This is a genomic window from Vibrio sp. 10N.222.55.C7 (genome assembly GCF_041473335.1).
In the GTDB taxonomy this organism is placed as follows: Bacteria; Pseudomonadota; Gammaproteobacteria; order Enterobacterales; family Vibrionaceae; genus Vibrio; species Vibrio crassostreae_C.
Genome location: NZ_JBFRSC010000037.1, coordinates 1 through 115,343, shown reverse-complemented (window position 1 = coordinate 115,343; position 115,343 = coordinate 1). Strand labels below are relative to the sequence as shown.

At 44.7% G+C, this 115,343-nt stretch carries 93 protein-coding genes; 55 read left to right on the top strand and 38 right to left on the bottom strand.

The features are described from left to right. Nucleotide 1: 1 nt before the first annotated feature. On the bottom strand, nucleotides 2-193 hold the full coding sequence (locus AB4482_RS13355) for a hypothetical protein (protein ID WP_017065380.1): 192 nt from the start codon (nucleotides 191-193) through the stop codon (nucleotides 2-4). A 528-nt stretch (nucleotides 194-721) separates the two neighbouring features. On the opposite strand from AB4482_RS13355, the gene AB4482_RS13350 reads away from it, so the two are divergent. The 8 genes from AB4482_RS13350 (at nucleotide 722) to AB4482_RS13315 (ending at nucleotide 5,492) form a co-directional block, all read left to right on the top strand. Beyond that, nucleotides 722-1,147 (top strand): hypothetical protein, encoded by a 426-nt coding sequence (locus AB4482_RS13350; protein ID WP_017065381.1) that lies wholly within the window; start codon nucleotides 722-724, stop codon nucleotides 1,145-1,147. 218 nt (nucleotides 1,148-1,365) lie between these two features. Next, on the top strand, nucleotides 1,366-2,178 hold the full coding sequence (locus AB4482_RS13345) for a hypothetical protein (RefSeq protein WP_017065382.1): 813 nt from the start codon (nucleotides 1,366-1,368) through the stop codon (nucleotides 2,176-2,178). 146 nt (nucleotides 2,179-2,324) lie between these two features. After that, nucleotides 2,325-2,846 carry a GNAT family N-acetyltransferase gene (locus AB4482_RS13340; RefSeq protein ID WP_017065383.1) on the top strand — a complete coding sequence of 174 codons (522 nt, stop codon included), beginning with the start codon at nucleotides 2,325-2,327 and terminating at the stop codon, nucleotides 2,844-2,846. A gap of 123 nt (nucleotides 2,847-2,969) precedes the next feature. Continuing rightward, nucleotides 2,970-3,221: a TIGR03643 family protein gene (locus AB4482_RS13335; protein WP_017065384.1), complete on the top strand. Its 252-nt coding sequence runs from the start codon at nucleotides 2,970-2,972 to the stop codon at nucleotides 3,219-3,221. A gap of 58 nt (nucleotides 3,222-3,279) precedes the next feature. Next, entirely contained in the window at nucleotides 3,280-3,675 is a 396-nt protein-coding gene (locus tag AB4482_RS13330) for a DUF3465 domain-containing protein (RefSeq protein ID WP_017067223.1), read from the top strand. 50 nt (nucleotides 3,676-3,725) lie between these two features. Further along, nucleotides 3,726-4,262 carry a GNAT family N-acetyltransferase gene (locus AB4482_RS13325; protein ID WP_102320615.1) on the top strand — a complete coding sequence of 179 codons (537 nt, stop codon included), beginning with the start codon at nucleotides 3,726-3,728 and terminating at the stop codon, nucleotides 4,260-4,262. A gap of 14 nt (nucleotides 4,263-4,276) precedes the next feature. Then, entirely contained in the window at nucleotides 4,277-5,038 is a 762-nt protein-coding gene (locus AB4482_RS13320; protein ID WP_372174695.1) for a nucleotidyltransferase domain-containing protein, read from the top strand. A gap of 61 nt (nucleotides 5,039-5,099) precedes the next feature. Further along, nucleotides 5,100-5,492, top strand: a complete 393-nt coding sequence (locus AB4482_RS13315) for an NUDIX hydrolase (RefSeq protein WP_372174693.1) — start codon at nucleotides 5,100-5,102, stop codon at nucleotides 5,490-5,492. A 168-nt stretch (nucleotides 5,493-5,660) separates the two neighbouring features. Here AB4482_RS13315 and rplY read toward each other — a convergent pair whose 3' ends face one another. Further along, nucleotides 5,661-5,939 (bottom strand): 50S ribosomal protein L25, encoded by a 279-nt coding sequence (gene rplY, locus AB4482_RS13310; RefSeq protein WP_017060373.1) that lies wholly within the window; start codon nucleotides 5,937-5,939, stop codon nucleotides 5,661-5,663. Nucleotides 5,940-6,306: 367 nt separating this feature from the next. On the opposite strand from rplY, the gene AB4482_RS13305 reads away from it, so the two are divergent. Both AB4482_RS13305 and AB4482_RS13300 read left to right on the top strand, forming a co-directional pair. Next, complete coding sequence (locus AB4482_RS13305) at nucleotides 6,307-7,035, top strand: glycosyltransferase family 2 protein (protein WP_372132153.1); 729 nt, start codon at nucleotides 6,307-6,309, stop codon at nucleotides 7,033-7,035. Between the two features lie 14 nt (nucleotides 7,036-7,049). Next, nucleotides 7,050-8,357, top strand: coding sequence for an LssY C-terminal domain-containing protein (locus AB4482_RS13300; protein ID WP_372132156.1), 1,308 nt, complete (start codon nucleotides 7,050-7,052; stop codon nucleotides 8,355-8,357). A 77-nt stretch (nucleotides 8,358-8,434) separates the two neighbouring features. Here the strand turns inward: AB4482_RS13300 and AB4482_RS13295 are convergent, their stop codons facing one another. The 4 genes from AB4482_RS13295 to AB4482_RS13280 form a co-directional block, all read right to left on the bottom strand. Then, entirely contained in the window at nucleotides 8,435-9,781 is a 1,347-nt protein-coding gene (locus AB4482_RS13295) for an ATP-binding protein (RefSeq protein WP_017060376.1), read from the bottom strand. A 104-nt stretch (nucleotides 9,782-9,885) separates the two neighbouring features. Then, the gene (locus AB4482_RS13290; protein ID WP_017060377.1) at nucleotides 9,886-10,545 is read right to left on the bottom strand and encodes a response regulator transcription factor; all 660 of its coding nucleotides are present in this window, start codon (nucleotides 10,543-10,545) and stop codon (nucleotides 9,886-9,888) included. Between the two features lie 61 nt (nucleotides 10,546-10,606). Further along, nucleotides 10,607-11,005: a PepSY domain-containing protein gene (locus AB4482_RS13285; RefSeq protein WP_017066076.1), complete on the bottom strand. Its 399-nt coding sequence runs from the start codon at nucleotides 11,003-11,005 to the stop codon at nucleotides 10,607-10,609. A gap of 180 nt (nucleotides 11,006-11,185) precedes the next feature. Beyond that, nucleotides 11,186-12,928 carry a DEAD/DEAH box helicase gene (locus AB4482_RS13280; RefSeq protein WP_017066075.1) on the bottom strand — a complete coding sequence of 581 codons (1,743 nt, stop codon included), beginning with the start codon at nucleotides 12,926-12,928 and terminating at the stop codon, nucleotides 11,186-11,188. A gap of 97 nt (nucleotides 12,929-13,025) precedes the next feature. On the opposite strand from AB4482_RS13280, the gene rsuA reads away from it, so the two are divergent. The 3 genes from rsuA (at nucleotide 13,026) to AB4482_RS13265 (ending at nucleotide 15,798) form a co-directional block, all read left to right on the top strand. Next, a complete protein-coding gene (rsuA, locus tag AB4482_RS13275; RefSeq protein ID WP_017060380.1) occupies nucleotides 13,026-13,721 on the top strand; it encodes a 16S rRNA pseudouridine(516) synthase RsuA in 696 nt (231 codons plus the stop codon). A 200-nt stretch (nucleotides 13,722-13,921) separates the two neighbouring features. Next, a complete protein-coding gene (locus AB4482_RS13270) occupies nucleotides 13,922-15,139 on the top strand; it encodes a Bcr/CflA family multidrug efflux MFS transporter (RefSeq protein WP_102333192.1) in 1,218 nt (405 codons plus the stop codon). Then, complete coding sequence (locus tag AB4482_RS13265) at nucleotides 15,139-15,798, top strand: DUF2913 family protein (RefSeq protein WP_017060382.1); 660 nt, start codon at nucleotides 15,139-15,141, stop codon at nucleotides 15,796-15,798. The genes AB4482_RS13270 and AB4482_RS13265 overlap by 1 nt, the downstream gene beginning before the upstream one ends. A gap of 167 nt (nucleotides 15,799-15,965) precedes the next feature. Here AB4482_RS13265 and AB4482_RS13260 read toward each other — a convergent pair whose 3' ends face one another. Continuing rightward, complete coding sequence (locus tag AB4482_RS13260; protein WP_017066073.1) at nucleotides 15,966-17,396, bottom strand: DUF2867 domain-containing protein; 1,431 nt, start codon at nucleotides 17,394-17,396, stop codon at nucleotides 15,966-15,968. Nucleotides 17,397-17,494: 98 nt separating this feature from the next. Between AB4482_RS13260 and AB4482_RS13255 the strand changes: the two genes are divergently transcribed. From AB4482_RS13255 to nhaA, 5 genes are all read left to right on the top strand, one after another. Further along, on the top strand, nucleotides 17,495-18,868 hold the full coding sequence (locus tag AB4482_RS13255; protein ID WP_017060384.1) for an MATE family efflux transporter: 1,374 nt from the start codon (nucleotides 17,495-17,497) through the stop codon (nucleotides 18,866-18,868). A gap of 122 nt (nucleotides 18,869-18,990) precedes the next feature. Beyond that, nucleotides 18,991-19,662 carry an ABC transporter ATP-binding protein gene (locus AB4482_RS13250; RefSeq protein WP_017060385.1) on the top strand — a complete coding sequence of 224 codons (672 nt, stop codon included), beginning with the start codon at nucleotides 18,991-18,993 and terminating at the stop codon, nucleotides 19,660-19,662. After that, complete coding sequence (locus AB4482_RS13245) at nucleotides 19,643-22,096, top strand: ABC transporter permease (protein WP_137001714.1); 2,454 nt, start codon at nucleotides 19,643-19,645, stop codon at nucleotides 22,094-22,096. Before AB4482_RS13250 ends, AB4482_RS13245 begins: the two co-directional genes overlap by 20 nt. Then, entirely contained in the window at nucleotides 22,086-23,234 is a 1,149-nt protein-coding gene (locus AB4482_RS13240; RefSeq protein ID WP_017068753.1) for a lipocalin-like domain-containing protein, read from the top strand. The genes AB4482_RS13245 and AB4482_RS13240 overlap by 11 nt, the downstream gene beginning before the upstream one ends. A gap of 275 nt (nucleotides 23,235-23,509) precedes the next feature. Further along, entirely contained in the window at nucleotides 23,510-24,676 is a 1,167-nt protein-coding gene (gene nhaA / locus AB4482_RS13235) for a Na+/H+ antiporter NhaA (RefSeq protein WP_010441484.1), read from the top strand. Nucleotides 24,677-24,951: 275 nt separating this feature from the next. Here the strand turns inward: nhaA and AB4482_RS13230 are convergent, their stop codons facing one another. Both AB4482_RS13230 and AB4482_RS13225 read right to left on the bottom strand, forming a co-directional pair. Further along, nucleotides 24,952-25,563, bottom strand: coding sequence for an OmpA family protein (locus AB4482_RS13230; RefSeq protein ID WP_010441482.1), 612 nt, complete (start codon nucleotides 25,561-25,563; stop codon nucleotides 24,952-24,954). Then, entirely contained in the window at nucleotides 25,563-26,870 is a 1,308-nt protein-coding gene (locus tag AB4482_RS13225) for a TolC family outer membrane protein (RefSeq protein WP_372181072.1), read from the bottom strand. The genes AB4482_RS13230 and AB4482_RS13225 overlap by 1 nt, the downstream gene beginning before the upstream one ends. A gap of 760 nt (nucleotides 26,871-27,630) precedes the next feature. Between AB4482_RS13225 and AB4482_RS13220 the strand changes: the two genes are divergently transcribed. The 3 genes from AB4482_RS13220 (at nucleotide 27,631) to fabV (ending at nucleotide 32,011) form a co-directional block, all read left to right on the top strand. Further along, nucleotides 27,631-28,260, top strand: a complete 630-nt coding sequence (locus AB4482_RS13220) for a TetR/AcrR family transcriptional regulator (protein ID WP_017065403.1) — start codon at nucleotides 27,631-27,633, stop codon at nucleotides 28,258-28,260. Between the two features lie 55 nt (nucleotides 28,261-28,315). Then, entirely contained in the window at nucleotides 28,316-30,598 is a 2,283-nt protein-coding gene (locus AB4482_RS13215; RefSeq protein WP_017071963.1) for an acyl-CoA dehydrogenase, read from the top strand. A 210-nt stretch (nucleotides 30,599-30,808) separates the two neighbouring features. Beyond that, nucleotides 30,809-32,011 (top strand): enoyl-ACP reductase FabV, encoded by a 1,203-nt coding sequence (fabV, locus tag AB4482_RS13210; RefSeq protein ID WP_017065406.1) that lies wholly within the window; start codon nucleotides 30,809-30,811, stop codon nucleotides 32,009-32,011. 306 nt (nucleotides 32,012-32,317) lie between these two features. On the opposite strand, the gene AB4482_RS13205 is transcribed toward fabV, so the two are convergent. Both AB4482_RS13205 and AB4482_RS13200 read right to left on the bottom strand, forming a co-directional pair. Beyond that, nucleotides 32,318-34,000, bottom strand: coding sequence for an aspartate:alanine antiporter (locus tag AB4482_RS13205; RefSeq protein ID WP_017060395.1), 1,683 nt, complete (start codon nucleotides 33,998-34,000; stop codon nucleotides 32,318-32,320). A 249-nt stretch (nucleotides 34,001-34,249) separates the two neighbouring features. Beyond that, entirely contained in the window at nucleotides 34,250-34,513 is a 264-nt protein-coding gene (locus tag AB4482_RS13200; protein ID WP_009847069.1) for a GrxA family glutaredoxin, read from the bottom strand. 406 nt (nucleotides 34,514-34,919) lie between these two features. On the opposite strand from AB4482_RS13200, the gene AB4482_RS13195 reads away from it, so the two are divergent. Beyond that, the gene (locus tag AB4482_RS13195; protein WP_017060396.1) at nucleotides 34,920-36,212 is read left to right on the top strand and encodes an iron-containing alcohol dehydrogenase; all 1,293 of its coding nucleotides are present in this window, start codon (nucleotides 34,920-34,922) and stop codon (nucleotides 36,210-36,212) included. Nucleotides 36,213-36,335: 123 nt separating this feature from the next. Here AB4482_RS13195 and AB4482_RS13190 read toward each other — a convergent pair whose 3' ends face one another. The 5 genes from AB4482_RS13190 to AB4482_RS13170 form a co-directional block, all read right to left on the bottom strand. Then, nucleotides 36,336-37,190, bottom strand: a complete 855-nt coding sequence (locus tag AB4482_RS13190; protein WP_004734686.1) for a MurR/RpiR family transcriptional regulator — start codon at nucleotides 37,188-37,190, stop codon at nucleotides 36,336-36,338. Nucleotides 37,191-37,548: 358 nt separating this feature from the next. Further along, nucleotides 37,549-39,192 carry a pyridoxal-dependent aspartate 1-decarboxylase PanP gene (gene panP, locus AB4482_RS13185; protein ID WP_017060397.1) on the bottom strand — a complete coding sequence of 548 codons (1,644 nt, stop codon included), beginning with the start codon at nucleotides 39,190-39,192 and terminating at the stop codon, nucleotides 37,549-37,551. Nucleotides 39,193-39,310: 118 nt separating this feature from the next. Beyond that, nucleotides 39,311-39,838: a hypothetical protein gene (locus tag AB4482_RS13180; RefSeq protein ID WP_017065407.1), complete on the bottom strand. Its 528-nt coding sequence runs from the start codon at nucleotides 39,836-39,838 to the stop codon at nucleotides 39,311-39,313. Between the two features lie 174 nt (nucleotides 39,839-40,012). Next, nucleotides 40,013-40,918 carry a lysine exporter LysO family protein gene (locus AB4482_RS13175; RefSeq protein WP_017071961.1) on the bottom strand — a complete coding sequence of 302 codons (906 nt, stop codon included), beginning with the start codon at nucleotides 40,916-40,918 and terminating at the stop codon, nucleotides 40,013-40,015. Nucleotides 40,919-40,972: 54 nt separating this feature from the next. Then, the gene (locus AB4482_RS13170) at nucleotides 40,973-41,893 is read right to left on the bottom strand and encodes an HDOD domain-containing protein (RefSeq protein ID WP_017066065.1); all 921 of its coding nucleotides are present in this window, start codon (nucleotides 41,891-41,893) and stop codon (nucleotides 40,973-40,975) included. A gap of 357 nt (nucleotides 41,894-42,250) precedes the next feature. Between AB4482_RS13170 and AB4482_RS13165 the strand changes: the two genes are divergently transcribed. Continuing rightward, complete coding sequence (locus tag AB4482_RS13165; RefSeq protein WP_372132172.1) at nucleotides 42,251-42,832, top strand: TfoX/Sxy family DNA transformation protein; 582 nt, start codon at nucleotides 42,251-42,253, stop codon at nucleotides 42,830-42,832. A gap of 148 nt (nucleotides 42,833-42,980) precedes the next feature. On the opposite strand, the gene AB4482_RS13160 is transcribed toward AB4482_RS13165, so the two are convergent. The 3 genes from AB4482_RS13160 to AB4482_RS13150 all read right to left on the bottom strand — a co-directional run bounded on the left by AB4482_RS13160 (nucleotide 42,981) and on the right by AB4482_RS13150 (nucleotide 46,243). Further along, nucleotides 42,981-43,523, bottom strand: a complete 543-nt coding sequence (locus tag AB4482_RS13160) for a hypothetical protein (protein WP_017065409.1) — start codon at nucleotides 43,521-43,523, stop codon at nucleotides 42,981-42,983. Nucleotides 43,524-43,809: 286 nt separating this feature from the next. Further along, nucleotides 43,810-44,307, bottom strand: coding sequence for a response regulator (locus tag AB4482_RS13155; RefSeq protein ID WP_017065410.1), 498 nt, complete (start codon nucleotides 44,305-44,307; stop codon nucleotides 43,810-43,812). Continuing rightward, nucleotides 44,300-46,243, bottom strand: a complete 1,944-nt coding sequence (locus tag AB4482_RS13150) for an ATP-binding protein (protein ID WP_372181071.1) — start codon at nucleotides 46,241-46,243, stop codon at nucleotides 44,300-44,302. Before AB4482_RS13150 ends, AB4482_RS13155 begins: the two co-directional genes overlap by 8 nt. Before the next feature lie 183 nt (nucleotides 46,244-46,426). Here AB4482_RS13150 and AB4482_RS13145 point away from each other — a divergent pair, with 183 nt between their 5' ends. The 4 genes from AB4482_RS13145 to AB4482_RS13130 all read left to right on the top strand — a co-directional run bounded on the left by AB4482_RS13145 (nucleotide 46,427) and on the right by AB4482_RS13130 (nucleotide 52,357). Next, nucleotides 46,427-47,689: a DUF945 family protein gene (locus tag AB4482_RS13145; RefSeq protein WP_017068763.1), complete on the top strand. Its 1,263-nt coding sequence runs from the start codon at nucleotides 46,427-46,429 to the stop codon at nucleotides 47,687-47,689. Between the two features lie 163 nt (nucleotides 47,690-47,852). Beyond that, on the top strand, nucleotides 47,853-48,947 hold the full coding sequence (gene serC / locus AB4482_RS13140) for a 3-phosphoserine/phosphohydroxythreonine transaminase (RefSeq protein ID WP_017065411.1): 1,095 nt from the start codon (nucleotides 47,853-47,855) through the stop codon (nucleotides 48,945-48,947). Between the two features lie 351 nt (nucleotides 48,948-49,298). Next, on the top strand, nucleotides 49,299-50,447 hold the full coding sequence (locus AB4482_RS13135) for an extracellular solute-binding protein (RefSeq protein WP_372055821.1): 1,149 nt from the start codon (nucleotides 49,299-49,301) through the stop codon (nucleotides 50,445-50,447). A gap of 20 nt (nucleotides 50,448-50,467) precedes the next feature. Beyond that, nucleotides 50,468-52,357, top strand: coding sequence for a GGDEF domain-containing protein (locus AB4482_RS13130; protein WP_102320459.1), 1,890 nt, complete (start codon nucleotides 50,468-50,470; stop codon nucleotides 52,355-52,357). A gap of 210 nt (nucleotides 52,358-52,567) precedes the next feature. Here the strand turns inward: AB4482_RS13130 and AB4482_RS13125 are convergent, their stop codons facing one another. Together AB4482_RS13125 and AB4482_RS13120 are read right to left on the bottom strand one after the other, a co-directional pair. Further along, complete coding sequence (locus tag AB4482_RS13125; protein WP_017060409.1) at nucleotides 52,568-53,284, bottom strand: 3'-5' exonuclease; 717 nt, start codon at nucleotides 53,282-53,284, stop codon at nucleotides 52,568-52,570. 5 nt (nucleotides 53,285-53,289) lie between these two features. Next, nucleotides 53,290-55,179: a DUF294 nucleotidyltransferase-like domain-containing protein gene (locus AB4482_RS13120; RefSeq protein ID WP_372181070.1), complete on the bottom strand. Its 1,890-nt coding sequence runs from the start codon at nucleotides 55,177-55,179 to the stop codon at nucleotides 53,290-53,292. Between the two features lie 150 nt (nucleotides 55,180-55,329). On the opposite strand from AB4482_RS13120, the gene AB4482_RS13115 reads away from it, so the two are divergent. Next, nucleotides 55,330-55,971, top strand: a complete 642-nt coding sequence (locus tag AB4482_RS13115) for an outer membrane beta-barrel protein (protein ID WP_017068768.1) — start codon at nucleotides 55,330-55,332, stop codon at nucleotides 55,969-55,971. Between the two features lie 124 nt (nucleotides 55,972-56,095). On the opposite strand, the gene AB4482_RS13110 is transcribed toward AB4482_RS13115, so the two are convergent. The 3 genes from AB4482_RS13110 to AB4482_RS13100 all read right to left on the bottom strand — a co-directional run bounded on the left by AB4482_RS13110 (nucleotide 56,096) and on the right by AB4482_RS13100 (nucleotide 59,579). Next, nucleotides 56,096-57,286, bottom strand: a complete 1,191-nt coding sequence (locus AB4482_RS13110) for an amino acid aminotransferase (RefSeq protein WP_017065416.1) — start codon at nucleotides 57,284-57,286, stop codon at nucleotides 56,096-56,098. A gap of 202 nt (nucleotides 57,287-57,488) precedes the next feature. Next, nucleotides 57,489-59,030: an HD-GYP domain-containing protein gene (locus tag AB4482_RS13105; protein WP_372181068.1), complete on the bottom strand. Its 1,542-nt coding sequence runs from the start codon at nucleotides 59,028-59,030 to the stop codon at nucleotides 57,489-57,491. Nucleotides 59,031-59,279: 249 nt separating this feature from the next. Next, nucleotides 59,280-59,579: a hypothetical protein gene (locus tag AB4482_RS13100; protein ID WP_017060414.1), complete on the bottom strand. Its 300-nt coding sequence runs from the start codon at nucleotides 59,577-59,579 to the stop codon at nucleotides 59,280-59,282. A 218-nt stretch (nucleotides 59,580-59,797) separates the two neighbouring features. On the opposite strand from AB4482_RS13100, the gene AB4482_RS13095 reads away from it, so the two are divergent. Both AB4482_RS13095 and AB4482_RS13090 read left to right on the top strand, forming a co-directional pair. Next, on the top strand, nucleotides 59,798-61,201 hold the full coding sequence (locus AB4482_RS13095) for a PLP-dependent aminotransferase family protein (protein WP_017065418.1): 1,404 nt from the start codon (nucleotides 59,798-59,800) through the stop codon (nucleotides 61,199-61,201). A gap of 127 nt (nucleotides 61,202-61,328) precedes the next feature. Further along, nucleotides 61,329-61,535 carry a hypothetical protein gene (locus AB4482_RS13090; protein ID WP_004734707.1) on the top strand — a complete coding sequence of 69 codons (207 nt, stop codon included), beginning with the start codon at nucleotides 61,329-61,331 and terminating at the stop codon, nucleotides 61,533-61,535. Between the two features lie 133 nt (nucleotides 61,536-61,668). Here AB4482_RS13090 and asnS read toward each other — a convergent pair whose 3' ends face one another. Next, on the bottom strand, nucleotides 61,669-63,069 hold the full coding sequence (gene asnS, locus AB4482_RS13085; RefSeq protein ID WP_017060416.1) for an asparagine--tRNA ligase: 1,401 nt from the start codon (nucleotides 63,067-63,069) through the stop codon (nucleotides 61,669-61,671). 557 nt (nucleotides 63,070-63,626) lie between these two features. On the opposite strand from asnS, the gene AB4482_RS13080 reads away from it, so the two are divergent. Then, a complete protein-coding gene (locus AB4482_RS13080) occupies nucleotides 63,627-65,117 on the top strand; it encodes a SulP family inorganic anion transporter (RefSeq protein ID WP_136982514.1) in 1,491 nt (496 codons plus the stop codon). A 94-nt stretch (nucleotides 65,118-65,211) separates the two neighbouring features. Here the strand turns inward: AB4482_RS13080 and AB4482_RS13075 are convergent, their stop codons facing one another. Continuing rightward, nucleotides 65,212-66,834: a methyl-accepting chemotaxis protein gene (locus AB4482_RS13075; RefSeq protein ID WP_372074216.1), complete on the bottom strand. Its 1,623-nt coding sequence runs from the start codon at nucleotides 66,832-66,834 to the stop codon at nucleotides 65,212-65,214. 497 nt (nucleotides 66,835-67,331) lie between these two features. On the opposite strand from AB4482_RS13075, the gene AB4482_RS13070 reads away from it, so the two are divergent. Together AB4482_RS13070 and AB4482_RS13065 are read left to right on the top strand one after the other, a co-directional pair. Further along, the gene (locus AB4482_RS13070; protein ID WP_048611631.1) at nucleotides 67,332-67,529 is read left to right on the top strand and encodes a hypothetical protein; all 198 of its coding nucleotides are present in this window, start codon (nucleotides 67,332-67,334) and stop codon (nucleotides 67,527-67,529) included. 81 nt (nucleotides 67,530-67,610) lie between these two features. Next, nucleotides 67,611-68,753, top strand: coding sequence for an amino acid permease (locus tag AB4482_RS13065; RefSeq protein ID WP_017060419.1), 1,143 nt, complete (start codon nucleotides 67,611-67,613; stop codon nucleotides 68,751-68,753). A gap of 133 nt (nucleotides 68,754-68,886) precedes the next feature. Here AB4482_RS13065 and AB4482_RS13060 read toward each other — a convergent pair whose 3' ends face one another. The 3 genes from AB4482_RS13060 to AB4482_RS13050 all read right to left on the bottom strand — a co-directional run bounded on the left by AB4482_RS13060 (nucleotide 68,887) and on the right by AB4482_RS13050 (nucleotide 72,531). Beyond that, nucleotides 68,887-70,248 carry an L-serine ammonia-lyase gene (locus AB4482_RS13060; protein WP_017060420.1) on the bottom strand — a complete coding sequence of 454 codons (1,362 nt, stop codon included), beginning with the start codon at nucleotides 70,246-70,248 and terminating at the stop codon, nucleotides 68,887-68,889. Between the two features lie 120 nt (nucleotides 70,249-70,368). Further along, the gene (locus AB4482_RS13055; RefSeq protein WP_017065422.1) at nucleotides 70,369-71,622 is read right to left on the bottom strand and encodes an aromatic amino acid transport family protein; all 1,254 of its coding nucleotides are present in this window, start codon (nucleotides 71,620-71,622) and stop codon (nucleotides 70,369-70,371) included. Nucleotides 71,623-71,931: 309 nt separating this feature from the next. Beyond that, nucleotides 71,932-72,531, bottom strand: coding sequence for a CoA pyrophosphatase (locus tag AB4482_RS13050; protein WP_372074218.1), 600 nt, complete (start codon nucleotides 72,529-72,531; stop codon nucleotides 71,932-71,934). A 303-nt stretch (nucleotides 72,532-72,834) separates the two neighbouring features. Here AB4482_RS13050 and AB4482_RS13045 point away from each other — a divergent pair, with 303 nt between their 5' ends. After that, nucleotides 72,835-73,377, top strand: coding sequence for a heme NO-binding domain-containing protein (locus AB4482_RS13045; RefSeq protein ID WP_017060423.1), 543 nt, complete (start codon nucleotides 72,835-72,837; stop codon nucleotides 73,375-73,377). 1 nt (nucleotide 73,378) lies between these two features. After that, nucleotides 73,379-75,097, top strand: coding sequence for an ATP-binding protein (locus AB4482_RS13040; protein WP_372051714.1), 1,719 nt, complete (start codon nucleotides 73,379-73,381; stop codon nucleotides 75,095-75,097). A 162-nt stretch (nucleotides 75,098-75,259) separates the two neighbouring features. Here the strand turns inward: AB4482_RS13040 and pabB are convergent, their stop codons facing one another. After that, nucleotides 75,260-76,639 carry an aminodeoxychorismate synthase component I gene (gene pabB / locus AB4482_RS13035; RefSeq protein ID WP_372132189.1) on the bottom strand — a complete coding sequence of 460 codons (1,380 nt, stop codon included), beginning with the start codon at nucleotides 76,637-76,639 and terminating at the stop codon, nucleotides 75,260-75,262. Between the two features lie 254 nt (nucleotides 76,640-76,893). Here pabB and AB4482_RS13030 point away from each other — a divergent pair, with 254 nt between their 5' ends. The 8 genes from AB4482_RS13030 to AB4482_RS12995 all read left to right on the top strand — a co-directional run bounded on the left by AB4482_RS13030 (nucleotide 76,894) and on the right by AB4482_RS12995 (nucleotide 84,802). Then, on the top strand, nucleotides 76,894-78,411 hold the full coding sequence (locus tag AB4482_RS13030; RefSeq protein ID WP_017068776.1) for a fumarate hydratase: 1,518 nt from the start codon (nucleotides 76,894-76,896) through the stop codon (nucleotides 78,409-78,411). A gap of 163 nt (nucleotides 78,412-78,574) precedes the next feature. After that, complete coding sequence (locus tag AB4482_RS13025) at nucleotides 78,575-78,760, top strand: hypothetical protein (protein WP_004734731.1); 186 nt, start codon at nucleotides 78,575-78,577, stop codon at nucleotides 78,758-78,760. 205 nt (nucleotides 78,761-78,965) lie between these two features. Then, nucleotides 78,966-80,339 carry a YcjX family protein gene (locus AB4482_RS13020; RefSeq protein WP_372074220.1) on the top strand — a complete coding sequence of 458 codons (1,374 nt, stop codon included), beginning with the start codon at nucleotides 78,966-78,968 and terminating at the stop codon, nucleotides 80,337-80,339. A gap of 14 nt (nucleotides 80,340-80,353) precedes the next feature. After that, on the top strand, nucleotides 80,354-81,406 hold the full coding sequence (locus AB4482_RS13015; RefSeq protein ID WP_372181066.1) for a YcjF family protein: 1,053 nt from the start codon (nucleotides 80,354-80,356) through the stop codon (nucleotides 81,404-81,406). A gap of 123 nt (nucleotides 81,407-81,529) precedes the next feature. After that, nucleotides 81,530-83,074: a transcriptional regulator TyrR gene (gene tyrR / locus AB4482_RS13010; RefSeq protein ID WP_136974821.1), complete on the top strand. Its 1,545-nt coding sequence runs from the start codon at nucleotides 81,530-81,532 to the stop codon at nucleotides 83,072-83,074. 18 nt (nucleotides 83,075-83,092) lie between these two features. After that, nucleotides 83,093-83,680, top strand: a complete 588-nt coding sequence (rimJ, locus tag AB4482_RS13005; RefSeq protein ID WP_017065430.1) for a ribosomal protein S5-alanine N-acetyltransferase — start codon at nucleotides 83,093-83,095, stop codon at nucleotides 83,678-83,680. A gap of 164 nt (nucleotides 83,681-83,844) precedes the next feature. Continuing rightward, nucleotides 83,845-84,318 carry a DUF2947 domain-containing protein gene (locus AB4482_RS13000; protein WP_017060433.1) on the top strand — a complete coding sequence of 158 codons (474 nt, stop codon included), beginning with the start codon at nucleotides 83,845-83,847 and terminating at the stop codon, nucleotides 84,316-84,318. A gap of 268 nt (nucleotides 84,319-84,586) precedes the next feature. Next, a complete protein-coding gene (locus AB4482_RS12995) occupies nucleotides 84,587-84,802 on the top strand; it encodes a hypothetical protein (protein ID WP_017065431.1) in 216 nt (71 codons plus the stop codon). A gap of 171 nt (nucleotides 84,803-84,973) precedes the next feature. Here the strand turns inward: AB4482_RS12995 and AB4482_RS12990 are convergent, their stop codons facing one another. The 3 genes from AB4482_RS12990 to AB4482_RS12980 form a co-directional block, all read right to left on the bottom strand. Beyond that, nucleotides 84,974-87,826, bottom strand: a complete 2,853-nt coding sequence (locus tag AB4482_RS12990; RefSeq protein WP_372074222.1) for an Hsp70 family protein — start codon at nucleotides 87,824-87,826, stop codon at nucleotides 84,974-84,976. 153 nt (nucleotides 87,827-87,979) lie between these two features. Continuing rightward, on the bottom strand, nucleotides 87,980-89,935 hold the full coding sequence (locus AB4482_RS12985; RefSeq protein WP_372074224.1) for an Hsp70 family protein: 1,956 nt from the start codon (nucleotides 89,933-89,935) through the stop codon (nucleotides 87,980-87,982). Beyond that, nucleotides 89,935-90,567 (bottom strand): DUF2760 domain-containing protein, encoded by a 633-nt coding sequence (locus tag AB4482_RS12980; protein ID WP_102258585.1) that lies wholly within the window; start codon nucleotides 90,565-90,567, stop codon nucleotides 89,935-89,937. The genes AB4482_RS12985 and AB4482_RS12980 overlap by 1 nt, the downstream gene beginning before the upstream one ends. A gap of 348 nt (nucleotides 90,568-90,915) precedes the next feature. Here AB4482_RS12980 and AB4482_RS12975 point away from each other — a divergent pair, with 348 nt between their 5' ends. Both AB4482_RS12975 and AB4482_RS12970 read left to right on the top strand, forming a co-directional pair. Next, entirely contained in the window at nucleotides 90,916-92,454 is a 1,539-nt protein-coding gene (locus tag AB4482_RS12975; protein WP_372181064.1) for a diguanylate cyclase domain-containing protein, read from the top strand. An 87-nt stretch (nucleotides 92,455-92,541) separates the two neighbouring features. Then, entirely contained in the window at nucleotides 92,542-93,072 is a 531-nt protein-coding gene (locus tag AB4482_RS12970) for a 3'-5' exonuclease (protein WP_017068784.1), read from the top strand. 122 nt (nucleotides 93,073-93,194) lie between these two features. On the opposite strand, the gene AB4482_RS12965 is transcribed toward AB4482_RS12970, so the two are convergent. The 3 genes from AB4482_RS12965 to AB4482_RS12955 form a co-directional block, all read right to left on the bottom strand. Then, nucleotides 93,195-93,644: a TerB family tellurite resistance protein gene (locus AB4482_RS12965; RefSeq protein ID WP_102428587.1), complete on the bottom strand. Its 450-nt coding sequence runs from the start codon at nucleotides 93,642-93,644 to the stop codon at nucleotides 93,195-93,197. Between the two features lie 153 nt (nucleotides 93,645-93,797). Further along, complete coding sequence (locus tag AB4482_RS12960; RefSeq protein ID WP_372058509.1) at nucleotides 93,798-95,825, bottom strand: alkaline phosphatase family protein; 2,028 nt, start codon at nucleotides 95,823-95,825, stop codon at nucleotides 93,798-93,800. A 101-nt stretch (nucleotides 95,826-95,926) separates the two neighbouring features. After that, nucleotides 95,927-96,379, bottom strand: coding sequence for a hypothetical protein (locus tag AB4482_RS12955; RefSeq protein WP_102428589.1), 453 nt, complete (start codon nucleotides 96,377-96,379; stop codon nucleotides 95,927-95,929). Nucleotides 96,380-96,460: 81 nt separating this feature from the next. On the opposite strand from AB4482_RS12955, the gene AB4482_RS12950 reads away from it, so the two are divergent. From AB4482_RS12950 to AB4482_RS12940, 3 genes are all read left to right on the top strand, one after another. After that, nucleotides 96,461-97,789 (top strand): MipA/OmpV family protein, encoded by a 1,329-nt coding sequence (locus AB4482_RS12950; protein WP_372132202.1) that lies wholly within the window; start codon nucleotides 96,461-96,463, stop codon nucleotides 97,787-97,789. A gap of 198 nt (nucleotides 97,790-97,987) precedes the next feature. After that, complete coding sequence (gene hrpA, locus AB4482_RS12945) at nucleotides 97,988-102,031, top strand: ATP-dependent RNA helicase HrpA (RefSeq protein WP_372181063.1); 4,044 nt, start codon at nucleotides 97,988-97,990, stop codon at nucleotides 102,029-102,031. A gap of 143 nt (nucleotides 102,032-102,174) precedes the next feature. Continuing rightward, entirely contained in the window at nucleotides 102,175-102,669 is a 495-nt protein-coding gene (locus AB4482_RS12940) for an outer membrane beta-barrel protein (RefSeq protein ID WP_372074237.1), read from the top strand. Nucleotides 102,670-102,822: 153 nt separating this feature from the next. Here AB4482_RS12940 and AB4482_RS12935 read toward each other — a convergent pair whose 3' ends face one another. Continuing rightward, nucleotides 102,823-103,605: a hypothetical protein gene (locus tag AB4482_RS12935; protein ID WP_136974838.1), complete on the bottom strand. Its 783-nt coding sequence runs from the start codon at nucleotides 103,603-103,605 to the stop codon at nucleotides 102,823-102,825. Beyond that, the gene (locus AB4482_RS12930; RefSeq protein WP_136982501.1) at nucleotides 103,526-104,311 is read right to left on the bottom strand and encodes a hypothetical protein; all 786 of its coding nucleotides are present in this window, start codon (nucleotides 104,309-104,311) and stop codon (nucleotides 103,526-103,528) included. The genes AB4482_RS12935 and AB4482_RS12930 overlap by 80 nt, the downstream gene beginning before the upstream one ends. 545 nt (nucleotides 104,312-104,856) lie before the next feature. Between AB4482_RS12930 and AB4482_RS12925 the strand changes: the two genes are divergently transcribed. The 7 genes from AB4482_RS12925 to pheT all read left to right on the top strand — a co-directional run bounded on the left by AB4482_RS12925 (nucleotide 104,857) and on the right by pheT (nucleotide 115,265). Beyond that, nucleotides 104,857-105,642, top strand: coding sequence for a TetR/AcrR family transcriptional regulator (locus AB4482_RS12925; RefSeq protein WP_372181062.1), 786 nt, complete (start codon nucleotides 104,857-104,859; stop codon nucleotides 105,640-105,642). Nucleotides 105,643-105,813: 171 nt separating this feature from the next. Continuing rightward, a complete protein-coding gene (locus tag AB4482_RS12920; protein WP_372181060.1) occupies nucleotides 105,814-108,276 on the top strand; it encodes an RND family transporter in 2,463 nt (820 codons plus the stop codon). Nucleotides 108,277-108,320: 44 nt separating this feature from the next. Next, nucleotides 108,321-109,127, top strand: a complete 807-nt coding sequence (locus tag AB4482_RS12915) for an outer membrane lipoprotein-sorting protein (RefSeq protein ID WP_017060448.1) — start codon at nucleotides 108,321-108,323, stop codon at nucleotides 109,125-109,127. 9 nt (nucleotides 109,128-109,136) lie between these two features. Beyond that, the gene (locus tag AB4482_RS12910; protein WP_017060449.1) at nucleotides 109,137-110,345 is read left to right on the top strand and encodes a hypothetical protein; all 1,209 of its coding nucleotides are present in this window, start codon (nucleotides 109,137-109,139) and stop codon (nucleotides 110,343-110,345) included. A 202-nt stretch (nucleotides 110,346-110,547) separates the two neighbouring features. Then, the gene (locus AB4482_RS12905; RefSeq protein ID WP_029235308.1) at nucleotides 110,548-111,657 is read left to right on the top strand and encodes a GGDEF domain-containing protein; all 1,110 of its coding nucleotides are present in this window, start codon (nucleotides 110,548-110,550) and stop codon (nucleotides 111,655-111,657) included. A gap of 218 nt (nucleotides 111,658-111,875) precedes the next feature. Next, nucleotides 111,876-112,859, top strand: a complete 984-nt coding sequence (pheS, locus tag AB4482_RS12900) for a phenylalanine--tRNA ligase subunit alpha (RefSeq protein WP_004734764.1) — start codon at nucleotides 111,876-111,878, stop codon at nucleotides 112,857-112,859. Between the two features lie 18 nt (nucleotides 112,860-112,877). Next, nucleotides 112,878-115,265, top strand: coding sequence for a phenylalanine--tRNA ligase subunit beta (gene pheT, locus AB4482_RS12895; protein WP_372181059.1), 2,388 nt, complete (start codon nucleotides 112,878-112,880; stop codon nucleotides 115,263-115,265). The last annotated feature ends 78 nt before the right edge of the window (nucleotides 115,266-115,343 follow it).

Here is a 115,343-nt window from a genome sequence, read left to right as displayed (position 1 = left end):
GTTAGTTGTTTAGAGTTGAAATCGATTCAACGTTAGAAGAGGAATCAAATCGAACGTTGACCAACACATTTTCACGTTCGAAAGTCACATCATCAAAGTCAGTCGTTGCGATCTTAAATCCATTTCTTGCGAATAAACTCGTCACCGTTGTTCGTTGTTTCTGTTCCATACCGCATGTCAGTAGTTCGTTCATCGTGATCTTCATTAGGTAACCGTGTGCATAGTGTAAGCGTACAGACTCTACATTATGAGATCAATTGCTTAATCGATAAGCTATATTGATATGTTCAATTGAGTGATTCAGGTATTTAAAAGCCGGATGGATAGTGGGCAAGGGAGTTATGCGACCTATGACAAGTGGAGCGTTATGTGACCACTGTTCAGCATTCCTTGAACACGAAGTTTGTCGCAAAAATCGCGTTGAAATAAGTGGTTACAAAGCAGGAGGAATTATGCCCGCCGTTTGGTATGTTTGGTCGGTTATTGGAAATATTATCGGCCTATATCTCACTTAACTAAAGTACATCGATTTACGATGAGTAGACTCCTCAATAAGCCTTCTTTTTATTTGAATTTTATATGCTAAGTGGCGTTGTTATAATTGTTATTAATTGCATAGGCTTGATTTTAATATTGGTTTGATTTATAAAACAAGCATTCGTTCATTAACTTCATGATTATATTAGTTTTTACTAACCTTTAAATAACATGGAGAAAGGCGATGAATAAGAACCAAACACGCAACAGGTTAGCGAATTTAGTGCGACTTCGTAGGTCATACAAAGCATCAGACTTTCTGGTGGGTTCTGATGAACTCCGAGTTAAAAAAGATGTGTATAGCTTACGTAAAATCAAACAGTTAGAAATTCGTCAATTGGGTCTTAAAGAAAACGCAATCAATATCGTTTCGTTGGCTTTAGTCCTCTCGGCGGCGACTTGGGCATTTGTTCCTCAGTTCGGTTTACCAATGCTTGCACTGACCTTTATTTTGGCGTTTGTTACATGGCGACGATATGAGTTGCGTGCAGAGTTTAAAGGGGCCGATGAAACTGGCGACCATTGGGTTTCCGTGGCGCGCGGTTGTACTCGAGAAGAGTTCAAAGTATTGAAAAACGTTGAATTGGCTTTACGCGATCAGCTGTCTTAGTGGCTAGATCTGTTAAGGTTAAGGTCTTATAAGCGTTAAGCTCCCATAATCAACAAGGCTCGTCATTGTATGGCGAGCTTTTTATTTTCTGAAAAACACAGGTAGTGCAGGTTACTTTGAGAGGCCAATGCTTATATGTGTAATGGGGGTTGATATGAATCTTAAGTCACGGCGTTTTTGATGCTCTTTGTGGTTTTGAATATAGGGAGAGGGTGGAAATGAATACACGAGTCAGTGAGAGTTCTTTTAAAAGGCTCATCCAGTTAGTTGGTTGTGTTTTGATTATAGTGTTGAGCAATAGTCGACTCTCCAATGCTCAAAGCATCGAGTTTCCTACTTGTGTACAGAGCGAGGTTTTGAATACAGAAATCCACCTTTATGTTGATGAATCGGTGTTAGATGAATATTCCAAAGCATTTATAGCCTCTAAAATAGCGACATGGGAAAGCTATTCGAATCTGGTGTTAAAAAACTCCTGCGTCCCTATGACGAGAAAAGTCACTAAGGTGACTTATACGTCTGAAATCGACAGCCTTTGGTTTCAAGATTTGGGCGCAGCAGAGAGGTTATTAAAACTCTCGATGGAAGAACCGATTCCAGAAACAACAGAAGACGGCGTCCCCATTTTTACTGGGATAGTATTTTCTAATTATAATTTTAGCTTTGAGTCTGATTATTGTGGTATGTCTTCTTCGGTATCCTACTTTTTTTCTTTAGCGATAAACTGCCCTGATTACTTAATGGAGCATGAAATTGGCCATTTAAGTGGTGCTAATCATGACTATAAAACGTTATTGAAAGATTTTGATAGTATAGAAAGTTACATTTCTGGAACGTATCCAAGAGCTCCTCAATATTCATTCGGTACAATTTGTGCTGACAGAGGCACAGTGATGTCTTATGAGCGAGATGTTATACCTGCATATTCCAGCCCGGACATCAGAGTAGATGGCACAAAGTGCGGGGATAGCAAATACCACAATAATGCGAGAGTGCTTAGAGAGTTCGCACAAGCTTATTTAACCCCATGATTGCCTAGCTGCTAGATTGGTAGTCATCCGATTTAGTTACTTTATTATTAATGGTTATTATGAGATTAATGACTGCTGTGGTCGCGACTAATCCCTCTAGAACTTAGACCAAGAACCATACCTAAGCACCAAACCAAGGAGAGAAAATGCAGGTAAGTATTAGGCCCGCCATGCCAAGCGAATTGGCAGCCATTTATTCCTTGGTTATCTCAAACGATGAGTGGACGAAGTTTAACGGCCCTTATTTTCCATACTCACCGCCATCACTAGAAGAGTTTGAAAGCCGTTCGTTTCAACGGTTACTCAATGGATCCGACTTACAGTTGGTGGTTGTAGACGATGTGCCTGTAGGAACCGTCAGTTGTTATTGGGAGTGTGAAGAGACACGTTGGCTTGAAGTCGGAGTAGTCATTTATAACTCCGACTATTGGGGGAAGGGTATTGCTGCGTTAGCTCTTCCTCTTTGGGTATCTTACCTATTCGAAAACAAGCAGATAGAGCGTGTCGGTTTAACCACTTGGTCGGGTAATCCGCGGATGATGTCACTAGCTCTTAAATTAGGCTTCCAGCAAGAAGCTAGGCTAAGAAAAGTGCGTTATTACCAAGGCGAGTATTATGACTCGATTAAGTATGGTCTATTGCGTTCTGAGTGGCTGGAAAGCAAATAGCCATAATTTGAGTTAGCTTGTTGTTTTACTGAACTTTATAAGTCGTGGAGTTCAAAGTAGTCACTTGTGATCTTTAAATCTAAGACGGGCGTATTTCTTCCAGTTTATTAAGGAAGAGTATGCATGATGCTATCTAAAGAGAATGAATCAAGAATTATCGAAATGGCGTGGGAAGACAGAACGCCGTTTGAAGCAATAGAACTGCAATTTGGTTTAAATGAATCGGAAGTGATTCGTTTTATGCGTAGCCATCTCAAGCTTGGCAGTTTTAAGCTGTGGCGTTCACGTGTTTCTGGGCGCTCGACCAAGCATGTAAAACTACGCAGTTCGGACGTTTCGAGAGGTTATTGTCCGACTCAGTACAAGCATCGTTAAAAGAGGGGATGCCCAGCCAGTATCCCAAATCAACACACAGATATGGGAAATGAAAGGAATGAAACAATTTTGCGCTCTACTTTTGGTGCTGCTTAGCTTCGGCATCAGTCATGTTCAAGCGAATGATACGCGACTTAAGCAAGCTTACGAAAATCACCAAAGCGACGTTCAGGTGCGCGGATCGGGTACGGTGTATCGAGTACTTCCTGATGATAATAAAGGCTCTCGACATCAGAAATTCATTTTGCGACTCGATAGCGGACAAACCTTGTTAGTCGCACATAATATTGACTTAGCGCCTCGTGTTCAGGGACTGGCAAAGGGCGATCGAGTTGAATTTTATGGTGAATATGAATGGAACAAGAAAGGTGGCGTAATGCACTGGACGCACAAAGACCCTCGTAATCATCACACTCATGGTTGGTTGAAGCATAACGGGAAAGTATACGAGTAAACACCTCCGAGACTTTTCCTTTCAAGGCTATAAGATAAAAAGGAATTTTGATGTTTAAGCTGGAAACTGACAGGTTGATTCTTCGAGATATGAGTCTCGAAGACGAGTGTGCCTTTGTTGCGATGTCTCAAGACGCTAAGTATCAGCGTTTCTATGATGAAAGTGATTGTGAACCTAACAAATATCGAGAGCTAACCCAGTTGTTTGTTGCACAGGCTTTGGAAGTACCACGCCAGTCCTATCAGCTAGCGGTTGAAAGCAAAGATTCGGGGAAGTTTATTGGAACCGTTTGTTTACGTCTTGAACGCGATAAACAAGCTTCAATGGGCTGTGCTTTCTCAAGGGAAATTCAGGGAAAAGGGCTTTCTATAGAAGCTTCTGAAGCCCTCGCTGATTTTGGTTTCTCAGAGTTAGGCATACACCGTATCTACGCTGAAACCATCAGCAAGAACTTGGCTGCGATTAAATTATGTAAGTCACTAGGAATGAAACAAGAAGCGTGTTTTAAAGATCATCGATTCTTCAAAGGTCAATGGTGGGATACAGTTGTGTTGGCGGTTCTACGTTCTGATTGGAAAAAGGCTTAGTGATGGAAAGTGGTATGCAGAAGCTAGATAGAGGGCTCGATCGAGAAGGGTTCATTCAAAATCTTTATTCGCCAAAGAACATTGCGCCTGAATTTCAAGAAGTGGTGTCAGCAGTCGTTGATTCGTTGCTAAGAGAACTTCCAAGTCAAGTTGATGGTATCTACTTGTATGGAAGCGTGCCTAGAGGAACGGCCATTGTTGGTCGCTCTGATTTGGATGTTTCTATCGTACTCGCTACGCCTGTTGGTCAGAGAGAAAAGGAAGTATTTAACCTACTTTCCGGCACCATACCCCAAACCTATCCGCAAGTGACCAAGCTTGATATCGATCCTGGCTTCCTGCGGGATGTTCTGCAACCCACGGAAAAGTATCACTGGCACTTTTGGATCAAGCATTGCTGCTGTTGTGTTTGGGGGAATGATTTATCTAATGAGTTCCCACTATACAAACCAAGCATTGAAATCGCTCAAGCTCTCAATGGTGACTTGTCTACTTTTCTTGAGCAAATGCCCTCGAGTTTCAAAACAATGACTGATGCGGATATCGTTAAGGTAATTGGTAAAAAGTTAGTGCGAGCGGCGTATTATTTTGTGGCTGAGCAAGACGGCAGTTGGTACACCAATCTGAGCCAGTGCGCTTCAGTCGCCAAGCGCTATTACTCCAATCAAAGCGACGATATTGAGCTAGCTCATCAATACGCTCTCGGAAATTTGATATCTAAAACAGAAGCTTTTGAATTGTATGAAAGGCTGAGTAAAAAGCTTGTTGTAAATTAAGCATTAACACAAGCTAGAACAACAAACTTAACTACCTTTGTAACGGCTTTAGGAAAATTAGATGGATGTCCACGAGTGTGTTTCTTTTGTCATGCTGAAGGAATCGCAGGTATTACTAGAAAAGCGTAGTGAGTCTAGGGAGACCGATCCCGGTTTAATCACTATACCTGGCGGCCATATTGAACACGGTGAAAACCAGGTTCAGGCGCTGTTTCGTGAACTTGATGAAGAGCTTAATGTTGTTCCGATTGATTACCAATACTTGTGTTCGCTTTACCATCCTACGAAGGAACTTCAGTTGATTCATTATTTTATCGTGAGTGACTGGAAAGGAGATATCACCGCTCAAGAGACTGATGATGTTAAGTGGTATTCACTAGGTTCAGCTCCTGTTGGTATAGCAGCCGATGGTATTGCTTTGAAAGAAGTAGAGCGCGTGGGTAGGTATCTTTAGTTTGGATTCGATAAGATGTTTTGGACGTTTTTTGAGGGCTCAAAAACGGTGAAACCCCGATGTTGGTAGCATCGGGGTTTCGAATTTCTAGATTTCTCGACTGGTAAGATCGATTATCTTTTCTATGCAGAAGGCTGGATTAATCCAATCTTATTCCTTGGTAGGGAATTAGATGCGGATGAAGTCCATGTGCTCAACTTTTGGCTTGAACGCGTGACGTTGAACGTCTTGTGGCTTAACCTTAACTTCTGCGCCGTCAATCAGTAGAGTGATTGCTTCGTAGAATTCAGGCTTGTCCATTTGGTTGATCACGTCAGCGTGAACAAGTTCGATAGCTACAGCTTCAGCTTCGCCACCGTAGATTACAGCTGGGAATTTACCAGCGTGACGTAGGCGGCGGCTCGCACCTTTACCTAGTTCAGTACGTACTACTGCTTCAAATTTCATAGTTTTACTCTCAAATTAGTAAAAATTAACTTCACACCTCAATGCGACCTTGAGTGTGTGGTAATGCTTAAACACAAAAGTTCATGCTTAAGCGAGCGCGGATACTAACATCACATTCCAATATGAGCAAGTCAGAAGCACATCTCAAAGTGAATTTCCTTCGATAATGGGTTCGTTTGGAGATAAAACGTTCGCTAACGCTTGTTTAGCGCATTTTACTCCCTTTTACATCGCAATCCTTATCTATTTATATCACTGCTAAATCATCAAGTTAATGAACGGAAAATGAATGTTTGCCTAAGACTTGGTTAAGTCTTAGTTCGTTAATCTTAGTGTCAATTAAACAGCAGAATGAATAGGTGAAAATATGGAACCGGTAAGCATTGTCGTAATTACGCTAAACGAAGAGAAACGCATTAGCCGCTTAATGGAAGAGTTGAGCGTGCAAACCCACCAAGAGTTTGAAGTGATTGTTGTCGACTCGAACAGTGAAGATAACACCCGAGAAGTCGCACAAGCCTATGAAAGTGCATTGCCAAAACTGACAGTCCACCATATGCAAGAACGCGGTGTTAGCCTTGGTCGAAACACCGGGGCTGCTTTGGCGCAATACAACCGAATCCTTTTCTTAGATGCTGACGTGAGCTTGCCTCGAAACTTCCTTGCGAAAGCGCTTTATGAACTAGAAGAGAAGAAGCTTGAAGTGGCGGGTGTGTACATGAGCTCGAAAGGTTTGCCGCTTGTACACAAGTTTGGTTACGAGCTATTTAACGCAGGCTTGTTTACTACTCAGTTCTTTTTCCCGACGGCGATTGGCGCATGTATTTTCTCGACTAAACGGGCGCATGATGAGATCGGCGGTTTTGATGAAGAGATCGTCCTTTGTGAGGACTGTGATTATGTAAAACGTGCGAGCAAAACATGGCGATTTAGATTCCTAAATATGACCTTTGGCTTTGACCCACGTCGATTAGATCAAGATGGCGTTGTGAAGACAGGCTCTACTTATCTTAAAGCCAATGTAAGACGCTTCTTTAAAGGCGAAATGCGTAACAACGAGATGAACTACAAGTTCGGTCATTACAAAGAACAGTAAGCATTGAGGTTGTTATGTTTGATGGACTAGGGCTGTTTCTGGGAGCATTGGGTGATGCTCTCATTGGCCCAAACCTATTTGTACCGGGAGAGCCGTTCTTTATCGCAGCGGGCTTTCAACTGTATTCAGGTGCATGGATGGCGTTGGTTTTGGTGATGCTAGGTGGTTTGCTTGGTGATCAACTCAGTTATTTCATTGGTTATAAATACGGTGTTAAGGTGCAACGAAGGCTCATTAAGTTTCGCCCTAAAACCAAAAGATTAATTGCGCGCTGCCGCTATCTGGTTGCTCGCAAAGGCACATACATCATTCTTTTTGCTCGTTTATTAGGGCCTATCGCTTGGGTTGTGCCATTTATAGCTGGCTCGCATCGTGTACCGTGGCGTAATTTTAGTGTGTTGGCGTTTATCGGTTTGGCCCTTGGTGGAGGGCAGTTCATTGCTTGGGGCATGTTACTGGCGCACGGCGTTGAAAACTTCCCGTGGCTTAATAGCCTTAAGATATTTATCTCGGAGCATAATAGCTTGATCGTTGGTGTGTTCGCGGTATTAGTCTTCACCATTATCGGTTACCGAATGAAGTGGCGATGCTTAGTACTTAAGTCTAGTGCGCTGTTGTTGGCGTGGGTATTGTTTGCGAACTACGCTCACTTTTTCTGGAAAGCGGATGACTTTCAGAATCAACCAGAGACGGCTCAAATAAACAAAGTCGACTGGAACTCGGTTACCTATAAAGCGTTCCCCGGTAAATCTTCGTTCTACTCGGCGCAAGCGATCAACGTAATTTATGTTGGAGCAACCCCAAGAGACTTAATGAAGCAATTAGGCTGGATAGAGAATCAAACCTTCTCTCGAAATGAGATTGAATGGGTTGGTTATCTCGCATTGCTTAGAGAAAAAACGCCGCCAGTGTCTGATTTATATTGGCGAGACAAGCCGCAAGATATGGCTTTTCAATTGCCGGGTAACCTGATGAAGCGCAGCCATATTCGTTGGTGGCGTGCAGGTGTTGATATTAAAACTAACCAGCCTCAGTGGTTAGGCGCAATTAGCTATGATGATGGCCTTAAAGTCACGCCTTACTCAGGCATTGTGACCGTGCTTCATAACATTGAGCCTAATGTTGATGAAGAGCGAGATCGGCTTGCTAATCAGATACGAACGTTACTACCAGACATCGAGTTAGACAAGTACCCATTAGCAACGGTGGAAGTGATCAATGACGATCATGACTATTACACTGATGGCCGGGTATTAACGATTGGAGCAACGACCCTTAGTGATAATTCACAAACTTTGGATGTTGCTGTGAACGATATATAGAGTTGTATATAAGGTCGATAGAATTAAGCCCTAGCATTACGTTAGGGCTTATTGTGTTTAACTTTTACTTAGCTTGTTCAGCCTTTACTTACTTTAAGCACCAGAGAAGCTTTTAAGCCGCCCATTGAGCTCTTGCTGAGCGTTAGGCTGCCTCGGTAACTGTGTGCCATTTCATTTACGATATTAAGCCCTAAGCCTGTTCCTGGTGTGGTTTCATCAAGTCGGACGCCACGTTTGGTCACTTGCTCAAGCTTCTCTTCAGGAATGCCTTGGCCATCATCTTCAATCACCAACTCTATGTTGCCATCGTCGAGTTCATTTGCATGGACGCGAATAATGCTGCCCGCCCACTTGTAACTGTTCTCGAGTAGGTTGCCGACCATTTCATCAAGGTCGGTTTTTTCTACTGCCACTTCAATCTCAGAGTCTAGCTCGTTAATTATGGTGACTTCGTTGGCTGCGTAGACTTTATCAAACGCCATTGAGATAGCTTCAACACGCTCACAAGGTGAAGACTTCACCGAAAGAATGTTCATTGCACCTGCCATACGAGCGCGGCCAAGGTGATAATCAATTTGGCTTTGAATCTGATGAATGGGCTGTTGCAGCAGTGCCTTGTCATCCTCTGGAAGTCGCTCTATCTCATTTTTTAGAACTGAAAGCGGTGTTTTCAACGCATGAGATAAGTTACCCGCGTGGTTACGAGCTCGTTCTAATAACTCTTGATAGTGAAAGAGCAGGGCATTGAGGTCAGAGACTAATGGAGAAACCTCTTTCGGGTAGTTATCGCTTAACCCTTGTTGCTCGCCGTTTCTTAGCATTACCAGTTCGCGTTGCATCTTGCTGAGCGGTAATAACGACCAACTGACTTGAATACCGATCAACATCAGCACGCCAACAAACAGCAACATTAGGATCAACCAGACTTGACCAGTAAGCTCTGTCAGTGTGGATTCTAATGGATCTTCATCAATACCAATGGTGATCGTGACAGGGTCGCTCAGTTCAGGCAGGTAGATATCTTGCTCGATGTAAATCAGCTTTTCTTTCTCTGGCCCTTTGACTGATGTGTGAATCGGTGAACGCTTGATGGTGAGGTCTTTATCCCATAGCGAGCGAGATCGAATGATCTGCTCTTGGGTAGCGGCGCGCCAATAAATACCACTGTAGGGCTGGTTGAACCTAGGATCAGACAGACGCTCTGCCATGATCAGGTTACCACTGTCATTGGTTTCGATATTGGCGGTTAACTCATCCATGGTTAAGCCAAGCTGCTGCTTCATGTCATCGACGAGGTAGTCGTTAACCAGTTTCGGAATCCCGACACCAGCCGCTAATATCATCGCACCTAGCCAAAAAGCCGCAGCAAGGAGCAAGCGGCTTTTTAAACTGATGTTTTTAAGTGTTCGTTTCTTTAGATTCATGCATTTCCAACCTGCCTTTGCTCATCGTAACTTATCGTATTGCGATGATCAGAACAGGCTGTCCACTTAATTAATGGTTGCTCTTGGCGTGATTGACGACTGAGCTATTCAGCATTCAGTTGGTAGCCAAGGCCACGAACGGTTTTGATGATCTTTGGTGCGATTTTCTTACGAATACGACCGATGAACACTTCAACCGTGTTTGAGTCTCGGTCGAAGTCTTGCTTGTAGATATGCTCAACCAACTCAGTGCGCGAGATAACCTTGTTTTGGTTATGCATGAAGTACGCGACAACTTTATATTCCAGCGCCGTGAGGCTAACTGCTTGACCTTGCCACAACACTTTAGAACTGCGTGTGTCTAGGCTTAGATCACCGATTTGAAGTATCGGAGCAGCACTGCCTGATGCTCGGCGCAGTTGAGCTCGGATACGGGCAATCAGCTCGACCATCTCAAATGGCTTAGTTAGGTAGTCATCAGCACCGGCGTTCAAGCCCTCAACACGTTGAGTTAGCGTGTCACGAGCACTTAAGATAATCACTGGCGTGTTGATGTTTTCGTCTCGAATGCCTTTTAATACCGTTAGGCCGTCAAGCTTAGGTAAACCTAAATCGAGGACAATCGCGTCCCATTCTTCTGACGTTGCACGGTAGAGTGCGTCGATACCATCTTGAGAGAGCTCTGGAACCCAGTCGGCCCCCTCAAGTGTTTCAATAATTTGTTGGCCCAAACGAGGCTCATCTTCAACGACTAAAATTTTCATAATTGTTCTTCTAATTTCTTCTAATGACTGTTCGTCGTGCTTAGCTCTTCGTCGTACGTAACTAGTCGCCGTGTTTAATTGCGTCTTTAAAGTTGCGGCCTTTGATCATAAGCATTTCTAACGTCTCAGCGTTGTATTCGACTTTGATGATGTTGTTTTGGTAATTGATTTTTAGTTCATACACCCAAATGTCGTCATCTTCTTCTAGTTCTACTTTAATGATTCTGCCATGAAGATCGTTTTCAACCGCCGCATACATTTCTGAGAAAGGGCGAATGTAGCCTTCTCGTACGGCTTCATAGACTTCGTCTTGATCTTCTTCAAATTCGATGCTGGTTCCTGCTTTATGAACGTCCTGCACTAATTCATGACCATTATGATGTGAGTCAGCCCATGCGCCAGCAGAAACAAATAAGCCTAAGCTTATAGAAAACAAAGAAATCATAGCTTTACTAAACATAGCGAATCCTAGAGAAGGTTGATAGCGTTCAGTATAAAAAAGTAATTCTGAACAGAAAGTGAACCTGATTAATAATGAGAATTTGATACCGAAAAACTTAACGCTTAAATGGCGCAGGCTTTAATACATAAGATTAATTGCCGAGTGTTAAGAACGTAAGACTTACTTTTATTCTTAACCTTAACGCTGCTGTAGTTCGTCTTCGAATATCTTGTCTCTCATTTTCCAAAAGCGTCCGACTTTACGGGCAATCACGAATTGAGGTGGGCGGAATCTATGTTGGTGAGCAACCACTTTCGTCGGTGAGGCTTCTTCGAAAGGGCGATGTCTGTCTGCAAGGTGAGGGCGAACAAACTGGTCTTTGAAGTTCTGCTTCTGCTTTTTGCTGGTTAATGACCAAAACTCATGCACTTGCGCTTGGTTTTCTCCGCGATAGGTGACCTTAAGTTGTGATTTACCTTTCTCGTCTTTAAGCACGTTGAGGTCCATTTCCAAGCATTCAAATACCAAGGCATCTTTTAGGTTCAGTGCTTCTTTTAGCTTTTTGTCTGGGTCGACTAAGGTTGCATCGCACTCATGACAAATGCGCGCAGCAATGTCATTATCAGCACCACATTCACCGCAATATTTCGCTCGGAAGCGATAATTACAGTGCTCGCGCTCGCCCGTGTCTTCATCGGTAAAGTAGCCTTGGCATTTGCGCCCAAAGTGCTCAAGCAAGAAGCCATTGCTGTCTAGCTTGCCCCAAAAGTTATTATTGAAGCCGCACGCAGGGCAAGGGATGGTGATGATTTCACTGTCTGAATCGGGTTTAGGGTCGCCAACCTCAGGTTGGTAGAGGTCGTAACTGTTGCCCGCATAGTCGAGCACCAAACACTCTTTTTTACCCGGAGATAGGCGTAAGCCACGGCCAACGATTTGTTGATACAAACTGATGGATTCTGTCGGGCGCAAAATCGCGATTAAATCGACGTGTGGCGCATCAAAACCTGTGGTTAATACCGATACGTTAACCAAAAACTTGATTTTACGTTCTTTGAAGTCGCTGATAATTTGGTCACGTTCGAGAGTTGGTGTATCACCAATCACAATTGAAGCTTCACCTTCTGGCAATAAGCCGAGGATCTCTTGCGCGTGTCGAACGGTCGCAGCGAATACCATGATGCCTAGTTTATCTTGGGCTAGGTGAATAATCTGATCGACAATCTGTGGGGTCGCTCGTTTCGATTGCTCGATCACCATGTCGAGTTCTGCTTCTTTGTAGCGACCAGTGCTCGCGGGCTTTAACTGCGAAAAGTCATAGCTCAACACGGGTGCATCAATCATGCGTGCAGGAGTTAAGAAACCTTCATCGAGCAGGTAACGAATCGGCAGCTCAAAGATACAGTCGCGGAAGAAACGTGGCTCATCTGAACGCACTTGACCGCGAGTGTGGTATTGATAAATCCAACCCATCCCAAGACGATATGGGGTCGCTGTTAATCCAAGCACCTTGATGCCCGAATTATTCTCGCGTAAGTGAGTGATGACTTTCTGATAACTACTGGTCTTTTCATCGGGAACACGGTGGCATTCGTCGATAACCAACAGCGAAAATTGGTTAGAGAATGAATCGAGATTTCGCACCACAGATTGCACCGAAGCAAACACGACTTGTTGGTCGGTCTCTTTGCGTCCTAAACCCGCAGAGAAAATCGAGCCTTTCAGCCCGTAACCTTCATACTTTTCATGGTTCTGTTCAACCAACTCTTTTACGTGAGCAAGCACCAACACTCGACCTTTCGCAAGCCTTGCTAACTCTGCAATCACAAGGCTTTTTCCTGCACCTGTCGGAAGCACGAGCACTGCCGGAGTTTGGTGTTTTCTGAAGTAATGAATCACTGATTTTACAGAATCAGCTTGGTACGGGCGGAGTGTATACATATCGCGTCTTGTAAGAAGGAAAACAAATAGTGTGAAATAGCTCAACTAATTGAGCAAAGGTGACTATAATACCCGACTTAGATTAGTTGAGGTATTCATGCGTTTAGATAAATTTCTGTGCGATGCATTAGGCGTCACTCGAAGAGAAGCAACACACTTATTAAAATCCAAGGCAGTGACAGTAAATGATGTCATTCAAAAAAGCGGTTCACTCAAGGTAACTGAAGAGTGCGTTGTCGAATGGCAAGGCAATGAACTGAATGTTCACGGCCCACGTTACATCATGCTTTATAAGCCTGAAGGCTTTGTTTGTTCGCATGAAGATGGCGCAAATCGTATCGCGTTTGAATTACTTGATGAAATCAAAATGGACAAGCTGCACTTTGCTGGCCGTCTAGATATTGATACAACAGGTCTTGTATTGATTACCGACGATGGTAAGTGGTCTCACCGTATCACTTCGCCAAAGCACAAGTGCGAGAAGACGTACCGTGTTTGGTTGGTTGAACCTGTTGAAGACGATTACGTTGAAAAATTCAAAGAGGGCATCCAGCTTAAGAGCGAAGATGGCCTAACACTTCCTGCACACCTAGAAGTTCGTGCAGAGCGTGAAGTATTGCTAACGATTCACGAAGGCAAATACCACCAAGTTAAACGTATGTTTGCTGCTCTTGGTAACAAGGTAGAAGCACTACACCGTGAACGTATTGGCGAAATTGAGATGGACGAATCTTTAGAGTTAGGTGAATACCGTTACCTAACGCAAGAAGAAGTCGATTCAATCTGGAAGTAGTCCTTAGCTAGAAGTTGCTCTTAACAAGAAATTGTTCTTAACAAGAGACCACTTTTGCTGGAAATAGCCCTTTCGTTGTAAAGCCGACCATGGATAGCGTCGGCTGATGATGTTGACTGGTACTAGGAAAGTCTCAGCCAATCTTTGACTCGCGTACTCACGCTAGTCCCTAGCTCTATCAGTTGAACATTCGGAGAACCATGCAAACATCGACCTCACAGAGCCAAAGCTCCCAACTAGAAACACCTCAATTAGGCTTAGTGCTGTTTTTGATTCTAGGTGCGATTGGTGCACTTACTCCGCTAGCCATTGATATGTATCTGCCAGCGATGCCGACCATTGCTAAAGATCTTGGTGTGACGGCGGGTGAGGTACAAATCACGCTAACAGCCTATACCGCAGGTTTCGCGCTGGGGCAGTTGCTGCATGGCCCGTTGGCGGATAGCTATGGTCGCAAGCCTGTACTGCTTATTGGTGTGTTCTTGTTTGCTATCGCTTCTATGGTGAGTGCGACAACTCATGGCATTGAAGCGCTGACTTACATCCGTACCGCTCAAGGTTTTGCTGGTGCTGCGGCGGCCGTTATCATCCAAGCGGTGGTAAGAGATATGTTCGATCGTGAAGATTTCGCAAGAACCATGTCTTTCGTTACTTTGGTGATGACAGTTGCGCCATTGGTTGCTCCGATGATTGGCGGTTACTTAGCGTTGTGGTTCGGTTGGCGTTCAATTTTCTGGGTTCTGGCTATTTTTGCGGTGATCGTGATTCTGGCGGTATCGATGAAGATCCCAGAAACGCTTCCTGCAGAAAACCGACAACCATTGCGCTTTAAAACCACGATTCGTAATTACGCCCGTTTATGTAAAAACCCGACCGCTATGGGCTTGATTTTCTCGGGTGCATTCTCGTTCTCTGGGATGTTTGCATTCTTAACTGCAGGCTCTTTTGTCTACATTGATGTCTATGGCGTACGTCCTGACCTGTTTGGTTACCTATTTGGTCTGAACATTGTTGCGATGATTCTGATGACGACAATCAATGGTCGAATCGTTAAGAAGGTCGGTTCTCATACAATGTTGAGGGCAGCGTTGGTCATCCAATTACTGGCTGGCGTAGGTTTACTTGTCGGTTGGGCGCTGGATCTCGGGCTTTGGGGAATCGTGCCGTTTGTGATGCTATTTATTGGCACCATCTCTACTATCGGCAGTAACTCTATGGGTCTATTGCTCAGTGGTTATCCAAACATGGCAGGCACGGCTTCATCGCTTGCGGGAACATTAAGATTTGGTACTGGTTCTGTCGTTGGGGCTATCGTTGCGATGCTGCCAAGTGACAGTGCTGGGTCTATGGCTATGGTAATGGCTGCATGTGCAGTAATGTCAGCATTACTATATTGGACATTAGGAAAGAAGGCATAATGTCAAAATACTATATTGAAATTCAGAAGTTAGTGAATGATGCGCTAGGCGAGCTATATGCTCTACATAAGTCTGGCAAGGCCATTGACGCACCTATCGCGAACAACCTTTATTTGGTTCGTTGGGTAACAAAGGCAATTAAATCCCAAGCTTATGATCGCGTGATTGTGCCTGACTTGGTTCGCTGGCAGAAACAGGGTCGCTCAAAAGGCAATAACTCTGATTTAACTTTTACCTTTAAACGTATTTCTGCGTTTTACGGACGTTTTTTCCCTGAAGGCGAAGAGCCTAAAACGCTAAAAGACAGTGATGTTGAAGCGTTCATGGACAAAATGTACGAGATGGGTTGGAGCGTATCGAGTGAAGACGAGCTAACGACTGGCGGCAAGATTCAATTCTTCACCGATGGCGAGCACTCTTTTGCTTTATGCGGTAAACAGTGTGACGACTCTTTCGACGGGGAGTTGATGGTTAAGCCAATGAACTGGTTTGTTCGTGGCAACCATGCTGAGTTCATCCAAGCGGCGATGGAAGCGGGCTTCATGCTTCACAAAGTAACGGACTATAAGTCTGCGGTGAAGTATCACGGTGAATACATCGTTTACCCTGCTAACCAAGGCAACCAACTGGCTGAGATCCCAATTAGCGTTATCGGCTAATAGCGGATTCGAGATGAGAGATACGAAGAGCGGAATTATCCGCTCTTTTTTGTCTCTCATAGCGCGTGTCGCTAATTTGCTGTTAAGTCTTTTCGCATCCCGTTACCCGAATCTCGCATCTGCTTTTAATCTTTTCTCATCTCGACACTCGAATCCCGCATCTGCTTTTAATCCTGTTCTTTAGCTTGCTTCTCAATTGCCTTCACCATGCCTTTAAAAATAAACAGGTGGGCTGGCATCATAGCAAACCAATACAGTAACCCTAGAAACCCCTTTGGATGCCACCAAGCCGAGATATTCAGCTCGCGAGAGTCACCGTGGTCAGAGACAGTAATCTCGAGTCGCCCTAAACCGGGGCCTTTCATACCGAAAAGCAGAGATAAAAACTGATTCTCTTCACAGCGAATGACCTTCCATGAATCGATTTTGTCACCGACTTTTAGGTTGGGCCCTTCTGGCATTTGTCGAACCGGTACACCGCCACCGAAAAGAACATCCAACCATTCGCGTGTGCGCCATAAAGTGTTAGCAAAGAAGTAACCTTGCTTCGGGCTTCCGATTTGCTGAGCAACATGCCAAAGCGATTCCAATGAAGCGCTTGAGGTGATACTTGCGCCTGTTTTCTTCGGGTAATAGCCATACCCAGCTTGCCAGCGTTTGAATGCGGTTTTATCAAAGCCCCATACATTGCTTTTGACAAAGTTTCCTTCAGCGTGAATGGCTTGTTCAACCATATTTTCGAACGAGATAAGCTTCTGAGGGTACTTTTCTCTAATGATGGTCGAACTGGCGATGAAGTCGTGCTTTAAGCCTGCAAGTAGTGCTCTACCTATGTTAGACGGTACAGAAGTCACCACGCCTAACCAATATGAAGCAATCTTTGGTGTCAGTAGCGATGTCGCCCATAGCCTGAGTGGACGATCGGCAGTTTTGGCAATATGAGCAAATTGGTTTCGGTAAGAGACAATATCCGGCCCGCCAACCTCAAAGGTTTGGCTTTCGCTAGGCGTGTCTTGTGCGAGTTTTAGTAAATAGTGGTTCAGGTTCTGCAAAGCAATCGGGTTGGCTTTAGAGTCAACCCATTTTGGCGCAATCATAATCGGCAAGTTGTACACGAAATCTCGCATGATCTCGAATGCCGCAGATCCTGGGCCAATGATCACGCCAGCTTGAAGTTCGGTAACGGGTACAGGCCCTTTACGAAGCAATTCGCCGGTTTTCTTTCTCGCTTGAAGGTGCTCTGAATCACCAGTCTGAGGCTGTAAAGAACTCAGGTAGATGACGTGTTGATTCTTTGGCCCAAGAGCAGAAACAAAGTTACGGGCTAAGTTCAGCTCATAATCGATAAAGTCGTGGCCTTCTGCCATGCCATGGACGAGAAAGAAGATAAGATCAAAGTCGGGGACTAAGGCTTGTGTCGCAGCTTGATCGGCCAGATCAAGATACTCAAGCGATAAGCTTTCGTGAGGCTCGGTCCGTGCCTTTAAATAGTCGATATGCCTTGCTGCTGCCGTGACTTGATAGCCTTGCTCAAGCAGGAGAGGGAGGAGTTGCGAACCAACATATCCAGAAGCCCCTAAAACCAGTACTTTCTTCATTGTTACTCCATTTATATCTGTGGTTAAAAACCGAACATTGATATAATAGCGCGATATTTATCTTTATTCATCAATACGTTCCGTTTAGGTATCTCTCTATGTTGCTCTCTTCAATTATTCATCACACACGAGGTGATTTTGTTCGCAGGCTTATTGCGATTGCACTGCCTATCACCTTGCAGAGCATTATGTTTTCAAGCCGAGGCTTGGTGGATGTATTGATGTTGGGTCAACTTGGCGAAGCAGACATCGCAGCTGTGGGTGTGGCGAGCCGAGCGATGTTCGTGACGACCATTATGCTGGTGGGTGTTACCACGGGCGGTGCTCTTCTTACTGCTCAATATTGGGGCGCGGGTAATAGACAAGGTGTGAGAGAAAGCACTGCGCTGACGTGGCTGGTGTCGACACTGTTTGCTTTACTGACTATCGCGTTTTTCGTTTCATTTCCTGCACAAATCATGGGCGTGACGACCGACTCTCAAGAGGTCATCAACTTAGGCGTTGAATACATCGTAATTACGTCATTTAGCATGCTAGCGGTATCGTGTGTCAGCAGTATGGCTGTGGGTTTGAGAGCGATGCACAAACCCGGGCTAAGTACATTTTTCAGCGGTATCGGCATCCTGTCTAACGTGTTCTTAAACTGGGTGCTGATCTTCGGTAACTTAGGCTTTCCTGCGCTTGGAATCAAAGGTGCGGCGATTGCGACGGTACTGAGTGGCGCGATTGAAGTCGCGACTTTGTTTGGTTATCTCTATTTCTCTAAGCATTTATTAGCATTTAAGTTTTGCGATATTAAAGCGGCAGCTTCGATTGATAAGGTGGTTCGCTTCTTGAAGCTGTCTCTGCCGACCACGTTTAACTTCTTAGCATGGGCGGGTGGTTTGTTTGCTTACCACGCGATCATGGGGCAATCGGGCGTTCAAGGTCTGGCTGCGCTATCGGTCATGACGCCGGTTGAATCTATCTCATTGAGTTTATTGATTGGCCTTTCGAATGCGGCAGCTGTTTTGGTGGGTAATCAACTTGGTGCGAAAAACAATGAAGCGGTTTACTATCAAGCGCTTGGCTTAACAATTTTGTGTTTCTTAACTAGTATTGTTGTAGCCGTTTTTCTCTATTTCGTTCAAACGCCAATACTTAATGCCTTTAGCGCACTGACGGAAGAAACCAGAGCCCTCTCAGAGAAGTTCATTCTGATCCTCTGTGTGGGTATTGTCATTCGCTCGGTGCCATTGACTGTGATCGTTGGGGTGTTGAGAGCGGGTGGTGATGTGAAGTTCTGCCTCTATCAAGATTTGATTGCTCAGTGGGTGATCGGTATCCCATTGGCAGCCATCGCGGCTATCTATTTTAAGTTTCCACCTGAGTGGGTATATCTGCTTTTCCTAACGGAAGAAGTCCTCAAGTGGGGCGGGTCGCTCTATCGCATGAAAACAAGAAAATGGATTAAAAACTTGATAGGAAGTTGAAGTAGGGCGCACCAATCGCATCACTTTATCGTTGGCGTGTGATCTATCTTTCAAAATACTTCCTCCTAACAGGGAATTAGTGTAGATTCTCCTTCCAAATTCTAACTAATGCGAGCTGTTTAATGTTAAAGCTGTCAGACCTATGTAAAGGCTATGTCGATGGGGGGGAGTTTCACCCTGTTTTGCAAGGTGCTGAATTAACATTAAACCAAGGTGACCAGCTGGCATTAATGGGAGAAAGCGGTTCAGGTAAAAGTACTTTACTGAATCTTATCGCGGGCTTAGACCTAGCGGACTCAGGTGAAATCGCTTTTCCTCACTTCAATATGCACGACTCAACCGAGCGTGACCGCACCGCTTATCGCAGAAACAACATTGGCCATATTTTTCAGCAATTCAACTTACTGCCAACGTTAAATATTGCCGATAACATCCGTTTTTGCCGCCAGTTAAAAGGCTTACCTGAAGACAAAGGTCTCTGGAGACAGATTCTCTCTGCTTTAGATCTTATGCCTTTACTTGGCCGTTACCCTGAAGAAGCGTCTGGTGGCCAACAACAACGTGCGGCCATTGCGCGTGCGCTGTATATGGAACCAAAAATATTGCTGGCCGATGAGCCGACCGGTAGTTTAGATGAGCGTAATGCAGAAGCGGTAATGCGTTTGCTGACCTCTTTGGCTCGTCAATTAGAATGTACGTTGCTGTTGGTAACACACAGTGAAAAAGTAGCTCTGCATATGGATGGTAGGATCCGTCTGCAAGGAGGGCAACTGCATGTTATGGCCCGTAGTTAAGGCACTACTCGGTCACTATCGACGTTACCCACTGCAGATTATTTTGGTATGGCTTGGTTTAACCCTCGGCGTATCACTTTTGGTTGGTGTTACTGCTATCAACCAACACGCCAAGCAAAGCTATGCGCATGGCGAAAAACTCTTTTCGAATCCTCTTCCTTACCGTATTCGACCAAAACACAACGCCAATAAAATCCCGCAAGGCTTTTATATCCAACTTCGCCGTGAAGGTTTTCAACAGTGTTCTCCTCTTGATCACCATCGTATCACTGATGAAAATGGCGCAAACTTCATGGTTGTCGGTATAGATCCTGTTTCTATGCTTCAGCTACAACCTGGTATAGCGTTAAAAGATCTCACCGCTTTGAACCTCATGAAGCCACCATATCCAATCCTTGTCAGTGATGATCTTGCTGAACACATGGAATGGCACAACGGTGATTACATCCCTTTGATGGATGGTTCTGAACTTGGTCCTGTGGTTGTTGATCAAAATAATATGATTAATGGTACAAGGTTGATTGCGGATATCTCCTTGCTCCGAATGCTTAAACGAAGTGCTGGGCTTTCAGTGATTGCTTGTTCAGACATGCCCACTGAGAAGTTTGAACGTCTTAAAAATATGTTACCTAATGGTTTGACGATCTCTCGTAGCTCTAAGGCAGAGCTTGAGTCGCTGACCAGTGCGTTCCACTTAAACCTAAAAGCGATGGGTATGCTGTCGTTTGTGGTTGGCTTGTTCATTTTCTATCAAGCAATGTCGCTTTCTTTTATTCAGCGTCAACCGTTAGTCGGGATTTTAAGACAAACGGGTGTGTCTGGTTGGCAACTGACTAAAGCGCTCTGTTTAGAGTTACTGCTATTGGTTTTACTGAGCTGGATCTGCGGCAATGTATTTGGCGTGATGCTAGCAAACCAATTGTTACCTGCCGTATCTTCAAGCTTGGGCGATTTATACGACGCTAACGTCGGCTTAACGATCGACTGGAATTGGCGTTGGAGTGGTTACAGCTTACTGATGGCATTGATTGGTGCTTTCTTAGCGTGTGCGTGGCCACTGGTTCGTTTACTTAAGTCTCAACCGATTCGTCTGTCTTCTCGTTTGTCTTTGATGCGTTTTGCGGGTACCGAGTTCACTTGGCAAGCGTTGATTGGCTGTGGCTTCTTGGTTGCTGCTGTTGCTGTGTATCAAGCCCCTCAGACTCAAGAAACGGGTTTTGCGATTATCGCGCTAATGCTGATCAGTGTGGCGCTATTTACCCCGTTTTTGATGTGGAAGTTATTTAACAGCCTCTCTTATTCGTTGCGCTGGGTTCGTGCTCGCTGGTTCTTTGCTGATGCAGCTTCCAGTATGAGCTACCGTGGCGTGGCGACGATGGCGTTTATGTTAGCCTTAACAGCCAATATTGGTGTAGAAACCATGGTCGGTAGCTTTAGAGATACCACTGATAAATGGCTAACACAGCGTTTGGCTGCCGATCTGTATATCTACCCAACCAACAATGCCGCTGCTCGTATGAGTAATTGGTTATCCGACCAACCTGAAGTGGATTCGGTTTGGTGGCGTTGGGAGAAAGATGTGGCGTCTCCAGTCGGTAGTATTCAGGTGGTCAGTACGGGGCCTTCTGAAGGTGAGCTAGAAGCGCTGACGATCAAATTAGGTATTCCGAATTACTGGTATCACTTACATCACTCTAAAGGCGTGTTGATCAGTGAATCGATGTCTCTCAAGCTGGGGATTCGCCCTGGCGACTACATTGACCTCTATGATAGTCTCGGCTCTGGTTGGCAGGTTGTCGGTGTTTATTACGATTACGGTAATCCTTACCATCAAGTCATGATGTCGCATCGAAACTGGCTGTATGGCTTTGCAGGGCGGGGTAATGTCGGCCTTGGGGTAATACTCAAAGACGATGTGAATTCATTAGGGCTTCGCAGCCGATTAGAAAGCGTATTCAGGCTTGGCTCCGAGCGCGTTTTCGATAACAACAACATCCACAGTCAAGCGATGCGGGTGTTCGATAGGACGTTCGCGATTGCAGATACATTAGGTAACATCACCTTGGTTATCGCCGTCTTCGGTATTTTCTTTGCGACGGTTGCGGGAGAAGTGTCTCGCCAAAGGCATATTTCCTTGCAGCGCTGTTTGGGTGTCTCGGCGAAAGAACTGATCCTGACAGGTAGTTTGCAGTTGTTTGTGTTTGGGCTTATTTCCTCCTTAATTGCGATTCCGCTCGGATTAGCGCTAGCGAGCCTAATTGTTGATATCGTGATAAAGCAGTCTTTTGGGTGGTCACTTGAGTTACAAGTGATTCCTTGGGACTATTTGCAGACATTTGCATGGGCCATGGCAGCATTGATGCTAGCTGGTGCTTTACCAGTGATGAGAATGATTCGGAACACTCCGATGAAGTCACTGAGGGATGCGCTTTAGTATGTTTTTACGGAATACTTCAACTAAGTTAAGACAACGAATTCTGTCTTCTCTGCTATTAATCAGTTTCTTCGGCATCTTTTTAAGTGTTTGGGGTTATTACTCCTATTTCATCGATCCTGGTGAAAAGGGCGTGAATGAAGTTAACTCAATATTGGTTAATGAACACTTCAATGTGTTCGAACCTGTTTTGCCAGACCGTAATGTTTCGCTACCACAAGATTTTAAGTTCCACCCAGAGTTTCAGCACGAGTGGTGGCATTACTTTGCATCTTTGAAAGGTGATGATGGTAAAGACTATTCGGTCCAGTGGAGCTTTTTCCGTATCGCAACGGACGAACGTGAAACACCAGGGTGGCAAAGCCCTCAAGTCTATATCTCAAATGTAGTGGTCTCTTCTAAGTCCAAAGTATGGAAAGAACAGCGCATGGCTCGTGGCGGCATTGGCCAAGCGGGAATGACTAATCGTCCATTCAGGCTTTGGATTGATAACTGGAACTGGCGTGCACTCGGCAACACCCCATTCCCAGGACGCCTTCAAGTGCAAACAGACACGTTTGGACTTGAACTCGACACCATTGCAAAAGGGCCCTATGTGCTCAACGGCGATAACGGTTATCAGAAAAAGCACGACTTATTACCTGTCGCGTCTTATAACTTCAGCGCTCCATTTTTATCGTTGAGTGGTGTGTTGAACCTAGACGGCGTTACCAAGGAAGTGGAAGGAACTGCGTGGGTACATAAAGAGTGGGGCAGTGGCTTACTTGGAGTGGGCCAACAAGGTTGGGATTGGTTTGTATTTAACCTCGATGACGGCACAGCGCTGAGCATTAACCGCTATCGTCATAACCAACAGTTGCCTTACATATTCGGGACATTAGCAACGCGCTCAGGCAAAGTTTACCAATTAACGGAATCCGACATTTCCATTCAACCATTGCAAAATACAACGTTGATGAATGGAAGACGGATGCCTTTGCAGTGGATCATTAACGTCCCTAAGCATGATATTAACCTCACAACGCGTATTATACGCAGGGATATGTGGCTTCCATTTGTCATACCATATTGGGAAGGGCCGATTAAGGCGAGCGGGAGTCATGAAGCGACAGGCTTTATGCAGTTAACTGGCTACTAAAAAACACCTAAGGCTATAATTTGATAGCCTTTTTTTATGCCTGCGCCTTTTAGCGTCCCCCAATGAATTGTGCATACAGGTTCGATGATCTCATCTATACTTAATTCATGGTGCATAACAACATTATGGAATATACGACGTATTGTTTAGTATTTGTAGGAAAAACCGAAGTTAAACATCCGAAGAAGTGATTATCTATCAATTAAACTTGGATATAAACTCGTGGTTATTCTTTGTTATTCGTTTATTTAAATAATAAATATAAGGGCGAAATCATGACCGACGTCATCCGTGACTTCTTTAAAATGGAATCTGCTGGCGGCATCATACTAGTCATCGCTGCGGCGATCGCAATGTTTGTAGCAAACTCACCACTGAACGAAATGTACCAAGGTGTACTTCACAGTTACGTTCTTGGTATGTCTGTGTCTCACTGGATTAACGATGGCTTAATGGCTGTCTTCTTCCTTCTAATCGGCTTAGAAGTTAAGCGCGAACTTTTAGAAGGCGCATTAAAGTCTAAAGAGACAGCAATCTTCCCAGCTATCGCAGCTGTGGGTGGTATGCTAGCTCCTGCACTTATTTACGTGCTATTTAATTCAAGTAACCCTGAAGCGCTTCAAGGTTGGGCTATCCCAGCGGCAACTGATATTGCATTCGCATTAGGTATCATGGCGCTTCTTGGTAACCGTGTACCGGTTAGCTTGAAGGTGTTCCTATTGGCTTTAGCAATTATCGATGACCTTGGCGTTGTTGTTATCATTGCACTGTTCTACTCAGGCGACCTATCAACGCTTGCGTTAACGGTTGGTTTCATCGCAACTGGTGTGCTGTTCATGCTAAACAACAAGCATGTAACTAAGCTGAGTGTGTATCTCATTGTTGGTGCAATTCTGTGGTTTGCAGTATTGAAGTCTGGTGTTCATGCAACGCTGGCTGGTGTAGTGATTGGTTTTGCTATCCCACTGAAAGGCAATAAAGGTGAACATTCTCCGCTGAAGCATCTAGAACATGCTCTGCACCCATACGTCGCTTTTGCAATCTTGCCAGTCTTTGCTTTTGCAAACGCAGGTATTTCATTGGAAGGTATCTCAATCTCAAGCCTAACAGGTATGCTACCGCTTGGTATCGCTATGGGTCTATTGATTGGTAAGCCTCTTGGTATCTTTGCATTCAGCTGGGGTGCGGTGAAATTGGGTGTTGCTAAGCTCCCTGAAGGTGTGAACTTTATGAACATCTTCGCAGTATCTGTCCTGTGTGGTATTGGTTTTACAATGTCTATCTTTATTTCATCACTAGCATTTGGCCCAACGAATGTAGAGTTTGACACACTAGCTCGACTAGGCATCCTGATGGGATCTACAACAGCTGCAATTCTAGGTTACTTCCTGCTAAGCGTTTCTTTACCGAAAACAGCAAAGCAACAAGAAGTAAAACTATAATCAGCGGTAGGCTCGTTTAACGGCGAGCCTATTCACTGATTAACAAGCTAACTTCTGAGTAGCAAGACGAGTCACAGAATCATCCTCCCCGATTCATGTGACAGCAAAGAACAAAAAAGCCGTGATAGGGTTTCCTATCTCGGCTTTATTGATCCTAACTGCTAGTATTTTTAGTTTGGTTAGTTATTGATGATCTAAAACTCCTAGATTCAACTCATTATTTTGATCGGCATGAATTGCGGATCGTTTTGGATGACCAGAGTGACAGTGTCATGTTATTTTTCTAGCGTGGTAAATATGGTCCACTCCTCGACGATCTGCTCATTCAGCCCGACAACCGTTGCTGTTACTCGACGGTTCAGTGCATGAGAAGTAGCATCGTTGCCATCGCTCTCTAAGCGGTTTTCACCGTAACCGACAACTCTTACTCGGCTCGGGTCTATACCATTCGACAATAATTCATCTTCAACGTGGTGAGCGCGCTTCTTTGATAACTCTAAGTTGTATTCACTCGCGCCGACTTTACTGGCGTAACCTTGAATTTCTATCGATGCACTTTGGTAGGTTTCTAAGAACTCAGCCATGGTAGTGATTTGATCTGAGAAGATAGGGTTAACTTCATAAGAGTCATTGGCGAAAAGGATGTTCAGCTGTCTGATTTCTTCTGAGCGTATAGTCTCGCCACAACCTTCATTATCAACTAATGACGCTCTAGGTGTACTTGGGCAGGTATCTCGTGCATTGACCACCCCATCATTATCATCGTCTTGCAGGTCTGAAATTTGCTCCGCTTCTGGCGTTTCTATATAGGGCTCTTCATTTTGGCTAGAGCATGCACATAGCGTTATCGTTAATGCGGAAAGCAATAAGTAAGGTATTTTCATCATTAATACTCCACGGCCGTTGTCCACTCGTCTGGAATGTCGACCAGTAGAGCGTTCAATAGAGAGCCTGTCGCGTTCATTACACGGTATTTAGCGTACTGTTCAGAGTAATGCGCATCTAAGTAATCTTTACGGGCTTCAAACAATTCGTTTTCAGTGTTAAGCAGGTCAAGGAGTGTACGTTTGCCGATTCGATATTGTTTCTCATAAGCGATAACGGTTTCTGACGCCGAATCCACGTGATCAGACAAGAAGTTCTTTTGTTGCAACGTCAGATCCAATGCACTCCAAGATAGGCGAAGGCCTTCTTCCACTTGTCGATAAGCACGATCTCTTAGATCCTTCGCTTTATTAAGTTGGTAAGCTGCAGCTTCTGAATTAGCACTATCGGTACCACCGTTGTAGAGGTTGTATCGCATTCTTAACATTGCCAACGTCTCTTGGCTCGAACCTTCATCGCCTCCCGCATCATCGCGCCATGATTGAGATGCCTCGATAGAGAAAGTAGGGTAGTTAACCCCTTTTGATTGTTTGTACTGGAAGTGCGCCGAATCGACATCTGCAGTTGCGACTTTGATTACCGGGTGTTGGTCCAGAGCATTAACAAGGGCGTCTGACAATGACAGAGGAATCATAGAAATATCGGCTCTTGGGTAGACCAAGCCAAGCGGTTCTTGACCCACTATTCTTCTAAATTGAGTGTGGGTATCAATTAGGTTGTTCTGTGCGGCTAATAAATTGCCGTGCGCTTTTGCAATCCTAGCTTCTACCTGAGATACATCTGCGGTTGAGCCTATGCCTGAGGCTGCTCGTTTTTTGATGTCTTTATAGATTTTCTTGTGGATAGCAAGGTTACTTTCCGAAAGGGCTAAAACTTCAGTTGCTTTGACTGCATCCAGGTAGATCTGTGTGACCTCTAGCGCTTTGTCTTCGGCATCCGCCAGTAATTGTAAGCGAACCGATTCCGCTTCTGCGGCAGTACGGTCAATATCATTGAGAGTCGACGAACCATCCCACAACAACTGAGTGAGGGATATGGTGGCTTCCTTTCGTGTGAGATCGGTATCAGGAACGTTGTTTGGCGCAGGGTTTATGCCTTCATAGCCAATACCAGCATCAAGATCGATACTCGGCCTATAAGCACCACCTGCGGCATCGTTTCGTTTTTGTACACTCACAAACTCATTAAAAATACTTTTTATCTCAGGATTGGTAGCCAAGGTAATGGCAACAGCCTGTTCTAAAGTCTGAGCAGAGAGTGGGGTTGCAATAGCTAAGCAACAGATGATGGGTAATTTAAACAGTCTCAAAGTAGGTCTCCTTCTACTTTTAAAAGCTCCCGCCGCTTCCCAACAAGCGTTTAACTACTTAATTGAAAAGGGTATTAAACGAAGCTTAGGACATCTGCAAGAAATTGCTAAGTTTGTTGGCTTTATTTCGAATGTAAGTCTCTATCCTTATTGATTAATTTACCAATAGTAGCAAATGGCAAGCTTCGAATGGATGCACCGTAAATAGAGGAAACGTAGTATTAGGTTTGGACTCAGATAGGTAAACGTTGGCTAGTAGGTTGTTTGAAATACGAGTTCCAGTGATAACAATGTGCCAAGCATGGTAGTTCGACTCTTAGGAAGAAATGACAGCATATAAAGAGGCGGTCGCGCTGTTCAGGTTGTAGTTAGTAGCTGTGAAGAGGGGTAAGTAAGGCTCACTCTCGTCCCAAACAACAAACAAAAAAAAGCCCAAACCAACGTGGTTTGGGCGGATACAAGTATAGGAGTTAATAAGGAAAATGCAGTAATTAAGAAAGCAGTGAGAAGAACAAGTTTGACGGCCTGTTAAACTTCTAAATACGCTGTTTTCTACCTAATTTAGGACTCTCCATTTCCATTTCAGTTCCAAGAAAATTCATTATTTTTTTCTTTTTTTATAAACACACAGCGATTCAATCGTTTAGTGCTGAGTTTTATTAACTGGTACGACCAATTTGTGAAAATGTGATGTTGCTTGCTTGTTAAATAAATGTACTAAGCGTATATTTCAAACAGTTGTTTAATACGAGTGATTGAAATGGCACCAAGAAGTACAACCAAAGACAAAATCTTAGATGTGGCTGAAGGCTTATTTGCTGAGCACGGTTTTAATGACACCTCTTTACGTACGATTACGAGTAAAGCGAATGTCAACTTAGCTTCAGTGAACTATCACTTTGGCGATAAGAAGACTCTGGTTCGTGCGGTACTCAATCGTTACTTAGAAGCATTTATGCCAGCACTGCAAGATGCATTAGTGAACTTAAACTTGAACGAAACGTATTCTATGAGTGACGTGTTTGAGTCGTTGAGACAGCCACTAAGAGCACTTAATGATGTTAGGCCAAATGGTACAAGCCGATTCATGTTACTTATCGGCAGAGGCTATACGGATGTGCAAGGACACTTGCGTTGGTTCATTACTACTCGCTACAGCGAAGTACTTTCTTTGTTTACGACATCTGTAATGAAGGCGAATCCGAACCTCACTCAAGAACAGTTATTTTGGCGATTACACTTCACCCTAGGGACTTGTGTATTCACCATGGCATCAAGTCAGGCTCTGGTAGAAATTGCAGAGAATGACTATGACAGAAAGATAGATGCTAAGGCAGTGGTCGATATTCTTATTCCATATTTAGCCGCAGGCATGTCAGCAGAAGAATAAAACAATAAAAAGCGAAACATTCACAACCAATATAGTGAACAAAAGGATCTGAACTATGAGCTCTCTAAGACAAAAATGGGTAAGTGACCCAGCTTTTAAACTCTTTAAAAAAGTACTACCACCACTATCTAGCACCGAGAAAGAAGCGATGGAAGCGGGTAGCGTGTGGTGGGACGGAGAGCTGTTTTCTGGTAAACCAGATTTCACTAAGCTGCATCAATACCCAAAACCTCAGCTGACAGCAGAAGAGCAATCGTTCATGGATAATGAGCTTGAAACCTTGCTCGCTATGCTTGATGACCACCAAATTGTAAAAGAAGATCGAGACCTTCCTGAAGAGGTGTGGAACTTCTTACGCAAAGAGCGTTTCTTTTCGCTAATTATTGCGAAAGAGTATGGCGGTCGTGAATTCTCAGCACACGCTAACTCAACTATCGTAACTAAGATTGCGACTCGCAGTATCAGTACTGCGGTTTCAGTAATGGTTCCAAACTCTCTTGGTCCTGGTGAGCTGCTGTCTCACTACGGCACTCAAGACCAAAAAGACTACTGGCTACCTCGTCTTGCTGACGGTACAGATATCCCATGTTTCGCACTAACAGGCCCAGAAGCGGGTTCTGATGCGGGTGGTATCCCTGATGTCGGTACTGTGTGCATGGGCATGCACGAAGGTAAAGAGACGCTAGGTATCAAGCTTAACTGGAACAAACGCTACATTACACTAGCACCAGTGGCGACGGTACTTGGTCTGGCTTTCAAACTGCACGATCCAGAAAAGCTACTGGGTGACAAAGAAGACATTGGCATCACTTGTGCGCTAATCCCGGCTGACCACGAAGGTGTTGTGATTGGTGAGCGTCATGACCCACTTGGTCTTGCGTTTATGAATGGTCCAACACGCGGTCACGATGTATTTATTCCTATGGAATGGTTAATCGGTGGTGCCGATTACGCAGGTAAAGGCTGGCGTATGCTGGTGGAATGTCTGTCTGCAGGTCGTGGTATCTCATTACCCGCACTTGGCACGGCGATGGGCCACCTAACGGCGAAAACGACCGGCGCATACGCTTATGTTCGTAAGCAGTTCGGTATGTCGATTGGTAAGTTTGAAGGAGTTGCAGAGAGTTTAGGTCGTATTGGTGGCTTAACGTATCTACTAGAAGCGACTCGTACACTAACAACTACTTCACTCGATATGAAAGAGAAGCCGGGTATCGTTACGGCTATCGCGAAATATCACATGACAGAAATGGCGCGTACTATCCTGAATGATTCAATGGATATCCACTCTGGTCGTGCAATTCAAGATGGTCCAATGAACTACTTAGCTGCGCCTTACCTAGGTATTCCAGTTGCTATCACAGTAGAAGGTGCGAACATCTTAACTCGCAACCTGATGATCTTCGGTCAAGGTGCGACACGTTGTCACCCATACGTGCTAAGCGAAATGGAAGCGGCAGCAAACCCAGATGAGAAGCAAGGTGCGAAGGATTTCGATAACTTGTTGTTCAAACATATCTCTCACGCAACTAAGAACACGTTTGGTGCGTTCGGTGCGGCATTGACAGGCTCTAAGTTCATTAAAGCGGATATGAGCGGTCCAACGAAGCCTTACTACCAAGACTTAACTCGCTTGAGCCGTGCGCTTGCAGTGAGTGCGGATTTCGCAATGCTTACACTAGGTGGCGAACTGAAACGTAAAGAGCTTATCTCTGCACGTCTAGGTGATGGTCTAAGTTACCTATACATGGCGTCTGCAGCGCTTAAGAAGTATGAAGATGAAGGTCGTCAACAAGCTGACCTAGACTACGTACACTACGCGGTTCAACACTGTTTCCATAACGCGGCTAAATCGCTACAAGAAGCGTACAGAAACTTCCCGAACAAGATGGTAGGTAAAGTACTTAAAGGTCTAGTTTTCCCTGTCGGTAACCACTTTGAAAAACCAAGTGATAATCTAACGGTACAACTGGCAGAAAGCTTGATGACTCCGGGTGCACACCGTGAACGTCTAACTCACCTTTGCTACATAGGCAAAGAAGAAGAGGATAGTGTTGGCCTAATGGAGAATGCGTTCAATGCGATGTACAGCATCAAGCCTCTCGAACGTAAGATCTTCAAAGCAGTGAAAGAGGGCAAAGTGGCTCGTAAAGGTCTATTGCAAGATAAACTTGCTCAAGCACTGGCGGCAGATGTTCTTACTCAAGACGAAGTTGACCAAATCATTGCAGCAGACAAACTTCGCTACGCAGCGATTCAAGTTGACCACTTCAGTCATGATTACAGTGAAACTTTGACGCGAAAAGAGTTAAAACCTAAGCTAAATAGCGTTGCTTAGATAAAGAAATGACAAAAGGCACCTTATTAGGTGCCTTTTTTTGTTTTTGTCGTAGAAGTTGCAATAGAGGCGTTAACAAATGGTGACTTAGTCAGCAAATATTCACTGAGTGCTCCAACCACTTGCATTTTCGCCACATTTTTACAGAAATTAGATGCCATTTGCGTACGAAACTTTTATCCTTAACCTGATTTTTTAAGGAAGTTGAATATGATCATCAAACCTCGAATTCGCGGATTCATCTGTACTACAACACATCCAGTCGGTTGTGAAGCTAATGTAAAAGAACAAATTGCTTACACAAAAGCTCAAGGCCCAATCGCAAACGCACCTAAACGTGTACTAGTTGTTGGCTCTTCAAGTGGCTACGGCTTGTCTTCACGTATTGCGGCTGCATTTGGTGGCGGCGCTTCAACTATCGGTGTTTTCTTTGAGAAAGCCGGTACTGAGAAAAAGCCTGGCACAGCTGGTTTCTACAACTCAGCAGCGTTCGACAAGTTTGCTAAAGAAGAAGGCCTATATTCAAAAAGCCTGAACGGCGATGCTTTCTCTAACGAGGCGAAACAGAAAACAATTGACCTGATCAAAGAAGATCTAGGCCAAATCGATATGGTTGTATACTCACTGGCGTCTCCAGTGCGTAAAATGCCAGAGACTGGCGAAGTAATTCGTTCATCTCTAAAGCCTATCGGTGAAACGTACACGTCAACTGCGGTTGATACCAACAAAGACACAATCATCGAAGCAAGCGTAGAGCCTGCAACTGAAGAAGAGATCAAAGACACTGTTACTGTAATGGGCGGTGAAGATTGGGAACTTTGGATCAATGCTCTTTCTGAAGCTGGTGTTCTAGCGGACGGTTGTAAGACGGTTGCTTACAGCTACATCGGTACTGAACTAACGTGGCCAATCTACTGGGATGGCGCACTAGGTAAAGCTAAGATGGATCTAGACCGTGCAGCGACAGCGCTGAACGAGAAGCTAGGCCAAACTGGCGGTACTGCAAACGTTGCTGTTCTTAAGTCTGTAGTGACTCAAGCAAGTTCTGCAATCCCTGTAATGCCTCTTTACATCGCTATGGTGTTCAAGAAGATGCGTGAAGAAGGTATTCACGAAGGTTGTATGGAACAGATCTTCCGTATGTTCAGCCAACGTCTATACAAAGAAGACGGCAGCGCGCCAGAAGTGGATGAAGTGAACCGTCTACGTCTAGATGACCTTGAGCTTCGCGAAGACATTCAAGATCACTGTCGTAACCTATGGCCTCAAATCACAACTGAGAACCTAAAAGAACTGACTGACTACGTAGAGTACAAAGAAGAGTTCTTGAAGCTATTTGGTTTCGGTGTTGAAGGTGTTGATTACGAAGCTGACGTTAACCCAGCTGTTGAATTTGATGTAGCTGACATCTAATTCAAGTTATCGAATCTAAACGAAATAGGCGCTCATTGAGCGCCTATTTTTTTGTCTGCTATTTGGTTCAAGAGATTAAGAGCAGATATGGGATTCGAGTGGCGGGATGCGAAGAGATTTAAGAGCGGATACGGCTACCGCGATTCGAAGGGGGACAAGAGTAGAAATAAGGGATGAAGAGAGTTAAGAGCAGGAGTGGGGAAGAAGGCTTGAACCGCTTAAAACAGGTTATAAAAAATGCACTAACCCAAAGTGAATTAGTGCATTCGAAATATCTAAGCTTGGCTGCTTTTAATGCAGCAGATGCTAGCTAATTATGATGATGAAAGTACCTGCTAAGGTCATCAATATATTGGCTATCGCATAAGTACCCGCATAACCCAGAGCCGGAATCGTTGAGCGAGCGTGGTCATTTACGATGTCCATCGCTGGAGCGCAAGTTCGCGCGCCAATGATTGCACCGAACAACAAAGCTCGGTTCATCTTCAATACGTAAGCGCCAACCAAGTAAGCGAAGAATACTGGCAGCACACTCACTACTAGGGCAATACCTATTACCTGTGGGCCAACTTGGGTTAAGTGCTCAAATATCTTACCACCGGCGCTCAAGCCGATACCGACCATAAAGAACATCAAACCGAGGTCTTTGACCATGTTCAGAGCACCTTGAGGCACATAACCGAAAGTAGGGTGGTTCGCTCGTAGGAAACCAAGCATGATGCCCGATAGAAGCAGGCCAACCGCGTTACCTAGCCCAAACGATACCTGACCGAATGTCATGGTGATCAAACCAAACAAAATACCCAAAATGAAGAAGCTACAGAAGGCCATCAAATCCGCCATTTGGCTGTGGATTGAGATGAAACCAATTTTCTCAGCTAGGCCGTGCACTCGACTCTTTTCACCACTCACCTGTAGGACGTCACCTTTAGAAAGCACGATGTTTAAGTCCATCGGCATTTCAATCTGAGCACGTACTACGCGGTTAAGGAAACAGCCGTATTCAGACAGGTTTAAGTCTGATAGGCGCTTACCTGCGATACTGTCACTCTTAACGACGATCTCTTCTTCCACGATACGCAGATCGAGAAGGTTACGGTCGAAAACTTCTTTACCGTTACGGAAGCTTGGGTCTAGACGAGCGTGGCTATCTGGGAAACCAACCAATGCGATCTCATCGCCTTCTTGCAGAATTGCATCACCATCTGGATGGGCAAGAATACCATTACGTCGAATACGCTCGATGTAACAGCCTGTTTGGCGATAGATGCCCAGTTCACGCAGATTCTTACCGTCAGTCCAAGAGATGAGCTCTGGTCCCACTCGATAAGCACGAATAATGGGCAAGTAAACCTTACGCTGACCTGAAGCGCCTAACCCACGTTCTTGGGCGATTTGCTCTGCCGAGTCGTGTAGGTTCACTTTTTGAAGTTTTGGAATCAAGCGAGCAAACATAATCATACTGATTAAGCCAACCAAGTAAGCCATCGCGTAACCGACTGAAAGGTTTTCGATAATCAGGCTCAAGTCCATGTTTCTTGGTAATTCTGCAAGCCCAGAATTCAGAGCATCTTGAGCACCTACCAATATCGGCGTTGCTGTTAAGGCACCTGCCATCATGCCTGCAGATAAACCAAAGCCTAGGCCAAGGTAATGACTACTGAAATAGGTTAGGGCAATTGCGGTAGAAAGTACCACAAGGCTCAGAATGAGGTAGTGCTTACCGTCTCTGAAGAAGATACCGAAGAAGTTTGGTCCAGCTTCAATGCCAACACAGTAGATGAACAGCATGAAACCAATGGTGAGCGCATCTGCGTTAAAAGAAAAGCCAAGATGTCCCATGATAAGGGAAGTAATCAAAACACCGATTGAATTACCAAGTTGGAGGCTACCGAAACGAATTTTACCAATGGCTAATCCAATCGATAAAACAACAAAGATGAGGAGAATGGGGTTTTGTTCTAACAGAAAAACAACGTCGATATTCACGGTGGTCGCTCAATAATTGGCGTGGAACACAGGGTAAGTTTGAAAGGTGAATTGTATCTAAATATAAATAAATTATAAGCAATATTTTGTTAATTTACTTGATTTTGACCTTATTCTTATTCCGTATGAAAACTGGTCATAAAAAAGCCCGCTACAGTGAGCGGGCTTTTTATAAATCGTACAGTCTAACGCCTAAATGGGTCAGCTGTTTAAGGCTTTAGCCCTGATTCTCGTTTGAGAAATCCTAGCTTAGTCGAAAAGACCTAGGTTTTCTTTTGCGTATGCTTCAAATTCTGTGCAGCCGCCGATGTGGTCTTGGTCGATGAAGATTTGTGGAACTGTATCGACAGGTTTACCAACAGTCTTCTCTAGATCAGCTTTGCTGATACCTTCAGCGTGGATGTCAACGTAACGGTAGTTGAAGTCATCGCGTTTAGCTTTAAGAGTTTCAGCATGCTCTTTTGCACGAACACAGAATGGGCAAGCAGGGCGACCAAAAATAACTACAAACATTTAATTTCTCCTAAATACGGGATGAGGCTCGTTAACTCGATTATGTTAACTATTCTTTAGTGAATGCCACTCAAAATTTCATAAAACCAACTATGCCTCAATGCCATGGGGAAATAAAGATGGAATTACCTCTTAATACAATAGGTTTTGTCTATCAGAGCAAATAATGGTCACAAAAAGGATCCATGCTGATTTCTGATGGGTATTCAGATTGATTACCCTTAATTTAAGAGTGTGAATTACCCCTAAGAATACGACATTAATCCATCTTTAATGCGACAAGTTGCACCTCGTCAAAAAAAGCGCATACAGAACGAGGCATCTTAATACTGATGCACTATATAAAGGCTAAATTCCAATAACCAAGAGTTCGCAGTTTTGTTCGGTCATAGGCGCAGGAGGCACCATGTTTCAATTTATGACATCTACAAAGATCATCTTTGGTGATGGAGCACTTTCCGCTTCATTGTCTCTCTTTAATCAATATGGCTACAGCGTGCTATTGGTTACAGGCAATACATTAGAGCGCACTTCAATTGTTACTGACTATCTTGATGCGCAGAGTATGCGTTATCAGCACATTGCCGTTTCCGGTGAACCTAATATCAAAATGGTTGAAGAGGCGGCTATTTCTGCTCGTCGATTTAAGCCAGATATGGTTGTCGCCATGGGGGGCGGTAGCGCCATCGATATGGGCAAAGCGTTGGCTGCGGTTTTACCTAATCAAGGCAATTTATATGACTATGTTGAAGTGGTCGGGCGTAATGTTCCTCTTAAAACCAAACCACTTCCGTTTATCGCAATTCCAACCACAGCGAGTACCGGCGCCGAGGTCACTAAAAACGCGGTGCTGAAATCAGGCCAAGACCAAGTGAAAATCAGCCTGAGAAGCCCAGACATGCTGGCCGACGTTGCGATTGTCGACCCAACCCTAACTCATGGAACCAATCTATATCTATCTGGGCGAGGTGCGATGGATGCCTTTACTCATCTAATGGAAGCCTACGTGTGTGGTGAACCGAATCCGTTAACCGATATGATTTGTGAAGAAGGGCTGCGTAAGTTGAGTGGTTCTGTGGTTAAAGCGTGTGTTTATGATGAGCCTCAAGCGCGTTCTGATCTTGCTTTCGCTTCTATGCTCGGTGGTATGGCGATAACTAATGCCAAGCTTGGCGCAGCCCATGGTTTAGCCTCCGCACTAGGAGGTAAGATTTCTGCGCCTCATAGTGTGATTACCGCGCGTTTAGCGCCGTTTGTGATGTTGGAGAACATAGCCGTTGCAAAAGAGCAGCAAAGAAGCGACATCCTAGCGCGTTATCAGCGAATCGCTCAGATAGTAACAGGTAACGTAGAAGCAATAGAAGAGGAGGCAATTTCTTGGTTATCGGAAGTGCTTGATACGCTTAAGTTACCCAACTTGTTGGAATTTGGTGTCTGTGAAGCCCAGTTTGATGAGGTGTCTGCCGACGCGCTCAAATCAGTGGCGATTAAAGGAAACCCTTTGCCGCTTAACCAAGAGAGGCTCGTGCATATTTTGAAGCAAGTATGCGAGAAGTGCAGTTGTAGAGAAGGGCATCATGAGGGAGCTTCAATGAATCAAATTGGGCAAGAGCCAGCTGTCGAGTCGAGCTTTACCATTATCAATTCTTATGCGTCCGAAAACAGCGTGGTTGAGAAGGGCAATAGTTGGACTATCTAACGGTCTTAAACTTGTTCGTTGTATAAGTCATTTTATACAGACAAATAAAAACGGAGCGCTAGGCTCCGTTTTTTAATTCAACTTGTTCTCTGGTCATCTGTTTTCAGTTCATGACTAAGCAGATTAGAACTGAGAGTACTTCTCGTAACGTGAATCACGAAGTGACTCTTTGACGCGCTTTAGGTTCTCTCTGAAACCAGAACCACGACGTAGCGTAAAGCCTGTCGCTAGCACATCGATAACCGTCATCTGAACAACGCGACTTGCCATTGGCATGTAAACGTCAGTGTCTTCTGGAACATCCAGAGAAATAGACAACGAGCTCGCTTTATCCAGTGGAGAATCTTTTGCTGTGATAGCAATAACTGTCGCACCGTTTTCACGCGCTAAGTTTGCAATCTCAACTTGGCTTTTAGTGCGGCCAGTATGAGAGATAAGAACAATAACGTCGTTATCACTGCAGTTAATGCAGCTCATTCGTTGCATCACGATGTCTTCGAAACATGTGATTGGGATATTAAAACGAATAAACTTGTTTTGAGCATCTTTGGCGACAGCAGAAGAGGCACCCAGTCCGAAGAACGAAATGCGTTTTGCTTGAGTCAGCAAGTCAACAGCACGGTTTACTTGCATCGCGTCTAGACTGTTTTTAGCAACGTCTAGACAAGCCATAGTTGATTCGAAAATCTTATGCGTATAAGCATCTGGACCATCATCTTCTTCAACATTACGGTTCACGTAAGGTGTACCGTTTGCCAAGCTTTGAGCTAGGTGAAGTTTGAAGTCAGGGAAGCCCTTTGTGTCTAATCGACGACAGAAGCGGTTAACTGTAGGCTCACTCACGTCAGCCATTTTAGCTAAGGTAGCAATGCTAGAATGAATTGCAGTTTGAGGGGAAGCCATAATTACTTCGGCTACCTTGCGCTCAGACTTGCTGAAATTTTCCAGGTTTTTTTGTATTTTTTCTAATGTATTCATAGTGTTCACAAGGGTATAGAGAACAACTTGCTAGTTAATATCTTTTACCAGGGGGTATGGCTGAAGCAAATATCAGTAAACACAAAGCCGATGTATATTCGGTTTCGTAAATACTGCTGCGTCAAATAGATATCAAGCTAACTAGCACCATAGAGTCAGTATAAACCCAACATACTATTTACTAATACAAAAACAGGGCATGAATGCTTAAGAATATGACAAACCTCAACAAAATTTTAGAAAACTACAGAATTGGAAGAGAGTTTGAGCAAAAAGAATGCAAAATGGGTATGAACTGACAGCTTAGTTACATCAAAAAGAAAGAAATTTTCAATTTGATGCAACTAAAATTGAATGACTATGCGTTGATTTGCGTAACCAGTTTGTTGATTTTGCCCATCAAGTTTGGTGCTAGTTTAGAGATCTCACGCTGTTCTTCAAGCACTGACGAAAGAATGTCATTGCCTGTTAGTGGGTTTGCTAATACCACGCGGAAAACGATGATTGGCTGATGTACCCATGCTTCAGGGTTTAAGCGTGTACGTGACACGAAAGACTTACCTGTTTCACGCTGCTTCTTCTGAATAAACTTAGTCAGCTCATTGAGCAACTCATTCAGTTCGACACGATGTTCAGGCTCAGCTTTAAGCAGTGCCGCTTTGACTGACTCAGGGACATAGCGATAAGTCAGTAGGCAAAGCTCAGGTTCTGAAACCAGCTCGAAGTCGCTCTGATCTTTAATTAGGTCGGCAAAGTAGCGCGCTTTGTTGATGCTTTGGTCGATCAGCAGTTCATAACCTGGGCGGCTAATGATGTGCATTGCGGCGTAAACCAGCATTGCCATACCTGAACGAGAACCTTCTAACGTATGGCTGCCTAAATCTTTTGAGCCTTTACGAAGAATGTATTGAGCATGATGTTCAATCGCAGTCATCGCATCTGGCTTCTTAAACAGAACCATACCCGCACCCATAGGGATATAAAGCTGTTTATGCGCATCAATCGTGACTGAATCCGCCAGTTCAATACCATCAAGTAGGTGACGATGATTGTTAGACATCAGAGTCGCACCGCCCCAAGCTGCATCAACGTGGAAATGACAATCGGATTCGGCACACACCTCAGCAATGTCTCTTAGCGGGTCGATATTACCGGTTTCGGTTGTACCAGCCACACCAATGACGGCGAAAGGTTTGATCTTGTTCTGCTTGAGCTGCTCGATCTTGAGTCTTAAATCATCAGTACAAATACGGTTGTCGTTATCTGTTTTAACAGACACTAGACCTTCTTGACCAATACCAAGGACATCCGCGGCTTTTTTCAGAGAGTAGTGGCCACGTTCAGAGACTAAGATGGCAAGGCCTTCGTAGTCGTAGTGCTTCATGGCTTTAAACAGGCCTTCTTTTTCTACACCTTTGAACGAACCTTGCGCTTTTAGTGCGTTGTTACGTGCAACCCAGAGCGCTGTAATGTTCGCGATGGTACCGCCAGAACAAAACGCACCTAAAGAGTGGTTTGCGCTGTGCATCCAACGAGAATAAAACTGGTCACTATCTTGATAAATCAGGCGATGTAACATGCCCAGAACTTGACGTTCTAGGGGAGTGAAAGCTTTTGAGGTCTCGATTTTTACTAGATTCTGATTCAACGCAATCATGATTTTTGAAAGCGGCATCAGGAAGTACGGCAACGCAGAGGTCATATGGCCAATAAAACTTGGCGAAGACGTGTGAACCGAATGAGACACAAGAGAATCGAGGAGATGCTCAGTATGTTCAGAAACAAACTCAGGCTGCTCTGGGATATGAGCATTTGAAAAATCTTTCTCAATTTCACGTAGCGGCTTTTCTTCAGCCACAATATGTTCACGTAAGAATTGATTCAGGTTTCGTGAAAGTTTGTCTTCAATTTGAGTGAGTGTTGAATCTGGGCCTTCAGGTACCGTGAAGATACGTAGAAGACTGTCGAAGCTAACATCTGCTGTTTTTTGTTCCGTAACCATAGCAAGCGAGTTATTTTTCTAATATTGACGCGAGCGGGACAATCTAAACGAAAACGGGAACAATGTCCCGTCTTAATTATGAAATCCAACTTCTCAAAAAAGCATATTAAATGCGGGGTTATTTACACTTAATCGCTTCAAGTTTACTGATCGACTGGTTGTAACGCTGCAGCGCTGAGTCGATTTGCTTAGGGTGACTAAGCAGCTCTGCAAAGGCAGAACGTAGTTCGTAGTTTTGAGCGTGAGGCGTTGATTGGCGGTCATCGAATGTTGTTTTCGCGATTTTACCAAGCTCATCATCACGTGTTGATAGCGTTTTAATGTCGTGTTGCTCAAGTTGCAACCAACCTTCTACAGGTTGCTCTGTTGCCACTTTGCTTGAATCGTTCACAAGGTAGTAGTTAACCGCAGCACGATTCAGCTCAAAGTGGTGCTTACGACCTTCTAGGAACCACTCACTCACTTCTGTTAGCTCTGGATATTGCTCAGAGGTTAATGCAGCAAGGTCGGCATACCAATTCAAAGAAGCGTCGATGTACGCATCATATTTTTTTGCTTGGCACTGGTTTGTCTCAGACATTGAATCTGCTGCAAAAGAGAAAGTAGAAGTTGAAGCTAGCAGTAATGCGACGCAAAGGCGTTTCATAGTGGTTCCTTTTGTAAGTTTATTCTTTTTATAACTTTGTCGTTACAGGTTACCGTGATCGTTATTTGTTGAGCAATGACACTTAGTGTCTTTTTATTTCGGTAACTGTATCGGTGTCTTGGGCATTGGTATTCGAGTTGCATTCTAATCTAAAACAAACGCTATTCCTGCGATCTAGTTAGCAAGAGATACAAAGAACAACATCAATATCGGAACAAGCAAGCTGAGGATAAAGCCACTGACGATAGCGATAGGCACACATCTAACGCCGCCTGTTGTTTGAATGACCGGTAAGGTGAAGTCCATCGCAGTCGCACCAGCATAACCAATGGAAGTGCATGGGTAGCTGCGAATTAGCACTGGAATCAGTACCAAGGCAACTAACTCTCTTAACAGCTCAAGCATGAAAGAAGCGCCACCATAGACAGGACCAAAGGCGTCACCCATTAAGATACCAGCCAGAGAGTACCAACCAAATCCAGAAGACATTGCCAAGGCTTTGAACAGAGGGATATCTAGGATGTAAGCCGCGATTACACCACCTAACATTGAGGTGATGATAATGGTTATTGCGATAACCATACCGTGCTTGTTGAGTAAGATCTGACGAAGTGTGAGTCCGCTATTACGCAGCTGAATGCCGATAAAGAATAGAAGAACAAACAGAATCCATTCGCTTGCGGTATCAACCCAATCAAGGCCAATAGGCAGCACTAAGCCAGCGATTAGCCCTGAACCTACCACTAAGATGAGTTTTGCAGATTCCATCGCCATAGAAGAGAGGGGAAGCTTCTTCTTGCTACTGTCGGTTTTGAGTGGCAATAACTTATCAATAGCGGGCAGTGCCATTAGGTTACATACGCTTAAGCAGACAAAGAAAGTGACGGTATATAGAAGGATTGTCTGCAGGTTACTGCCTAGGTTATCGAGGGCGGCTAAGCTTAGTCCCATCAACGCCAGAATCACGTAGATCAACCGCGATGTTGAGCGGTTGATAAATTCTAATGTCTGAGCGTTCGAAATTGCAAAAAGATACCCCACGACGAGTGGCGCAAATATAAAGATCATCCCTGTAAACATGCTTTCCCCATTGCATTTACTTCATATTACATTTACTTGTAATTTAACAGTGACTTAGAAGCCGCTAGTATTGATCACGTCGCTTAGCTTTGCATTAAAATCATGCTTGCTCAAGTTGCTTAATTTATAAAGCACCTCTGCACCTGTCACGTTAAGTTCAACTTCGTGATCATCGATGTTCTCATCCTTGTTTCTGAACATCAGCAGGTGGTTAGCGATTCGAGCGATATCTAAGTAAGAGACTTCACGCTGTTCGTGGTTATTGATGGTATTGCTGCACACATCAATAAAGTCGCTGTCGAAGCCCCAACGGTTAAGCACCAATTTACTGGTAGCAGAACATTGGCCTTGGAAGATTTGTAGAGCGATGTCGTGATCTAGGTAATTGCCATTTTCGAGGTAGAGGTGGTATTCGCTAACCAAACAGAACAAACCAATATCAGCCAGTAATCCAACAAGCAGCGATTTTTCATGCTCAAGGTAACGGTATTCAGTAGGGGAGAGCTCTTTGAAGCTGTTGGTGACAAGCACCATAGTAGCGCCCAGCTCTTTTGATACAGAAGCGCTCTGAACCAATACCTTATTACATTCTTTACTGAGGTTGACTGAGTGTTTGAGTTGCTCAATAGCCTGAGCCGTCACGATGTCACGTACTCTTAATATGCCAAGGCGCGACACCGCCGTCATAATATCAACACAAGTAATATTACGTCGGTTAAAGACGACAGAGTTAGCCACACGAATGACAATAGCAGCGAGGCCTGGGTCTTCGAGTAAGCACTCGGCAACGTCAGCAATCCCAGTTGATTCAAGGGTACAAAGCGATTGAATCTTCAGTACAACGTTAGGGATAGGAGGAAGTGTTATTTTTCCCGCTGAGATAGAATGTCCAACAAGTTGGGCAAACTCTGATTCTAGACCCTTTAAGAGAAGAGTCTTATTTTGAGGTAGCCAGAAAAACGATAAATGATTCATATAAAAAGTAAAAACAGGTCTGTCCTGCCATTTTACAAGCCACGATGCTGCGAGGCAATACTCACCCGTCTACATAACCTTTAATAATTTGAACCGGTGTATCACTAGGTGTCCAAATTCAAGCATGGTTTGATAGTTTACTGTGAAGTCAATCATGAAAAACCGGAATACTCAATTGATTGATGTGAACTAAGTCCAGACTTATTTTTCTTTTCGAAGTATGATTTATTTAAAGGTGAAAAACGAAACCATAATATTCACCTATAGAATAACAAAATAGATTTAAAATTTTCGCATAACAAGCTGCTTGTCTGGTGATCAACCTAATCGGGGTAATTTGATTAAGGATCAACGGATATGACCGAGACAGCATTTATTAATTACGTGAATCAATTTGGTGAGCATCAAAAACGTTCTATGTTCGGAGGTATTGGCCTCTTTCAAAATGACGCTATGTTCGCTTTATTGAGTGAAGGTTGTTTATTCATTAGAGGTGGAAAATCATTAGATAAAAAACTGACCGATCTTGATTGTGAAAAGTATCGTCATGTAAAGAAGCAGACAACAGCAACCGTAAACTATTACGACATTACGGATCTGTTTACCTGTGAACATCCTGAATTGGATAGTATTATTCGTACTTCAATCGATAATTCAATTCAGCAGCGTAGCTTCAAGAAGTCATCAGCTAGCCGTAGATTAAGAGATCTACCAAACATGCAGCTTACGTTAGAGCGCATGGTTAAAAAGGCGGGGGTGGATGATGTTTCAATGTTTATGAAGTTGGGCGCACCTGAAGTGTTTAATAAGGTTCGCGAAGCGTACGGAAACGATGTTGACCTAAAACTACTTTGGAAATTTGCGGGTGCAATTGATGGTATTCACTGGAAACTATTACAAGAGCCACGCAAGCAGCAATTACTGAAGAGCTGCCACTAAAGAAGTTTGCCTTATATGCTTAAGATTACTGTCAATAAAAAAACCGAGGAATGTCCTCGGTTTTTTTGTTTCTGTCCTAGTCGGATTTCTTAAAAGACTAAGTATCAAAAGGCTAAGTGCTCGTTAAGAGCTAGCTTGGCTTTAAGTATTAGTACTTGAAGCGAGCAGTGAACATAAGTTGGTCACCGTAGAAGTCGTTAATACGAGCTTCAGCACCTAAAGAGAAAAGCTCTGTAGAGTGGAAACGCGCGTAAACAGAACCTGTCCAATCATCGTTGTCATCGATAGAAACGTAACCACCTTTACCACCAACTTCTAGTTGTGGACCAAGCCATTGGCGAACACCAATGTTGATTTCCATACCGATATCAGTAGAGCTTGAGTTCTCAGGTTGAACGATACGAGCTAGCATTTCACCTGTTAGGTCTGCCCAGTTGTTTAATGGAGCGTGGAAACCAAGACCTACAGCTGAGTCGTAATCGCTTTCAAATTCTGAATCGATACGTGCTATAGCGTGAGCGTTCGGGTGAATGGACTTACTGAACGCACCACCAAATGTTACTGGGCTAGCACCGATACGTGCTTCAAAGTAATCATAGTTAAAGTTGCTCATTACCTGTGGTTGTTCATCAACAGCTAGTGCTTGACCAGAAGCCAATAGCATAGCGGTAGTAAGTAGAATTTTGCGCATAACGACCGTAAACCTATATTAGTGTTAATTCCTTTGGTTTGAGACAAATCGGCAAACCATAAACATTGAGACAGTTTAATCTAACTCACGGAAAAGTAATCCTTTAAAATGTAAAACCTTACTCATTTAGTTAAAAAACAAGCAAATTAAGGATCAGTATGTAACGGAGATCTCATGTTTAGGGCGAATGAGAAAAATAGACGAGCGAATTATCCAAAATTTGTATACATTCGGAAGGTTTTTATATCGGGTGACGCTATTCTCAGTATCCATTAACCAATCAGTGCTATTCACCAAAACTGGTGCGTTTATCCGCCATTGAAGTCAGTATGCGCTCGGTATCTAAGATGGAAGTCCAGTTTAGCAATTGCTTGTCGTTGGCAATGACATAGTCAGTCAATTGTTGAGTAATCGTGTCTCTCAGTTGATCGCCTTGCCAAGGTTTTGAAATATAGAAATCAAGTGCAGCGTTGTTAATGGCCGTGACGGTATCTTCCAGCCCAGCTTGCCCTGTGAGCAGCAGCTTACGTGTTGGTTTAGTAGCGTCGTGTTGGTTGAGTTCGATCAGAAAATCAATGCCGGTTTCTTCTGGCATGATGTGGTCGCATAAGATTAACGCGAGCTTAATACCATCTTGTCCCATTTCTTTGATTACTTGCTTGGCTTCATCGACCGACTCTGCACCTTCAACCAGAAAGTTCTCTTCAAATATCGCCAAGTCCTGAAGGACACTATTGAGAACTTCAGGTTCATCATCGACACATAAAATTAGGTACTTATTCATGAGGTGCTCCTTCTTGTTTGAATGGAAGCCACACTTGCATGTTTGTATGGCTGCCTACCTCTGACTCCACCAAAATAAACCCTTGATGAGCCGAAACGATTTGTTGAGAAATGGATAACCCAATCCCTAAACCAAAGTTGCCTTCTTTTTTAGTCGTGAAATTTGGGTTGAAAATAGTGTTGATGTCTTCTTTGGCAATGCCGTGGCCAGTATCGGAGATTTGCACCACAAGAAACGCGTCGTCGCCTTTTGTCTGTTGAGAAGTGGTGATGGTCACTTTTCCTCGTTCAGATAGGGCATCGAGCGCATTGGAGATAAGGTTGGTCCACACTTGTTGCAGCGAGAGCGACTGGCACAATAAAGGCGGTAAGTCGGTATCGTAATGCTTTTCGAGTTGGTGGTGTTTAAGCCTGTTTTCGAAGATCACTAAGGTATCTTCAAGCCCTTCGTGGATATCTGTGTAGTGGCGAACTTCTTCATCTTCTCTAGCATAGCTTTTTAAGCTTTTGACCATATCGGCAATACGCTTGCTGCACACTTGAATTGAGCGGATAGAGTTTCCAACATAATGGTAATGCTCTAAGTCATTGAGCAGCTCTTTGCCTGCGACAGGGGACGCCTTTAATGTGTTTAGAACCGTAGAGTCTTGGCTTAGGTTTAGTCTCACGGCTTTTTTTGCTAAAGCACGGTCATTAATCGTCGACGTAAGATGCTTTACGAGCTGTCTTTCTTGGGCTGTTGATAGTGGCTTAGCTAACTTTGAATGTGCCAGTACGTCAGTCCCTTTATTGGACTCTGGAACGGATAGGTTTGCCAATATTTGGTCGAGATGGTCTGACAGAGTTTCGATGCTTATTAATATGGCAGCAATCGGGTTATTCAGCTCATGTGCGACTCCCGCGACTAGCTGCCCGAGCATCGCCATTTTCTCTTTCTCGATCAGTTGTTGATGTGCAGACTCTAATGATTCTAGTGTCTGCTGCAGTTTGATCTTATTGGTGATGCTGCGTTGCAAACGTCGATTAAAATGACGGAGCAATAGATTGGTAAATAAAGGCAGCAGGGTATTGTTTGAATGCATCACCTGAGCAAAGCTATCTTTATCCAGTTTGATAACGCGAGTCTGCGTTAGGGTGATCGCCGTAGAAAACGAAGGCTCGCCTGTTACAAATGACATCCCGCCAACAATGTTCCCTTTGGAGTGACGTACCACTTCCCGCTGTTGCCCAAGTTCATCTTTCTTATAAAGAGCTGCTTCACCCTCAATGATCAGCCATAAAAAGCGATTGTCTTCGCCTTCCACAGTGAGTAGATGCTCAGGGGAATAGTCACGAATGGCCTTAGTTTTGTCATCTTTTGAAAACACATCTTGTAAGGCACTGACGACACGTTCTGCAAGGGCATTATCCGAAAGCTGGTGGTAATCGTGAATGAAACCCGATTGGAAAGAGTGAATCTTTTGCTCAATGTGCGCTCTGAGTAAGCGTTGTTGATCCAAGGCATCGCTGTAAGAGAGCAGGTTTTCTGAGTCGTATTGGATAACAAAAGAGGTCAGCTCTTTTTGCGCTGATTTGAACAGAACCTGATCTTGAACCGGTTTGGTTAAACAGTGGTTGAGCCTACCTTCATTCACAGCGGTTAAAATGGATTGAATGTCTGACGAAGCGCTGACTAATATCGTTCTTGCGGTATTACTATGGGGCAGCTGTTGAAGTTCAATCAGGAATTGCACGCCATTAAATTCAGAATGATGATGAGTGATCACCAAGGCAACGGTTTGGTTGTGATCATGAATATCTTCTAATGCGTGATGTGCGTCTTCTATGTTCTCGGCAGTATAAATATCGAATACAGAAGCCAACGGAGCCAGCTCCGAACGTATTCTTTCAATGCTAACCGGATTATTGTCCAAACAGATAACAGCGTATTGATTCACAGCTCAACCTTAATAGTAGCGACGTCTTTAGCCTAGCAAGAACCGCCGAATAAGGATGAGAGCTAGCCGTTAATTTATTGAGGCAATCGAAGTATCGAGCAATAGACTGATTTAACTCAATGTTTCTTGTTTGCTACTGATGGGTTAGACTAAAAAAAATAGACACGTGTAGAAAGAGAACTCATGGAACAGTTAAGAAAAATTGGTGCTATTGGCGGAGCAATCTCACTGGCACTTTGTTGGCCGCTAGCGGTTGGGCAAATTGGACAAAATGCGATTACCGATGGCGTTGCAAAGCTTAACAATTCAAGCATTCAAGCTGAGATCGTGGAATACGATAGAGGTTACTTGTCTTCCAACGTAACCACTCGTTTAACTGTGACGGATGAAAACCTGAAAGAGCAACTTGCGATTGATGGGTTGCCGAGTGAGTTTGTCATAAATAGTGCGGTTAGCCATGGTTTGGTGAGTCTAAATGCACTGTCGACGTTTGAGAATACCGATATTCTGCCTTTAACTCTGACCACTAGTACTGAGCTAAACGGCAACACTGACTTTAACTTTGAGTTAAGCCAGTTCAATCACCAAGGTTCTGATGAGAATGGGACTTCGGTCTCGATCACTAAATCGAATCTTTCTGGCCATGCGACTGTTTTAGGCCAAGTTGATTACGAGCTTTCAATCCCTTCAGTTCAAATTGATTTTGAAACCGGTGAAGAGGTAACGCTGTCTAATCTGAAAGGTGTGGGTTCAGGCCAACAAGCGAAAGGCTACTGGTTAGGTACTCAGAATTTTACTATCGATAGCTTCTTGGTTTCAGATTCTGCAATGCAGCCTTTCATGACCATTGAAAATTCTAAGTACGATTTTGAATCACATCTAGATGAAGCAACTAAGCGTCTGCGCAGCAACCTCAAGCTGGATATCGCAAACATCGAGACCAGTGAAGGCCAGTTGAACAACCTAAACGTCGATTTTGAAATGTCGAAGTTGGATAGCGAGTCGTTTGAGAAAATCTTTGAGATTTACCAATCTAATCCTGTGATGACGCAAGAAGACGTTGCAGAGATCATTCCATTTATCGATATCCTGTTTGCTAAAGGTTTCGACCTTTCAATGAACAACATGTCGTTAGAGTTAGGTAAGGGACAGTTCGAATCTAAGTGGTTGGTGAGCGTGCCGGAAGGGACCGAAAACATCAGCAGCAACCCTTCGATGATCATGCCTGCATTAACGGGCAACGTTCACTCTAGCTTCTCAAATGAACTTGTTGAAGAGTATCCATTCATCCGTGAAGGTATCGATGAATTGCTTGTGATGGAAATGATCAAGGAAACAGACAGTGGTTATGAAATCAGCGCTGACTTAGAAAATGGAAACCTAGTGTTCGAAAATGGACAAGAAATTCCATTAATCGCTCTACTTATGCCGGTTTTGGTTCAATAAACAGAGCAGGCGTGAATACTGATAGGGTGATTTAGCAGGTTAAGCTTAAACATTTTATACGGTACAAAACAAAAGAGGTCTTAAGACCTCTTTTGTTGTTTTTATGTTGGGTAAAACATGGTATTACTTGCATAGTTATTATTTAGCAGGAGCAATCATCCCCATGGAACTTACATTAGATAACGTATTCAACTTCAGTGCTGGCCCAGCTGCACTGCCTAAACCGGTAATGAAACAAGCGCAAGCGGACTTTATTGATTGGAATGGTTTAGGGACTTCCGTGATGGAAATCAGCCATCGCAGCAAGGAATTTATTCAAGTTGCTGACGAGTCCGAACAGGACCTACGTGATCTTCTGAACATCCCAGACAACTACAAAGTTCTTTTCTGTCAGGGGGGCGCTCGTGCTCAATTCGCTGCTGTTCCTCTAAACCTTTTAGGTGATGCGACGAAAGCGACTTACATTGATGCGGGTTACTGGGCAGAAAGTGCAGTGACTGAAGCGAGCAAATATTGCGAAATCGATGTATTCAACGCGAAGACGTCAATTGATGGTAAAGCAGCGGTTGTTCCAGCTAAAGATTGGAAAATTGACCCGGAAGCTGCGTATGTACATTTCTGTCCGAATGAAACCATCGATGGTATTGAAATCAGCGAGCTTCCTCAAACGGATAAGCCAATCGTAGCGGATATGTCATCTAACATTCTGTCTCGTAAGATTGATGTGTCTCAGTACGGTGTTATCTACGCGGGCGCGCAAAAGAATATCGGCCCTGCGGGTATCTGCATTGCAATCGTACGTGATGATCTACTCGAACTCGCAAACGACGTGTTGCCGAGTATTCTGAACTACAAAGTACTTGCTGAAAAAGACTCAATGTTCAACACACCACCAACCTACGCTTGGTACCTATCAGGCCTTGTGTTCAAGTGGCTGAAAGCTCAAGGTGGCGTTGAAGCGATGGAGTTGGTGAACAAAGAGAAAGCAGCGCTGCTTTACGATGCAATCGATAGCTCAGCTTTCTACAAAAACGATGTTCACACTGCAAACCGTTCTAGAATGAACGTGCCGTTCCAACTGGCGAAACCTGAGTTAGATGGCAAGTTCCTAGAATTGGCTGATGCTGCAGGTCTGAAATCACTGAAAGGCCATAGAGCAGTAGGTGGAATGAGAGCTTCACTTTACAACGCAATGTCTCTGGAAGGCGTTCAAGCGCTGGTTAGCTTCATGAAAGATTTCGAAGAGAAATACGCTTAATCGATGATAGGGCTTTGACTGATAAATTGCTTATTTGATTTTTATTGTGTCGAATGCACCGAACGAGATAGATGCCGCTTTTGCGGCATTTTTTTTGTCGTTAATAATAAAGGGTATGGTATGTTGATTTATTGTAAGAACAGTCATCCAGAGATATGACGGATGTATCAGAATGAGCAGACCTTTCTCTTAAAGCGAGAGTATCAACTGTTATTTAGGCACTTTTTACTATATAACGTGTCGCCCAAAGCTAGGTCTCTAATCATGAGCAGTGAGCGATAAGCCGCATCGCCCGGTTTATTGATGGGCGATTAAAATCCAACGTCTAATTTTTACCACAAGGAACCAAGTGTGAGGTTATTGAGTCTATTTGCGATGCTATTTCCGGCCGTTGCTTGTTCGTCCACACTTGAAATATGGGCTGGTATTAATTATGAAACGGCCGATTATGTAAAAGAACATATCGAAGCGATGACTGATCATCGTGTAGAAATTCGTTCGTTTGACGTCAACAGTATTCGTTCTGAACTGCTTGTTGCTGATCCTAGAGACAATACCTTTCCCGACGCCATCTGGGTTCCTTCTGACTTCTTAGGTCTAACTGAATATATCGATTTAGCGACGCTTCCTGATGCTTGGGTCGATACCCAACGCTATGAGAAAAAAGCGCTCGATGCAGTGGTCATCAACGGTGAGCTTAAGGCGTTACCGGTTGGTATTGGAAACCAAGTCGTTCTGTATTCGAGCAAGCCTCAAGCGCAAGTCGTGACATGGGAGAGCCTAATTGAACGCTCTGCTCAGTCCGATCAAGTGAGCGTGCTTTTTCCCAATCCAAACATGTACTTCTATCTAGCTTTCTATCAGCTTTTTTCTGAAGACTTATTATCGTCGAAGAATGTTAATGGTGAAGGGTTAGTTGCTATCTTTGATTTCATCGACATGTTGCAGCAGAAAAAAGTCATCGAATCATCGTGCAGCGATATTTGCGCGAGGCAGAGGTTCATCAATGGGGAAGTCGAGTTTTTGATTGACGGTGATTGGGCGTTCAGCGAACTCGATGCCGCCTTTGGTCGAGATTTGTACATCAATTCGTTGCCGACCTATCGTGGTGAAAGTATGTCTTCATTTAGTGGCGCAAAGGTTTTTGCTGTCACGGAAAAAGGCATGCAAAACCCAGATAAGAAATTGGCTTTGAAAGAAGTCGTTCAATACCTGCAATCAAACAGTTTCACCTCTTTAGCTCACTCGAGTGCCATGGTTTCGCCGTTTTATGAGGTTAATCAACGCCGTGTTGAGGAAGGTAACCAGACACTTTCAAATATGTACGATGAGTTTCAAGCATCGCAAATGATGTCGAGTGACTACAAGATGGCGATCGTTTGGGAGGCATCGGCTCGGGCGTATCAGCGTTACAAGTCAGGGATGCCAAAGAGTGAACTGCATAAATTTTACAATGATTTTGTTCAATATTACTCGGCGAATATGAGGGTAAGAGATTGAAGCTATCATTAAAATACACCATGGGCTTGGTGTTGCTGGCTTGCTCAATGCTTCCTGTTTACCTAGCGGGACAGTTGATTCTCAATAAACAAAACCAAAGTTCTTTAGAGCAAAAAGAAACCAAGCTGGACAACTCTACGACCGGTATTCGTCAAACCGTACAAGAGCAAATTAAGCTGACGGCGAGCCTAACTCAATGGTATTCGCATGACCGATCATTGATTAAAGCGGGTGGTAATATCTTTTTCTCGAGTGTTATTTGGGACAAGATGGATAGCTTCAATGCGCTAGCGGAGAGTGTGTCCGCGACTTATATTCTGGACCAAAACTGGAAGCCCATTTATGACAGCAAAGGCAGCTTGTACCATTTTGAGCAGAGCCAGTTATTAGAAAGCTTGAAGCGTCCTCAATCGGTTTATGGGCAAGGGAAATTGTTCCACACCGAGTTTACCGAAACTGAAGTGGCGGATAATGCCGCTACAGGTATCGTTTTTGTCGCGCCGATTTTACCTTATCGTTTGATAGAAGGTTCTACATACACGCCGCAGGGTTATCTTGTGGTTCTTATGGGGTATGACAGACTTAAGACTAAAGTGACGCCTTTCCTTTATCAAAATGAGTCGGTTGAGTTTAACTATATTGATTCAACGGATGCTCAATCTTCTGAACAAAGTGCGAACATTATCTCTATCGACAGCACATTCTTTACCGACAAATTGGTACTGAACGTCAAACATCATATTTCCGACAGTGAGCGTTTATTAGAGATGCAACAAGCTCAGGTGGTCTTTGTCAGAATATTGGTGGCGACGCTTGCCATCTCGATTGTGTTTGCTCTGTTCCTAAGCCGCTGGTTCTCAGGGCAGTTAAACTTGTTGGCTGAATCTGTTACGTCGTATTCGCATAACCAGTCACCGACTCATAGTGTGGATGAACATCGTTTTACAGAGTTCGTCACGCTGAGTCGTTTATTGGAAACCTTGTGGGGTCGCATACAATACCAAGTCCGTGAGCTTACCGAAAGTAACGATAAACTCGAAAGATTTAATGTTCAGCTAGAGGACTTAGTCGAAGAGAAAACCAGCAAGTTAACTAATTCGCTCGCGCGTGAAGAATCCCAGAAGCATCGTATTTTGAAGATCGTTCAGTTTGCATCATCAAGACACGCGGCTGAATATCGGTTGATTCCTCAAATGGTCGATCAAGAGTTAAAGACATTACTTGTTCAACATTCGATTCAGTTTCATTTTAACCGGACTGGCGAGGCTGACCTGATACTCTGTGACTCACAGGGGACGGCGATCGGGTATTTTTGTTCAAGTTCATTTGATGTCCTCAGTGAAGAAGATCTTCTGATTTTTGACATGTACCAAAAACAGTTAGCTGGTTGGCTAGAGCTCGAAAATATTACACGGATTAACATGCCGACTGGCTGTTTGAATCGTAAAGCTTTTAATGAAGATCTCGAATTCAGTAAACGCAGCATTAACGACAATCAAAATCAGATTTCTTTGATCATTATTGATATCAATGGCTTGAAAACGACCAATGATGTTCATGGGCATGAGATCGGGGATGAGCTGATACAGCGCTGCGTAGACGTAATCAGCCACGAATTGACACCTGCCAGTAATCTATACCGTTTGGGTGGAGATGAATTTGCGGTGCTTACCTTAACGTCTGGTGAGTCGAGTTCGCTCAATGTCGCAAAGATGACTGAGCAGTTGTACATTGCTCAGGAGCAACAGGCAATCGAGACTAAAGCGGGTATCTCTATTCCTGTCAGATTCTCGATTGGTGCAGCCTCTAGTGATTCAACAGACGTTGAGCAATTGTTCTCAGTCGCTGATGAGAATATGTATCAGCAAAAGCGTCTTTATTACCAAACGTTGTCTGTGGTTGGGAAGTAATAATGCCAATCGCGCTGACAAATAGCGATCACGATTTTCGACGCCCATTAGAGCGGAACTGCTGGGGTGTGACGTTATAATATGTTTAAACGCTTATGGGAAATGCGCTTAGTCGGGCCAACCGTTGCTTAAACACAGACGATAAAAATGAAAAAGCCGACCAATGGAAGTTGATGGGCTTTGTGTTTGTATTTAGCTTACGTAACTCAGCTAGAGCCAGAAACTCTTCAGAGGCATCTCAGAGTCAAAGTGATGAGCAATTTGCGCTTGGAGTAGCTCAGCGGTCGCAATAGCGTCAGTTAATGCATGATGCGGCGTGTAGTCGGGCAGATGGTATCGACGACGACTCTGACCCAGTCTCACTGAAGCTGGCTTCTTACCTTTCAGCTTGTTCCACAAGCCGCCAGCCAGTTTATTTTGGATCTGAGATTCAATCTCCAGCGTGTCGAGGACTGGGAACTCAATGCCTTCACCGAGTCGCACTTTCAATGCATTGTCCAAAAAGTCACGTTCGATACGACGATAGTGAACCACAGGGATATGTCCCGCCATTGATTCTAAGATCTCGCCCAACACTTCGCTAAGGTCTGGCGCATCAATGATGTCATTGTGAGTGATGCCATGAATCACGACAGACTCTTCTTCAAGTTTCTGTTTTGGTCTTAGAGTCCAGTGTTTGGCTTGTCGCAAGTAGATGCGATTGAGCGTAAATGGCACTAAACCAATGGTAATGATGCCGTCTTTGTTTGGGTTTAACCCCGTTGTCTCAAAGTCGACAGCCAAAAACATCACTTCTGAAAGTGGCGTATCAGGCGCAGGAAGAGGCTGGCTATAAAAGTGCTTTAAGCGCTCGTCTCTCGCTCGTTCAAGCTTCTGAGCAAACTTAAATGGCCAATCGACCGCAGGTGATCTGAATAGTTTGTTCATAGGCCCTACTTAAACTTGTTGCTGGCTTGATAACGGAACTTAAGGAAGTTTTGCGCATTACTTAATATTTGGAATGCATCCTTTAGGTTACGTCGTTCGAAGTCAGACAGGTTCTCTGGCTCGATGTTGTTATCAGGCTCGATATTGTTGTCGACATCGTGTGCTTGGTGGCGAATACGAACCAGAGAGATAAACTCCATCGCATCTTTCAAATCTTGAGCTCGGCCTTTTGGCAGAATACCGGCGTCAATAATGTCATCTAAGCGTTCGAACGAGTTCTTAGAGCGAGACGCTACCGCGAGCGAGTGAACACGAATCAAATCGGCGAGTGGCGCAGTACCACGACGCTTAAGGTTGATAGAGTTGTTGTGACGGCCATCTTTCTCCATCACGAAATCTTTGAAGAAGCCGAGCGGAGGTGTACGGTTGAGTGCGTTACGTGCAAGACACGCCAAGAAGCGATTGTTCTTACGTGCGCGTCGAACAATAAAGCTGTTCAATTGCTCGGCCCATTTCAGACGACCATAAACGCCATCTAAGTCGAAGAAGATTGAAGCATTTAACAGTGCTTTCGGGTTTGGATCATCAATCCAATCGGCAAAGCACTCTTCCCATTGTCGACGAGTCATACGCCACGTTGGGTTAGTCACCATGATATCGCCAGTACAATACACATAGCCACACTGATCTAAGCCATCACAAATAAAGGTCGACAGCTCCTCAAAGTATTTACCGTGCTTTTTCTCGTCGTAGGTATCATCAAGAATGATTGCGTTATCTTGGTCGGTAACCAGCAGCTGCTCATCACGCCCCATAGAGCCCAGTGCGAGGAAACAGTAAGGAATAGGCGACTTGCCCAATTTCTCTTCGCCCAGTTCGATAATTCGCTGCTTAAAGCTACGACCAATTACCGACATTGCAGTACCCACCATGTGGGCGTTGGCATCTTCGTTAACTAAGCGCACAAAGCTGTCTTTTACTTGCTCGGAAAGCACCTTCAGATCTTCGATACTTTGTTGCTGGAAGATACTACTTACCAATAACAGCGAGTTTTGAGACTCATAACGAACAATATCGGTCGCTTCGATAATACCAATCGGCTTCTTATCTTTAAGCACTGGTAAATGATGCACGTTATAGCGAAGCATGGTCATCATAGCTTCGTATACGTAAGCATTGTGATCGAGAGAGATAACCTCAGGTGTCATTACGCTAGAGACTTCATCCGATGGGTCAAGCCCTTCAGCTAAAACGCGAGTACATAAATCTCGGTCGGTGATGATGCCAATCACGGGTGTTGAGTCATCTTCATCATCTTCAACGATTTCTGGGTCGATGATCAACAAAGAGGAAACATTATCCTGTGCCATCATGGTCGCAGCTTGCTGAATCGTGCGCGTTTTTTCGATCATTGGTGCTTCGCTGGTCAGCAGCGTTTTAACCTTGGATGTCGTTAAGTCGTTAGCGTCGTTGCTGTCTGAGTTGGCTTGGCGCAGTCGCGCGTTATCTTCTACTTCTACGAAATCGGCAAAGGAGTCGTAGTTGTCGTAGAGCTCTTGGAAGATAGGCTCAGGAATACAGTAAAGCAGGGTATCTTCGGTGGCTTTAACTGGGAAACGCACCTTGTTGTTGGTCAGTAGGCCCATTTGACCGAACAAGTGGCCTTCATCCAGGCGGTTATAGAGTTCGCCTTTACGGCGGTAGACTTCGACTTCGCCACTTCGAACGATGTATAAGTCATGAATTTGATCACCAAAGTGAATGATAGGGGTATCTTGGCGGTAATAAGAAATTTCCACGCTACTGGTCACTTTCGCCAACATCTCCTCAGGGAGTTCTGTGAAAGGGGGGTATTGTGCCAGAAAGTTTTGAATCTCTAATAACTCAGCATCCATAATGATCATCCATTGGTTTGTATGATTTCATGGTACAACATTTGATAATATTTTGCCGTCACAAATCAATCTGTGAGCTAAAACCTTTTTAAAGTCTTATGGATAGACTAACCTTTCAATTAATGGAGTGACAGTTTAAGGATGATAGGAATGTCGAAGTGGAAGCTTAGTTTTGTATCTGCGGTTTTTATGTTTTCTCCAAGTTTGTGGGCGGACACTAACGCGGTGGATATTTTAGATTACGACCATATTTATGCCACGGCGCATTCGGGCAGTTTAAATGAAGATGCAGGCAGTAATAATAACGCCTCGTCGTATGGATTAGGCGTCAGTTACGCGATGACGGATGATTGGTTGTTGCTGGGAGACTACAGCGCACGCTTTATTCACCCTGATGACACCACAACTCGAATTGATACGCTGATGCCAGGTGTTGGTTACCGTTACAGCATTAAGAAAGATTTAGATATAGTGGCTTACTACCTGCTTGGTATCACAAAAGGTAAGGTTGAAGATAATGACACCAACCGAACTGAATCTTCAGACACTGAGTTCATCCAAGGGGTAAAAGCTGAGCTTAACTATGGCTTTGCGAAACGTTGGATAGCTAACGGGAGTGTGCAAGTGAATCGAAGTGACCTGTTTGATGAAGAGGTCTATCACTTAGGTTTACGTTATCTAGTGACCAATAAGTTTGCGATTGGTGGGTCATATCAACATCGAGATGGTGAAGGTAAAATTCGTAGCGAGCGTACTCACGAGCTAGGAGTGGAATTTTTCCTAGAGTATTAGCCAGTAACGAAAAGGCTAAGTGCACTAATAGCTCTTATATACAAAGAGACAGACACAAAAAAGCCAGCTTAATTGCTGGCTTTTACACATCTATTGGTCTGCAAATACAGGTTTCGCTTTTCGATTAAAGAACCGCAGCGATACCTTTACATAGAGGACCCATGTTTGACTTAGTCATACCAGCAACACTGATACGGCCAGAACCAACAATGTAGATTGCGAATTCGTCTTTTAGGCGAGTTACTTGCTCTTTGCTTAGACCTGAGAACGAGAACATGCCGTTTTGACGTTCGATGAATGTGAAGTCTGCATCAACACCTTCTGATTTCAGTGTCGTTACGAATAGTTCACGCATCTCTTGGATACGGTCACGCATTTCTGCCACTTCTGCTTCCCATTCAGCACGTAGATCAGCATCACCAAGGATGTGAGTAACGACAGCACTGCCGTGGGCTGGTGGGTTAGAGTAGATAGAGCGGATAATGCTCTTAACTTGAGAGAATGCTGTCGTTGCTACGTCTGCTGATTCAGCAACCAGAGTGAATGCACCAACACGCTCGTTGTACAAGCCGAAGTTCTTAGAGAACGAGCTAGCAACAAGGATCTCTTTGTTGTATTGAGCAAAAATACGTAGGCCAGCAGCATCTTCTTCAACGCCTTTTGCAAAACCTTGGTAAGCAAAATCGAATAGAGGCAGCAGTTTCTTCTCAGCAACCAATTTAGCCAGTACTTCCCACTCTTCAGTTGTTGGGTCGATACCTGTTGGGTTGTGACAGCAGCCGTGAAGAAGAACGATATCGCCTTCAGAAGCTTTCTCTAGGTCAGCAACCATACCAGCGAAGTCTTTGTCTTTAGTTTCAGCGTTGTAGTAGCTGTATTGAGCAGTTTCGATCCCCGCAGCTGCGAAAACGCCGTTGTGGTTAGCCCAAGTTGGGTTACTGATCCAGATTTTCACTTCGCCCAGTTGGCGCTTGATGAATTCACCCGCTACGCGAAGTGCACCTGTACCACCTGGAGCTTGTGCTGTTTTAGCGCGTTGAGATGCAACGATCTCTGCGTCTGAACCGAAAAGAAGTTTCTGAACCGCTAGACCGTATTCAGCTGTACCTTCAATCGTTAGGTAAGATTTGGTTTTTTCGTTTTCAAGAAGTGCAGCTTCTGCTTTCTTTACTGTTTTAAGTACTGGTGTTTGACCATCTTCATTTTTGTAGATGCCAACGCCAAGGTTGATTTTCTCTGCACGAGAGTCTTTTTTAAACTCTTCAGTAAGGCCGAGGATAGGATCGGCGGGAGCAGCTAACACTTTTTCAAACATAATCTTCATCCATGTCAATTGAGAGGGGATAGTATCTATGGGTAGTTATACCTGTATGGAATTTTTAAGACAATACGAAGTGAACAGAAAGACCAAAAAAAATCCATTTCAATCAGATTTATTGACTAAAGAGGATATTTGATAACAAAACACCCTACGGATTAACCTATAGGGTGCAAGAAGTTAGTGGATTTTGAATAGATTACGCTGGTTGAGCAATAAAGCTTTCGCGCTCGAGTTCACTCGCTACATTTTTGCCATCTTTGTAGGTCGCAGCAATTGAAACAAACGCTTGTTCGACGACCAGAAAAGCTTGGACAACTTGCGGATCAAAATGCGTCCCATTGCCCTCTAAGATGATCTGTTTAGCTTGTTCATGAGTAAAGGCTGGCTTGTAGACTCGCTTCGAGATGAGCGCATCATAAACATCAGCTAATGCCATTAAACGGCCAGATAACGGGATATCTTCACCAGACAACTGATTAGGATAACCACTGCCATTCCATTTCTCGTGGTGAGTCAGAGATATCTCCTTTGCGACTCTTAAGAAAGAGCTACTTCCCAACTGCTTTTCTGCAATAGATAACGCTTCAGCCCCAATCGCGGGGTGACCTTTCATTATCTCAAACTCTTCGTCCGTCAATTTGCCCGGCTTCAATAACACACTATCAGGAACACCTACTTTGCCCACGTCGTGCAAAGGCGCAGATTTGTAGAGCAACTCGATGTAGTTTGGTGTTAACAAGCTTGAGTGGGTTTCTGATTTGCTGAGCTCTTGTGCGAGCACCTTGACGTACTCTTGAGTTCTTAGGATATGTGCGCCCGTTTCATTGTCTCGAGATTCAGCCAATGCCGATAAGCTCACAATGGCCACGTCACGTGTGGTTTTGACTTCGTTTTGCGCGGTTTCAAGGCTATCAAGCATGGTATTGGTCATAGATGCCATTGAGCCAAGCTCGTTGTAGCCGAAAATAGGTAAGCGAACGCCTTGCTCGCCATTGGTGACTTTGTTTAATGCGTGCTCTTGGCTTAGGAGAATACGCTTAATTAGCTTGCTCCAAAGCGTCATGATGGTTATCGCGTAGCCACCCAGTACCACAGCCAAATAAATAAACTCTTTGATCACGCTGATCTTGCCGGTGCCATCCAATAAGCGGTCAGGGTTATGTTCTAACCAGAAGATGTCTTTGACAGCAATCATCGTCAACATAGTCGTCAGTGTTACCAGAAGCACGATAACCAAGCCTATCATCTGCTTGACCAGTGAACTTCTTTCACCAACCAGTTGGAAGTCGAATTGTCCAGTCGTCTCCATTTTATCCATTTGGCTGAGCTTGGCATTCAATTGAAGAATGGTTCCGGTAAAGAAGCCGAATAGACTCATGCCAAACAGCACCTTCAAATTACTATCTATGGTGAATTCATAGCTTAAGTTGTAGTAGAGCGCGAAAGGCACACTTGCAGCAAAAAATAGCAGGGTATCGAGTTGCGCGAATCGGCCTTGCTTGACCAAGGTATGTTGCGCCAATGGGTAACGACGTGCGAGCCATAATAAGATAAACATAATACTGACTTGTGTGAAAATCTCTAACGTCGTTAAGCTATCGAGCATAGGGCACACCCGACTGCCATAGGTGCCAAACAGCACGCCAGCAATGACGTATAACTTAGTCGTTAGCGATTGATTGTAATTTGAAGTATCCATCGGTAAGCCTTTGTTCTCATTCTTATTAGATTTACGCATTCATTGATTCACGACTTTAGAATTGCGAATGATTAGCATAAGTGACGTGAATAAGACCGGAAATTCTATCGATAGCTTTCGTGGATTGATACAAGAAACTGGTTTGTGTTAGAGATTTGTTAGCTAGGTGGGGGTTATTGCAGCATTTTTATGAAGATACTTGAATAGCCTCGGTCGAGGTTCGAGGCTATTCAGTCTGTGTACTGGTTAGAATCGCGAGTGATTGAGTTTGCTATCTACTTTACCCCGTTACTTTTTGAGATTGATTTCAGCTTCGATTGAGCCGGTTTCAATCTCAGGGTGAGACGCTAGTTTGTCTGCAGCCCATTGGTTGATGTGTTTCAGAATAGCAGACACCGCGTGTTTTTCCGTTGGTGCTTGGTCTTGTTCGACATCGATCTTTTGCTTTGGATGTGAGCCTGTCGCATCTTCAGCAATATGGAGCCAATCTGGGTGCCAGTAATATGGCTGACCGCTCGGTGTTGTCCAACTGTGAACACCGTTTGACTCTCCTTTATAACTTAATTGGTCTGCTTCTATTTTTTTCATTGTTATCTCGCATGTTTTTGGGTTACATCAAATTATTGAGGTAGAAAGCCAACTTAGCTCCTACCTTGGGTACAAACTTAGCAAAGCTTACAAAGTTATCTGTGAACCAATTCACACTATTGTGGAAATTAGGTGCGATCATATGGATAGCAGCAATAGTTGTTGGCGTAAGTGATAAAATCACCGGCTCACAGAATTTCTCTAGGTAGTACAATTAGATGGCGCGTTATGAAGAGCTTGCAAAGGATATTCGAACTCAGATAGCCAACAATACGTGGCGATCCGGAGAGAAGATCCCTTCGGTACGCATGAGTTGTCGAAATTACAACGTCAGCAATAGTACTGTCTTACAAGCCTACCAGTTGCTAGAAAGCGAAGGGTGGATCATCGCTAAACCTCAGTCGGGCTACTTTGTAGCGCCAAGGCTGGACGGCGTTGACTACGCACAGCCACTCGTTAGTGAAAAGAAAGCCATTAATGACCGCTTATTTGATTTCTTGAAGTCGAGTTCAGCCGAAGGTGTGATTCCTTTCGGCTCTGCATTCCCAGATCCCGACCTTTTCCCGTTACCTACCTTGACTCGAAACCTTGCCAGCGCGGGTAGGAAGATGACTGGCGCGAGTGTGATAAATAATTTACCACCGGGCAGTGAGTCCTTGAGAAGGCAAATCGCACAGCGTTATCTGCAGCAAGGGATCACGGTTAATCATCAAGACATCGTGATTACGTCGGGTGCTATGGAGGCGCTCAACTTGAGCCTGCAAACGGTCACCAAGTCGGGTGATAACGTCGTGATTGAGTCTCCCGCATTCTATGGTGCTCTGCAGGCTGTCGAGAGGCTCGGACTTAACCCGATCGAAGTGGACGTTTGCCCAATCAATGGGTTGAATATAGAGCAGTTTGAAAACGCGCTACAAAACCAAGATGTTAAAGCGTGTTGGCTGATGACGACTTTTCAAAACCCAACGGGAACCAGTTTGTCGGAACAGGCAAAGCGCCGTGTGGTAGAGATTGCAGAACAGCATGGAACCTACATTATTGAAGATGACGTGTATGGCGATCTTTATTACGAAGGGCATAAGCCGAAGCCACTAAAGGCCTTCGATAAGACCGATTCCGTCTTGCTTTGTGGGTCGTATTCAAAAAGTTTGTGTCCTGGTTATCGAGTAGGGTGGGTTGTGAACACGCGTTTTAACGACGCGATTCAAAAGTTACAGCTTCTTTCTACGTTATCGAGTAGCGCTCCTGTTCAACTTGGTGTCGCTCATTTCTTAACGCATGAAAGCTACGACAATCACCTTCGTAAACTGCGTAAAAACCTTGTCGTCAGGAAAGAGCGATTTATCGATGTCATTAAGCAGTACTTTCCGCATTCAATAGAGATTGAAGAGCCGGCTGGTGGTTACTTGATATGGATTCGCTTTTCTGAAAAATTCGACAGCCAACAGTTTCATCAACTGGCTATCGAACAAGGTATTAGCGTTGCATCTGGCGATCTGTTTAGTGAGCATGGCAGAGTGGATAACGCGATACGATTGAACTTCTCTTATGAACTGACAGAAGAGAAAGAACAGGCGCTCATCTGGCTTGGCAAACTGGCACATCAACTTACGCACTCGTAAAACCTTAAGTCCCTCATAAAAAAGACAATCATTCCAACTGTACGGGTTGTTTGTGGGGTAACTGTACGCCTAATTGACCAAAGAGTTGTGATTCAATAACGGTAGACCAAATATTGGAGATACCGTTATGTTGAAAATGACTATGGGAAATGAAGTTAAGCTGATTATTGTCGCTATTGTGTGTGCGCTTCTGCTTATTCTCGGCCACGTACTGCTGGCAAAAGCATTCGCTGATATGGCGTGGGCGGAATACACCACTGCCGCGATCCCATTCGTTATGATGGCAATTTGCGGTCTTGCAATAAAATACGCTATCGACCAAGATGTGGATTAGCTTTTGAAATAATGAGTCTCAGATAGTGGTACGCAGAAGCATCTGGACTCGTTTTATTCCGAACATAAAAAAACCTCCGCAAGTGCGGAGGTTTTTGTTTGTTCTTAACTTTTAATATCGAATAGGTTTCGAATTAGAAGTTTGCAGAGCGTGGTGTACGTGGGAATGGAATCACGTCACGAACGTTACCCATACCTGTTACGTAAGATACTAGACGCTCGAAACCAAGACCGAAACCAGCGTGTGGCACTGTACCGTATTTACGTAGGTCGCGGTACCAGCTCATGTGCTCAGGGTCGATACCCATAGCAATCATACGCTCGTCTAGAATGTCTAGACGCTCTTCACGTTGTGCACCACCGATGATTTCACCGATGCCTGGTGCAAGTACGTCCATTGCTGCAACTGTTTTGCCGTCGTCGTTTAAGCGCATGTAGAAAGCTTTGATGTCTTTCGGGTAGTTCTTAACGATAACAGGTGCTTTGAAGTGCTCTTCAGCTAGGTAACGCTCATGCTCAGAAGACATGTCGATGCCCCACTCAACGTCAAACTCAAATTTCTTACCAGAGTCTAGTAGGATTTGGATTGCGTCAGTGTAGTCAACTTGTGCGAAGTCAGCGTCAACGAATTGCTCTAGACGAGTAATTGCTTGCTTGTCGATGCGAGAAGCGAAGAACTCAAGGTCATCGCGGCGCTCTTCAAGAACAGCAGCGAAAACGTACTTAAGCATGTCTTCAGCCAGTTTCGCTACATCGTTAAGGTCTGCAAACGCAACTTCAGGCTCAACCATCCAGAACTCAGCTAGGTGGCGGCTTGTGTTTGAGTTTTCAGCACGGAACGTAGGACCGAACGTGTAAACCTTGCTTAGTGCACAAGCATAAGCTTCAGCATTAAGTTGGCCAGATACTGTTAGGAACGTCTCTTTACCGAAAAAATCTTCGTTGAAGTCTACGTCGCCTTTTTCAGTGCGTGGTAGGTTTTCCATGTCTAGCGTAGAAACACGGAACATTTCACCAGCGCCTTCTGCATCAGATGCAGTAATAAGCGGAGCAGAAGTCCAGAAGAAACCTTGCTCGTGGTAGAAACGGTGAATCGCTTGAGATAGACAGTTACGTACACGTGCTACTGCGCCAATCACGTTTGTACGTGGACGTAGGTGAGCAACTTCACGAAGGTACTCGATAGAGTGACGCGTCTTAGCCATTGGGTAAGTGTCAGCGTCTTCAACCCAGCCTACAACTTTAACGTCAGTTGCTGCTAGTTCGAAGTCTTGACCTTTCGCAGGAGACTCAACAATCTTACCCGTTACTTCAACAGAGCAGCCAGTTGTTAGCTTTAATACTTCGTTTTCGTAATTATTAAGATTATTAGGAACCACGGCCTGAATCGGGTCGAAACAAGAGCCGTCATAAATGGCAAGGAAAGAGATTCCAGCTTTGGAATCACGACGTGAACGGATCCAGCCGCGAACAGTTACTTCACTGTCTACCGCTAGCTTGCCGCCAAGTACGTCTGTTACAGGCGCGTAAGTCATGTTGATTTCATTCTCCATTGAGGGACAAATTCAACTCAAAGTCTCTGGCATTGCTGCAAATAAATATACATTTGCACAATAATTAGCCGAAACATTAAGTTGTATAAACTTTTTAAATCGATTGAACATATTACCTGTCATACCGACAGCTTCAACCTTTATTCTTGCTTGGTGAAAGAAATATTGTGTCTACTGACGATAAATAGGTTTGAGGGTGTGTTTTTTGTTCGATCTTAGCGTCAGCCTTACCTTTCACCCTATGTGAGCTGCTGAACGAGCATGGCGTAATCGAAACCTTTGTTTTCAATAATGGGAGTGTGATTGTGTTGAGACTCACTCTATATTGGCGCGGATTCAGTCATTTTGGACTTGATCACCTTCTTAATTTCCCACTAAAGTACAAGAGGAGTTTAATATCTACGTGTTAATTACGCCGCCTTAACCCCTGCATTCTCTCTACACCCGCACTTTTCGAGCGCTCGCTCATTCAAGAAAAACAGTCGATCAAATTATGTCTCAACAAGGCAGGACTGGCTGTACAAGTAAAAGAGAATTACATGCTTAATTATTTAAAAAAACACTGGTTATCAAACGTTAAAGGAGATTCATTATCTGGGATTGTGGTTGCACTCGCATTGATCCCTGAAGCCATCGCATTTTCAATTATTGCAGGCGTTGACCCTAAAGTAGGGCTCTATGCCTCGTTCTGTATTTGTGTCGTCACTGCTTTGGTTGGCAGTCGTCCGGGAATGATTTCCGGTGCAACAGGCGCTATGGCGCTACTAATGGTCACTTTAGTGAGAGAGCACGGACTAGAATATCTACTCGCCGCTTCATTTCTAGCTGGCGTCATTCAGATCGCAGCTGGTTATCTCAAGCTTGGTAACCTGATGAATTTCGTTTCCAAATCGGTGATTACTGGATTTGTTAACGCGCTCGCCATTCTAATTTTCATGGCCCAACTTCCGGAATTAATCAACGTCCCTTCAAGCGTTTACGTGTTAGTCGCTTTGGGTTTGGCGATCATTTATCTGCTTCCTTATTTCCCCAAGTTTGGTCGCGCAATACCTTCTCCACTGGTCGCGATTGTTACCCTGACAATCATTAGTTTGCTCTTCGGCTTAGATGTGAGAACGATTGGCGATATGGGCAAGCTTCCCGATTCACTGCCTGTGTTCTTGATTCCTAATATTCCATTCACGTTTGAGACGCTTGCAACCATCCTGCCATATTCGATTGCTCTGTCTCTGGTTGGCTTGTTGGAATCCTTGATGACAGCGACCATAGTCGATGACCTGACTGATACTGAAAGCAATAAAAACAATGAGTGTAAAGGGCAGGGCGTTGCGAACATCGTGGCTTCCCTTTTTGGTGGAATGGCGGGCTGCGCAATGATCGGTCAGTCGATCATTAACATCAAATCAGGTGGCTTAACCCGATTGTCCAGCATGATCGCTGGGGTGGTTTTGTTGCTAATGGTGGTGTTTGTTTCTGATTGGTTGAAGCTGATACCGATGGCCGCTTTAGTGTCTGTGATGATCATGGTTTCTATCGGCACATTCTCATGGCGTTCCATTGTTGAGCTTAAAGATCACACACTGCCAACCAATGTAACCATGCTAGCAACCGTGGCGGTGGTGGTGTTTACTCATAATTTAGCAATAGGTGTTGCGGTTGGCGTGGTGCTGTCGGCTCTGTTTTATGCACATGCCAGCAAATCCATGGTGTTTATATCCGATGAAGTCGTGACAAACGAAATGCACACCATTCACCGAGTAAAAGGCCATGTCTTCTTTGCTTCGTCAGATGCGTTTGTCGACTTATTTGATTATGACAACGCGACCTCTTTAGTGACCATCGATATATCTGATGCGTCATTCTTAGATAATACCTCTGTTGAGGCGCTTGATAAGGTTGTGTTCAAGTTCCGTAAAAAAGGGGCTTACGTTGAAGTGTCAGGAATGGATAACGTGAGTGCGAACCTGATAGTCAAACACGCGATGTATCACAAGCATAAAGACTTAACCGCGGTTTCCATTACGCACTAATCTTGGTTTAAGGTACTTTTAAAGCCTGAAAGCCTGAACTAGACATTGTTATGAAGTTAAAGCGCTCATTGTTGAGCGCTTTTTTGTTGGCGATCTATGACTTCTTCTTTGTACTCGACAAAGTAAACTGATTAATCAGCGATTCAAGATGATCAGATAGCTCTTCTAAGTCATTGCTGATGTTGCGAGTTTCAGCCGCGGATTGCGATGTGTTGTTGGCGTGAGAGGTGATGGTTTCAACCTTTTGTTGAACATCTTGAGTCGCTTGTGTGGTGGATTGCGTTTGCTGCTGAATATTCTGTGCGTGAGCCAGCACCTGTTTCATCTCTTCGACCACACCATTCATTTCAATTGAAAGTGCGTCGATATCGGTTGAGCTTTGATGGGCTTGTTCGCAAACGCGATCGGCAGAAGTCAGCGACTCTTCGCTGCCTTGCTGGAACTGATGAATGATTGACTCAATACTGCCTGTTGCTTCAGCGGTTCGTGATGCAAGATGGCGAACTTCATCAGCCACCACCGCAAACCCACGACCTTGTTCTCCCGCACGTGCCGCTTCAATTGCTGCATTCAAGGCCAGAAGATTGGTTTGGTCAGCAATGCCACGAATCACACTCAATATTGAAGAGACCTCTCCGGTTTGCTCATTGAGTGTCAGTATTTTGTGTTTCACTTCTTCTATGCTGCTAACGAGGTTTTTTATCTCACTGCTTGCTTCGTGTGCTTGGTTGGCACTCTTACACGCCACATCAGCGGTGTGATTGATAAGCTCTGAAGCTGTTAAAGTCGCTTGTTCTACATTGACTTGCTGTGCCTGTATTCCTTCGACATTGTGTTGCACTTCTGCGGTTTCGCTTTGCTGGTCGCTGGCGGCTTGCTCGGTAATTTGCGCGACACTAGTCAGTTGGTTGGCAGACGCATTTAACTTGTGCGAGGTGCTTTGTACCTTTTCTAAGCTGTCAGATACGGTTCCCATGAACGAGTTGATGGAGTTAGCCAGCGTGCCAATCTCATCCTTGCTTTGTTCCGGCAGGCGAGTGGATAGGTTTTTATCGTTGCTGACTTGGGTCATAAAGCGAGAAGTCTGTTGCAGCGGGCGCACGATAATCTTACGAATTAATCCCATCGTAAGGACAAATCCGGCAAACGAGATCACTGCCATAATGCCAATAGCAGCCATGGTTTGAGTGTTAATCAGCGAGTTAACATGGTTAAGGTTAAATTCGAGACGAATCGCACCCAAGACTTCACCTTCTGGTGCCATATGACAGGCGACACAATTGGTTCCTCGGTAATCTTCACTCGACTTCATTGGCAGAGCAATAACCAAGCCTTTGCCCCAATCAGCAGAAAAAGGTTCGATAACGGTTTCGCCCGCTAGCGCTCGTTTATCAATATCGTCAACCGGTGTTTGGTTGTCATTACCTGGGCCATATAACTTGCTGACAGCGTCGGCGCGTAAAACACGAACGTCTTCAATGCCTTCTTGAGCCAGTGCTTTCTGACGAAGGGTCTCTTTTTGTGCCATGGTGCCGGTGAGCATCATCATATTGAGGCTATCGAAGTAGTTACTTGCTTTGTCGTGAAGCTGCTCACTTAGCACTGAGTTTACAAGTTGCTTTTGTTGCGAATATTGGAAATAGGTCGATATTGCCAGCAAAAAGGTGAACACGATGGCGAGGGCCACTAGGATTTTAAAGGTGATTGTTGAGCGCATAAGGTGTTTTTATTAATTATAATGACGCAAATACTGTACTAGTAAGAATTCTTACCACCTATGGGGTATAACGAATTGTGTGACCACACTCCGGTTGTGGTTATGCTTCTGTGATGTAGCAAGTTTGTGCGGATCCTGGTGTTGAAATGGAACGCGCTTCAAGCTCCTCGCTGTTCTTAAAACAGACTGTTGTTTTGGGAAAATTGAAGTGCAGCATCGAGTTTTGATTGTGCTGATAATTAGAAAAGCCTAGGTTGTTAATTAGCTCGATGTATTTGTCCGCTTGTCTTTTATCAATAAAGACTATTGTTTTAGACGACTTAGTGGTCAATTTATATCCAAATGGTTGTTTTGTTCAATTTAATAGCAAAAATTGTGGTTATAGCGTTGTGTTTCGAGGCTCATTCGATAAGATGAAAAGACCTCTATGATAGAGGTAGGGCAGCAACGGATACGCTGCTTCAAATACTATGGAATGTGACTTATTGGACACATACATGAAATTCAAGATTACATCACCGATTATTGAACCTACGGAAGGTTCACCACATCAGTTAATGCTTACTCACGCTTCTCGTTTTACCTCTTTTAAGACAAGCTCCCCTTTGAACGCCCTGTTCGACAACGTCTCTGCACGCTTCTTTACCGCTTATCGCTCCTATTGTTATTCGTTTTATAACTTTATTTCTATCTGAACTCCTTTGTCATCCGCTCGATGAACGAAGACTCACATCTATAAAAACTAAACAAATAAGTTAAAAACAATGAATATTAAAATGATGGGTAGCTCCCTAATTATCGCTGGTACCGCTCTCGGTGCTGGTATGCTTGCGATCCCAATGGTATTAGCTCAATTCGGATTGCTTTACGGCACACTGCTTATGGTACTGATCTGTTTCGGTACGACTTACGCAGCATTACTACTTCTAGAAGCGACCATCAAAGCGGGTGGCGGTCTAGGATTAAACTCTATTGCCCGAAAAACCTTGGGTAAACAAGGTCAGTTGCTTACCAACGGCTTGCTATACGCGTTGTTGATTTGCCTATTAATGGCTTACATTCTGGGCGCAGGTGACTTGCTGAGTAAGTTACTGTCTAACTTTGGCGTCGAAATTACCGCGACTACCAGCCAAACCGTGTTTACCTTGCTTGCTGGCGCAGTAGTCGCAAGTGGTACTGGTGTGATTGATAAGCTCAATCGAGCATTGTTCTTCGTGATGCTTGCTAGTTTGTTTGCAACCATGGCCTTCTTAGCGCCGAGCATGACTCAAGAAAACTTGATGCAGGTAACCAGCCATGACCACGTTGACCTAATCAAAACCAGTGCCATCCTGTTTACGAGCTTTGGCTTTATGGTGGTGATTCCAACCTTGGTTTCTTACAACCACGAAGCGACAGACAAACAGCTGCGTAACATGGTGATCATCGGTTCTCTGATCCCATTAGTGTGTTACTTGTGTTGGTTGTTTGCGGTAGTGGGCAACTTGAGTGAAGAGCAATTCAGAAGCTTTGAGAACGTATCAGATTTGATGGCGGCGTTTGAGGCTCAGTCTCCTTGGGTGGGTAACGTTCTGTCTACCTTCACGGGCTTGGCGTTGTTGACCTCTTTCTTTGGTGTGGCGATGGCGTTGTTCAACCAGAACAAAGACATGTTCAACCAAAATACAGCGGTAACGTACTGCATTAGCTTTATCTTGCCGTTGGCTGGTTCATTGCTTGCGGCAGACAAGTTCCTACAAGTACTGAATTACGCAGGTATCATCTTGGTGTTCCTAGCGGTGTTTGTTCCTCTGGTTATGGTCCACAAACAGCGTTTCATGAAAGTTGCTGATGACCGATACCGAGCAGAAGGTGGCAGCGCAATGATGTTGTTCTCACTGCTGTTTGGTTGCTTCCTGCTTATCTCACAAGTGATCTAGTTCTTTGGTCCATTATCTAAGATGCGAATCGAGCATCTTAGATATAAGTGGCCGGAATTCAGATACAAAAAAGGAACGCATCGGCGTTCCTTTTTATTATCTGCTGATTAAAAACAGATTGATTCAAAGGCTATCAACAAACAACCTTAACAGCCAAACCACCTTGAGAAGTCTCACGGTATTTAGCGTTCATGTCTTTACCTGTTTCTAGCATTGTTTCGATAACTTTATCTAGAGAAACAGTAGGAGCAGAAGAACGACGAAGTGCCATACGAGTCGAGTTGATTGCTTTAACTGCAGCAATACCGTTACGCTCGATACATGGTACTTGTACTTGGCCAGCAACTGGGTCACATGTTAGACCTAGGTTGTGCTCCATGCCGATTTCTGCAGCCATACATACTTGCTCAGGGCTACCACCCATAAGCTCAGCAAGACCAGCAGCAGCCATAGAACATGCCACACCAACTTCACCCTGACAGCCAACTTCAGCACCAGAGATAGAAGCGTTACGCTTGTAAAGACCACCGATCGCGCCAGACGCTGCGAAGTAACGGATGTAATCTTTCTCTGTCACTGTTTGGATGAATTTATCGTAGTAAGCCAATACAGCAGGGATGATGCCACATGCGCCGTTTGTTGGTGCCGTTACTACACGACCGCCAGCTGCATTTTCTTCGTTTACTGCGAAAGCAAACATGTTTACCCAGTCAACAACCGACATTGGATCATTGGTTGTTTTTTCTGAAGTCATTAGCTGTTGGCGAAGTGCTGCTGCACGACGAGGTACACGTAGTGGACCAGGCAGGATACCTTCAGTATTCATACCGCGATCCATACACTCACGCATAGTTTTCCAGATGTTAGCGAAGTAAGTGCGAGACTCTTCGTCTGAGTGGAACGCTGCTTGGTTTTTCATAACCAGTGTACTGATAGAAAGACCGCTTTCTTTGCACTGATTAACCAGCTCTTCAGCTGTTGTGAATTCGTAAGGTGCTTTGATTGGGTTTTCTTCTTCTTTGCCGAAGTTCTCTTCGTCAACGATGAAACCGCCACCAATTGAGTAGTACGTTTTTGAGTATGCAACTTCGTCACCAACCCATGCATGAATGCTCATGCCGTTCTCGTGTAGAGAAAGGTTGCTAGTGTGGAAGTTCATACCGCCATCGCGTGGGAACGATACTGTATGACAGTGCATGCCAACAGGAAGGCGCTCAGTTTCTTCTACGCGAGCAATGAAGCCAGCAATAGAATCGATATCAACACGCTCAGGAGTATTGCCAGCAAGACCCATGATGATTGCGATATCTGTGTGGTGACCTTTCCCTGTCAGTGATAGTGATCCATATACGTCCACGGTGATTTTAGTGATGTCGCGCAATTTTCCCATTGAACGTAGGTCATCAATAAATTCTTTACCCGCTTTCATTGGTCCAACTGTGTGTGAGCTCGATGGACCAACACCGATTTTATAGATATCAAATACACTAATCATAGCGATTACCTCAAAAAGAGAGCCTCCCAAGGGGAGTAGGGAGGCTCATTTATTATCATTATATTTTTTGTCTAATCTCGCGATATAAGATGGATGCCATCTTATAAAAAGGGCTTGAGATTAAAGAGCGCCGTAGATTACAGAACTAATAGCCGCTAGACCACATAAAGCTGTAAAGATTTGCACAGGTGCTGAAGTTTTGTACTTAGCCATAGCTGGTACTTTCTGCATCGCGAACACAGGCATTAGGAACAGGATAGCTGCAATCATTGGAGCACCCATTGTTTCAATCATACCTAGGATACTTGGGTTAACTACCGCAACAATCCAAGTTGTAACAACGATGAACGCTAGAGATGCTTTTTCAATCTTAGAGATTGAAGAACCAGAGCGAGACTTGATTAGACCAACAAGACCTTCGTGAGCACCTAGGAAGTGACCGAAGTAGCTAGAAGTAATCGCTGCGAACGCTACTAGAGGACCCATGTAAGAGATAAGTGGAGACTCATGTACGTTTGCTAGGTAAGAAAGAACAGAGATGTTCTGTGCTTGTGCTGTTGCTAGTTGCTCTGGAGATAGAGAAAGAACTACAGAGAATACGAAGAACATTACAAAACCCATCAGCATCATTGCTGCGCCGCCAGTGATCGCGTCAGTTTTCTTAACTGCGTTTTCACCGTATACACGACGTTGCTCTTTAGAGAACTGTGAAATGATTGGGCTGTGGTTGAAAGAGAACACGATGATTGGAATTGCAAGCCAGATAACAGAAGGCATTGTTGACCATTCAGGTGTTACTTCCATCATTGAAGTGTTCCAATCCGGAACTAGGTAGAAAGACAGTGCTAGTAGGATGAATACTAGTGGGTAAACCATTGCTGAAGTCGCTTTCAGCATCAGATCTTTACCGAATACAACACCTGTAGTCATAGCAAGGATAAGTGCACCAGAAAGAAGAGGACGAGGAATAGATTCCATACCCATTTGGTTTACTAGGAAAGAATCAACAGTGTTTGTGATACCAACACCGTAAATCAGAACGATTGGGTAGATAGCGAAAAAGTAAGCGAAAGTAATAAGGTTTGCGCCAGTCTTACCGAAGTGTTCTTCTACTGTATCTGTAATGTCAGCTTCAGGGTTTTTAGCAGACAGTACGAAACGAGCTAGAGATTTGTGTGCGAACCAAGTCATTGGTGCCGCAATTAGAGCTAGGATAACTAATGGCCAAAAACCACCCGCACCAGCTTTGATTGGAAGGAATAGTACGCCAGCACCAACTGCTGTACCGAATAGTGATAAACACCAGGTAAAATCTTTATAGTTAAACTTGCTTGAATCTTTAACGGCATTTGCCGAAGAAGTTGTTGTGTTCATGTTAAATTACTCATTTTTTTGGAACAGGAAATAAGTCGGGGCTAATTCTGCAGAATTTTCTTCTGCAAAAAATAGATCTAAATCATGTAATGAAACGGCGTGTCACATGATATGCGAAAAACGGATTTTTGATCACGAAAATAGCGTGCCACAGGTGATTTATGTTTATGCTTGGTATTACTTTTATTTATGCGAAAGGCGGGGTTGTATAGATTTATACCAGGGAAACGTTTGCGTAAAATTGCATTAATAAATCTGTTCCATAGAAAGTCTGGATTTTGTTAACAGAGATTAAACAAAACGTAGTTGCTATGTAATTTGTTGCACTACATGTTGCTGCAGTGAATGGATGATTTGCGCCGTAACGCCCCAAATTAGGTGCTCTTGGAAGGGCATAGCAAAAACTCGATGCTTGATTTGTTTAAAGTTAACAGTGTGGCTGTGTAACTTGGCTTGGTCTAAAACATAGGTAGCGGGCACCTCAAAAATTGAGGCAACTTCGTTCTCATCGATGATGGCTTTATAGTCAGGATCGACCATGGCAACAATCGGCGTCACAGAAAATTTACTAATAGTACTCAATGCTGGTAATTGCCCAATAATTTTAACTTGATCCGATCGAATTCCCACCTCCTCATGGAGCTCTCTGAGTGCAGTGAATTGCATAGAAGGGTCAGAAAGTTCGTGTTTACCACCAGGAAAGCTGACTTGGCCGGGGTGATGCTTTAAATGAGCCGCTCTTTTAGTAAAAATGACATGTAAACCATCTTCTCTTTCAACTAAACCTACCACCACTGCCGCTTTACGTAATTGCTCGCCACTGATGTGCGAAACACGCTCTACTGACTCAGGATGATAGCCAACGGTAGGGTTAAGTTGGAATTGCTGAAGGAAGTTTTCTTTATTCATATCAAGCCAATATATTGATTATTATGATTTTAAGTATAGACATAACCGTGGGTTGATTACCAATATCGAGTTTTTCTTCATTCACTTTCCCTCTTTTAGTTATCAATTGGGCGTCATGAGAGGCTGTTTACCGATGAATCTCCTCAAAATGACGATTTTTGCTATATTCAATATGTGCATACAGGCGAGTAAGCGTTACCCATGTCATAAAATTGGGTGACGAAACGTAGATTTTTTGTTTAAGAATTTGATAACAATAACTTAGTGGACCATTCTAAAAAGAAATAGAAGAAAAGGTATGAGATGAAAGGAATCATATTCACCGAATTTTTAGAGCTTGTTGAAGACAAGTTTGGGCTAGAGCTTTTGGAAGAAGTTCTAGAAATGTCAGAAGATGAAGGAATCTATACGTCGGTCGGCAGTTACGACCACAAAGACCTTGTCAGGTTGATTATCAACTTGAGTAAGAAAACCGATATTGATGCGGCAAGCTTGCAACGCGTGTTTGGGCAGTCTGTATTTAAGAACTTACTGGCCTCATTACCGAATAAAGCGAGCCTTGCTCACAGCAATACCACCTTTCAATTTATTCAGCACGTAGAGCGTTACATTCATGTTGAAGTGAAGAAGCTCTATCCGGATGCTGAGCCACCTGAATTCAGTTTTATCACCACGACCGAAGCACAACTTGTTTTTGACTACAAAAGCGCAAGGTGTATGTCTCATGTTTGCTTAGGGCTTATTGAAGGATGTGCTGAATACCACGGTGAATCTATCGCGGTGGAGATGACGCCACAAAATGATGACCAAAGCGTGGTTAGGTTTAATCTCAAAGTAGAAAAGTAATATGGATCTGGCATCTGCCCTAGAGAAGAAGCTTAAGCGTCAAATCGCGGCAAGAAAAGCGGCTGAAGGATTGTTGGAACAGAAGAGCCTCGAACTGTTCGAGGCTAACCAACAACTTGAGCTTGCTTTGCGTCAGTTAGAAAAGCGCTCCAACGCGAATATACGCCGCATTGAATTCCAAGAACAAATCGACAACCTGTTGATTGATTTTGGGCGCGCGTTTCTAAGAAATGATCTCGATGATGTCATGCTATCTGAACTAACGACCAACGTGACTAACAGTTACTTAATCGAAGCCAGTCGTTTGATTCTACCTCCCAAGCTCATCCCTCAGTTACAGACCTATGATTATGGCGATGAGACTGTCGAGGTGTTAGAGCAAGACATTCAAGAACCTCATTGGCAAGACAACCTACTGACCGTGCCCTTAGAGGTTGAAAAAGTCATAGTTGGTGCGTTAATCGTCAGAGTCAGGTTGTTAGACCAAGACTACGAGTTTATCCAAAGCCAACTGTTGTTGGTCACGGACCTTATCTGCAGTGCCTTAACCCATCAACTAGCAATCAACCGAAATATTGAATCACGTAAACGAGCGGAAGAGTCCGAAAGGGCAACGCGTGACTTTGTGGCCATGATTAATCATGAGTTAAGAACTCCACTTAATGGCTTACTAGGCAGTGCCGAGTTGATCAGTGATACCGAACTGAATAGCTCTCAGCGTGAGATAGTGAACAACCTGAGCCAATCTGGAGAGTTTCTCCGAACCATCATTAATGATCTATTGGATTACAGCAAAATTAACGCAGGGATGTTAGAGCTTATTCCAAAGAAATTTGCCCTACGTGATTTGAGAAACACGATTGATAGTATTTTCGTCAATCGAGCAATCGAGAAGCAGCTTGAATTTAATATCAGTGTTGCGTCAAATGTTCCCTCCCATTTCCAAGGTGATTTAGAGCGCATCACTCAGCTGTTTGTGAACTTAATCGGTAATGCGATTAAATTTACAGAAGAAGGACATGTGAATGTCGATATCGAATGGGACAAAAACCAATTTGTTTTCTCTGTAGAAGATACTGGAGTCGGAATTGCTGAATCAGCACATAAGACGCTATTTGAACCTTTTACACAGGCAGATAACTCAAGTAGCCGAAACTATGAGGGCACCGGGCTTGGCTTAGCGATTTGTCGCAAACTGGTGGCTCTGATGAATGGCGATATTGGGGTGACCAGTGTTGTTGGCTCAGGCACGACCTTTACCATCTCGATTCCTCTTCAAGTTGTCGATGTTCCGGCAGAGAGTGATAGTGTCGCCAAGGGCTTTGAGTCTGAAGCGGAATTGTCACTACTTAAAGTGCTGGTGGTTGATGATATTAAGATGAACCAGATCATCATCCAGCAAATGCTTCGTAAACATGAGATTGAACCTGCTATCGCAAGCAATGGTGTCGAAGGGTTTGAACTCGCGTCAGACAATGAATACGATATTGTATTCATGGATTGCAGAATGCCTGTTATGGACGGGTTTGAAGCAACAGAGAAGCTAAGAGAGAAGGGTTACGTTAAATCTATTGTGGCACTGACCGCCGGAACGACATTGGAAGAACGCGAACGTTGTATTCAGTGTGGAATGGATGACATTTTGAGTAAGCCTTACACCGCCAACGATCTGAAAGAGATGCTCAAGAAGTGGGGTGTCTCAGCGGTGAAGGTCGCTTAAACACGCGAATAAAGCGTTGTGAGTTATGTACTCTAACTTACAGACTAAAAAACCGAAGTGATCTTACGATCCTTCGGTTTCTTTTTATATCGAACTTTTGCTAGCCGTTAAGCTACGGAACTCGTCATTAAGTCGCGGAACTCGCAGTTAATGACACTAGGTTTAGCAATCTTCAAGTACCGGTAGAATTCGACTCAGCTTATCCAGTGTTTCTTGGTATTCAGAAGCACAATCACTATCAAATACCACACCACCGCCAGCCCAAGCATAAAGCGTGTTGTTCTCGGCGACTAATGTACGAATGGTAATACTGGTATCCATTCTGCCATTTCGGCTGATGTAGCCAATACTGCCGCAGTACGCTGAACGTCGATGCGGTTCTAACTCTTCAATGATCTGCATCGCGCGAACTTTTGGTGCGCCAGTAATCGAGCCTCCAGGGAAACAGGCTCTCAGAAGGTCAGTTGCAGAGTATTGGTCATCAAGGTCCGCTCGTATCGTGCTCACTAAGTGGTGCACGGCAGGGAAGCTTTCAATATCGAAGAGCTTTGGTACATGCACTGTGCCCGGTTTTGCTACTCGGCCAATGTCATTACGAAGTAGGTCGACGATCATCAAGTTTTCCGCCTGATCTTTATCGGCGCTTGCTAGGTCTTGCGCGTTGGTATTATCAATCATCGGGTCCTCAGAACGAGGTCGTGTGCCTTTGATTGGCTTGGTTTCAATGACGTTGTCTTTGAGTTCTAAGAAACGCTCTGGCGAAACACTGATGATTGCGCAGTCGGCCAAACGGATAAAACCCGAAAAGGGCGCTGAGTTGTACTGTTCTAACTTGTCATAAGCCAGCCATTCACTACCTTGGTATTGGGCATTGAAGCGCTGAGCTAAGTTAATCTGATAGCAGTCCCCGGATAACAGGTACTCTTGAACACTATCGAACTTAGTGGCGTAGCTCTCTTCGCTCATATTGGATTGCCACGGTGTGGTTAACCCAAAGGGCGCATGTGATAGGTGTGATTGAGCCATCTGCTGCATTAGCCAATCATGATGTTCATCGATATTGCTACCGACAATACACGCCGTTTTCAATTGGTGGTCAACGATAACAGCCCATTCATACAAGCCAACTGCCATGTCAGGTGCTTCAATATCACGCTTTGCAAGTGATGGAAGTGTCTCGACTCTGCGCCCTAAATCATAGCTAAAATAGCCTAAAGCGCCGCCAACGAATGGCAACTGAGTGTGCTCTTTAGTCGCAGGCAATAATTGTTGCTGATATTGGTCGAGTAGTTCGAAAGGATCAGAGTCTGAAACCTCGCACGTCTCATTAACATTAACGGTCGTTTCTGCACCGATTGTCTCGAAGGTGGCGATGGGTTGAGCAACTAAAATATCGTATCGACTATCAACGTGGCTTTCTGAAGCGGAGCGTAATAGCATTGCCCACGGCAGGTTTTCAATATGGGAAAACAGCTGTTTAGCTAAAGTTGATTGATATTCAAGCGGCTTGATTTGGATAGAGCGAAATTCGTTGTTATTCATTTGTTTAATTTGTGACAAAGAGTTCGATCACTGCATGGCGTGTGAGAGGAAGCAAGAGTATCATAAATTGAAAATAAAATGGGTTCTTGATTAGAACGGAGTAATCCAAGTGGTTTAGTTTAAAGCTATGCAAGCGATTGCTAAAGCAACTAAATACAGCTCAACACAATAAAAAGCTAAACCACCTAATTCGATTTGGCACATATAGTCAAACTGTGAACCCACATGGAACCAGAACAATAAAGAGGCATGCAATGACGGTTATTCGTAAGCAAGATGTGATCAGCAGTGTCGCTGACGCACTTCAGTACATTTCTTATTATCACCCTTTAGACTTTGTCCAAGCCCTAGAAAAAGCGTACGAGAAAGAAGAGAGCCAAGCAGCTAAAGATGCGATCGCTCAGATTCTTATCAACTCGCGCATGTCTGCGGAAGGCCATCGTCCAATTTGTCAGGATACGGGTATTGTTACTTGTTTCGTGAACATCGGTATGGATGTTAGGTGGGAAACGGATCAAACAGTACAACAGATGGTTGATGAAGGCGTTCGTCAAGCTTACAACAACCCAGATAACCCATTGCGTGCATCTGTCCTAATGGACCCTGCAGGTAAGCGTATTAATACCAAAGACAACACACCAGCGGTTGTCCACATTAATATGGTTCCAGGCAACAAAGTTGAAATTCAAATCGCGGCTAAGGGCGGCGGTTCTGAGAACAAAACCAAGATGGTTATGCTGAACCCTTCTGATGATATTGCAGAATGGGTAGAGAAGACGCTGCCAACAATGGGTGCAGGCTGGTGTCCACCGGGTATGCTAGGTATAGGCATCGGCGGTACGGCTGAGAAAGCAGCTGTGCTAGCGAAAGAATCTTTGATGGAACACATCGATATCCAAGAGCTTATCGAGAAAGGTCCTGAGAACGCAGAAGAAGAGCTTCGTTTAGACATCTTCAACCGTGTAAACAAGCTTGGCATTGGTGCACAAGGTCTTGGCGGTCTCACTACTGTGGTTGATGTAAAAATCAAAACAGCACCAACTCATGCTGCTTCTAAGCCTGTATGTTTGATCCCGAACTGTGCAGCAACGCGTCACGTTCACTTCACACTAGATGGCAGCGGCCCAGCAGAGCTAACGCCACCTAAGTTAGAAGAGTGGCCAGACATCACTTGGGAAGCGGGCGCAAATACACGTCGTGTTAACCTTGATGAAGTGACTAAAGAAGACGTACAAGAGTGGAAGACCGGCGAAACGGTTCTTCTGTCAGGTAAGATCTTAACCGGTCGTGATGCTGCTCATAAACGTATTCAAGGCATGCTAGAAAGCGGCGAAGGCTTACCAGCCGGCGTTGATTTCAAAGGCAAGTTCATTTACTACGTGGGTCCTGTTGATGCTGTAGGTGATGAAGCGGTAGGTCCTGCAGGCCCAACAACTTCAACACGTATGGATAAGTTCACTGACATGATGCTGAACGAAACTGGCATTATGGGCATGATCGGTAAAGCGGAACGTGGCCCTGCAACGGTTGAATCAATCAAAGAGCACAAAGCGGTTTACCTAATGGCGGTTGGCGGTGCAGCTTATTTAGTCGCGAAAGCAATTAAAAAAGCACGCGTTGTTGCGTTTGAAGATCTCGGTATGGAAGCGATTTACGAGTTTGAAGTTGAAGATATGCCTGTAACGGTAGCGGTTGACTCTAACGGCGTGAACGCACACCAGATCGGCCCTGACACGTGGAAAGTGAAGATTGCTGAAGCTGAGAAAGCGTAATTAACCGACGCCAAAAATCGTAATTGTCGCTAACTTCAGCGTTTGAATTGCAATTTTTGACAGAAAGTTAAAGACAAAAGTGCAGCATTATCTGCACTTTTGTCTTATTATCAATGATATAGTGATAAACACATAGTTTGATATAAGAACATAGGAGAGAGGAATGCCTCGTTTTATTCAGATCCTACAGATTATCTTGGCAGTGGTGATTGGTGCTTTTGTTGGCTACGACCTGATCTTGAAAGGGATCAGTATCTTTGATAATAAATACGTGACGATTACATGTGCGCTTTGGCTAATTGCAGAGATTGCACTGTTTGTTATCTACAAGTTGATTGAAGACGATTAAACGTCGGATATCGTACAAAAATTCTAAAGCCCCTGATTATGAATGTAGTCAGGGGCTTTTATTCATCTAGCATTAAGAATGTGTATTGCATACTCATCAACATCAAGATAAGCAAAAGTATACAAACTATCCCTACTGGGAAAGAACATAGGCTTGCCTCTCTATTATCATAACCAGCTAGCCTAACTATCACGGAGTCGTTCAAATGAAACACCTAACTCAAGAAGTGAGTGACTTTATAAGCAGAGGAACGGATTCTCATATTCGAGTAGCGGTCACGGGGCTTTCTCGTGCGGGTAAGACAGCATTCATAACTTCGCTGGTCAATCAGCTTCTTCATACGTCTACCCACAAAAATCTACCACTGCTTGCATCGGCGAGAGATGGAAGAATTATTGGCGCAAAGCGCATCCCGCAACACAACATGATGATCCCACGCTTCTCTTATGATGAAGCGATGGAGTCGTTGAATGCACAGCCACCAGAATGGCCGGTACCAACGCGTGATGTCAGTGAGATTCGTTTAGCCATCAAATATAAGCCTGCGAAGGGCGCAAAGAAGCTACTGAGTAAAAACAGCACCCTTTATCTCGATATTGTCGATTATCCAGGTGAATGGCTGCTTGATTTGCCGTTACTGGATATGGACTTCGATACCTGGAGCCAATCTCAGTTTGCCGCATTGAAAGGCGACAGAGAAACTTACTCGCAACAGTGGAACGTAATGCGTGGTGATATCGATTTGCTAGCAGAAGCGGACGAAAAGAAACTGGTCGCGATTGCCGATAGCTACACCCAGTACCTTCATACTTGTAAAAGTAACGGACTGCATTGGGTACAACCGGGTCGATTCGTATTACCGGGTGAGCTTGAAGGCGCGCCTGTGTTGCAATTCTTCCCGTGTCTCGCACCTGAGGGTAAGTTCTCAAAAACAAGTAACTATGCGGTACTGAAAGCGCGTTATGAAGAGTATCAACAGAAGGTCGTCAAAGCGTTCTACAAGAATCACTTCGCGACGTTCGACAGACAAATCGTGCTAGTGGATTGCTTACAGCCACTTAATGCGGGCTATGACTCTTTCATGGACATGCGTGGCGCGTTAGAACAGTTACTTAAGAGCTTTAAGTACGGTCGAAGCAATATCTTAAGACGTTTATTCGCGCCGAAGATCGACAAGATCTTGTTTGCAGCCACCAAGGCTGACCACGTGACACCGGATCAACATCCGAACTTGGTGTCACTGTTACAACAGATGGTGCATCCAGCTTGGCAGCAGGCGGCGTTTGAACACATCGACATGAGTTGTATGAGTATCGCGTCTATTCAAGCGACCAGCGCGGGTTATATCTCGTCGGGTTCAGACAATGTTCCGGCGTTGCAAGGTGTGACTTTGGATAATGTCCCTCAAACCATGTATCCGGGAGAGGTGCCGCGTAAGTTGCCTAATAAACAGTATTGGGAAACCAACCAGTTTGATTTCACGAGCTTTAGACCGATGGAGCAACATTCCGATGAGCCTTGCCAACATCTAAGAGTCGACAAGGTTTTAGAGTATCTCATTGGCGACAAGTTGAAGTAATTGAGGCAATCAAAATGAGTGAATTAAAAACAAAGCAGGTCTTTAATGAACCGTTGAAGACCTCTTTTGATGAGCAAGACAAGAGTGACGTTGGCCCGGATTTAGGCGCTCAACAACTGTTCACAGAGCAAGAGAAATTTGTCCCTGTCGCACCGCAAGTGAAAGCTGATCTTGATGGTGAAGCTGAGCAGCAATTGGAACAAGTGATTCGACCGAGCAAAAAGAAGAAGTGGTTTGGAACGGGTTTATTGGTCGCTTTCTCTGGCCTAGTTGGATGGCAGGCAATTGATTCGGTCATTACCGCGATTCAATCGGCTGACTGGCTGGCGTTAGGTTGGGCAGGCTTCATTGCTGCCATTGCTTCATTGGGTTTAGGCGCAATAGGCAAAGAGCTGTGGAAACTGCGTTCACTTAAAGATCACTTTAGTGTGCAAGAGCAGAGTGAAGAGCTACTCCAAAGTCAAAGTGTCGACAAGGGCAAAGCGTTCTGTGAAAACATCGCCAAGCAAGGCGGCATTATCGCTGAGTCTCCTTCGTACGATAAGTGGCGAAACAGCATTAACCCTGCACACAGTGATGCAGAAGTGTTGGATATGTACGATGCGTTAGTCGTGAGTCAACAAGACAAAGTAGCGACTCAAATCGTCACTAAGTTTTCGACCGAATCGGCGGCTTTGGTCGCGGTGAGTCCATTGGCGGCGGCTGATATGTTGTTGGTGGCTTGGCGAAATTTCACCATGATAGACAAGCTTGCTGATGTGTATGGCATTGAGCTTGGCTACTGGTCTCGCATTAAGCTATTTAAACTGGTGTTAATCAACATGGCCGCTGCAGGAGCAAGTGAGCTCGCGATTGATGCAAGTATGGATCTCGTCTCGATGGATCTTGCAGGCAAAGTCTCTGCTCGAGCAGGGCAGGGGCTAGGTGTCGGTATCCTTACTGCAAGACTGGGCTTAAAAGCCATGACATTGCTGCGTCCTATGCCTTGGCATAACGAACGAAAAGTAAAACTGGCAGACCTCCGCAAAGCCGTCCTATCTGAAATAAAGCGTATCACTCTTAAATAAAGCATTTGAAGCTCAATAGTTTGAGAAGAAGAGTAAACATATGTTTACTCTTCTTCTTGACTGAACTCAGAGCTTAATCCACACTACTGTCAACTTATCCTGACACCTATAATAGGACTATTTGTGCGTCTTGAAGTATTGTGTGAAGACAGACTCGGCTTAACGCGTGAGTTGCTCGATATCTTGGCCTCAAAAAGCATTGATTTAAGAGGAATCGAAATTGATGTTAAAGGTATTATTTATCTAAACTGCCCTGATATTGATTTTGATGCTTTTAGTGAACTTATGGCTGAAATTCGCCGAATTTCAGGTGTGAAGGATGTACGTAAAATCCAATTTATGCCAAGCGAAAGGCATAACACAGAGCTGATTGCTCTGCTGGCAAACCTACCTGATCCTGTGATTGCGATTGACCTTAAAGGCTCAGTCGATATGGCTAACCACGCCGCATTGAGCCTCTTCAACAAACAAGAAGATGAAGTCATCGGTGAACCGCTCGCGACGTTTGTTCCTAGTTTTAACTTTGCTCGTTGGATCGAAGGCGATGTAACGCGCCATCGTGAAGTTGTCGTGTTGGATGGCTTAGATTTCTCTATTGAGATCCTGCCGATTTACCTTGGTGGTGATGTCAACGAAGCGGTACTGGCAAGCGCAGTAATGACGATTCGTTCTTGTAATCAAGAGATGAACTCGCCAGATTCAATCCCAGAACAGAACAACCTGGGTTTTGAACACTTTGTTGGTGTCTCTAATCGCCATAAAGCCTTGATCAGCCAAGCTAAGAAATTGGCTATGCTGGATCAGCCTCTATTAATTGAAGGCGATACAGGTACGGGTAAAGAGATGCTGGCGAAAGCGTGTCATAACCGTTCAAATCGATCGTCTTTCCCATTCTTGATTCTAAGCTGTGCATCGATGCCTGATGACGTAGCGGAAACGGAATTGTTTGGTCATGCGCCGGGTTCATTCAACCATGAGCAAGGTCATAAAGGCATTTTCGAGCAAGCGAATGGCGGTACGGTATTTTTAGATGAAATTGGCGAGATGAGCCCGCATCTACAAATCAAATTGCTGCGTTTCCTACAAGATGGTTCATTCCGTCGTGTTGGTGAAGAAGAAGAGATGCACGCTGATGTTCGTATTATTGCATCAACGCGCCACCGTCTTTCTGAATTAGCCGACTCGGGTTCGTTCCGTGAAGATTTGTTTTACCGCTTGAATGTACTGACTCTGTCTATCCCTGCATTGCGTGAACGCTCAAACGACGTAGCACCGCTATTGGAACTGTTCGTTGCAAAGTACGCGCAGCAGTTAGGTATGTTAAAACCAAAATTGACTCAAGAGTTAGTCGACCAGCTTGGTAATTACCAATGGCCGGGCAACATTCGTCAGTTAGACAACATGGTTCTACGCGCACTAACAGAGTTGGATTCAGACACGCTAACGGTTGAGCAATTCCACTTGCCACAGCTTGAAACAATGACGGCAGGAATGGCGAACCTGAGCTTAGATGGTTCGCTCGATGAAATCATGAAAGACTATGAATCTCAGATTCTAGAGAAGCTTTATCAGTCTTTCCCATCAAGCCGTAAGCTAGCAAAACGTTTGAATGTATCTCATACCTCAATTGCGAATAAGCTTCGTGATTACGGTATCAGAAAGAACTGATCGAATAAGAACAAGATTATGGAAGATTTGAGTACACCAGAGCGCATTTATAAGCATGATGGTAATCTGATTCTACGCACGGCTGAAATCGATGATGCTGGCATGATCAGCGAGTACTTTCAGGTTAACAGAGAGTATCTGAAACCTTGGGAACCGATTCGCGAAGACGCGTTCTTTGATAGAGCGAGTTGGGCGCAGCGACTGATCAAGTTAAACGAGCTTCATAAAATGGGGCTAGGCTATTACTGTTTACTGATTAACGCTGACTCTAATGAAATGTTAGGCACCATATCGTTCAGTAATTTGTCTCGTTTCCCGTTCTACGCTTGTAATGTCGGTTACTCATTGGCGCAAAGTGCACAGGGCCATGGTTACATGCGCAGAGGTTTGAACATGGCCAAAGACTACATGTTTGATGTGCAGAACATGCACCGCTTAATGGCGGGCTACATGCCTCACAACGAACGCAGTGCTGGCGTATTAGAACATCTTGGTTTTGTCCGAGAAGGTTTTGCTAAAGACTACCTACAGATTAACGGTAAATGGGAAGACCATATACTGACAGCATTAGTTAACCCAAATTGGGAAGATAGACGCGTTATTTAGCGGCAATATTGCTAAGACGTAGTACTAGTTAAAGGCAAATAGCTTTTAAACGTAAACAAAATTTAGACGCAGCGTATATCAAGCTTTGCTAATCGCCGCTGCATCAAAAAGAACAGATAGGCATGGTAAATCCATCAGCCTGAGCAGATATTTGAGGAATTTTGATGTCATACACAACTTTGGACGAATACCAAAGAAAATGGATTTTCACACACCAGTCAATGCCGCTTCCGGCAGAGGACTTGGAAAAGATTAAGCCAATGACACAGGCGAGAGCATCTCAGTTCTGGAAAGAGAACGTGAGCCCTCAAAGCCCAGACGCAGAACGACTGAGCTCGCAAGACTGGCCAAGCAAAGCATCGAACTGGAATGAAGAGATCAGTTGGATGGCGCATTGGGAAGCGGATGAGCCTGAAATGCCAGAAGAGATTCTTAACTTTATTGATTGGCAAGATGACGTAACTGTTTATTTTTGTTACGAAAAGTACAATGTTCTTGAAACCAAATGGGCGATTTTCAAGAAGCATTGGAAGAACTTCTTGTTCTACGATGATGGCCCGATTCTAATCGGTCGTCGTCGTTCAGAAGCCCTTTGGTTTGCTACCAATGGCAAGGTGAAAATTGGTAACCGTGCTTAACCTCGGTGTGATTTAATCGAGCTAGTGCTGGTAATCCGAGCAACAGATAGATAAACAAAAAGCGAGCATCGAGCTCGCTTTTTTTGTGCCTAATGATCTTCGAAGATCATGGGGAAAGACCCACTATTTGAGCCCAACTAAAAGTGACCATATCCACTCATTTAAAGCGAGTGAATTACGAAATTGAGATCGCTATCTCATTGGGTTAGTTGAAGTTTCATGGGGTTGAGCTATCTTTATATTACTGCCTTAGTGGAGGTGAAGTATTATGATTTGGGATACTCTCGAACGTGTAAATAAACTTCGCAAGGAAGCAATGGAGGATCCAGAGTTTTTGGATTCAGCAAAAATGCATGAGGAATGGCTTTTAAGCGAAACTCATAATCAATCGAACAAAGGAGCAAAAGAGAATAAACCGAAAAAACTATCTGACATTTATGAAAATACGGATTTTCCTATCAACCCAACTGGAACCAAACATTAACAATGATGAACTGCAACACGGCTAAGGCTCTTAACCAAAAAGCTATAAGTCGATTACACATACCAGCCTTAAGCCACCAATAAAAAAGCCACTTTCAACGAATCGAAAGTGGCTTTTTCTTTTCTTGCTAGCTTCTTTACCATTAGCAACGAAAGCTAATCGTTTTCAAACCTAGTTATTGATTAGGCTTAATCCGCTTGGTAACGCATCACCAAACACACGCTTAGATTCACTCTCAGAAAGCTCAGTCACTTCACTCACTAGTGTTAACCATGAGTCCGGTACCTTGCTTTGCTTAAGCTTCTCAATCACTTGATTGCGATAGTCGTCAGAGATATCAAACTGACGGTCACCGGTTTTTCGACAAATCATCACCGCTGCGAAGGCGATCATCTGCTCTTTCTGCCAGTTCTGTTCAAGCAGTTTTGGTAACCACTGTTCAGCTTGCTCTCTAGGAATTACGCTGTGTTGGCTGCCATACAAAGGCGTTCTTGATGCTAATCGTCCTAGCGCCCACCAGTGAGCCTGTTCAAATTGGTTATGGTTGATCGCTTTGCTTAAGAACCAACTTGCCAGCAGCACTTTGTCTTCAACCTCAAGTTGCTCAAGTGACGCCGCTAAACGGACCATGGCTTCATAACCATTATCTTGCGCATCTTTGGCTGTCTTAGGGTTCTTCATTGCACCTGGGTGAAGGTATTTAGCGATGTCAGCCAAGATACTCTCTTGCTGCTCTTGGTTTAATCCACCGGCAACACGACGCCAGAATACCCACCAGTCCGTCCAACCTTGGTGGTTCTGGAATTGAATGTTTTGTTGGTAAAGGCCCCAAATTTGTTCGATACGCCATGAGTCAGTCGGATCGCCAAAGCCTGGACGCAGCGAGTAACCCGCCAAACGCAGCCAGTTCTTCTCGTGTGCTTCTGAACGACGGCGGCGTTTACGACCTAATGAAAAGGTATCAAACAGATGGCGAAGGGTCGTGAAATCCCATTCATCACGCTTACCGAGTCGCTTCTCAAGATCTTTCGATAGTGTTTTGATCTCTTTTGATTCAGCACTCTTCTTGTTGCCGCTGTACAGACGAGAAATCAACTCCTTACATTCATCCAGTCTTGGGTGAAGTTTAGCGGTATCAGACTCATCACCTTGCTTGTTTCTTACTTCAAACTCGAGCAACCAACGCTTAGAGTCATCTTCTATACTCACACACTCCATTTTCAATGTGCCGACTTCGGTTAACTGACAAGCGAGCAGTACTTCAACACGCTCTTTTTGGTTGGCTTGAAGTTCTGCAGTACCTGAGCCTTCCAGCGTAGAAATATACGGTGGGAGAGGGGAGAACAAGTCGGCATCCACATTGACCATCACACCGTTTTGAATGGCGGTGTCATGAGCAATTTGATCGTGTGTTGAAGTCAGAAGATTAAATCGTACTGGCTCACCTAAAGTCAGCGAGAAACGACGGCTGTTCAAGCGTATCTCTTGGCCTTCTTCGGTTCCTTTGGCAAGCAGACAAAGCGCTTTACCCATCTTGTTTTTCTCTTGCAGATGCAAGAAGTAAGAGCGGGCAGCACCGCCACCGATTTTCAGCTGTGCACCGCGGCGTGCTTTACCAAAGGCAACCGCGCCAAGGGCAACAGACCAATCTGGATGAGGGTTATCAAGCACTGTGATAGGAGAACCGTTCCAGTTGCCCAGTAGCTGAGTAATTCGCTCTGTTACCAGTTCACTGTTAAACACACCACCATTGAGCAGCACGCCAACTGGAATTGCAGGTTTGGTGTCATCGAACTCAATAGAGTCTGAGTTTTCCAATGCGGCTTTAGACACTTGTTGGTGCGTTGCTAGGAATTCTGCAACGTGCTTACTCACCGCAGGGTCAGCCACGTAAGGCAGACCAAACTCAACCACAGCACTGCGGCGTTTGTCGGGTGTTTCAGCAAACTCAGAAAGCGGGAAGAAACCTTCCAGTGCAATCTGATGAACTTCTTGTTTCGTTAAACCAATACTCTTGGTACCGCCAAGTAGCTTTGAGCCGCTGCCCAGCATGGTGATCTTCACATCGTCTGGCGCGTTAGCAGAAAGTAGGCTCTCTTTTGCGGCGCGAGTTTGTTGAATAAGCTTGGTTAAGCTTGAGGCATTCAGCTTTTTGTTTTGATTGAAGCGTTGCTCTGCAAGGTGGGCAAGGGCCAAATCTAGATTATCACCACCTAGCATTAAGTGTTCGCCAACACCGATACGGTCGAGTGCTAGCTCGCTATGACCAGCATTATCTGCATCGCTATTCTCATTGAAGCTGGCTTCAATTAAGCTCAAGTCGGTAGTACCACCGCCGACATCACACACTAAGATCAATGGGATCTGTTGAAGCTCTTCGGCAGCAGTTTGTTGGTGACGAGCATACCAGTCGTAACAAACCGCTTGAGGCTCTTCGAGTAATAGAATCTTACCTAAGCCAGCAAGCTCTGCCGCTTCAAGTGTCAGCTTACGTGCTGTCTCATCGAATGATGCAGGAACCGTTACAACAACATCTTGATCTTCAAGCTTGTTGCTTGGATTGCGGTAGTTCCATGCTTGGCGAATGTGATTCAGATAGCTCGCACTCGCGACAACTGGCGATACTTTATCGACATCCGCTGCGCCAGCCCAAGGTAGAATATCTGAGCTACGATCCACCGCTTGGTGTGACAGCCAACTCTTCGCACTCGATACTTGGCGGCCTTCTACCTTCGCACCCAGTTCACGAGCCCATTCACCGACGATAACGTTTTTGATATCGCCTTTTACTGGGCTTGGTTCCCACGGCATCGTCAGGTCAGAAGGGGAGATTTGACCTTGTGCTGGGTGGTAACGAAAGGATGGGAGTAAGGGCTTGCGAACCACTTCACCGGGGCCGATGAGTTGGTCAATATCGAAAAGAGAAACGGGAGCATGTTGTAGGTCGTCGTTGATTTCACAGTAAGCGACAACCGTATTGGTTGTACCTAAGTCAATGCCGACTAAAAAACGAGGAGTTGCCATACAAAACCTTATTCTTCCAGAGTGATGACCAGTTTTTTGATAGCTTTGGTCTTATTGTTGTTATTCGTAAACGTCATTCCTGAGAAACAGGCAGGACTAGATTGAGAAATGCATTGATAAAGTAACGGCACCCGCTAAGGTGCCGTTGATTCATTATGCTTGTTCGTTTGAGTCGTTATTCGAGTCTTCACGAACATCGAACTCAACGTGCCACTTCTGACCGTTGTCAGTAGCAATCGCTTCTAGGTGTAAGGTGCCTAGCTCAGTAACGCGAGAAGCCAAAGTCACTGGAACCACTTCACCTTCGCGACGGCCTTCAGAAACCGGCAATGTCACTTGGATTTCAGGAAGCTCATCAAGCTCTTCAGGCGCCCAGTGATCAAGGTGCGTACCCGCTTCATCTTCACGACGAATGGTTGAACCGAAGAACTGGAAGTGTACTGGCTGACCAATCACTAGACCGAATTCTTGGCTAGGTACTTGTACGCTTGAACCTTCTTCCATACCAAATGGTGCAACACACAAAGCTTCCATCGGAGGGGCCATACCTGGGATAGCTGGCATCGCGCTTTCAATTCCTACGTAGTAAGAAGAAGCGATACCACCGCGGATACGAACGCCTTGGCCACGACGAACTGCGCCGTAGTATGAAGCGCCACTTGCAACCGCTAGGTCTAAATCTAAACCTGAAAGCTGTTTTGCGAACTCTTCGTCAGCATTGATCAACCATTCGTTGATCGTATCTGAAAGACGATCAGCAAGTAGGTTCGATTTTAGAACACCACCATTGAACAGGATTGCTGTTGGCTTGATGAAGTCTGCCGCTGGCGCTTCTGACCCTTGCGTACCGGGCATACCGGGCATGTTTGCAAACGGGTTGAAATCTTGCTGAGCCGTTTCGCTATTTCCAGAAAGCGCATTCGCTTGCTTAGAAAGGAATGCGGCAATGTGACGAGTAATACCTGCGTCTTGAGCGTAAGGCAGACCCATTTGAGTCAGTGCGCCACGCGTCTTTTGTACAGGGTGCTCAGTTACAGCAACTTTAGGGAAGAAGCCGTCCACTAATGTTTGTTGAACTTCTTGCTGAGTCAGTTCTGTTTTCAGTGTTGCGCCAAGCAGTTTAGAACCACGGCTTGGAACAACGATAGGAACAGATTGCAGTTCAGCATCGTTAAGCAGTGCTTCTTTCGCATCACGACATGCGTGAGTCATTGCTTGAACCTGCCAAGGAGCCAGTTCTTTGCCTTCTTGAGCCAGTTTCATCTTCAGACGATACGCTAGAGCTAAGTCCATGTTGTCGCCGCCAAGTAGGATATGTTCACCTACTGCGATACGGTTCAGGCTTAGATTGCCATCGTCTTGTGTTACTTCAACTAAAGAAAGGTCAGTTGTGCCACCACCGATATCGACAACAAGCACGATGTCACCAACGTCTACTTCATCACGCCATGTGTCGTTGCTGTTATCAATCCAACTATAAAGTGCGGCTTGTGGTTCTTCTAGAAGAGTCAGGTGAGTGAAGCCCACATTACGTGCAGCTTCTGCCGTTAGGTCACGAGCCGCAGGGTCAAACGAAGCAGGGACGGTAATCGTTACATCTTGGTCTGCCAGTTTGTGTTCTGGATTCGCGTGATTCCAAGCATCTTTAAGGTGCTCAAGGTACAGTTCAGTGGTCTTAAGTGGCGATACTTTTTCAACTTCTTCAGGGCTGCCTGCAGGAAGAAATGCGTCGCGACGGTTTACACCACTGTGGCATAACCAAGATTTCGCGCTAGCGACCAAGCGAATAGGGGTCTTCGAACCAAGGTTACGAGCAATAGCACCAACCAGTGCTTTTGGCTCAGATGACCAAGGTAGAACGCGAGAACCTGAGTTCATTTCGTGTTCGTGCGGTTGGTATAGAAACGAGCCTAGTTGGCTGCGAGTTTCTACCGTACCAGGAGCCGTAAGTTGAGGGATTTGCATCACCTCAACGCGAGCGTCTTCATTGCTTGTGTCGATGTAAGACAAAACGCAGTGTGTTGTACCTAAATCGATACCAACACTGAACTTAGGCGCCTGATGTTCTTGTGAATGCTCTTGCGATGAAGAATGGTTTTGGTGTTCCATTATAGCTCCACCTCTGCCGGTGCAATTACAGATGCATCGTAGTTTTCAGCAAGCTTAGGCAGGTTCATGTTAGTTGCTTTCCAACCTTTGTGAACCAATGTGCCGTTGAATGGTGCGTTACCCGTTACGTTGCCAGTTAGGCGAATTTCTTGAGGGTTGAAACCTTCAGCAATAGTGATACGTGTTTCTTCATCTTCAGTGCGGATGTGAGACAGCGTTACGTAATCGGCTAATACTTTTTGACCGCCAGTGTGAATAACACGAGCTGCTGCGCCAACTTCTTCATCAGAGAATGACGTTAGGTCTTCTTTTAGGAAGTCAATTAAACGAGCTTCTTGCTGCATGATAGACAGTAGTTGCATTGCAGAATCTGTTGGTGCTGTTGCCAGCTTAGATTCAACTTCTACTACTTTTTCGATCACACGTTCAACTTCAACAACTTTCTCTACTTCGACAATTTTCTCAACTGGCTTTTCAACTTCAACGATCTTTTCTACTGGTTTTTCTACGACTTTCTCAACCACTTTGGTTTTACGAGAAACGGCAATTAACAGTAGTAAAACGCTTGATGCAGTTAGGCCTGCGTGAAGCATATCAAACGTTTGTGGGATTAGGTTCAAATCAACGATCATAGTGATTTCTCTTTAAAATTGATTTAACGGTATATTCGTCGGTTCAAAGGAATATACAGGTTGGAAAGAAACTCATTGGCACTAAGCCGAAACGGTCACTTTCAAGCTATAAATATGGATGGATACTAGCATATTCAAGGCTTAAGAGTGGTATTTAATGTTTTTAATCAAGTGGGTTTTTGGTGTGTTAGCTTGAAATTTAGTCGAGATTCGGTCGAATATTGGTCGTCGATGTGAGGGCAAGGTAAACAATGCCCGTTTTATGTCAGTTTTAAGACTAAACAGAAATGGAGCATGATTCCCTTCCGTTATATACTTTTAACTCATTAGAGACTATTTGGAAGCCACATGCCGCAAACTACCGACCCACTTACAGGGTTGAAGAGACGAACTCTCCCATTGGTCGTATTTTTGGTCAGTTTTTTGATTACTGTGTTGTGTTTTATATTAGTCGCGTTAAACCAAAACCGCGCGTTAAATATGAATTTGGATAGCTTTGCTACTCACCAGACACTGAGTTTGGAAGCGTTTATCGCTAATGACGTGGCTTACATTGGTTCTGGTGCTAATTTTTTCTACGCAAATGATCCTGAAAACTGGGATAAGTTTGATCGTTTTGCACAACAAACGATTAATGTTTCAAAAAGTCTAATTGGCTTGCAGTGGATGCAAAAAGTGGCAGCAGACGAGATTGCCGAGCATACCGCTAAGATGAAAGAAAAATACCCGTCTTGCGAGCTGTTCACTATTCCAAAACACGAAGCCAAAGTCTTTGGTTACATCTTAGATGGTGAGCCGGCGTTCATTGCTAGTGACCTGTATCCCAACACACAAGCAAACGACAATGTACTTGGCTTTTATTTTTCTCGTGAGCGCTTCAAGCTGGTTTTAGATAATATTAAACAGACACGTAAAGCGAATATTTCAGACAAAGTTCGCTTGCTTCAAGACGGCTTAGATCAAAATACACCAAAGACTGGCATGTTGGTTTATCACCCTGTGTTTGAAGGCGAAAGCGATAATCTACTTGGCGTTGTGATTGGTGTGGTTCGAACGACTTACTACTTTGAAAATCTACTGGCTTCGGCAGTGGGAGACATGGATGTCTATATTCGTGTTACCGATACGGGTTTCGAAGCAGAAGACTCCCCAATATTGTTTGAAACCGAGGGTTATGAAGCGGTATCTGGGCACCACATTACCAAAACAATCTCACTGACCAATCGAGATTGGAAGGTCGATTACAAAATAGATTCATGCATCTCTTTCTATGGTTATCTGGTATTAACCGGAATCGCGTTAGTCGGAACAACTATCTCATTGCTGTTGGCGTATATCGTTAATATGCAAATCCGAGAGAAAGAGCGCTTGTATCAAATGCTTGATAAAAGAACAGAAGAACTTCGCTTTCTTGCCAATCATGACAGTTTAACGGAAATTTATAATCGCCGAGCTTTTAATAAGATGCTTGGTCAATCGATACAAAGCGATAAGCCGTTTAGCTTAATAGTGTTTGATGTTGATAAGTTTAAAGAGATCAATGATAAGTTCGGTCACCCTGCAGGGGATGCTTTACTCATTCATGTAATTAAATTGATTTCAGTGAGCTTGAAAGAGGGGGATAACCTGTTTCGTATAGGTGGAGATGAGTTCTGTATCATTTCTAGTATTACAAACCATGAAGCCCTAGAACGATACTTACAATGTATTCTAAGAACAGTGAGCCAGTCTCATTGTGAGCACAAAGGTCGACAGCTCAGTTGTACTTTGAGTATTGGTGCTGCTATTTACGCTAATGAAAACACGGAAGAGATTCTGCAAAAAACAGACAGTATGCTCTATCAAAGTAAGTCGAATGGCCGAAATCGAGTGACAATTGCAGGCTAAATGAGCACTTGATACAACTAGGGTCGAGTTCTGTATTGGGCTCATGTACAATTTCACAAAATTTTTGACGAGAGAATTAGGCGACGTATGAATCACAATCGAGTTGTGTGTTTCGATTTGGAAATGTGCTGTTGGAGCGAAGACGGTGTGGGAACAACAGGAGAGATCATTGAAGTTGGTCTTGCTGAGATTGATCTAGCATCCGGTACTATCGTGAAGCGAGCACAATACTACGTTAAGCCAGAGAAAGACGAAGTCTCTCTATTCTGTGCCGAGTTAACGGGCATTACACCTCGTAAAATCGAAAAGCAGGGTCGCCCATTAGAGTCTGTCATCAAGTCGATGATTAAGAACTTTGGTGGTCCCAAAAAAATCTACGCAGCGTGGGGACGTGACGACCTTATCTTACACAAAGAGTGTATTGAAAAAGGCATCGAGCCTCCGTTTAGCGAGTTCTTAAACATCGCAACGCTTTACCGTGTTCAGAATCGCTTGAAAGACAAACGCATTGGTCACCGCGCTGCTCAAGAAGCCAAAAATATTGAGTGGGAAGGTCGTCAGCACTCGGGTTATGTCGATGCTTATAATCTTGCGAAACTCACATTAACTATGTTGTAGCTAAATTTTTAGCTCCTCTCAGCCCTGTTTAGTCAGCTTTCAGTTTACCGATTCAAAAAAGCGACCGGTTTCTTAACCCGTCGCTTTTATTTATTTCAGTTTCCAATTCATTATTTCAGGCACTAATTTTCGCCTAAAACACTTAACTTACTCTTGATAAAGTCACTGTGGTCAACGTAGAGCAGCTCCGCTGTTTTACGGATCACAGAATCTTCGATAGGGTCAATTTCCCCGTCGGCATGCGCTACTTCCCACATCGCTTTGATTAAGTCGATTCGCACTGGCTGAGATAGGTCTCTGAGTTGCGATGTAAAGTCATACAGCGATACTGATTGCTCTACTTTCGGCTCTGCTTGCGCGAGCAGTACCTTTGCTTGTTCTTCATCTAAATCCAGCAAACGCTGCAGAAGCTGTAGCTTAGCGACTCTTTCTGATTCATTGATCTGATGGTCGGCACCCGCGACTTCACACAACAAACTCGCGATGGCGATATTAGGTGATGTGCCTTGGTTTTTGCTTAGGTCCTGGCCTTCAATCAATTGTTTAAACATTGATGTGAGAGAATTGAACATAACGAGCTCCAGTTAAAATTTGTATCGAGTTCCGTAACGCTGATAGCTATCAACTATAACCATAAGCATAACTATTGGGTCTACAGAGTGTGATCGCAAGCGTCTTTACTAAAAACTGACATTACGGATACGCGAGCGATAAGGAGCATTTTATCAATCGGGCTCTGGGAAACGGGTAATTTTACCGTCGCCACTGAGTGTCGTGATCGATTGCGGTTTCCCATCAGTGTCTAGCCTCAATTCTCCAATCGCACTGCGGTTTGAAAGGCGATAGAAGGTCTGATTGTCAGGGCTTCGCTTTTCGATCTTCAAGCGTTTACGCTTAGTGAAGTAGTTCAAAACTGAGCGAGGGCTGTATAACAGGCGGTCCCATACATCGCAGAATTTAAGCAGCGGAGCAGGGAACTGATTTTTAATACCACTGCAGGTGATTTGATAGATGTTCGGGCTGTTGCGACGATACCTAAGCTTGATGTCATAAGCGAAGGAGTAGTGAACATCGCCAGAAAGTACCACGAAGTTGGTCGGTGTTTTGGTATGGGTAAAGATGCTAATCAGCGTATTAGCACTGCCCGGATGTGCCATCCAGTTTTCAGCGTCAATCACTAATGGCTTGCCGATTGTGGTCGCCATCTTTTGCAGTGTTTCAATAAACTTCACGCCAAACATCGGTGCAGCAGAAACGATCACCACTTTATCTTGATTCATTAACTGATGTTGAAACTCAATCAAGGCTTCCCAGTCCATTAAACCTGAAGGCTTGTTCATGCGTGACTCTGAACGCCAACGACGCGTACGAGTATCCAACACAATGACTTTGGGTGAGGTATCTATTGTGTAATGCCACTCTTCAAAGCGACTCAGCATCTCAATAAAGGCTTGATGCTTGTCTGGCTCGATGTTGCCAATAGAGTGAGTAGTCGCTGCATTGCCGGCTTCATTATGAGTTTGTTTACTAATGCGCGGTTGTTTAGTAATGAGCGGTTGAGCGACAAAAAGCTGTTTTGCTTGCTCGATAAACGTTTCATCGAAGCTCTCCGGTTTGTTACCCCAACCTTGACACATCCAGTAAGCCGCAAGGCCGTTACCAATGACTTGGGTCGCGAACTGGTTTTGGTCGACGGCATGCTCCCAACCCACGGTAAGGTTCCAATCATCCGTCACATCGTGATCATCGAAGATCATGTACGTTGGAATATGCGCGAACAGACGTTGCACTTGCGGTAAGCCAGCAATGAAATCATCCATGATGACGCTTTCATCACGCCATTGTTGCTGCTCAGTCGGTGTTAATTGGCGTCCACCTTGAGTGAAGTTATTCTCAATTAAACGCTCTCGATTGACGCATTGCCACAGTGTCGGAGACCAAACCAATAAGTACATCGCGATAAACTCAGACAGCGTGACCAAGTGGTTTTCACAATCGGTAGAGCTAAAAATCGGCACGCCACGGTTCGGGAATAACTTATCGAGCATGGATTCTGAAGCTGTGTGGTGCGGCAAATAGTGATGACGCTGGTATAAGTGGTATTCACTGTTATACAGAGCGTCACTGTTGTTGATTTGTTTAATTTGCGAGTCAGTCGGTAAGCTTTCGCCTACAAGGCCAAGCAGGTGAATCACTTGTTGAATAGCATCAAGTGTTGGGCCTGCCACATGGTCGGCGTAGATCTGATCGCCGCTCATCATCAGCATGTCGGGTCTTTCAGCGACGGTTTGATCGGCCATCTTGTTATCGGCTGCAACTAGGCTGTCTTTGCTTGGATGATGCGGGTTGCGGCAAGAGCCATGAAGAATGTAATCAGCTGAGGTCGATATCTTAAACTCAACGCGAGATTTACCGTTGTAAACAAGGTGAGGGGCGAGCTCTTTTAGTGAACCTGACTCTGTGTGAATGTCATATTCAAGCAGCGTATTAGTCGGAAACTCACCTTGTAAGCGAATTAGCGTTATCCACGCATGTGTACCGATTTGAATCGAATCATGTTCTTCAAGCGATGAGGTATAAAACGGCTGGTCTTGTGCTGCTTCAGAATCGTCTATTTCTTGAGTATGAAGCTCGGCTCTGCCTGTAAGAGGCGAGCTGGTGGCTAACCAAAGTACTACTTCAGTCGCGGTGGTTTTTCTTAAAATGGGTCCGGCGAGTAACAGGGGAAGAGATGATGTCGTAGAGGGTTTCAATACGGTACCTAAAATCGTTGGTGGCTAGTCGTCGTGGTGTTCTTTTGTTTCGAGCTTGTTCGTGTCTGGCTTTGTGGTTCCAAGCGTTGATGCTTCAAATTCTACTGAGTCAGATTCTGTTGATTATGCTCTGCAATCTCAGGCTCTGTCGTTTCAGATTCTGTTGATTCAAGAACTTCGATAACTTCTGAGCTAGAAAGTTCATGGCCCATTAGAAATATTGCCAATAGGGCATCGGCTTTGGTCTTGGTATCGGAAGGCTCGTCTAATAACAGTTCGAGCTTTTCTCGAATCATAGCAATCTCGTGCTCAACAAAGCCACGGCCTTCTTCATCCCCTTGATTGTCTTCAGGGGCATTATCGAATTCAAGAAATAGCATGTCACCGTCTAGGTTGGTATCCACCAAACGCTCAGGCAACCACGCCTCACCCATAACAATATCTGGATCGGAATCTTTGGGTAAGTGATCTATAATGTTTTGTAATTCGGAGACTTTCACAATACTTTCATTTAACCGAGAATATTCTACATTGTAACGGTCAATGCCGAGCAAACCTAAAAATAGTTAGCCGTCATGGTTAATAAATGTCTAATCAGTAAAACAATATTTTTTTCAAAGAGTAATTACACAAGAATGAAGCTCAAATATTTACCGACTCTTCCTTCATCTGGATTGGTTTTACTAGGTAGCGCTTTCCTAAGTGGCATTTTCGTAAGTGCTAATGCGTGGGCCGCTGAAGAGCAAGAGTGGGGCATCGCTGCAATGTTCCGTACAGCAAGCATCCCTTATGACACGTCTGGTGGCGACCAATCGGTTAGCTCATTCGTACCGATGCTGTTTTTCAAGAACGATTATGTGTTTATTGACGGTACTGAGATGGGGGCATACCTCTATCAAACTGACGATGAGAAGTGGTCTTTCAATGCTATCTCTCGCATGCGCTTTATTGATATTCCTGCATCTGAGCAGAACGCGATTGAAGGCGATACGGCGGACTTTGGTGCTCAACTGACCTACCTACTTGATGATTCTTGGTCTGTCGAGACGGAGTTAATGAGCGACAGTGAATACAACTTCCACGGTAACTTACGAGCTAAAGCCAAGTATGAAACTGGAGATTGGGAGTTTTACCCGAGCGCGACGCTGCGTTATAAAAGTGCTGATTTCAACAGTGAGTATTACTCCGCATCTAATGAAACCATTGGTGCTGGTGTTGACTTAAATGTTGGTGTTGAAACGCGTTACCATGTGGTTTCTAACTTGTACTTATTGGGTTCAACCAGTGTGACTCGATTGGACGATAACGCTTACGATTCTTCGATTGTTGAAGACCGTTATCAGGGGGAATTGTACCTTGGCTTTGGTTTCTTTAACGACAAAGAGAAAGCGCCAAAACCTAAACTGAGCAATGCGCCTTACTTACGTGTCGCACACGGCTGGGGAACGCCATCCAATATTGGCGACATCATGAAGTTCAATAGAGAAAAAGACGAATACAACAACCAGTTGACCTCGTTCTTCTATGGACACCCGTTAACCGATGAGATCTTCGGTTTGCCACTGGATATCTATTTAACCCCAGGTATTGCGCACCACTGGAGTTCAGACGTTCAATCGAGCAGCACCGAATACATTATCGCAATCAAGGCGTACTACACCTTTGATTGGCCAACTCAGTGGCGTGTTGGTGTGGCAGAAGGTATGTCTTACATCGATTCGATTACCTATATCGAAGGCTCTGAGATGGACCGTAAAGGTTACACCGCAAGCCATCTATTGAACTACTTAGACTTCTCATTCGATGTCAACGTTGGCGACTTGATTGGTAAGAATGACTTGAACAACTTATGGTTCGGTTATTCATTGCATCATCGTTCTGCGATCTTTGAAAAATCCTCTCAGTATGGTCGTATCAAAGGCGGCAGTAACTACAACACGGTCTACTTCCAATATGAGTTTTAAGCGCAGTTTTTAACGTTAGCTTTAAACCAGAGTTGACTAAGTACGAATTACATTTGACCGCGCTTTCATAGCTCCTGCGAGTGTTAGCGAGATTAATCAGCCTGATAGCTAAAGGTTTTCCCTTTGCTGTCAGGCTTTTTTGTTTGAGACTTGTGATATAATCGCGCGAGTTTAATAAGTACAAGAATAGGACACGCTTTGACTTCGTCTCCGGAAAAAGCAGATAACAACAAGAATGCAGCACAGCCAAGTTCTTCACAGAGCAAAGCGAAACCAAACCAAGCTGCATCGAAAAAATCTGCTGAACAATCAGCGAAAAACAACAAATCATCTCAGAATAGCCCAGCCTCTCTTCGTAAAGCGCTCAACGAATGTATGATACGCGATCGCTTCCGTTTGAGTAAGCGAATTGCTGGTGCGAGCAAAATTAAGAACGAACAAGCTAAGCACGCTGTCTTTGATGAGATTGCGTTAGACATTGCTAAGTCGATGATGACGGCAACTCAGCGTGCGGCACAGAAACCAACGATTGAATACCCAGAAATTCTCCCGGTTAGCCAAAAGCGCGAAGACATCGCGAAAGCCATCGCTGAAAACCAAGTGGTTATCGTGGCGGGTGAAACGGGTTCGGGTAAAACCACTCAGCTACCAAAAATCTGTTCTGAGCTTGGCCGCGGCCGCTTTGGCTTAATTGGTCACACTCAGCCCCGTCGTCTTGCGGCGCGTTCGGTTGCGAACCGTATTGCTGAAGAGATGGAAACACAGCTGGGTGAGTTCGTTGGTTATAAGGTTCGATTCAACGACCAGATTTCTGACAATACCCAAATCAAACTGATGACCGACGGTATTCTACTGGCGGAGATTCAACACGACCGTTTCTTAAATCAGTACGACACCATCATTATCGATGAAGCGCACGAACGTAGCCTGAACATCGATTTCATCATGGGTTACCTGAAAGAGTTACTGCCAAAGCGTCCTGATCTGAAAGTGATCATCACGTCGGCAACCATCGATCCAGAGCGTTTCTCTAAGCACTTTAACAATGCACCGATCATTGAAGTGTCTGGTCGTACTTACCCAGTTGATACGCGTTACCGCCCATTAGGTGGTGATGAAAGTGATTCAGACCGCGACCAAATCGAAGGCATCTTTGAAGCCGTTGATGAGCTGTGTGATGAAGGCCTTGGCGATATCTTGATCTTCATGAACGGTGAGCGAGAAATTCGTGATACCGCAGATGCATTAAGTAAACGCAACCTTCGTGATACCGAAATTGTCCCGCTTTACGCGCGTCTATCGGCGGGTGAGCAGAACCGTATCTTCCAGTCTCATACTGGTCGACGCATCGTTCTGGCAACCAACGTGGCAGAAACCTCGTTAACCGTTCCGGGCATCAAGTATGTTATCGACCCGGGTACGGCGCGTATTAGCCGCTACAGCTACCGTACTAAAGTACAACGTCTACCGATTGAGCCAGTGTCTCAAGCGAGTGCAAACCAGCGTAAAGGTCGTTGTGGTCGTGTTGCAGAAGGTATCTGTATTCGTTTGTACTCTGAGGAAGATTTCGAGTCACGCCCAGAGTTTACTGACCCAGAGATTCTTCGTACTAACCTAGCATCGGTTATCCTTCAGATGACAGCGCTAGGCCTAGGCGATATTCAAGCGTTCCCATTTGTTGAAGCGCCCGATAAGCGCAACATTCAAGACGGTGTAAGGCTGCTTGAAGAGCTTGGTGCGATCGCCACCGTTGAACCGTCAGCGAACAAAAACAAGAACCACGGCGACGACAAGAAGAAGCTAACCGCGATTGGTCGTAAGCTGGCAAAACTGCCTATCGATCCACGTTTAGCGCGTATGGTAATTGAAGCGCCACGTAACCGATGCCTACACGAAGTGATGGTGATCGCGTCTGCGTTGTCGATTCAAGATCCGCGTGAGCGTCCATCAGATAAGCAACAATCGTCTGATGACAAGCACAAGCGTTTCTTCGATAAAGAGTCTGACTTCATCACGTTTGTGAACTTATGGGATTACATCAAGCAGCAGCAAAAAGCATTGTCGAGTAACCAGTTCCGCAAACAGTGTAAGCAAGATTACCTCAACTATTTACGTATCCGTGAATGGCAAGATGTGTACTTCCAAATTCACCAAGCAATGCGTGAGCTAGATACTAAGTTGAATACAGAACCGGGCAGCTACGATGGCATTCACATGTCACTGCTATCAGGTCTGCTTTCGCACATCGGTATGAAAGACCAAGAGAAGAATGAGTATCAAGGTGCACGTAATGCACGCTTCCACATCTTCCCTGCGTCTGGCCTATTTAAGAAACAGCCTAAGTGGATCATGTCTGCGGAGCTGGTAGAAACCTCAAAACTTTGGGGCCGTGTTATCGCGAAGATTCAACCTGAATGGATTGAACCGCTAGCGAAACACCTGATTAAACGCAGTTACAGCGAACCACATTGGTCGAAGAAACAAGCAGCGGTAATGGCACACGAAAAAGTGATGCTTTACGGAATCCCAATCGTACCTAAGCGCCTTGTGAACTACGGCGCGATTGATGCCACCGTCAGCCGTGAGTTGTTTGTACGTAGTGCATTAGTAGAAGGTGAGTGGGAAACCAAACACGCTTTCTTCAAGCAGAACCGTAAGCTTCTACAAGAAGTCGAAGAGCTTGAGCATAAATCGCGTCGTCGCGACATCTTGATCGATGATCATGAACTGTTCGACTTCTATGATCAACGTGTTGGCGAAGAGGCAGTGTCAGGCCGTCATTTTGATACGTGGTGGAAGAAGACCAGTCAGAAAACTCCTGAGCTGCTTAACTTTGAAAAGTCGATGCTGTTCCGAGGCGATGCTAGCCACGTTACTGATTTGGATTATCCGAACTTCTGGCACCAAAACGGTATTAAGTTGAAACTGAGCTACCAATTTGAACCAGGTGACGACAACGATGGTGTAACGGTACACATTCCGCTGCCTATCTTGAACCAAATTGACCAAAACGGTTTTGATTGGCAGATCCCAGGCCTGCGTCAGGAACTGGTGATTAGCCTAATTAAGTCACTACCTAAAACGCTACGCCGTAACTTTGTACCTGCGCCAAACTACGCAGATGCATTCTTGGCACGTGTGACACCGCTTGAAGCACCGTTACTGGATTCTCTTGAGAAAGAGCTACGCCGCATGACGGGTGTGGAAGTGGTACGTGATGACTGGAAGTTAGACCAGATTCCAGAGCACTTAAAGGTAACATTCCGCGCTGTAGATCATCGCAAGCGTAAGCTGAAAGAACAGAAAGATCTGCATGAGTTGAAAGAGAGCCTGAAAGACAAGGTTCAAGAAACGCTTTCTAAAGTGGCAGACGACGATATCGAGCAGCAGAACCTGCACACGTGGAGCTTTGGTGAATTACCAAAAGTCTACCAACAGAAACGTGGTGGCTACGATGTTAAAGCCTTCCCTGCGCTGGTGGATACCAAAGACAGCGTAGAGATCAAACTGTTCGAAACCGAGCAAGAGCAAATCTCGGCAATGAAATCGGGTCAGCGTCGTTTAATCTTGTTGAACGTGCCATCACCGATCAAATACTTACACTCGAACCTGCCGAACAAATCGAAACTTGGCTTGTACTTCAACCCATACGGACAGGTACTCGATCTTATCGATGACTGTATCGCTTGTGGTATTGATAAGCTGATTGAAGAGAAGGGCGGTTTGGTTTGGGAACCAGAGCAGTTTGAAGCTATGAAAGAACACGTACGTGCAGAGCTGGGTGATACCGTAGTAGAGATTGCTCAACAGGTTGAAACCATCCTAACCACGGCATTCAGCATCAGTAAAAAGCTGAAAGGACGCGTGGATCTTTCTATGGCATTCGCACTTTCTGACATAAAAGCTCAAGTAGAAGGTTTGATTTTTAAGGGTTTTGCCACAGAATGTGGGTGGAAACGCTTGCCGGATATTCTACGCTATATGAGAGCGATTGAACGCCGCATGGAAAAACTGCCAATTGACCCGAACAAAGATCGTCTTCACATGATCAAAGTTGAGTCAGTAATGAATGATTACAAAGAACTGCTGAATAAAATTCCAAAAGGGATCGCGGTTCCAGAAAATGTAAAAGAGGTGCGTTGGATGATAGAAGAGCTTCGTGTAAGCTTCTTCGCACAGCAGCTCGGTACGCCTTACCCAGTATCAGATAAGCGTGTTAAAAACGCGATTGATGCTTGCTAAAGGAATAAAGCTAGACGCAATAGCAAGGTTTGGGTATAAATCTTGCTTATTGCATTACTAATTGAATAGTTATTACATACAGGGCGACTTGGTGGCAATTTATTACCACTCAAGGCCTGCCACTAGGACGAAAAAGGTCGAATATGAAAAAAACGTTATTGGCACTAGCACTACTAGGTGCATCTTCAACAGCAATGGCTGATTCTTGGTTGTACGGCGGTGTAATGGGTGGTCAAAACTCATTCGCTGGTGAAGATGAAAACGCGGTGGGCATCCACGTAGGTACAGGTATCCTTCCACTAATCGGTGTTGAAGCGGGTTACTGGGATCTAGGTTCTTTCGACAACGTTAGCTACGGCAACCGTGATAAACAAGGTGTTGACGTAAGCACTGCTTACCTAGCGATCAAACCAAGCATCGACTTCGGTCCTCTTCACGTATACGCGAAGGGTGGTCTTCACTCATACGAAGTGAAAGGCGATAACTTCAAGCAAGACGACGTTGATATCATGTACGCTGTAGGCGCTGAATACTTCATCTTCGGTCCACTATCTGTAGGCGCTAGCTACCAAAACTTCAAAATGAAAGATGACGACGCAGGCGTTTTCTCTCTAAACGCAACTATTCACCTACTGTAATCAATCAGTAAAACGATCGTAAATAACGGTCGGATAGTCGTTAAAGAGTTCGTTAGAATTCATAAAAAATGCCAGCTTGATAGCTGGCATTTTTGTATCTGTTAACCGGGTAATTGCAACTCTGTTTTCTTCTAACAGGCAGCGGGTAGACGGTTACTTTTTACTGTTCAGAATACGCTGGATTCTTGGGTTAATCGCTTTGCCGTGCTGGCTTTCGTACTCTTCACGTTTTAAATCGTTTAGGTTTTTCACTGAGTTAGCGGCAAGCAGGAATTGCGGCAACTCCGTTTCCAGCATGCCTTTCTCATCTAAACGTTTTGCTTCCAAGTAGTACTTCTTAAACAGACCATCCAGCTTGTTTTCAGCCGTACGCTTCAAGTCATACAGTTTGTTCTGAATCAGCCATTTTTCAATTTTGTTGGCAGCGGTGCGAGACAACACACGGATACGGCTATCCAGCAACTCTTCTTCAGTTAAAGAATCTTTCAGGATCCACAGCTCACCCATTTGCGGCGGCCAGCTGTTGCCAAGCTGAATACGTTCGTGGCAGTGCATTAAAACGCGGTTAAGGCCGTCCGAATCAACAGAGTTGGCAAACTCAATGAACTTACCGCTTGGCTCACTACCGTACTGATATTCCCACTGCGTTTCGTACACGCTCAAGAAAGAGCCGAACACGTGAATACACCAATCGGTTAGTTCCAGCTCTGCAGGATCTTGATCAACAACAGGTACTTGTTGAGACGCACCAGAATCCGCAGCTTGTGCAGCCGCTACTTTCACTTCGGTACTTTGCGCTTCAATCACTTCAGGTACTAATGGACCTGTAGCGTCAGGTACAACAGGTTGAGCTGGCTCAGAAGGTTGGCTTTTTGCCTTTTTGAATGAGCTGCTGCCTGAAGCGTTCAGATGGGCTAAGCTTTTGTCTATACCCATTTCCTTGAGCTTGTCCTGCATTTCCTGAATATTGAGAGGTCTTCTGCTGTTGTTGTCTTTCATTTTGCTTCTCGTTAACTAGCCAGTACTGCAGCTTGGATTCAATCCGAGATAATGGCATTAATTCATTGGCTTTGGCTTTATACCAGAGGACAAATTTCTTCCATACTAAACTATGGTCACCGGTCAAACCGGAGAATTTAAACGCACGTTCTGCCCATGATGGTATCTCTTCTTCGTTGAGATCATGAGTAGAGACGGTGTTGCTGTTCATTGAGCCTCGACCTTGTGGGCGAGGGGCCTGCTGCATGTGTTGCATTGGTGCCGGAGCAGGCTGAAACTTAGGTGCAGGTGCAGGTGCAGGTGCAGGTGCAGGTGCCGTAGAGTAGACCGGAATACTATTGGTCGGTTGAACCTCAACGTGCGCCGCAGTTTGCTCTTGCTCAATGAGCATTTTGAAAACGTGAATCTCTTTTTTATCCCGATAATCTACTTTTACCTTATCGAGAAAACCTTGGTCGACTAAACACTTAAGACAGTCGGCTAAACCAAACGTAGAGAGAGCACAAAGTTGACCTGCTGTTTGTAGGCACACATTGGTGTAGCCGAATTCGTCAGCACCGTCTGCAAGCATCAATAAAACCAGCTTTTCTGCAGGGCTAGAAGTATTCACTTGCCAAGCTAAATAAGAATATTTGGCGCTCAATATCGTGTTCTCAAAAAAGGTAAGTCGTTGTCACTATTGTAAGTCACCCCTTACCGAATTTATAGCAACTTAACAGAAAACGGCATTAGTAAGCCAAATATTGACCATAAGGAGACGTCTGCCCCATAAAGTAAGCCTACAGTCATTCATTCTTGTGGTTTAAGCTAGGAATCATTGGGCATGAATACGCATAGCAGCTTAAAGTGCCTACATTCTTTGTTAGGTTAAGAATGCCCAATTCGCGTCCACATTCTGTTGGTCACAATACAGGTCTTCTTTTAAAGTCTTCTCTTTAGGTCAACTATTGATGATTTTCTTAGCTATATCCCATTTATTCTCTTTCCATTCACAAAATGTATTTAATTTATAAAACCCCTTGATATGATCAATACTTGCGCTATTATGACGATAAGTCAGAAATGACGAAGCGTCACAAAATGGTTAACTACATGAATTTACTATTCGTGTTAATATATTGGATAGGAGTGTTTTAAATACTGGCGAAGCTTAGATAACGGCTAAGCTCATATACGGACTAAAAAATTATGTTTGGCTTTGGTTGTAAAGGCGATAAACAAGGTATCTTTGGTTGCAAAGGCGTGTTGTCTAAAAAGCAGCAGTCTATTGCAGACCGAGAAGTAGAGTTGATGTTGTTAGCAAAAGATCTGGTTCGAGAACAAGGGTTCGGAAACCTCACGATGGACAAGCTAACGGCAGCGAGCTCTTATTCTAAAGGTACGATATACAATCACTTTTGCAGCAAAGAAGACGTCGTTTTAGCGTTATGTATTCACTCTCTCAAGACAGAAGCAATGATGTTTGCTCGCTCTGGAGAGTTTGAAGGCAACACACGTGAAAAGATCGTCGCATTGCACGTTGCTTACCGAATCTATGCTCGCATGGAACCGGTACTATCAACCTGTGCGATCATGGCTAAAAGCCCGTGGGTACTAGAGAAAGCGTCTAGTGCACGCGTCGCCGAGATGAATGAACTGGAAGAGTTGGTGATTGAACAATGCGACTCTATGGTTAACCAAGCGGTAGAAGCGGGTGACCTAAAGTTCTCTTCTGGCGTTGGCTCAGATGCCATCGTTTTTGCTAACTGGTCAATCGCATTTGGTTCAAATGCTTTGTCACAGAATGCATCAAACAGTCATTGTATTAAGCGGTTACAAGACCCGTATTCAGTATTACACAACGCGAACATGATTCTAGACGGCCTCAATTGGCAGCCCCTTTCTAGTGACTGGGATTACCGCAAAACTTGGCGTCGTGTAGAACAAGAACTGTTCCGTGAAGAGATCGCTTACTTAGAGTCTATAGGTCGATAGCTTCCGTTAAGCCCACACATGTGGGTTTATTAATAACCATTTTTGACGATTCGTCACAAACTTGAGACTGACCGACTGTGGTTGCTGTTTTCTTGAGTGTTTGACTAAGCATTGTGTCTTTTGTCAGCTTCGGCTGGCTTTTTATGACACAAATATGACGAATCGTCACAAATGGAGACTGTGATGAAACATGACAGCCAGAAGCCCACGTTCGATCAGCAAAACCGAGATAACCCTAATGCCGATAGCGCAAACACAGATCTAAACAGTTGGCACTCAATACCTACCAAGCGTTCGTTTATCGTTCTGCTGGTGGTGTTTTCAATCATCATTCTCTCTGCATTAGGGGCTAAGAACCTCTACTTTAGAGGGGACTACAACATCTTCTTCGAAGGCACCAACAAGCAGTTGATGGCGTTCGATGAAATCCAAACCACCTTTGCAAAAGCCGACAACCTTGCGATTGTTGTCGCACCTGAAGATGGCAATGTCTTCACCCCTGAAACTCTCACCCTGATTCAAAATCTCACGGTTGATGCGTGGCAGATCCCGTATTCAAGCCGTGTCGATTCCCTTGCTAATTATCAGCACACCGAAGCCATTGAAGATGATCTTTTGGTAGAAGACTTGCTGTATGAAGAGTACGAACACACACCAGAACGCATCGCCAAAGTAAAACAGATCGCCCTTAACGAGCCGTTGCTTAAGAATGCCTTGGTGTCGGCCTCTGGCGATGTGACGATTGTGAACGTCACCGTGCAACTGCCAGAAGTGGACAAAACCGCAGAAGTGCAAGAGGTGATTGCGGCAATCAATACCATGATCGGCAAGTACCAAGCTCAGTATCCTAATGTCGAATTCCATAAAGCGGGCATCATAGCCATGAACAACGCGTTTATGACTTCGGCTCAAGAAGACAGCTCAACGCTCGTTCCCTTAATGCTGTTGGTGGTACTGGTGTTCCTGACCTTTATGCTGCGCTCGTTCTTTAGTGTGGTGGCGACGCTCATTGTGATCATCTCTTCGATTGTTGCCACCATGGGATTGTCTGGTTGGGCAGGGATGTTCTTGAGTACCGCAACCGTGAATGTGCCAACCTTGGTTTTAACTTTGGCGGTGGCCGATTGTGTTCACGTGATTGTGACCATGAGACAAGCTATGCAGCGCGGTATGGAGAAAGCACAAGCCATTCAATACAGCATCAAGCTCAATGCGATGCCGATTCTGATCACCTCGGTGACCACTGCGATTGGTTTCCTGATGATGAACATGTCGGACTCACCAGTGCTGCGTGATTTCGGTAACTTGTCGGCACTGGGTGTACTTATTGCGTGCTTCTTGTCTGTGACTATGTTGCCAGCGTTGCTAAAACTGCTGCCAGTCAAACGTCTACCTGCCAACCCTAAGGCGGCAGACAAAGTCACCTTCATGGATAAGCTGGGCGATTTTGTCGTAACTAACCGTAAAGCACTGCTGCCGATTTCTACGCTAGTGATTGTTGGCGCTGCCGCGTTAATTCCGCTCAACAAAGTCAACGATGAATCGGTGAAGTATTTCGATACCTCAAGTGAATTCAGACAAGCGGCTGACTTCATGGAAGAGACCGTAAGCGGCATGACAACCCTCAGTATCGCAGTGAAAACTAACGAGTCTCAAGCGATTGCTGATCCTGTGTTCTTGCAAGCAATTGGTGACTTTACTAAGTGGCTACGCGTTCAACCAGAAACTGACCATGTGGCAACGCTTTCTGATGTTTATATGCGTTTGAACAAGAATATGCATGCCGACGACGACAGCTACTACAAGCTACCGCTGAACCGTGAACTTGCCGCGCAATATCTGCTGCTTTACGAAATGTCTCTGCCGTACGGCTTGGACTTGAACAACCAGATCAACGTCGATAAATCATCGATCAAAATGGTACTCACCGTCGATAACCTTGGCAGCGTTGAGCTAGTCGAACTCGAAGAGCGCATTTACTCATGGTTTGCAGCCAATGCACCGCAATATGAAGTGGTGGCTTCGAGCCCGTCACTGATGTTTGCTCATATTGGCGAAACCAACATGGCGAGCATGCTATCAACTTTGCCTATCACCCTAGTGCTTATCTCTGGCTTGATGATCTTTGCATTGCGCTCGGTTCGCTTAGGCATGATCAGCCTAGTGCCCAACATTGCCCCAGCGATTATCGGCTTTGGTTTGTGGGCGCTTATCTCTGGTGAAATCAACCTAGGTTTGTCAGTCGTGGTCACGCTCACGTTGGGTATCGTGGTTGATGATGCGGTGCACTTCTTGAGTAAATACCAGCGCGCAAGAATCGAAGGGAAATCAGCAGAAGAAGCGGTTCGATACGCTTTCCACACCGTAGGTCGCGCTTTGTGGATCACCACTGTTGTGCTAGTGGCCGGTTTCTCTGTACTGGCGATGTCGAGCTTCAGACTCAACTCCGACATGGGCTTACTCAGCGCGATTGTGATTTTCATTGCGCTGGTGGTCGATTTCATCTTGCTACCAAGCTTACTGATGATCTTCGACAAACAGACCCACTATTCAGCTAAAACTCAGCACGAATCAAAGCCAGATACCAAGTCGCAGCCTAGATCGACAGCCGAACTGACTACTTCGACCAAATAAGGAAACGTCGGCCTGCTGCGGTGGGCTGACTCAAGGAGATATTTATGAAAAGCGTTAAACAAACATTCGCTACTACATTACTTACTGTTAGCTCGTTGGCACTGAGCACATTCGCCGCTTTCCCAGCGTTAGCAGACCCTGCGAAAGGCTTAGAAATTGCCGAGCAACGTAAAGCGGTCGATGTCGGGTGGGGCGATTCTGTCGCAACCATGGAAATGCTACTTCGCAACAAGCAGGGCGAAAGCAGTACACGTCTGATGCGATTGAAATCTTTGGAAGTCGATGACGATGGCGACAAAGGCTTAACCATTTTTGATGAACCACGCGACGTAAAAGGCACGGCTTTCCTAAACCATTCGCACATCACCAAATCCGATGACCAGTGGTTGTATCTTCCTGCACTCAAGCGTGTAAAACGCATCTCTTCACGCAACAAATCTGGCCCGTTTATGGGCAGTGAATTTGCGTATGAGGACTTAAGCTCGTTTGAACTTGAAAAGTACACCTTCAACTACATTGAAGACGCGAAACTGGAAGGCGTAGACACCTTTGTTTTAGAGCAAGTACCGACCGATAAAAACTCAGGCTACACCATGCAAAAGGTATGGCTAGACCAACAGCACTACCGCCCAATGAAAGTCGAGTTTTACGACCGCAAAGGCGCACTGCTTAAAACTCTATCGTTCCAAGATTACAAACAGTACCTAAACCAATACTGGCGCGCACACACCATGGCGATGCAAAACCATCAAACAGGCAAAAGCACCGTATTAACCACGACAGATTTAGTGTTCCAGACCGGTCTTAAAGACAAGGATTTCCAAAAGAACACACTAAAACGTGCGAAATAAGGCAGGAATATGAAAAGGATTGTGGCAACAGGAACCCAATTATCCTTAACCTTGGCGGCGACCGTCGGGCTTATGCAGGTGTCGTTGCCTTGTGTGGCGGCAGGCTTTAGTCCTGATATCGCAGGGCAGGTTAACCTTGAACATAGGCAGTTCTTTAGCGACGGCTTACAAGGGCAAGACAAAGGACAAAGCTCACTGGTGTTGCAGCCAGAGTTTTACTGGGAGCAACAAGAGGGCAACGGCAGCATTACCTTCACCCCGTTTTATCGCCTAGACAGTGAAGACGATGAACGAACTCATGGTGATATTCGCGAAGCCTTGTATTTAACCTATTGGGATGATTACGAACTGCGAGCGGGTGTTGGAAAGGTATTTTGGGGCGTAACCGAATCGGCGCATTTAGTGGATGTGGTAAACCAGACCGATGCCATTGAATCGGTCGATGGCGAATCCAAGTTAGGTCAGCCTATGGTGCACTTCACCTCGATAAAAGAGTGGGGCACCATAGACGCCATGTTACTGCCGTATTTTCGTGAGCGTACCTTCGCAGGCGAAGACGGTCGATTAAGGCCAACCGTGCCAGTATCGGACGATGCGCTTTACGAATCTTCACGAGAAGAAAAACACGTTGATGTGGCATTGCGTTACAGCCAAATGTACGGTGATTGGGATGTCGGTTTAAGCTACTTAGGCGGCACAAACCGCGACCCTTATTACCGTGTGGAAGGCAATCAACTCAAGCCATACTACGCCCAAATGCAACACTTCGGATTGGATGTTCAAGGCATTATCGGTGACTGGTTATGGAAGCTGGAAAGCATTTATCGCGACAGCTACGACAACCATACCGGCGTGGCGACAGGCTTTGAATACACTTGGGTAGGGGCGCTTGAATCGTACTGGGACATCGGCTTCATCGCTGAATACCTGTATGACAGCCGAGGCAACAATGCCCAAACCATCGGCCAAAATGATGTGTTCCTTGGGGCACGTTTCGCTTTGAACGATGAAGACGGCACCGAAGTGCTTACTGGTATCACTCAAGACTTAGATAACAGTGATGTCTACAGTGCCAAGCTAGAGGCATCGAGCCGTATTAACAACAATCTCAAGTGGCGACTGAATGCTTGGTTGTTTGAGAACGAAACCCCAGAGGACTTGTTGTTCTTCGCACGCAAGGATGACTTTGTTGAGATGGCGTTGGAATATTATTTCTAATGTTAGCTTCGTGGGGCGTTCCTGTTGGGGGGGACGTCTCAAATTTAAGATGAGCCATATTTAGAATGTTCAAAGTCGTCTTTTTATAAAGTGGATCAAACAATCGAATAAACCTACATGTAAAATGGTTATATTTTTTCAGCATCTATAACCTCCGAATATGCATGTAAATCGTGCTGGTGGTATCGGCCTTAAGGGATTTATGAATTCATTTAATTGGGATAAAAACTTTGAAACAGGCATTGGTGTTGTAGATGAACAGCATCAATATCTTGTTGGTATTATCAACCACTACGGAAATCTGTTGTCAGAGAACACTATCTCTATCGACGACATAAACGTCGCTTTACTCGATCTCACATGCTATGCCGAATTTCACTTTAAAGAAGAAGAATCTTTGATGAGAGATTGCGGTGTGTATGAGCGACACATTGAAGAGCATATCAAAGTGCATCGTGTATTTATGCAAGATATCTACAGTATGCAAGCTTTCATCATGGAAGAAGATCAGTCGTCAGCACGGCAGTTACTTGATTTATTGATCCACTGGCTTGCTTACCACATCCTCGGCATCGACCAAAACATGGCGCGACAAATGACCGCGATAGAAGAGGGCGCGACACCTCTGCAAGCCTTTGAAGCGGAAGAAAAGCAGCAAGATTCTGCGACTGTCCCGCTGTTGGCTGCGCTTAACGGCCTGTTTGAACAAGTCTCTGAACGAAACAAACAGTTGTTACGCTTCAACCAGTTACTCGAAGATAAAGTTGAGGAACGTACGGCAGAATTAAAACGAGCGAATAAGAGACTTGAAGAACTGTCATTAACCGACTCTCTTACTAATTTGCATAACCGTCGTAGTGCTTTTAAACAGTTAGCGCTGCATTGGCAAGACTCCAAAGAACTGGGTATGCCTTTAGTGTGTATTATGATTGATGCCGACCACTTCAAGCGCATTAATGACACCAGCGGCCATGATGCAGGCGACTTGGTGCTACAAACCCTCTCGCGTGAACTGAAAAACACGTTCCGTAATGATGATATTGTTTGCCGGTTAGGTGGCGATGAGTTCTTGGTTATTTGCCCAAACACCGACCTTAAAGGTGGGATGTACATCGCGGAAACCGCTCGACAGAAAGTGTCTGAATTAGAGGTTGAAACCAGTCATCAAGTTTGGATTGGCAGTATTAGTGTCGGTGTCGCTGAAATGACCCAAGAATTCGAAACCATGAACGAATTGATTAAAGCGGCGGATGAGTCCGTCTATTTAGCAAAAAACGCAGGGAAGAACAGCGTTTGTTCTATTCAGATCTAGCCTTCAGGTCATTTCCAAATTAAGAAGTGGAACCTGTAATTGTTCCACTTCTTCCTACTCCTCATTAATATCCTGTTAAATTTGCCGTGTTTTTAGGCAATAACTTGTTCTTTTAGCGATTCAATTTGGCATTGGTTGCGTGTTTGATTACTATGTGTAGCTATCTAAAAAAACTAATCATCCGATACGGACACTACCAACTGGTAGATGAGGAAATGATGCAACATCTAGAAGAGATCATTGCTAATGCAACGACTGCTATTGATACAGCAGATTCGTTAGTCGCACTTGATGAAGTGCGAGTTCAGTATTTAGGTAAGAAGGGTGAACTAACTCTTCAACTACAAAGCCTAGGTAAACTTCCACCTGAAGAGCGTCGCACTGCTGGTCAAGAGATCAACAAAGCGAAAGGTGCTGTTCAACAAGCGATCGCAGCTCGCAAAGACGCACTACAACGTGCAGAGCTTGAAGCGAAACTAGCTGAAGAAACTATCGATGTGAGCCTACCAGGTCGTCGCATTGAGAACGGTGGTCTTCACCCAGTTACTCGCACTGTTGAGCGTATCGAACAGTTCTTTGGTGAGCTTGGCTTTAGCACTGAGTCTGGCCCTGAGATCGAAGATGCATTCCACAACTTTGATGCACTAAACATCGCAGACGATCACCCAGCTCGTACTGATCACGATACTTTCTTCTTCAACCCTGATCTAATGCTACGTACGCACACTTCTGGTGTTCAAATCCGTACGATGGAAAACGGCAAACCGCCATTCCGCTTCATTGCTCCGGGTCGTGTTTACCGTAACGACTACGATCAAACTCACACGCCAATGTTCCACCAAGTGGAAGGTATGTTAGTTGATGAGAACGTAAACTTCGCACAACTTAAAGGCATTCTTAACGATTTCCTTTGTAACTTCTTTGAAGAAGAAGTTGAAGTGCGTTTCCGTCCTTCATTCTTCCCGTTCACAGAGCCTTCAGCTGAAGTTGACGTGAAACGTAAAGATGGCAAATGGCTAGAAGTTCTAGGCTGTGGCATGGTTCACCCTAACGTACTTCGCTCTGTTGGCATCGACCCTGAGAAATACTCTGGTTTTGCATTCGGTATGGGTGTAGAGCGTCTAACGATGCTTCGTTACGGCGTAAATGACCTTCGTGCGTTCTTCGAGAACGACCTTCGTTTCCTTAAACAATTCAAGTAATCCGGGGCAGTCAAAACTATGAAATTCAGTGAATCTTGGCTACGCGAGTGGGTTAAACCTGCAATTAACAGCGAAGAGCTAGCTCACCAAATCACTATGGCTGGTTTGGAAGTTGACGATGTAGAACCTGTTGCTGGTGAATTCACCGGCGTTAAAGTAGGTAAAGTGGTTGAGTGCGGTCAGCACCCAGACGCAGACAAACTACAAGTTACAAAAATTGATATCGGCGAAGAAGAGCTTTTAGACATCGTATGTGGTGCATCTAACTGTCGTCTTGGCCTAACTGTAGCAGTAGCAACAGTTGGCGCAGTACTGCCTGGTAACTTCAAAATCAAGAAAGCAAAACTACGTGGCGTTCCATCGCACGGCATGCTTTGTTCTTTCTCTGAGCTAGGTATCGACGTAGAGTCTGACGGCATCCTTGAGCTACCAGAAGGCACAACGCTAGGCATGGACGTACGTGAGCTTCTTGAGCTTAACGACGTAACTATCGACGTAGACCTAACAGCAAACCGCGCAGACTGCTTCAGCATCCGTGGCCTTGCTCGTGAAGTTGGCGTACTAAACCGCGCAGACGTTACAGAGCCAACAGTTGACACTGTTGCAACAAGCATTGAAGACACAGTATCTGTTGAAATCAAAGCAACTGATGCTTGTCCACGTTACCTTGGCCGTGTGGTTAAGAACGTAAACGTGAAAGCGGAAACACCAATCTGGATGCAAGAAAAACTGCGTCGTTGTGGTATCCGTTCAATCGACCCAGTTGTAGACATCACAAACTACGTGATGCTAGAGCAAGGCCAACCAATGCACGCATTTGATCTAGCTAAGATCGAAGGCGGTATCGTGGTTCGTCTAGCAGAGCAGGGCGAAAAGCTAACACTTCTAGATGGCAATGAAGCTGAACTAAACAGCAACACGCTTGTTATCGCTGACCAAAACAAAGCACTAGCAATCGCTGGTATCTTTGGCGGTCAAGATTCAGGTGTTACTACTGAAACGACAGACGTACTTCTTGAAGCAGCATTCTTCGCACCGGATCACATCCGTGGTCGCGCACGTGCTTACGGCCTTCACACTGATTCTTCTCTACGTTTCGAACGTGGTGTTGATTCAACGCTACAAGCAGCAGCTATGGAGCGTGCAACACAGCTTCTAGTTGAAATCTGCGGTGGTGAAGTTGCGCCAGTAAACGGCAGCGAATCTGAAGCTGATCTTCCTAAAGCAAACGTAGTTGCTCTACGTCGCGCTAAGCTAGATAGCCTACTAGGTCACGAAATCCCATCTACAGACGTAGTGGAAATTCTTACTCGCCTAGGTTGTAACGTTGAAACGACAGACGCTGGTTGGACGGCAACGTCTCCATCTTGGCGTTTTGATATCGCAATCGAGCAAGACCTAATTGAAGAAGTAGGTCGTATCTACGGTTACGATAACATTCCAAACCAAGCGCCTAAAGCGGCACTTAAAATGAATGACCACAAAGAAGCTAACCAACCGCTTAAGCGCGTTCGTGACCTTCTTGTAGACCGTGGCTACCACGAAGCAATCACATACAGCTTTGTAGAACCAGAACAGCAAAAGCTTGTTGTACCTGGTGTTGAGCCGCTAATCTTGCCATTCCCAATCTCTGCGGACATGTCAGCAATGCGTCTTGGCCTAATCCAAGGTCTACTAAACACAGTTGTTCACAACCAGAAGCGTCAACAGTCTCGCGTTCGTCTATTCGAATCAGGCCTACGTTTCATCCCTGAAGCAACTGCTGAAAACGGCATGCGCCAAGAAATGATGCTTGCGGGCGTTATCTCTGGTACTCGTGGCGAAGAGCACTGGGACATTGCAACTAACACTGTAGATTTCTTCGATCTTAAAGGTGACCTAGAAGCCGTTCTTGAGCTTTCTGCAAACGAAATCGCATACAGCTTCAAAGCAGCTAAGCACCCAGCACTTCACCCAGGTCAAACTGCGGCTATCGTAGTAGATGGTAAAGAAGTGGGTATCATTGGTACTGTTCACCCAGAACTAGAGCGTAAGTTTGGTCTTAACGGCCGTACTATCGTATTCGAAATCGAATGGGCAGCTATCAACACTCGCGTGCTTCCAGAAGCAGTAGCTGTATCTAAGTTCCCTGCAAACCGTCGTGATATCGCCGTTGTTGTTGATGAAGCAGTAGCTTCTGGCGACATCGTAGAAGCGTGTATCGCTGCTGGTGGCGAATTCCTAACAGGCGCTAAACTGTTCGACGTATACGTTGGTCAAGGCGTTGAAGAAGGTAAGAAGAGCCTAGCAATCGCACTTAGCCTACAGTCTGTAGAGCGCACACTTGAAGATGCAGACATCGCTGGTTCAGTAGATGCTATCGTAGCTTCAATCTCAGAGAAATTCGGCGCAGCACTTCGCGACTAATCTCTTCTGATAGATAGAAAAACCAAAGGCCTCGCATTGCAAGGCCTTTTTTGTTTTGGTGTCCCGTCCTGAAATGTG

Excerpts from the sequence above, each read along its gene's own strand:
- panP (WP_017060397.1), bottom strand. The coding sequence starts at position 39,192 with ATGGTTACGGAACAAAAAACAGCAGATGTTAGCTTCGACAGTCTTCTA.
- AB4482_RS13000 (WP_017060433.1), top strand. The coding sequence starts at position 83,845 with ATGTCATACACAACTTTGGACGAATACCAAAGAAAATGGATTTTCACA.
- AB4482_RS13265 (WP_017060382.1), top strand. The coding sequence starts at position 15,139 with ATGTCAAAATACTATATTGAAATTCAGAAGTTAGTGAATGATGCGCTA.
- AB4482_RS13080 (WP_136982514.1), top strand. The coding sequence starts at position 63,627 with ATGCTTAATTATTTAAAAAAACACTGGTTATCAAACGTTAAAGGAGAT.
- AB4482_RS12935 (WP_136974838.1), bottom strand. The coding sequence starts at position 103,605 with ATGGGTATAGACAAAAGCTTAGCCCATCTGAACGCTTCAGGCAGCAGC.
- pabB (WP_372132189.1), bottom strand. The coding sequence starts at position 76,639 with ATGAATAACAACGAATTTCGCTCTATCCAAATCAAGCCGCTTGAATAT.
- AB4482_RS13130 (WP_102320459.1), top strand. The coding sequence starts at position 50,468 with ATGGGCTTGGTGTTGCTGGCTTGCTCAATGCTTCCTGTTTACCTAGCG.
- rplY (WP_017060373.1), bottom strand. The coding sequence starts at position 5,939 with ATGAAATTTGAAGCAGTAGTACGTACTGAACTAGGTAAAGGTGCGAGC.
- AB4482_RS12970 (WP_017068784.1), top strand. The coding sequence starts at position 92,542 with ATGAATCACAATCGAGTTGTGTGTTTCGATTTGGAAATGTGCTGTTGG.
- AB4482_RS13345 (WP_017065382.1), top strand. The coding sequence starts at position 1,366 with ATGAATACACGAGTCAGTGAGAGTTCTTTTAAAAGGCTCATCCAGTTA.
- AB4482_RS12985 (WP_372074224.1), bottom strand. The coding sequence starts at position 89,935 with ATGGAACACCAAAACCATTCTTCATCGCAAGAGCATTCACAAGAACAT.
- serC (WP_017065411.1), top strand. The coding sequence starts at position 47,853 with ATGGAACTTACATTAGATAACGTATTCAACTTCAGTGCTGGCCCAGCT.
- AB4482_RS13290 (WP_017060377.1), bottom strand. The coding sequence starts at position 10,545 with ATGAAAATTTTAGTCGTTGAAGATGAGCCTCGTTTGGGCCAACAAATT.
- AB4482_RS12950 (WP_372132202.1), top strand. The coding sequence starts at position 96,461 with ATGAAGCTCAAATATTTACCGACTCTTCCTTCATCTGGATTGGTTTTA.
- AB4482_RS13120 (WP_372181070.1), bottom strand. The coding sequence starts at position 55,179 with ATGGATGCTGAGTTATTAGAGATTCAAAACTTTCTGGCACAATACCCC.
- fabV (WP_017065406.1), top strand. The coding sequence starts at position 30,809 with ATGATCATCAAACCTCGAATTCGCGGATTCATCTGTACTACAACACAT.
- AB4482_RS13230 (WP_010441482.1), bottom strand. The coding sequence starts at position 25,563 with ATGATGAAAATACCTTACTTATTGCTTTCCGCATTAACGATAACGCTA.
- AB4482_RS12980 (WP_102258585.1), bottom strand. The coding sequence starts at position 90,567 with ATGATCGTTGATTTGAACCTAATCCCACAAACGTTTGATATGCTTCAC.
- AB4482_RS13215 (WP_017071963.1), top strand. The coding sequence starts at position 28,316 with ATGAGCTCTCTAAGACAAAAATGGGTAAGTGACCCAGCTTTTAAACTC.
- asnS (WP_017060416.1), bottom strand. The coding sequence starts at position 63,069 with ATGACTTACGCGCCTGTAACAGACGTACTTGGCGGCAAGCTAGCGGTA.
- AB4482_RS13355 (WP_017065380.1), bottom strand. The coding sequence starts at position 193 with ATGAACGAACTACTGACATGCGGTATGGAACAGAAACAACGAACAACG.
- AB4482_RS13040 (WP_372051714.1), top strand. The coding sequence starts at position 73,379 with ATGGATCTGGCATCTGCCCTAGAGAAGAAGCTTAAGCGTCAAATCGCG.
- AB4482_RS13330 (WP_017067223.1), top strand. The coding sequence starts at position 3,280 with ATGAAACAATTTTGCGCTCTACTTTTGGTGCTGCTTAGCTTCGGCATC.
- pheS (WP_004734764.1), top strand. The coding sequence starts at position 111,876 with ATGCAACATCTAGAAGAGATCATTGCTAATGCAACGACTGCTATTGAT.
- AB4482_RS13295 (WP_017060376.1), bottom strand. The coding sequence starts at position 9,781 with ATGAATCTAAAGAAACGAACACTTAAAAACATCAGTTTAAAAAGCCGC.
- AB4482_RS13240 (WP_017068753.1), top strand. The coding sequence starts at position 22,086 with ATGCGCTTTAGTATGTTTTTACGGAATACTTCAACTAAGTTAAGACAA.
- AB4482_RS13285 (WP_017066076.1), bottom strand. The coding sequence starts at position 11,005 with ATGTTTAGTAAAGCTATGATTTCTTTGTTTTCTATAAGCTTAGGCTTA.
- AB4482_RS13170 (WP_017066065.1), bottom strand. The coding sequence starts at position 41,893 with ATGAATCATTTATCGTTTTTCTGGCTACCTCAAAATAAGACTCTTCTC.
- AB4482_RS12925 (WP_372181062.1), top strand. The coding sequence starts at position 104,857 with ATGTTTGGCTTTGGTTGTAAAGGCGATAAACAAGGTATCTTTGGTTGC.
- AB4482_RS12995 (WP_017065431.1), top strand. The coding sequence starts at position 84,587 with ATGATTTGGGATACTCTCGAACGTGTAAATAAACTTCGCAAGGAAGCA.
- AB4482_RS13315 (WP_372174693.1), top strand. The coding sequence starts at position 5,100 with ATGGATGTCCACGAGTGTGTTTCTTTTGTCATGCTGAAGGAATCGCAG.
- AB4482_RS13105 (WP_372181068.1), bottom strand. The coding sequence starts at position 59,030 with ATGCGTAAATCTAATAAGAATGAGAACAAAGGCTTACCGATGGATACT.
- AB4482_RS12975 (WP_372181064.1), top strand. The coding sequence starts at position 90,916 with ATGCCGCAAACTACCGACCCACTTACAGGGTTGAAGAGACGAACTCTC.
- rimJ (WP_017065430.1), top strand. The coding sequence starts at position 83,093 with ATGGAAGATTTGAGTACACCAGAGCGCATTTATAAGCATGATGGTAAT.
- AB4482_RS13155 (WP_017065410.1), bottom strand. The coding sequence starts at position 44,307 with ATGAATAAGTACCTAATTTTATGTGTCGATGATGAACCTGAAGTTCTC.
- AB4482_RS13160 (WP_017065409.1), bottom strand. The coding sequence starts at position 43,523 with ATGCGCAAAATTCTACTTACTACCGCTATGCTATTGGCTTCTGGTCAA.
- AB4482_RS12965 (WP_102428587.1), bottom strand. The coding sequence starts at position 93,644 with ATGTTCAATTCTCTCACATCAATGTTTAAACAATTGATTGAAGGCCAG.
- AB4482_RS13015 (WP_372181066.1), top strand. The coding sequence starts at position 80,354 with ATGAGTGAATTAAAAACAAAGCAGGTCTTTAATGAACCGTTGAAGACC.
- AB4482_RS13180 (WP_017065407.1), bottom strand. The coding sequence starts at position 39,838 with ATGAAACGCCTTTGCGTCGCATTACTGCTAGCTTCAACTTCTACTTTC.
- rsuA (WP_017060380.1), top strand. The coding sequence starts at position 13,026 with ATGCGTTTAGATAAATTTCTGTGCGATGCATTAGGCGTCACTCGAAGA.
- AB4482_RS13250 (WP_017060385.1), top strand. The coding sequence starts at position 18,991 with ATGTTAAAGCTGTCAGACCTATGTAAAGGCTATGTCGATGGGGGGGAG.
- AB4482_RS13190 (WP_004734686.1), bottom strand. The coding sequence starts at position 37,190 with ATGAATACATTAGAAAAAATACAAAAAAACCTGGAAAATTTCAGCAAG.
- AB4482_RS13320 (WP_372174695.1), top strand. The coding sequence starts at position 4,277 with ATGCAGAAGCTAGATAGAGGGCTCGATCGAGAAGGGTTCATTCAAAAT.
- AB4482_RS13195 (WP_017060396.1), top strand. The coding sequence starts at position 34,920 with ATGTTTCAATTTATGACATCTACAAAGATCATCTTTGGTGATGGAGCA.
- AB4482_RS13305 (WP_372132153.1), top strand. The coding sequence starts at position 6,307 with ATGGAACCGGTAAGCATTGTCGTAATTACGCTAAACGAAGAGAAACGC.
- AB4482_RS13335 (WP_017065384.1), top strand. The coding sequence starts at position 2,970 with ATGATGCTATCTAAAGAGAATGAATCAAGAATTATCGAAATGGCGTGG.
- AB4482_RS12910 (WP_017060449.1), top strand. The coding sequence starts at position 109,137 with ATGAAAAGGATTGTGGCAACAGGAACCCAATTATCCTTAACCTTGGCG.
- AB4482_RS13020 (WP_372074220.1), top strand. The coding sequence starts at position 78,966 with ATGAAACACCTAACTCAAGAAGTGAGTGACTTTATAAGCAGAGGAACG.
- AB4482_RS13115 (WP_017068768.1), top strand. The coding sequence starts at position 55,330 with ATGTCGAAGTGGAAGCTTAGTTTTGTATCTGCGGTTTTTATGTTTTCT.
- AB4482_RS12915 (WP_017060448.1), top strand. The coding sequence starts at position 108,321 with ATGAAAAGCGTTAAACAAACATTCGCTACTACATTACTTACTGTTAGC.
- AB4482_RS13325 (WP_102320615.1), top strand. The coding sequence starts at position 3,726 with ATGTTTAAGCTGGAAACTGACAGGTTGATTCTTCGAGATATGAGTCTC.
- AB4482_RS13125 (WP_017060409.1), bottom strand. The coding sequence starts at position 53,284 with ATGAACAAACTATTCAGATCACCTGCGGTCGATTGGCCATTTAAGTTT.
- AB4482_RS12990 (WP_372074222.1), bottom strand. The coding sequence starts at position 87,826 with ATGGCAACTCCTCGTTTTTTAGTCGGCATTGACTTAGGTACAACCAAT.
- AB4482_RS13100 (WP_017060414.1), bottom strand. The coding sequence starts at position 59,579 with ATGAAAAAAATAGAAGCAGACCAATTAAGTTATAAAGGAGAGTCAAAC.
- AB4482_RS13050 (WP_372074218.1), bottom strand. The coding sequence starts at position 72,531 with ATGAATAAAGAAAACTTCCTTCAGCAATTCCAACTTAACCCTACCGTT.
- AB4482_RS13340 (WP_017065383.1), top strand. The coding sequence starts at position 2,325 with ATGCAGGTAAGTATTAGGCCCGCCATGCCAAGCGAATTGGCAGCCATT.
- AB4482_RS13045 (WP_017060423.1), top strand. The coding sequence starts at position 72,835 with ATGAAAGGAATCATATTCACCGAATTTTTAGAGCTTGTTGAAGACAAG.
- AB4482_RS13025 (WP_004734731.1), top strand. The coding sequence starts at position 78,575 with ATGCCTCGTTTTATTCAGATCCTACAGATTATCTTGGCAGTGGTGATT.
- AB4482_RS13300 (WP_372132156.1), top strand. The coding sequence starts at position 7,050 with ATGTTTGATGGACTAGGGCTGTTTCTGGGAGCATTGGGTGATGCTCTC.
- nhaA (WP_010441484.1), top strand. The coding sequence starts at position 23,510 with ATGACCGACGTCATCCGTGACTTCTTTAAAATGGAATCTGCTGGCGGC.
- AB4482_RS13095 (WP_017065418.1), top strand. The coding sequence starts at position 59,798 with ATGGCGCGTTATGAAGAGCTTGCAAAGGATATTCGAACTCAGATAGCC.
- AB4482_RS13060 (WP_017060420.1), bottom strand. The coding sequence starts at position 70,248 with ATGATTAGTGTATTTGATATCTATAAAATCGGTGTTGGTCCATCGAGC.
- AB4482_RS13270 (WP_102333192.1), top strand. The coding sequence starts at position 13,922 with ATGCAAACATCGACCTCACAGAGCCAAAGCTCCCAACTAGAAACACCT.
- AB4482_RS13245 (WP_137001714.1), top strand. The coding sequence starts at position 19,643 with ATGTTATGGCCCGTAGTTAAGGCACTACTCGGTCACTATCGACGTTAC.
- AB4482_RS12920 (WP_372181060.1), top strand. The coding sequence starts at position 105,814 with ATGGAGACTGTGATGAAACATGACAGCCAGAAGCCCACGTTCGATCAG.
- AB4482_RS13055 (WP_017065422.1), bottom strand. The coding sequence starts at position 71,622 with ATGAACACAACAACTTCTTCGGCAAATGCCGTTAAAGATTCAAGCAAG.
- pheT (WP_372181059.1), top strand. The coding sequence starts at position 112,878 with ATGAAATTCAGTGAATCTTGGCTACGCGAGTGGGTTAAACCTGCAATT.
- AB4482_RS13280 (WP_017066075.1), bottom strand. The coding sequence starts at position 12,928 with ATGTATACACTCCGCCCGTACCAAGCTGATTCTGTAAAATCAGTGATT.
- AB4482_RS13220 (WP_017065403.1), top strand. The coding sequence starts at position 27,631 with ATGGCACCAAGAAGTACAACCAAAGACAAAATCTTAGATGTGGCTGAA.
- AB4482_RS13030 (WP_017068776.1), top strand. The coding sequence starts at position 76,894 with ATGACGGTTATTCGTAAGCAAGATGTGATCAGCAGTGTCGCTGACGCA.
- AB4482_RS13065 (WP_017060419.1), top strand. The coding sequence starts at position 67,611 with ATGATGGGTAGCTCCCTAATTATCGCTGGTACCGCTCTCGGTGCTGGT.
- AB4482_RS13075 (WP_372074216.1), bottom strand. The coding sequence starts at position 66,834 with ATGCGCTCAACAATCACCTTTAAAATCCTAGTGGCCCTCGCCATCGTG.
- AB4482_RS13165 (WP_372132172.1), top strand. The coding sequence starts at position 42,251 with ATGACCGAGACAGCATTTATTAATTACGTGAATCAATTTGGTGAGCAT.
- AB4482_RS12905 (WP_029235308.1), top strand. The coding sequence starts at position 110,548 with ATGAATTCATTTAATTGGGATAAAAACTTTGAAACAGGCATTGGTGTT.
- AB4482_RS13255 (WP_017060384.1), top strand. The coding sequence starts at position 17,495 with ATGTTGCTCTCTTCAATTATTCATCACACACGAGGTGATTTTGTTCGC.
- AB4482_RS13200 (WP_009847069.1), bottom strand. The coding sequence starts at position 34,513 with ATGTTTGTAGTTATTTTTGGTCGCCCTGCTTGCCCATTCTGTGTTCGT.
- AB4482_RS13110 (WP_017065416.1), bottom strand. The coding sequence starts at position 57,286 with ATGTTTGAAAAAGTGTTAGCTGCTCCCGCCGATCCTATCCTCGGCCTT.
- AB4482_RS13175 (WP_017071961.1), bottom strand. The coding sequence starts at position 40,918 with ATGTTTACAGGGATGATCTTTATATTTGCGCCACTCGTCGTGGGGTAT.
- AB4482_RS13090 (WP_004734707.1), top strand. The coding sequence starts at position 61,329 with ATGTTGAAAATGACTATGGGAAATGAAGTTAAGCTGATTATTGTCGCT.
- AB4482_RS13145 (WP_017068763.1), top strand. The coding sequence starts at position 46,427 with ATGGAACAGTTAAGAAAAATTGGTGCTATTGGCGGAGCAATCTCACTG.
- AB4482_RS13260 (WP_017066073.1), bottom strand. The coding sequence starts at position 17,396 with ATGAAGAAAGTACTGGTTTTAGGGGCTTCTGGATATGTTGGTTCGCAA.
- AB4482_RS13350 (WP_017065381.1), top strand. The coding sequence starts at position 722 with ATGAATAAGAACCAAACACGCAACAGGTTAGCGAATTTAGTGCGACTT.
- AB4482_RS13070 (WP_048611631.1), top strand. The coding sequence starts at position 67,332 with ATGAAATTCAAGATTACATCACCGATTATTGAACCTACGGAAGGTTCA.
- AB4482_RS12940 (WP_372074237.1), top strand. The coding sequence starts at position 102,175 with ATGAAAAAAACGTTATTGGCACTAGCACTACTAGGTGCATCTTCAACA.